The sequence below is a fragment of the Sinosporangium siamense genome, from assembly GCF_016863435.1.
Classification (GTDB): Bacteria; Actinomycetota; Actinomycetes; order Streptosporangiales; family Streptosporangiaceae; genus Sinosporangium; species Sinosporangium siamense.
Window position 1 is genome coordinate 1 of sequence record NZ_BOOW01000029.1, and the last position, 110,222, is coordinate 110,222.

Sequence of the window (110,222 nt, forward strand, 5' to 3'; positions counted from 1 at the left end):
CGGCGGACCACGGCTTGGCCGGGTCCGCCGTCGGCGTTTGTGAGGACTCTAAGGCCGCCTCGTGACTCCATGCGAGCGTGTCGCCGCCGTGATTGGCGCTCGGATCAGGCTGTACGACGGCTTGCCTGGTCGCGGCGTTCAGAGAGAATTGGAACGGAACCGGCTCGTGACCGTTCGCTACCTGGGGTGCTTCCTGGCCGACCCGCTCAAGGTGCCGAACGAGATTCTGGACATCGTCGCCGCCCGGCTGGGGATCGAGGATTCGTCCTGAGTGAAGCGTTGCACCGAGCGGGACAAGACACGGCTGGAACACACCTGGGAGATCGCCAAGGCATTCGGGCTGAAGGACTGTCGCACCTCACGTCCGCCGCGGCGGACGGGGATTGAGCGGATCAGGATTTAATGGGGAAAGCTGGGAGCCGTCAGACGGTGAAGACGCGCTCGGCTTCGTCGCGTTGGGTGTGCAGGTCCCAGTAGAGAGGGGCGATCTCCTCGGCCTCCGCGGTCGGGGTTCCGGGAGGGCCGCCCGCGCCGATCCACACGCCGATGGCGACGTGCGCGGCCTGGATGCCGGTGCCGGCCAGCTCCTTGTGCAGGTTGAGCACCCAGTTGCGCAGCGCTGCCTGGGCGGGGTTTACGTTGCCGAGCATCGGGTGGGGGTCGACCGAGCCGCCTCCGTTGGTGTAGAGCAGGGTGCCCGCGCCGGCCTCACGCATCGCGGGGAGGACGGCCTGGGTGGCGGTGATGGCGCTGTAGAGCAGCAACTCGATCAGCCCCTGCACATCGGACGGGTTGGTCTCGGACGGGGAGGCGAGGGCCAAGGAGCCGATGCTGGGGGCCGGGGAGTGCTCGAGGACATCGATGCCGCCAAAGAGATTGGCGGCGTCCTTGAGGGCCTGGGTCAGCGCGTCGTGGTCGAGCACGTCCGCCGGGAACGCGGCGCTGGTGATGCCCTCTGCGGTGAGCCGGCCGACGAGGTCGTCGAGCTTGGCTCGGTTGCGGGCGATGAGAGCGACATTGTAGCCCCGGGAGCCGAAGGTGCGGGCGATGGCGAGGCCCATGCCGGGGCCGGCGCCGACGATGGCGAGAGTAGGCATGATCAGTTCACTTTCCATTGCGTATGGGGTCAGGAGGTTGCGGAGGGGACGGCTTCGATCCGCCGGGTCGAGGCCTCGGCCTGACCGCTGACCTTCATAGCGTTCCCCGCCAATTCCTACTATTTGTGCGTAACGTCAAGATAGGACAGTATGGAGAGGCTTACAAAAGGCACATCGCTGTGCGTAACAGAGGGGAATGTGCGTCATGGAGCACGCAAGGGCATCGGCGGCCGCCGCGAGCCGGGGTGCGTGCGCGGCGGTCCCGGCCGACCAGATGGCCTTCGTCCGCCAGATCCTGGACCGGGTCGGCGACAAGTGGAGCATGCTGATCATCGCGATCCTGGAGGACGGCGCCTTGCGCTACACCGACCTGCAGCGCGATGTCTCCGGCATCTCCCAGCGCATGCTCAGTCACACCCTGCGCCAGCTTCAGCAGGACGGGCTGATCACCCGCACGGCCTACGCGGAGGTCCCGCCGCGCGTGGAGTACACCCTCACCCCCCTCAGCCGCAGCCTGCTCGACATCGTCAAACAGCTGATCGGCTGGGCCTCCGACCACCACGACGAGATCCGCGCCCACCGCGACCGCGCCGCAGCCGGGTCCTGACAGCCGCGGGTGGCCGCTGTTACTGCCGGGCGCCAAATGTACGCCCGCTGAACCCTGTGATTGTGGCGTGATATGGCCTCGATCAGGCCGGTCGATCATCAGGATTAACGCGGCGGAAGTGATTTCGGTCCGTCGGATATCAAAGTATGCATCCCCTTTGACCTGCACGAACACCGTTTTCTGTTCCCTTAATCACCCCATCCACACAGAATGGGGTCTTATCCAGAAACGAGGCGTCCTCGCACGAGTGTCTCGGGATCATCGTGGGACATGAGGTGCCATAGTGAGCGCGTTATCCGTCCAGGCCGTCTACTACAACAGATTCTGCCTGCTGGTGCTGAGTGGCGAACTGGACGTCCTCTCGGCGCCGCAGGTTAGGCGCGCCTTGACCGAGGTGCTGTCCCGTCGCAATCGCATCGTGGTGGACGCGGCGCGCCTGACCTTCTGCGACTGCACCGGCATCCGGGTGCTGGCCGGGGGACACCGGCGTGCCGTAGCCGCCGGCGGCGGGTTGTCGCTGGCCTTCGCCCACGGCCTGCTCCAGCGGTTGCTGGAGATCGACCGCTGCATCGGCGCGGGCCCCGGCGGGGAGTTGGTGACCACGTTGCGCTGGTAGCAGCGGCCCTTGAGGCGCGGCGACCAGTTTAGACTATCGAACACCCGTACGACTAGAGTGCGTGTTATGTCCGGTTCGGAGTTGCCGCCGCTGCCGCCGATGGTCGTCTACCGGCATCGGCCCGCCTGGTTGCGCGGCTGGTGGCGGACCGATCTCGGCGTGTGGCTCGCCGACATCTACTGGGCCGAGTCCCGGACCACCGGCGTGCCGACGAGCCGCTACCACATCGTGGAACGGCGGGTGCCCGCCGAGGAGATCGGCCCGATCGACGGCCAGGACTACACCCGCGTCCCACGCCGCCACACCGACACGGCAAGGTAAGACCCCGTGCTCAGGTCACCTCTCCCGGCACGAAGTCGCGGAACCTGCGAACTGCTGGCGCCCCTGCCAGGTGCGGAACTTCGGCCGGACGCCCACCGACGTCCGCAACGCCCTGCGTCCGAGGAGCGACGGGGCGGCCGAAACCGGCCGCCCGTAGGTCATTCCTAAGCCGGGGTGAAGTATCGGCGTGGGTTGTCCACCATCATCGTGGTCAGTTGAGCCCGGGTGACCCCGGCGTCGAGCAACGCCGGAAGCACCTGCTCATGCAGGTGGGTGTAATGCCAGTTCGGCGCGATCTGCTCGCGCACGCCGGGTGGGAACCAGTCGATGTGGCAGGAGGCATCGTGTGACAGGACCATCCGGTCGGCCAGTCCTTGCCCCGCGAGAGCCGCGACGGTCGCCACCCGCTGATCGGTCGGCAGCAGGACGTCCAGACCGAAGCGGTCCATGCCGAGGTAGGAGCCGTTGTCGACGAGGCGGCGCAGATAGTCCAGGTCGGCGGTGTCGCCGCTGTGCCCGATGACCACCGCGCCGAGGTCCACGCCCTCACTGTGCAGGATGTCCTGCGCGATCAGGCCGGTGCGGGCGGGCGCACTGGTGTGAACGACGATCGGCGCCCCCGTGCCGAGGTGCGCCTGCGCGACCGCCCTCATCACGCGCTCCACGCCGGGCGTGAGAGTGTCCTCTATTGCGCATTTGAGGAAGGCGGCCCTGATGCCGGTGCCCGCGATCCCCTCGGTGAGCTCGCGGACGAACAACTCGGTCATGCGCTCGACACCGCCAAGCAGGGTGCCCGGCCCGTGATAGCGGAAGAAGTGCGGCAAGTCTCCCAGTGTGTACAGGCCGGTCGCGACCACGATGTTGAGCTCCACCCGCCGGTTCACCGCGGCGACGCGGCGCACGTCCCGGCCGAGGCCGATGACGGTGGGATCGACGATCGTGGTCACGCCGGTCGCCGCCAGAGCCGTCAGCCGCACGACGGCGTCGTCGACCCGCTGCTGCTCGTCCCAGGTGTCCGGCATGCTCTGCCGTAACTCCTCGCTTAAGACGAAGACGTGCTCGTGCATGAGTACGGTGCCCAACTTGCCCACGTCCACCGAACCGCGGACGGTGGGAACCTGCGGGGTCGAGGTCATGAAGTCTCCAAGAGGTTGACCGGCTTCAGGCCTCCGCGGCGAGCACGGCGTCGCTCACGGTGCTCCTTCACTGCGCCTCATGCGTGAACGGCGGGCGCGGAACGCCGCGGCCCGCCATCCACTTTCGGGCACACCCCCGGCCCCCGTCTTTCACACGAGCGCACAACCCTTGCGCTCCGGCGAAGGGCCGTCCCTCGGGATTGGACGTCTGCGGTCGCCCGCGCGGGTCCGGTCTCTCGTCATGGGTGGTCGGCCTGGCTCTGCCGTACCTCCTGGAATGTACGGCGTGAGCCGTGATCAGGGGGCGGTTGGCGTGTGGGCCTTAAGGGTGCGGGCGAGCCATTGGGTGCGGGTTTGGCGGGCGGCGGCTGAAATGTCGGCGTGGGGGAACAGGATGTCGAAGCCGTGGAAGCCGCCCGCCCAGATGTGGAGTTCGGCCTGGCCGCCCGCGGCCCAAATGCGGGTGGCGTAGTCGGTGACCTCGTCGCGGAAGACCTCGGCGGAGCCGGCGTCGATAAAGGTCGTGGGCAGGCCGGACAGGTCGTCGGCTCTGGCCGGTGAGATGTGGCCCGGGACCTGGTCGTCGGCGAGGTCGCCGAGGACGGCGTGCCAGCCGAAGGCGTTGTTCTCGCGGGTCCACACGTTGGGGTCGCCGGAGTATTGGCGGCTGGAGACGGTGACGTTGCGGTGGTCCAGCATGGGGCAAATCAAGATCTGGGCCGCGATCGCGGGGGCGCCGCGGTCACGCGCCAGGAGGGCGACACCCGCGGTGAGGCCGCCCCCGGCGCTGGTGCCGGCGACGACGATGCGGGCGGGGTCGATGCCGAGTTCGTCGGCGTGGTCGGCGACCCACAGCAGGCCCCAATAGCAGTCCTCGACGAGGGTGGTGCCGCCGGCCTCGGGAGCGAGCCGGTAGTCGACGGTGACCACGACGGCGCCGAGTTCGTCGAGCCATTCCAGGGGGATGTCGATCTGCGAGAACCGGTCACCGGCGACCATTCCGCCGCCGTGCATCCAGTAGACGCACGGGGCTCCGGGGCGGACGTCGGCCGGGGTGAGGACCGTCAGCGGGATCTGGAATCCGTCGGCGGCGGAGACGGTGACTTCTCGCCGGTCGACCGCACGGCCGTCCAGCAGGGTCTCGATCGGTGTAGTGGGAAATTCGCGCAACAGCTTAAGGGTTTCGGCGGTGAGCTGCGGGAAGGGCGGCATGCCGGCGATGAGCGTGTTCAGTTCGGGGTCGAAAGCGGGGCGTGCGAGGGACGACATGAGGTTTCCTTTCAAGCGGAGGGAGAGGGAGGTCAGAACGCGGCTTTGCCGCCGGCCGGGACGTAGTCGGTGTAAGGGGATTCCTCAGCGACCAGCTCCTGGACCTGGGCGATGAGGCTCTGGGCTTCTTGCCCGGCGAAGATCCGGTGGTGATCCTCCTCGGTGGTCCAGCCCTCGGTGACGTGGACGACGTCGGGGTCCGCGGCCGATCGGCAGACGAGGTAGACCACGCAGTGCTCACTCGCCGCCGGCTTGCCTTCGTCCAGGCCGCTCAGCAGCAGGCCGGTCAGCTTCTCGCCCATGCCGGGCTTGGCCTTGAGGGTGGCGTTGAATCCGTAGCCGACGGTCATGATCGTGCTCCTTCTCCGGACGGTGATGCCGGATCCTCCCGGCCAGATGATTCCGGCCGACGTTTTCGCTGGTCTCATTTCACCGCTCTGTCATGGGGCAACGGTAGAAAGAAGCTCTCGGCTTCTTGCACGATCCTCCTTACCTGTGGAGCAAGGCGGTGGCCGCTGTGGTGAAATCAAGGCATGGGATTCGATGAGCTCCGCACCCTGCTGTCCCGGCACGTCCGGCCCGACGAGACCTCCGCCATCGATGGCTTACACATCGCGAAGGTGGAGCAGCCGGGCCCGCCGTCTCCCACGATGTCCGGCACGGTGCTGACGGTCCTCGCCCAGGGCGCCAAACGTCTCGCGGTGGGCGACCGGGTGCATGAATATCGGCCCGGCGCCTATCTGGTGACCTCCGTCGACCTGCCCGTCACCGGCTACTTCGTCGACGTCAGCCCGGAGCACCCTGCGGTGGGTTTGGCGATAGTGCTGGAACCATCGCTGATCGCCGACCTTCTCCTGCACGCCGGCCCCGGCGATCTTCCCCGTCTCCGGGCGACGGCACTACCGGGGATCGCCGTCGCCGCCATGACGCCCGAGTTGCTCGACGCCCTTATCCGCCTGGTGCGCCTGCTGGACCGGCCCCGTGACCAGGCGGTCCTGGCGCCGCTGATCAAACGTGAGATCTTCTGGTGGTTGATCACGGGCGAGCAGGGCGGCGCCGTACGGCAACTGGGCCTCGCCGACAGCAACCTCAGCCACATCACACGGGCCGTTCGCTGGATCCGCGACCACTACGCCGAACCGTTCCGCGTCGAGGACGTGGCCAGACTGTCCGGCATGAGCCCGTCGGCGTTCTATCGCCACTTCCAGACCGTCACCGCGCTCAGCCCCATCCAGTTCCAGAAACAGATCCGGCTCCAGCAGGCCCGTCTTCTGCTCGTCACCCACGCTCGCGACATCACCGCCGTCGCCCACCACGTCGGCTATGACAGCCCCTCGCAGTTCAGCCGGGAATATCGCCGCCAATACGGCGTCCCACCGAGCCACGACGCCGCCCGGCTCCACAACCCCGCCCCCGGCGGACTTAAGGAGGCGTACGGATGAACCACCGAGCCGCGCTCAGTAAGCGCGGCCGAAGAGGACCCGCCTGCCGTAGGCGGAGTCCGCATCGCAGTGGACGCAGGATCCCGTCTCGGGCTCGCCGTCGAGCGGAATGCAGCGAGGTGTCGCGGCGGTCTTGGCCTTGATCTCGTTCTCACAGGCCGGGTTGCCGCAGTGCAGTGCCGACGCCCACCCCGACGTGACCTGCTCCGCAAAAGCGTCCCAGGAGTCGGCCCGGCTCGTGTGCGAGTCGCGGAAGTCCGTGGCCCGCTGGAGGAGGAACGCCTGGAAGTCGTCCAGGACACCGGGCATGAGGTCGCACACCGACGTCAGGGAGACCGGCTGCTTGCCCTCGTCACCGAGGCGCTTGACCATGACCACGGTGCCGGACTCCAAGTCGCGGGGGCCGAGTTCAAGCCGGACCGGCACGCCGCGAAGCTCCCAGTCGTTGAAACGGAAGCCGGGGGAGAGCTGGGCCCGATCGTCGACGTGGGCGCGCACACCGGCGGCCTTGAGGCGTCCGGCGAGGTCACGCGCGGCGGCCAGGGTGTTCTCGCCCTGCTCGCCACGGCCGATGGGCACGATCACCACCTGGTGAGGCGCGAGCCTGGGCGGCAGCACCAGGCCCTTGTCGTCGCCGTGGGTCATGATGACGCCGCCGATCATGCGGGTGGACATGCCCCAGGACGTGGTGTGACACAGCTCAAGGCGGCCCGCCTCGGAGGTGTATTGGATCTCGAAGGCCTTGGCGAAGTTGGTGCCCATGTAGTGGGAGGTCCCGGCCTGGAGGGCCTTGCCATCGCGCATCATGCCCTCGATGGTGAACGTGCGGACGGCACCGGCGAAGCGCTCACCGGGGGTCTTCTCACCCGGCACCACCGGGATGGCCGCGATGTCCCGCGCCACCTGGGTGTAGAGGTCGAGTGCGAGCAAGGTCTCGCGCATCGCGTCCGCCTCGTCGGCGTGCGCGGTGTGGCCCTCCTGCCACAGGAACTCCGTGGTGCGCAGGAACATCCTCGGCCGCAGCTCCCAGCGCACCACGTTGGCCCACTGGTTGAGCAGCAGCGGCAGATCGCGATGGGAGGAGACCCACTTGGCCATCATCTCGCCGATGATGGTTTCCGAGGTGGGCCGCACCACGAGCGGTTCGTCGAGCTCCTTGCCACCCGCGTGTGTGACGACGGCGAGCTCGGGGGAGAAGCCCTCGACATGCTCGGCTTCCCGGCGGAGATAGCTTTCCGGGATCAGCAGCGGGAAGTAGGCGTTCTCGTGGCCGGTGTCCTTGATGCGCCGGTCGAGCTCCGCCTGGAGCATCTCCCACAGGCGATAGCCGTAAGGCCGGATGACCATGGTGCCCTTCGCCGGGCCACGGTCCACCAGCTGCGCCTTGACGACCAGCTCGTTGTACCAGGCCGAGAAGTCCTCGCTCTGAGGGGTAACACCGCGTTCGTCACGTGCCATGCAGGGAGAATAGCGTGGATCACGTGCGGGTACGGCAGTCGGGAGCGGCCCCGCCGGCCCCGGCCCACGCGTGCTGTACGGCACCGCCGGCCGGGCGCGAGCCGTACTCCGTCTAATCCGGCATCGTGTCGAGATGGCGCTCCAGTGCCGCGAACCGGTCGCTCCACAGATGGCGGTACGGCGTGAGCCACGTGTCGATCTCCGCCAGAGGCTCGGGCCGGATCCGATACCACCGCCGCTGGGCGTCCCGGCGCACCTCGACCAGGCCGGCCTCGCGCAGGAGTTTGAGGTGTTTGGAGACCGTCGGCTGGGTCAGGCCGAGGAGCCCGACGAGGTCGCCCGCCACGCGTTCGCCGTCCCGGAGCAGGTCGAGGATCTCGCGCCGCCGGGGCTCGGCCAGGATCTCGAACGCGGTTTTCACGCGGCGGACCCGAAGGCGTGTTCGTAGGCCGCCTGCAACCCCTCCCACGGCGCGCTCTCCGCCTTCCGGCCGTCGAGCAGGGCCGCGAGAAGGTCCAGGCCGGCGTGCCAGCCGACGGCCAGGGGAGTGGCGGAGTCGCGGCCGTCGAAGATGTTGGTGAACGTGAGGCGGCAGGCGTCCTCACCGTCGGCTTCAAGCTCGAAGCGGAGGATAGACGGATCGGCATATAAGCGGTCAAGGCCACACCCCATCGGGGAGGCCCGCCGTACGGCTTAGCCTGTCACCCGGCCCTTGACCAGGGTGAGTGCGCGGCTCATGGCAAGGCGCACGTCCTCGGGCGGGTCGCCGCGGTGCAGGGCCGCGACGGCAGCGGCGCTCACCGCGCCGACCATCGCGCCGACGAGGGCGGCCGCGGTCACCGGGTCCAGCTCGCCGGGATATGCCTCATGCAGGGCGCGGGCCAGCTCGGTCTGTGCGGTGACATAGCGCTGGAGCAGCCGCGTCTGCAGCGCCGGCGCCGAGCCGGCCAGGCGGACCCGGAGGGCGGCCAGGCCGCTGCTCAGGTCGCGGTCCCAGCTGTCGGCGATCATGTGCTCCATGGCCCGGGCGAGGACGTCGGCGTGGCCCTCCCCGGCGCCGCGCTCGGCGACCACCTGCAGTGCCAGGTCGACCCGCACGTCGGCGTTGGCGAAGAGCACGTCCTCCTTCGCCTGGAAGTGGAGGAAGAACGTGCGGGTGGACACGTCCGCCGCCTCGGCGATCTCGGCGACCGTGACCTGGTCGAAGCCCTTCCGCTCGAAGAGGCGGACCGCCGCCTCGACCAGCGTCTGCCGCGTGCGCAGCTTCTTGCGCTCTCGCAATCCCAGGCTTTCCGTCATGGCGCCATCCTATTGCATTCCCTGCATGACTTCATGCAATGTATTAATGCATCAAGTGCACCAAAGGAGAGTCATGGGAAGCCTGGACGGACGTGTCATCCTCATCACCGGCGCGGGACGCGGCATCGGCCGCGAGGAGGCGCTGCTCTTCGCCGCCGAGGGAGCCAAGATCGTCGTCAACGACCCCGGTGTGGACATCGACGGCAGCGGCGGCGACGGCGGAGTCGCCGCCACCGTGGTCGAGGAGATCCGCGACCACGGCGGCGAGGCCGTGGCCAACACCGACAGCGTCGCCGACTGGCGCGGCGCCGAGCGCATGGTCGGCGCGGCCCTGGAGGCGTTCGGCGACCTGCACGTCGTCGTCAACAACGCCACCATCGAACGCAACCGCGGCATCGCCGACCTGTCCGAGGAGGACTTCGACGACGTCGTCGCGGTGAAGCTGAAAGGCACGTTCGCGGTCACCCACTGGGCGGCTCGATACTGGCGCGAGCAATACCACGCCGGTGTCCGCGCCGACCGGGCCGTCGTCAACACTTCGTCCGGCTCCGGCCTGCTCAACCCGCTGCCCTTGCAGACCAACTATGCCTCGGGCAACGCCGGCGTCGCCGCGATGACCGTCGTCGCCGCTCTCGAACTCGGGCGCTACGGCGTCAGGGTCAACTGCATCTCCCCGTCCATGGCCCGCACCCGGCTCACCCTTGAGGTGCCCGGCATGGACCGGAAACCCGAGGCGGGGGAGTTCGACCCGCTGCACCCCGCCACCAGCGCCCCCATCGCCGCCTACCTGGCCACCGAGGCCTGCGCGCTCACCGGCCAGGTGCTGTCCGTCCGCGGTGGCACGGTCGCCGTCAACCACGGCTGGTCGCGCGGCGCACACGTTCAGCGCGAGGGCGGCTGGACGGTCGCCGAACTCGCCGACGAGGTGGGCAAACTTCCGATGGTCGACCCCTTCGACCACCTCGCCGAAGTTCTCGGCAAGGCGCTCGGCGTCGGCGGGCGCGACCAACTCCAGGCAATGATCAACAACCTCCTCGACCAGGATCGCTGAGGCACTACAGGCGGCGTGCCACGCCGCCGAGGACCCGGACCTGGGCTCGGTGTGGCAACTCGCCGGAGTCCGGCCGCCATTGGGAGATCTCGACGAGTCCCGGTTCCTCCAGATCGCCGAAGGTCTGAGCCAGGGCGAGGATCTCCTCATCCGTGCGCGCATGCACGGGGGTGGACGAACGCGCATAGATCGCGGCGGCCCCGGAGCGTTCCTCGGGTGTGCTCATGGAGCTGGAGCCGTGGGAGACGACCAGCGCGCTGCCCGGCACTACGGCGTCGCGCACGGCTGCCAGGATGCCCGCCGGATCGTCGGCGTTTGAAATGAAATGGAGCACCGCGACCGTGATCACGGCGATCGGCCGGGAGAAGTCCAGGTGGTCGCGGACCTCGGGCGCGTGCAAGATCCGCCGGGGATCACGGATGTCGGCCTCCAGCACCGCCACTCCGGGGTCCCCGGCGAGCAAAGCCCGGGCGTGCACGGCGGCCACCGGGTCGATGTCGACGTAGACGACCCGCGACTCCGGCCGGGCCCGCTGGGCGATCTGGTGCACGTTCTCCACCGTGGGAAGGCCCGAGCCCAGGTCGAGGAACTGCGTGACGCCGCACGCCGTCAGGTGGCGGATCGCCCGGCCGAGGAAGTAGCGGTTGTGGCGGGCGACCTCGTTGATGAAGGGGAGCACTCTCAGGAGTTGTTCACCGGCGTCCCGGTCGGCCGGATAGTGGTCTTTGCCGCCCAGGAGCCAGTCGTAGATGCGGGCGGCGTTCGGTATATGAGCGTTGATCTGTGAGGGGGCAGTTCTCTGATCTTCAGCGGTCATCTGCGGCCTCGGGTAGAAAGGGGAAAATACGGAAGTGCAGCACTGTGCCAAGGGCTGGGCGTTCTCTTTCACCGGCACGGATATCCGCCCTGCCGGAGTTCCGCGGTCGGTGGATCGGGGACCTGCCGGCCATGGCCGGCCCACAACGCACCGATCGCGAACGTGCCACCGACAGCGGCCCTGCCCTCCCCTGATGATCTCGCAATTTCAGGCTAAAACGCACAGCTCGTCCAGTGCTAGGCCCTCGACGATAGGTATTCGCAGAGATACGAGGTCCGACCGCTTTCCAGGCAGTACGGCATGGGCCCACCTGATCTCGACCCCTCCGCCTACGGCCGTACTGGCCGGCGCCGCGCTCCTCCGGCTCAGCCCTCCGACCGCACCAGCCCCGCCTCGTAGGCGAGGATCGCCGCCTGCACCCGGTTGCCCACCCCAAGGCGCAGCAGGATCGCGCTCACATGCGCCTTCACCGTGCCCTCCGACAGGAACAACTCGCGTGCGATGTCCTGGTTCGTCAGCCCACGGCCGACAAGAGCGAGCACCTCGTGTTCGCGCGGGGTCAGCACCGTGATCCGTTCACGGGCCGCCGACACGCGGGACAGGTGGCCGCCGGTGAGCCGGGTGATGACCTTCCTGGCGATCCTCGGCGACAGGTAGGCCGCACCGCCCGCCACGGCCCGCAAACCGAAGATCAGCTCACGTGGGTCGGCGGCCTTCAGCAGGAACCCGCCCGCCCCCGCTTCCAGGGCCTTCGCCACATAGTCATCCTCATCGAACGTGGTCAGCATCACCACCGCCGCCTCCGGCACCGCGGCGCGCAACTCGGCGGCGGCCGACAGACCGTCGAGGCGCGGCATGCGGATGTCGAGCAGCGCGATGTCGGGCCGGTGGGCGCGTACGAGTTCGACCGCCTCACGCCCGTCGGCGGCCTCGGCGATCACCTCGATGCCGGGGTCGGCCGCGAGGACCGCCTTGATCCCGGCGCGGATCATGGCCTCGTCGTCGGCCAGCACCACACGGATCATGCCTCACCCCTCGGCAGCCGCGCCGTCACCGTGAAGCCGCCACGTCCGGCTCCGGCGTGGAATATGCCGCCGAGCAGCCGCACCCGTTCTCGCAACCCGCTCAGCCCGCTCCCGTCAGGGGAGGCGGCGCCGCCCGGCCCGAGGGGGTTGCTCACCGTGACCGCCACGGTGTCGCCATCCTGCTCCATCCGCACCTCCACCGCCGCCCCCGGCGCGTGGCGCGCCGCGTTGGTCAGCGCCTCCTGCACCACGCGGTGCACCGCCCGCTCCACCAGCGTCCCCAGCGGGCGGGACTCACCCACCCGCTGGAAGCCGATCGCCATCCCGGCATCGCGCGCCCGCTCCACCAGCGCCTCGACCGTCTCGTTCGCGGGCTCGACCGGAGCCGATCCACCAGGTCGCAACACGGTGAGAGTACGGCGGAGCCGGTCGGTCGCCGTGACCGCGGAGGCCCGCAGATCGGCCGCCGCCTCGCGGTTGCGCTCGTTCATGTCGGCCGCGAGCTCCAGGGCCCCGGCGCGCAGCGCGATCAAGGCTAGCTCGTGGCCGAGCGAGTCGTGCATGTCGGCGGCGATGCGGGCGCGTTCCTGGAGCCTGACCCGTTCGGCGAGAAGTTCCTGCTCGCGCTCCATCTGGTGCACACGCGCCCGGCCCACCTCCACCAGTTCGGCCTGCTGCCGGCGGAAGCGGCCCGCCAGCCACGGCAGCACCACGAACACACCGAGGGCCAGCAGAGCGCCGATCCCCTCCGCGAAGTCGAACACCGTGTAGAGCGCCCAGGGGGCGGCCACGACCGCGAAGAGCTGCCAGGTCCACCGCACGGGCAGGTGCCTGCCGTGCAGGTAGGCGGCGACGGCGAGCACCCCGAAAAGGAGCTGCCGCCACAGCGGGAGGGCTTCCATAGCCATCCCGTTGACCAGGGCACCCGCCGCGATCGCCACCAGGATCGCACCGTTTCTCACCCGTTCGACCTTACCGACCGCAGCCTGTGCAGCCGACTCGCGATCGCCGCCGCCCCTGCGGCGGCCATGATGACCACGGTGATCGTCAACGGCGCGGGGAAGTAGGTCATCTGCGCCCAGGTCACCGTGCGCCCGTTCATGAGGATCGAGATCAGGTCCGGCAAGGCGGCCAGGACGAGCACCGGCACCAGCGCCGGGGCCAAGCGCAGCACAATCCGCCAAACAGGCCTTCTGCCGTACCTCTCCGCCCAGCGGCGCGACCGCAGCACCGCCATCGTGCCGAGCCCCGCCGCCACCAGCGCGATCAGCCCCAGGACCAGCTCGAACTGCTGCCTGCCGCCGCCCGGCACGTCGGGCGAGTCGCCTCGCGTCAGCGCGACGAGGCCTTCGAGCACCGCATAGGTGTCGTCCTGGAGCCCGGCACCGTTGGTCATGACGGCGAAGCCGTACCCGGTGCCGGGGGAGATCCCCTGAACGGCGGAATAGGTGAACAGGTTGCCGCTGTGCACGAGGAGAGGCGCGCCGTCGATGGTCTCCTCGCTCCAGCCCATGGCGTAGTCATGCACGGGGGAGGGCGTGTGCATGGTGCGCAGCCCCTCTTTCGACACGATCCGCGCGGTGCCGGCGCCGTTCTGGCTGATCAGCCACTTGCCCATGTCGGCCGCCGTGGTGACGACACCGCCGCTGCCGCCGTGGTTGAGGAACCCCGGCTGTTCGGCCCGCGACACCCAGGTGCCGAACAGCGAGATGAACCCGTCGGCCGGCTTGACCTCACGATCCCCGAGGCCGCTGCCCGCCATGCCGAGCGGGCCGAACACACGCTGCCGCAGGTAGCCGTGGAAGCTCATGCCGCTCGCGACCTCGACCAGGCGCGCGGCGAGATCGAAGTTGACGTTGCAGTATTCGTAGCGGGTGCCGGGCTCGCCGGTGAGCGCTCCGGTGGCGAGCGTCGCCACATATTTCTTGAGGGAACCCGTCGCCTGTCCGGCACGAATGTCGATGGTGGTGTCCGACAGGCCCGAGGTCTGGTTGAGCAGATGCCGCACGGTGATCCGCCCGGCCCGCCCATCCGCCATGCGGAACCCCGGCAGCTGCTCCGCCACCGGCCTGTCCAACACGATCTTCCCGGCCTCGACCAGCGTCATCACGGCGGCCGCGGTAAACGATTTGGTGAGGGAGGCCACCCGCATGGGCGTACGTTCGTTTATGGGCGCCCCAGTGGAGTCCCGCCCATATCCGGCGGCGTGCACCACCTTGTCCCCCTGGGTAACAACAACCGACAACCCGGGCAACCCTGTGGACTCCCGAGCCTTGTTGAGATAGGCGGCAAAATCCGCCGCCGAGGGGGCACGACCCGGTACGGCATGCGCAGCCGGCGCCGCGACGGCCATCGTGACCAGGCCAACCACCGTGGCCAGGGAGAGGAACCTGTATTTCATGAGTCGAACCTAGAAACCAGACCATCCCCCACGAATCCGACGACCGACCACGATCATCCCCGACGAAAGTCAGGGGTACCTCCGCACTGACTTCTTGTGCCATAAGCCCGGCGTAGCGAAAAGCTGACTTTTATGGTTAACGCAGCTTGCTGGGCGATAAGGTCCTGCTCTGCGAAGTGGGGAGTCCGTTAGGGTAAGCCGAGCCTAAAACGCACATCCCTGTAGTGTCGTGGGATGCGAGGTATCGGATGCGAGTAAATGCTGTAGCCCACTATGCGGAGTTTGCCCCATTCGTCCGACTTTTGTGGCGGATTTTCCGATGAGCCCAAAACCTCCATTATTGGCGGCCTGGGGGAAAGCGCAGGGGGATCGTGTTCATCCCCTTGTCGGGCATATCCTCGATACGGCCGCCGTGGCCGACTTATTGGTCGGCAGTCTCATAGGGCCGCGCAGCCGGGAGGAGTTGCGGGCGGCTTTCGGGCCGCTCGGCGCCGCTGACGCGTGGATCGCCACACTCTGCGGCTTACATGACCTCGGGAAGTGTTGTCCCGCATTCCAAGGGCTCAAGGTTGACTTGGCGACGGCCCGGTTCGGCGAGCCCGCGGCGGCGGATATACATCTGGTGCAGCGGCGAAGGGAGCCGGGGCGCCGCTACGACACCCCGCACGGCCTGGTGACCGCCATGCACATGAAGGACATGCTGCTCCAGTGGGGCGCGATCTCCGATACGGCCGACCTTATCGCCTCGGCCATCGGCGGACACCACGGCCACTTTCCCGATGGGACCGAACTCCGGCAGGCGCGGCGCGAGGTCAACAACCACGGCGGTCAGGCATGGAAGGCGAGGCGTGACGACCTCGTCGGTGAGGTCGTCACGTTGCGTGGGTTGCCGCAACCCGACGAGGCGCGCTGGCGGGACGTACGCATGAGCGAAGCCGCCGCCACGATGCTCGCGGCCTTGACCACGGTGAGCGACTGGATCGCCTCCGACCTCCGGTATTTTCCCTATGCCGACACCGAGGATCTGGTCTCCTATGCGGGAACGGTGCATAAGCTAGCCGCCGACGCGGTGGAGCAGCTGAAGCTTCACCCATGGACGCCGCGCACAAGGTTCGGCGAATTGTTCCCGGGCACGACGGCACGCCCTGTGCAGATCCTGGTTGAACACCTGACCGCCGACCGCGCTGAACCGACATTGCTCCTCGTAGAGGCCCCCACCGGTGAAGGTAAATCCAAGGCGGCGTTGCAAGCCGCGGCGGCACTGGTCCGCAATCTCGGTCTGATGGGCACCTACGTCGCTATGCCGACGAAGGCCACCAGCAATCAGATGTCGGAGGAACTCCGGGCCGTCGCCGACGGCGTCACCGTACGGTCGATCTACTCGGGCGCGGGGGAAAGCATCACTCCCACAGACGTCGGCTGCGACGAGGCCCGGGATTCCGACACCCAGGCTCAGGAGTGGTTCACCCGGAAGAAGAACCTCCTGACACCCGTCGGCGCCGGCACGATCGACCAGGCGCTCAAAGGGGCGATCCGCTCAGGACACGTGTTCGTACGCCTGGCCGCGCTGACCAACAAGGTCGTCGTGATCGACGAGGTCCACGCCTACGACACCTATATGTCGACGCTGCTCGACCGGCTCCTCGTCTGGCTCGGCCGTCTCGGCACATCGGTGGTGATGCTGTCGGCCACCCTGCCCTCCAAGCGGCGGCAGGAGTTGGTGGCCGCCTGGCAGTCCGGCCTCCTGCGATGCCTGCCGCGCGACGTGCCCCGGATGGAGCCCGCCACCGATTACCCCCGGGTGACCCTCGCAGGGACAGGTAAGCCGGTGGTCGAGCCCGCCGAGGTGTGCGAAATCAACGACACCCGCGTGCTCCGGCTGACAAGGGTCCAGGACGATGAGATAGCCGACTGGGCGCTAGAGCAGGTGGCCGACGGCGGCGGTGCCGTGGTCATGCACAACCTGGTCCGGCGGGTCGTCGATACCCACGCGGCCCTTGAGGCGAGGATCGCCGACCTCCCCGAGGGGGAGCGACCGCAATTGTTCGTGATCCACGGCCGATTGCCGGACGATGAGCGCCGTGAGGTCGAATCCGCCCTCAAGAAGGCCTACGGACGAGACGGCGACCGACGCAAGGCCATCGTGGTCAGCAGCCAAGTCCTCGAACAGGGGCTGGACCTCGACTTCGACGCCCTGCTGACCGACCTCGCACCCGTGGACTGGCTCATCCAGCGCGCCGGACGCCTCCACCGCCACAGCAGAGCGGCACATCGCGGCGAACCCACCCTGGCGATCGCGGGAATCACGGACACCGGCGAAGGCCCGGTGTTCCCGCCCTACCTCCACACCGTCTACGCACCAATGACGATGCTGCGCACATGGGCGCTGCTCCGCGACAGGACAGTCCTGGACCTGTCGGGCGGCGAGGTGTCCCGGCTGGTCGACACGGTGTACGGCAGAGCGGAGGCGATCCCCTGCCCCACCGGCTGGGAGAGGAGATGGCAGGACGCGGCCGAGAAGCTGACACGCCAGCAGGAAGCCGCCGAACGGGACGCCCGCGTGATGTACCTGCCGCACCCCAACGCGGTCGACCATCTCGCCGAACTGACCAAGCACAGCAAGAACGCGGGCCAGACGAGGGGGAGACGATGACGCACCGCGGTCGGCACGACCTCCCTCAGGAGGAGGCGTCGTTTGATCTCCTCTCCCGCCCTTGGATCCCGGCAGTCGACCTGGAAGGCACCGAAACACTCCTGGGGCTCGAAGACGTGCTCGCCCAGGCACACGAGATCCGGCGTATCGTCACCGAAGCGCCCACGATGACCGCGGCGCTTCACCGGCTCCTGATCGCCCTCCTCCACCGTGCCCTCGACGGTCCGGCAGGCGAGGACGAGTGGGCCAGGCTCTGGGCGGCGGAGCGGTTGCCTGTCGAAGAGCTGCGCGACTACTTCCACGAGCACCGCCACAGGTTCGACCTCTTCCACCCGGCGCTGCCGTTCATGCAATGTGCCGCCCTCGCCACCCTGGTGCCGGCCACCGCTGCCAAGCTCGTGCCGTACCGCGCGGTCGGCAACAACGTGACGCTCTTCGACCACACCACGGCGGCCGACCGCGTGAGACTCTCCCCGGCGGAGGCGGCCAGGTGGCTGGTCACTCTCCAGGCCTTCGATCCGGGCGGCATGAAGACGCCCTATGAGAAGGACAAGTCCTCCGAGCGTGCCCCCTGCAACATGTTCGGGGTCGTGCTCGTGGAGGGCGGCACGCTCAAGGAGACACTCCTCCTCAATCTCCTCGTCTACCGCCCCGACTACGAGAAGCCCCGCATGACGACGCCTGGTGACAGACCGGTGTGGGAGGAGCTGGGCAGTCCGTCGCCGAGGCCGGAGAGGCGCATCTCGCGAGGGTGGACCGACCTGCTGACCTGGCCGTCGAGACGCGTGCTGCTGTCACCCGCGGAGTACGGCGGAGCCACCGTGGTCGACGGCGTGGTCGTCACGCCCGGCACCCGGTGTGACGTGCATCTGCCCGACGAGGAGAAAATGGCGGCCTTCCGCCGCCCCCGCGACGCCAAGGGGCAATTCCAGCGGAACAAGTCACTCCTGCCTGTCGTGATGCATCCCCTTCGCGGCATCTGGCGGCACAGCGCCGAGCTTCTTCTCACCGATGTGCGGGACGAGGACAGAAACCGGCAGCGGCCCTCCACGCTCGACCAGATCGCCGGACTCGCCGAGCGTGGACACCTCCCGTCGCACGCCGTCTACACCTTGCGGGTCTTCGGGCAGCGTCTCGATTCCAAGGCGTCGGTGGTCGAGACCTGGATGGAGGCGTCGATCCCCGCCCCCGTGCCGCTTCTCCGCGCACGCGACGAGGCTCTCGGTGCGCTCATCGGCTGCGCGATCACCCTGGCCGACGACGCGGGGGCGGCACTGCGTTCGCTGGTGAGGGAGTATCGCGCCGAGTTCAGGAACACCACGATCCCCGACATCGACCCCGACTACTGGCCCCGGCTCGCCTCGCCGTTCGGTGACTTTCTCGTCGAGTTGGCCCGGGCTCGCACTGCCGGCATGTCCGAGGGGCCGGTCATGCGCAGATGGGCATATGTCGTGACCAGGCTCGCCACCTCGGCGGCGAACCGATGGGCCTCCGGCGCGCCGGTGGAGGGGCGGGCGATGCTGGCCCTCGGCAAGCAGTACGGCCAGTTCCATAAACGGCTCCACCTGTGTGAAGAGCGTTTCCACGCCCAGGTCGTCATCTACTCCGCCGAACCGGAGGCAGCACGTGTCTGATCCACACGTCGTCCGGCGTGACCGGTATGTCAACCATCTCCTGAGCCTGGGCCGTGCCCTGAGGTCGCCCGACCCGAGGCGGGCCGCGGCGGCGCGACAGGCGCTCGCGCGGCTGCGTCACAGTTTCACCGAGGGCCGCCGGCACCAGGCGTACGAGGTCGTGTTCCAGCAGGACACACCCCCGACCGCGGCTGAAACCGAGGTGTGGCTTCTCGTAGGTGGTCTTTTCGGGCTGCACCCGCTTCCTTGGGGTGACGGCCGTGGGCCTCGCTCGATAGGGGCGTCCATGGGCAGGCTGCACAAAAAGCAGGGCAGCCCGGCGGTGGCCAGGCGGCTGACGCAACTGCTCTCCAGGGACAAGCGCACCCTGCCCCACCACCTGCGCCAGACGGTCCGCCTCCTGTCCGCCCACGACGTCCCCGTGCACTACGGATGTCTCCTCGACGACCTCGTGGTTCTCCTCGGCGACGACCACCGCGGCGACGGGGCGAGCCGGGTGCGGCTCAAGTGGGCCCAGGAGTTCCACATGCCGGTCTCGGCGGCGACGAGCGAGCCCCCCACCACCCACCCGGAGGCAACCGAGTGATCATCGAGCTGCACCTGCTCCAGTCCTTTCCCGTCAGCAATCTCAACCGCGACGACGTCGGCCAGCCCAAGACGGCCACCTTCGGCGGATACACCCGGGGGCGCATCTCCAGCCAAAGCCTGAAACGTGCGGCACGTTTGCTCTTCACGCAATACGGGCTGGACGAGTCCGAGGTCGGTGTGCGCACCAAACGCCTGCTCGACAGCGTCGTGAGCGGGCTCGTCGCGGAGGGGCACGACGAGGACCCGGCGCGGACGGTGGTGACCGCCGCCCTGCAGCAGCTCGGGTTCGGGCTCGACGCCAACAAGCGGCTCACGCAGTACCTTCTGTTCATCGGGCGCGAGTCGATCGAGCGGCTGACGTGGTATTGCCACCACAACTGGGAAGCCCTGGAGAAGTTCGCCGCCGCCAAGACCACAGCCCAGCGAGACAAGATCAAACCGGACAAGGCCGCCCTGGCCGAGGTGCGCCGCATCCTTGACGCCGGGCGGGCCGCCGATGTGGCGCTGTTCGGGCGGATGATCGCCGACAACAAGGACCTCAACGTCGACGCCGCCTCCCAGGTGGCCCACGCGATCTCCACGCATGTCGTGGCCACCGAGTTCGACTTCTACACCGCCGTGGACGACCTCAAACCGGACGCGGAGTCCGGTGCCGACATGCTCGGCACGATCGACTTCAACTCCGCCTGTTATTACCGATACGCCAATGTCGATTTGGAGCAGCTAGCCAAGAACCTCCAAGGCGACGTCGACCTGGTCCGGCGTACGGCTCGCGCCTGGTTGTCGGCCTTCGTCCACGCGGTGCCCGGGGGCAAGCAGAACTCCATGGCGGCCCGCACCATGCCCGACACCCTGCTCGGTGTCGTGCGCGACGGGGGAGCGTGGAACCTCGCCAACGCCTTCCTCAAGCCGGTCACCGACGACGACCTCATGAAGGCGTCGACCTGGCGGCTCATGGAGCACTTCGACCGGTTGCACGAGTTCTATGGCGGCGAGCGGATCCGTACGGCTGTCGCCGCCTCCGTGTCCGGCGAGATGCCCGAGGCCGCCGGGGCCGAGGTGGTGACCAGCCTCGACGCGTTCACCTCGGCTGTGCTCGCGAGTGCGGGGGAGTACGGCACATGACGGGTGACGGCGTCGCGTCGCTGGCGCTCTGCTTCGACGGGCCGATGCAGTCGTGGGGCATCAGGTCGCGCGGGATCATCCGCGACACAATGACCGAGCCAACCAAGTCGGGCGTGGTGGGTCTGCTCGCGGCGGCCCTCGGGGTGGATCGCGAGGACGACGCCGGCTTGGCGGAACTGGCCCGGCTGCGCCTCGCCGTACGAGTCGACCGTGAGGGCACGATGGAGCGCGACTATCACGTGACGCAGAACGTGCCGACGACGCAGGGCACCGGGCACCGCAATGTGGTGAGTGAGCGTTATTACCTGGCCGACGCGTTGTTTCTGGTGGTCCTGGAAGGCGATGGCCGCCTGCTGGCCCGTGTGGCGGAGGCGGTGCGCCGGCCGAGGTGGCGGTTGTGCTTCGGGAGGAAGTCATATCTGCCGGCGCGTCCGCTGCTCGCTCCCGGAGCACAGGCGGAGGGCCGAAGCTCGGGTGAGGTGCTGGCCGATCATCCCTGGCTGGAGCCGTCGGCCCGGCTGAGGGGCAGGATGCGGGCGCGGGCGGAACGGCAGGGCCTGCGGACCGTCGTGGAGTGCCCGCCGGATCGGCTGGGCGCGGAGGTCCGGCACGATCAGCCGCTCAGTTTCTCAAGGGCCGGCAGGCGCTTCGTGTCCCGCATGGTGCTGACGGGTGAGGTGCCGCTGACCGACGGCATGATCACGGCGGAGGACGTGCTGTGTTTCTGACGAAGCTCACCGTCAATCGGCGTTCGCCCGCTTTCATCCGCGATGTCGCCGACGTGCACGAGATGCATCGGACGGTGATGTCCGCCTATCCGGAGCTTCACGACACGACGGTCTTCCGCGGCACACACGGTGTGCTCTGGCGGATCGACATCCTGCCCCAAGGCCAGATCGTGCAATATGTGCAGAGCCGCACCGCTCCCGACTGGGCTCGCCTCCCCGAGGGGCTGCTCCTCAAGCCCGCTGAGGTCCGCTCATTGCAGCCCGTTCTGGACGCCGTCCGGCCGGGGCGGAGGTTCTCCTTCCGGCTGGTGGCCAATCCGACCCGCTGCGTGAAGGTGGAGGGTGCGGAGGATCGGCGCAGACGTGTCCCGATCCGTCCCGCCGAGCTGGTCGCATGGCTGGCCGGCAAAGGGGAGCAGCACGGTTTCATCATCCCTGTCAGCCGTCAGGGCGGCCCGGACGTGACCACTTCCCCCGTCCCGCGCCTTGTGGGCAAACGGCGGGAGAAGCACCCGATCACCATCCATCCCGTGCGCTACGACGGCCATCTGGTGGTCGTCGATCCCGCGGCCTTCACCGAAGCGGTCGTCAGCGGCGTCGGCCGGGCGAAGCCGTACGGCTGCGGCCTGCTCAGCCTCGCCCCCGGGCTGACCCAATGACGCGCCTCTATGGGCCCGGGGTCAGCCGTCCTCGCCGTTGACGGGATAGGTCCGTTCCCGCTCCCTTCGGCGTCAGCGGAAGTGGTCGGCATGTCTGATGGCCCACTCGGCATATGTGCCCGGCGGGCTACCGGTGGCCAGGTGCACCCCTGGGAGGATCGGGGCGGTCGTGCCACTGGCGGCGGCCACAACGCCGATCATGGCATCCGCGATCACGGGTGGGTGGTCGGCGGTGAGGGCCGTACGGAGCTCCACCGGCGACAGTTCGGTGAAGGCGGGGATGAACGCGAGGCCGGCTCCGGCGGCGGTGAAGCCGAGCACCGCGATGGCCAGGAAGACCTGGCCGGCCTGGACGTCCCCACCGCCGTCGACATCTACGCCGCCCTGTGCAATATCGACGTCTACACCACCCTCCGCACCGAACGCCTCTGGTCGCCCGACCGGATCGAGCACTGGTGGGGTGAGGCGCTGGCCCGCGAACTGCTGAGCCGCCCGGCCGGCGCCCCATGAGCTCAGAGGCGCGGCAAGCGCGGCGGCCCGGTGGTCGCGGCGGTCAGCCGCGTCAGGCATCTGCGCTGACCTGACCCCCACAACGTCCTTGAACCTGCTGGGGCGCAAAGGCTGCTTCGCCGTACAGGCCCGCATGTGGACTGCCGCGCCGGCGCGCGGCAGGAGCGGACGGGGAGCCGTCGGTGTGGGCACTCAGCGTGTGGCGCCCAACGCCGTGAGGGCGGCGGCCAGGTGCGGGTCCGCCTGCTTCGCCTCCTCCAGGGCGCCTTTCAGCGTCTCCTCATAGGTGTGGCTCGCTTCGGCGTGTCGCGTCCGGCCGGTCTCGGTGATGACCGTGTAGACCCCCCGCTTGTCGTCCGGGCAAAGGTCCCGGACGGCGAAGTCCGCCGTGCTCAGTCGCGCCACCAGCCGGGTCACCGAACTCTGGTTGAGCCCGACCTTGTCGGCCAGCTCCTGCATGCGCAGTTCGGAGGTGGGGGAGGCGGCGAGATGGCCCAGCGCGCGGAACTCCGACAGGCCGATGCCGTGCCTTCGCTGCAGCGCGGCGGCGAGCTTGTTCTCCACGCGAGTGTGCAGGAGGAGGATGTGCTGCCAGGTCGCAGCGAGATCCGAGACGGGCGGCGCGTCAACCGGGCCGGGGCCTGCGGGAGTCATGAGACCTCCTCGTTCTTATCGCCTTCCCGATCTGTCCTGAGACCGGCTTGACAGAAGCATACATGTACATGCAAGCTTCTGTCTCGGAAGAAACTTGCACGTACATACAAATAGGAGCCATCTCGTGGCCTGGATCTACCTGCTCATAGCGGCCGTCTTCGAAGTCGTCTTCGCCCTGGCCACCAACGCCACCGAGGGCTTCACCCAACTGTGGCCGTCCTTGCTCACGGCCGCGGCGGCGGCCATCGGCATCTTCTTCCTGAGCCTGGCGCTCAAGACGCTGGACGTCGGTGTCGGCTACACCATCTGGACGGGCATCGGCTCGGTCGGCACGGTCGTGTTCGGCGCTGTGATCTTCGATGAGGAGTTCACCGTCTGGAAGGTGCTTGCCTTCATCCTGATCATCGGCGGCGTGCTGGGCCTCAAGCTCTCCGACCGCCTGACCGCCGAGAAGCCGTCCGCGGCCTGAACACCCCTCCCTGTCACTTCGTGCCCGAAGGAAACGTCATCATGGCCTGGATCTACCTCTCCATCGCGATCGTCTTCGAGATCGGCTTCGCCCTCGGCACCAACGCCACCAAGGGCTTCACCCGGCTCTGGCCGTCGGTCTTCACGCTGCTGTCGGCCGCCGGCGGCATCTTCACCCTGAGCCTGGCGCTCAAGACGCTGGACGTCGGTGTCGGCTACACCATCTGGACCGGCGTCGGCTCCATCGGTACGGTCACCCTCGGCGCCCTCATCTATAAGGAGAAGATCACCCTCGCCAAGCTCGGCTCGTTCGCCGCGATCATCGGGGGCGTCGCCCTCCTCAAGATCGCCACGGGGATCTGAACCGCGATGCCGAATGCCACCCCACCCGCCTGGCTCACCGAGCGCCTGACCCAAACCGTCGCCCTGGCCACCGCCGAGGTCCACGCCGGCGGCATCCCGTTCGCCGGGCTCGTCGTGGACGACACGGGGACCGTGCTCGGCTCGGGCGTCAACCGGGTCAGGGCGCACCGCGACCCGACCGCGCACGCCGAGATCGTCGCCCTGCGCGAGGCGGCCCGCGAACACGGGCCCGACGCCCTCGCCGGCACCACGCTGCTCGCCTCGGGCGAGCCCTGCCCGCTCTGCTATGTGACCGCCCTGTGGTCCGGCGTCAGCCGGATCGTCTTCGCCACCGACCGGCACGCCGCCGCGTCCGCCGGCTTCGACTATGCCTCTTCCTACGACCTCTTCGCCGTCCCCGTCGAGCAGTGGCGGCTGTCCCCGCTGCACCTGCCCGTCGAAGGCGCGCAGGAGCCGTTCCGCACCTGGCTCACCCGCTGAAAGGACTTGGTCTTGACTGTGCGCATCAAGGTCTGGTCCGACTACGTCTGCCCCTTCTGCCTGCTGGCCAAGCAGCCGCTCGCCGAAGCCACCGCCGGCCACGACGTCTCCGTCGAGTGGATGCCATTCGAGCTGCGGCCCGAGCCCACCCCCACGCTGCGCCCGGAAGGCGACTATCTGCGCGGCATCTGGTCGCGGGTGGTCTACCCGATGGCCAAGACCATGGGTGTCGCCGTCCGGCTGCCGGACGTCTCGCCGCAGCCCTACACCCGCCTGGCCTTCGAGGGTTACCAGTTCGCCAAGGAGCACCACCTGGCCGACGCCTACAACGACCGCATGCTGCGGGCCTTCTTCGAAGACGGGCTCGACATCGGCGACCTCGACGTGCTGGAGAATCTGGCCGCCGAGCTTGGGCTGCCCGCCACCGCGTATCGCGCCGCCTTGGAGAGCGGCCGATACGCCCAAGCACACCGAGCGGCGCTGGCCGAGGCCGCCGCGCGGCGTATCACCGCCGTCCCCACGATCCTCATCGAGGACATCAGGATCGAGGGCATGCCCAGCCGGGCCGCACTGCACGAGGCCGTCGACAGAGCCGCAGCCAAGCGAGGAGACCACCTTGCGCCGGGCTTGAGTTGCTCGATCGAGGGGTGTTGAACGGCAAGAGCGAGCGGGCCGCCTTGGTGGCTGTCGACCAAGCGGTACGGCGTGGCCGGCCCGGCGGAGGGCCGATGACGCGCGGCCGACCGGTCTTCGGCTGCGGCCTGTGCGGCCTCACCTCCGCACCGGCCCGATGACCTGGTGTCAGCTGTCCTCGCCGTTGACGGGGTAGGTCCGGTCGAAGTGGCCGGGCCTGGCGAGCAGGGTGTGGTCCTTGCCGTTGCCGTTCTTGCCGTTTTTGCCGTTCTTCTTGGACTTCTTGCGGGGCTTGGACCACGGGTGCCGGGTCTCCCAGAAGATCCAGCCCTCCACCCTGGCCGGGATGTTGGCGATGCCGGTAGTGATCCTGCGGCGGTGGCAGTTGGTCAGCTGGGACCAGGCCGACCACCCGACGCGGTAGCCGAGCACGCGATACCACATGTTGCCGAACCTGCCCTTGTTGATCTTGTGGGTGTATTCGTGGCCGGCGAAGACCATGTGCCGCACCTCAAGGTGGGGGGTCACCTGCTTGCGCAGTGAGCGGACCAGGTCCAGCTCGGTGATCGCGAGCTCCTTCTGATATTCGTGCTCGATGAACGCGCGCACCTCGTGCTCGCGGGTGATCGACACCGTCATCTCGCCGCCCGGCCCGTCGATGAAGCGTGTGCGGGGGACGTAGAAGTTGTGCGGCACGAAGTTGTCGGCTTTGAAGAACGTGCGCTCGAAGCACCGGCGCCTCTCCGGGCTGACCGCCGTGGGCGATTCGGACGGCTCCGGCTCCTCGGCGGTCGAGGTGGGCTCGGGCGAGGAGGTGGCCTCGGGGCTCTCCTGGCGGACCCACGGATCGTCGGCCCCCCGGGAGGCCAGGGCGGGGGGTACGGCAAGGCCGGCGGTGAGCGTGCCCGCGAGCGCCAGCTTCGCCAACCCGCTGATCGGCAGGGCGCGGGGGGCCGTGGCGTTCTTGCGGGGTTGGGAAGTGGGCATCAGGGCACCGTTCTCTGCTGTCTGTCCTATATGAGCGGGGGACGCTTTCCCCCAACGTCACACAAAGATGCTCACAGCCACCGGTTGCCATTCCAGGGTGCCACGCCGCGTCAGAGTTCCCGTAAATGGAAAGCACACCCGAAAAAGGGGTCAATCACGACGCTCCCTTCCGAGATCCCAGACGACCACTTTCCCCAAACCTCCACCTCAAAATACGAAAAATCCGACGTCACCGGCCAATTCGTACGGCATACGCGGTACCAAACATGGATCTATGCTGCCGCCCGGGATGACGTTAAGCTCACGATGATCCCGCCGATGTGTGCGGGAACTACACGGAGGATTCGTGGAAATATCCCCCTTTCTCGACCGCAAGCTCACCCGCCGTTTCGACACCTTCGACAGCGACGGCGATGGATTCATCGCACGTGAGGACTTCGAGCTATCGGTCGCCCGCCTCGGCAGGGAGTTCGGCCTCGAACCCGAGACGCCGCCACTGCGCCGCCTGACCGAACTCTCCCTCGGCCTCTGGGCCCACCTCTCCACCGTGGCCGACGCCGACGCCGACGGGCGCATCACCGTACGGGAATACAAGAAGGCGTTCGCCGACGGGCTGCTGGAGACCCCGGACTCCTTCGACGACGGCTACCTGCCGTTCCTTGAGGCCATCATGGCCATCGCGGACGAGGACGGCGACGGCAGGCTCAGCGAGGACGAGCAGGTGCGGTGGACCGGCGCCCTCATGGGCATGCCCGAAACGGACGCCAAGGAGGTGTTCCGCCGCCTGGACCACGACGGGAACGGCCACATCACCACCGACGACCTTCTCGAAGCCATCCGCGAGTTCTACTTCGACGACCATCCCGGCTCGACGGGAAGCTGGCTGCTCGGCCCCCTGGACCCCTGACACACGGCGGGGACGACGAGGCCGCCGGGGTGTCGTTACGCTTGGGCGGCATGAGACACCTGCTCGTGTTCGCCGGTCGGGAGGAGGCCGAGGAGGTCGCCGAGACGCTCGGCGAATGGCTGGGCGAGGAGCCGCGCGTCGTGCGGGAGACGCTCGCCGGGGAGGACGACGCCGAGGACGCCCAGTGGGTGGTCGTCGTCGAGGAGGCCGATTCAGCGCTGACGGGCAGGATCGACGCTCTGCTGGAGGAATACGAGGGGTGGCGCGAGGATTGACCGCCTCACTCGTCCTCGCGCGACAACCGGCGTGATCGGGCACTGGCCCCGCAGGTGAGGGCATGCACGGCGACGGCCAGTGCCACGGCGACGGGCGCCGCCAGCCACCAGCCCGGCAGGAGCGGCACCTGGAGCCCCCGGCCCGTCGCATAGGCGATGGGCAGCAGGTGCGCCGCCCCGGGCTGAAGGTTCACCAGCACCGCGCCGCCGAAGAGCACCGCCGCCGACAGCAGCCCCCCGAACACGGGCCCGGCGAGGGCCGCCCCGGCGAACGTCACCGCCGACAACAACGCCACAGCCGGCAGCAGCAGCCACGCCCGTGCGTCCCCCGGGACCCGCACGACGCCCGCGCAGACGGGCAGCAGCGGCAGGAGCATCCCGGCCAGCGCCGTGCCCGCCGCCAGCCGGCGCACGTGAGCGCCGCCCAGTTTCTCCCACTCCCAGAACCGCGGCCGGAGCAGCCACGCCACGGCCACAGAGGTCGCGACCGCGACCACCTCGATCACGGGGACACGCGGGGCCCGGACGGCGGGCCCAAAGACGTCGACGACGATCGCGTACCGCGCAGCGAGGAAGGCCACCACGGAGGCGGCGACGCTCACCAGCAGCGCCGGCACGATCATGCGGGTGCGCAGCAGCAGGCTCAGCGCCACGGCAGCTCCTCAGGGTCCACAGTGCAGGCGGCGATCTCCGCACGCCGCTCTGTGACCCACCGCCGGACCTGCTCGGGCCGCGCCCGCTCGAAGAGCCCTCCGCTCGGTACGGCCAAGCCCGCCGACCGGCTCCGCAACCAGTGGCCGAACTCGGATATGACGTAGGCGCGGCGTTCGTCCACCGTGGCGCCGTCGCCGATCGAGAACGAAGCGAAGGCGCAGCGGGACAGCCGGGACAGCATGGTGTTGGCGACTTCCCCCGGCACCTCCTCGGCCGGATCCCAGCCCGGTGCGACGGTCAGCCTCACAGTGCCGGCCTGGGCGGGCGGCAAGGCCAAGGCCATGTCACGCACCTGCCGTACACCTGTGACGTGTGGGCCGAGAGCGGCGAAGATCGGGGCGGCGGCGTCACGGATCGGCGCCAGCTCGGCGCGGTGCCCCTCGTGGACGCAATAGGTGACGCCGCCGTGCGACTCGCACACCTGGCGGCCCGGCAGAGCGGTGACCGCCTCCAGTGGGCGCAGCAGCGGGAACACCACCATCGCGACCGGGATCACCAGCAGCCCGTGGACCGGGGCCGGCCGCCGTCGCCCCCTCAACATGCGTGCGGCCAGCCACCCGAACACCAGGCAGAACACCACCGCGGCCGACAGCCGGTAGAGCGACAACCCGGCCGGCTGCTCGCGGCCTAACCTGGGAACCTGCGGCATGGTGGGGACGACGGCGTTCCACGCGTCGTCGAGGTGCGGCAGGCCGGCCACGAGGAACACCGTCGTCACCGTCAGCGGCACGGCGAGGAGGTTCTGCGTGAGCACCCCGATCAGATAGCCCAGCGCCACAAACGCCGACAGCCCGACCACTGCCCCGGCGGCTAGCAGAAGGTCGGGGCTGCCGAATGCGTTCCGCTGTGCCGTACTCCACACCAAGGGCGCCAGTCCCAGCAGATAGGCGGGGACGAACCACCCCAGCAGCTGCCCGAGGTGCCTGAGCACCACGGGACTGCCGGCGCGCACGGACCACGGCTGGGCGAAGACGCGGGTGCGGGGTGTCAGCCGCGCCGCCAGGTGGCTCGCCGCGGCCGCCGTCAGGATGCCCGGGAGTACGAGCTGCCTGGCGAACTGCCCCGAGGTGTGCCCCCAGTGCAGTGCCCGCCAGTCCACCTGCTCGGCGACCCCGCCCCAGGCGAGCGCCGCGACCCCCGCGGCAACCACGGGGAGGAACCAGGCGTTCAGCCTCACGACGTTGCCCCGACCCGGGCGATCAGCCTGTCGTAGGCGTGCTCGAAGGCCGAGCCGTACCTCCTGCCGGGGTCCGAGTCCTCGGCGAGCGCCTCAAGCTCGGCGAACGTCCCCTGGAACGCGATGCGGCCCGCCGCCAGCACGCCGACCCGCTCACACAGGTGGGCGACGTCCTCGACGAGGTGGGTGGAGAGCAGCACGGTACGGCTCGCGCCCAGTCGCGCGATCACCTCCCGGGCGCGCAGCCGCTGTCCGGGGTCGAGCCCGACGGTCGGCTCGTCGAGGACGAGGATCCTCGGGTCGTGGGCGAGTGCGGCGGCGATGCCGACGCGCTGGCGTTCCCCGCCCGACAGAGTGCGCACCTTCCTGGCCGCGAGCGCAGCCGCGTCCACAAGGGCGAGTGCGCCGGCCGCCGCGCCGCCGCAGGCGCGGCGGGGGACTCCGTTGACCCAGGCGGCGTAGGAGACGGTGTCGGCGACGGTGAGTTCACCGGCGAGGGAGAACCGCTGCGGCACGAATCCGAGAAGGCGGCGGGCCTCCCGGCGTCCGGCGGGGCGGGAGACGTCGTGCTCGCCGATCAGCACGCGGCCGTGCTGCGGGGCCGCCAGGGTGACCAGCAGCGACAGCAATGTGGTCTTGCCCGCGCCGTTGGGGCCCATCAGGCCGGTCACGCCCGGTTCGACGGTCCAGGAGGCTCCCCGCAGCACCGGTTTGCCCCGGGGGCGGAAAAGCCCGCGGTAGGAGAAATCCACGTTTTCGACAACGATGCGCACGTATCCCATCCGGTTCGGATAGCGAGTGTGACCGTTCCCAGTGCACCGACGGTGAGATCGGCTTCTGCACTATCGCATAGGGGGCGCCACATCCCCGACGGGAACGAGCATTTGACTATATCGACGTCTATATGCGTATAGTCCCTGTGTAGGCCGTGCTCCGATCAGGGGTGCGGCCAGGCTGCTTTCTACCGCAGATTCGCGATTTTAGGAGCAGCCTCATGTCGGTTTTCTCGCTTCCCGGGCAACTGGCCCGGACCAAGCGTTTCACCCTTGGAGTGCCGCGCCGTCTCACCGTCTTCCCCGACGGGCGGACCGTTTTCTTCCTGCGTTCCACGGCGGGGGACGACCCCATATCCCGCCTGTGGTCGTTCGACTGCGCCACCGGCGCGGAGACCCTTCTCGTTGACCCCGCCGAGCTAAACCCCGCCGAGCTGGACCGTGCCGACGTGGACCGTGCCGAGGCCGGTGGCCGGCCGCCGGCGGAGGAGGCGGCCAGGCGGAGGCGGGCCGGGGAGATGTCGTCCGGGATCGTCGACTTCGCCGCCGACGCCGCCTGCGAGACGCTGGCCTTCGCCCTGGAGGGGCGGCTGTGGACGGTCCGCCCGGCCACGGGTGAGGTGCGCCCGCTGGACACCCCCGGTCCAGTGGTGGCCCCCCGCCCCGATCCGGCCGGCCGGCGCGTCGCCTATGTGTGCCGGGGCGCGCTGCGCGTCCAGGACCTCGGGGGCGCCGACCGCGCGGTGGCCGAGCCGGACGGCGACGAGGTGGTCTTCGGGCTGCCCGAGCATGTGGCGGCGGAGGAGATGGGGCGGGACCGCGGCTACTGGTGGGCGCCGGACGGGCGGGCGCTGCTGGTGGCACGGGTGGACAACTCACCCGTGCAGCGGTGGTACATCTCCGATCCGGCCGATCCCGCCGCACCGCCGGCCGCCTTCCGCTATCCCGTCGTCGGCACGGCCAACGCCGACGTGTCCCTCTGGATCGCCGGCCTGGACGGCCCGCCGATCCCCGTCGCGTGGGACTCCGGGCGGTTCGAGTATCTGACCGCCGCGGGCTGGGACGCCTCCGGCCCGTATGCCGCCGTGCAGAGCCGCGACCAGCGCCGCTTCCAGGTCCTCGGCGTCGACGCCGCCACGGGCGCGGCCGAGGTGCTGCACGAGCAGTACGACGACGACTGGGTGCGGCTCGTGCCCGGCCTGCCCGCCCGCACCGCGGCCGGCACACTGCTCACCTCCGCCGACCTGGACGACACGCGGCGGCTCCTCGTCGCCGGGCGCCCGGTCACCCCGCCCGGGCTCCAGTTGGAGGAGGTGGTCGCGGTCGACGGTGAGAGAGTGCTGTTCACCGCCTCCGGCGAACCCACCGAGATCCACCTGTGGGAATACGGACAGGACAGGGGTGTGCGGCGCCTCAGCACCGAGCCCGGTGTTCACGGCGGCACGGCTGCCGGAGGCACGACGGTCACGGTCTCCGCCACGCTGACCGGCCCCGGGGTGGTGACGGTCCGCGCCGCCGACGGGCGGAGCGCACGCATCGCCTCCCGCGCCGAGCGGCCCGTGCTGGAGCCGGACATGCGGCTGCTCACGCTGGGACCGCGCGAGTTGCGGGCCGCGCTGTTCCTGCCGTCGTGGCACCGGCCGGGCGACGGCCCGCTGCCCGTGCTCATGGACCCCTACGGCGGGCCCGCGCTGCGCAAGGTGCTGGCGGCGCGGACCTGGTGGACGTATGCGTCGCAGTGGTTCGCCGAGGAGGGCTTCGCCGTACTCGCCGTGGACGGGCGGGGCACTCCCGGGCGGGGACCGGCGTGGGAGATGGAGTTGCGGCACGACCTGGCGGGGCCGGTGCTGGAGGACCAGGTGGACGGGCTCGCCGCGGCGGCTGAGCGGTTTCCCGCGCTTGACGTCTCCCGGGTGGGCATCCGGGGTTGGTCGTTCGGCGGGTTCCTGGCGTTGACGGCGGTGTTGCGGCGGCCGGACGTGTTCCACGCCGCCGTCGCGGGGGCGCCTGTGACCGATCAGCGGATGTACGACACCCATTTCCGGGAGCGGCATCTCGGGCATCCGGCCGAGCATCCCGAGGCGTACGACAGGTGTTCGCCGATCCGGGAGGCGGCGGCGCTGACCCGGCCGCTGCTGCTCGTGCACGGTCTCGCCGACGACAACGTGGTCGCCGCGCACACGCTGCGCATGTCGGCGGCGCTGCTGGCGGCGGGCAGGCCGCACGAGGTGCTGCCGCTGCCGGGCGCGAACCACCTGGTCGTGCAGGAGAGCCTGCTCCTGCACGAGCTGCACTTCCTCCGCCGGGCCCTCGGCCTTCAGGGGCCGAAGGCGTAGTCCAGGTAGGCGTCGAGGGCGGCGAGGGCGTGCCCGCCGGGGTAGTGGCGGCGGAGCACCTGCACGCCCAGTCCCTCGACGAGGCCGATGAGGGTCGTGGCGGCCAGGTCTGGGTCGCACGGCGGCTTGGTGCCGGCGTGCTCGTGCGCGTCGCGGATGCGCCGGGCGATGTGGGCGCGGGTGGCCTCGTTCTTGGGCCGCCCGCGCTCGACGGCGGGCTGCACCGCGGCATATGCCTGGTAGGCCAGCGCCACGTGCGCCTCCATGACCCGGGTCCGGTCGAGTGGCAGCATCTGGACGAGGAAGGCGCGCACGGCGGCCTTGGGCGTGTCGCCGTGCCCGCCTGCCGCGACCCGCTCCTTCACACGGTCGGCGACGACGTCTATGGCGAATCTCATCATCTCGTCCTTGGTGCGGAAGTAGTGCTGCACCATGCCGGTTGAGACTCCGGCCTCGGCGGCGACATGGCGGATGCTGACGGCTTCGAGCCCCTGGGTGGCGGCGACGCGCATGAGGGCGTCGGCGATCAGGGTGCGGCGCGCGTGGTGGTCGACCTTCTTGGGCACGGCTCCAGTTTACATTGCAGTCGTATTGCGATCTGATAGATTGCAGTCGTATTGCAAAAGGGAGGCATCGACGTGCTCGTCATCGACCTGGACCGGATCGACGGCACCATGGCGGAGCTGGCCGGCGGCAAGGCCGTCGGCCTGGCCAAGATGATCAAAGCGGGGGAGCGGGTTCCCGCCGGTTTCTGCCTGACGACCGAGGCGCACAAGGCCGGGACCGTGCCCCTGCGCGAGCTCGCCGCGGCCTACGAGCGGCTCGGCGGGGGCCCGGTGGCCGTGCGTTCCAGCGCCACCGCCGAGGACCTGCCCGAGGCCAGCTTCGCCGGGCAGCAGGACACCGTCCTCGGTGTCGTGGGCGTGGACGAGCTGGCTTCCGCCGTACAACGCTGCTGGGACTCCCTGCACAGCGAGCGGGCCGTCGCTTACCGCCGCGCCGCCGGCATCGGCGAGGCCCACATGGCGGTCGTCGTGCAGCGCATGGTCGAGCCCGCGCTGGCGGGCGTGCTGTTCACCGCCGACCCTGTCACCGGCAGCCGCACCGACATGGTCGTCAACGCCGTCGCCGGGCTCGGCGACGCGCTCGTCGACGGCAGGGTCGCCGCCGACCAGGCTGTGCCCGACCAGGTGCGGGAGGAGCTGCTCGCGTGCGGCGGGCGGCTGCAGGACCACTTCGGCTGCCCGCAGGACATCGAATGGGCGCTCGACCACGACGGGGTGCTGTGGCTGCTCCAGTCGCGCCCCATCACCACGCTCTTCCCCGCGCCGCCGCCCACCGATCGGCCAGGGCTCCGCGTCTATCTGGAGCTGGGCGGGCAGTTCCAGGGTGTGCTGCGGCCGTTCACCCCGATGGGGATCTCCGCGATCAAGGTCATGGCGGCGCGCATGTCCCCGCGCACCGCCGGCGACATCGTCGACATCGCCGGACGGCTCTACATCGACCTGACCGACCTCGTGCGCGACGCGAACTCCCGCAAATGGCTGCCGTCGATCGTCGCCACCGACCTCGGCCCGAGAGTCGCGGCGGTGCTCGACCAGGTGCTCGCCGACCCGCGCTTCGCCCCGCTGCCCGGCCACAAGGGAGGCCCGGCCGGTCTGCTCAAATGGGCGGTCCGCGGCCTGATCGGCGTCACCCGCGCGCTGGCCCGGCCGGACGCGGCGCGGGCGCGGGCCTTCCGCGGGGTCGAGAGGTTCAAGCGGGCGAGTACGGCACCCGCCTGCGTGACCACCTCAGCCGACCGCCTGACCTATATCGAAGGGCTCAAGCTGCCCGCCGCCCACATCGAGGACCTCTTCTGGCCGCTGATGGCGGGCGTGTTGTCCGCCGCCGCCCCGGCGCCCCTGCTCAAAGGCGTCGCCACCGAGGCCGAGGTGAACACGGTGCTCGGCGGCATGCCGCACAACGTGACCGTCGAGATGGACCTGGCCATCTGGGGCATGGCCGCCCGCGCCGGGACGCACCGCGAGCTTCTGCGCGACACCCCGCCGGCCCGGCTCGCCGCCATGCACCACGAGGGCACGCTGCCCGACGTGGGGCTCTCCGCCTTCCTCGCGAGATATGGCCACCGGGCGGCGGCCGAGATCGACATCGGGCTGCCGCGCTGGGAGGAGGACCCGGCGCCGGTGTTCGCCGCCATCGCCAACTATCTGCGGGTCGTCGACCCCGATCAGGCGCCGGACCGGCGCTTCGCCCGCGCGGCGGCCCAGGCGGAGGCCACACGCGCCCGGATCGTACGGCGGGCCCGGCGCAGGCGCCCGATCCGCGGCACGCTGGCCGGGTTCTTCCTCGGCCGGGCCCGATCGCTGGCCGGGCTGCGGGAGGCGGGGAAGTTCGCCGGGCTCTACCCGATGCGTGAGACCCGGCGTCACCTGCTGCTCGTGGGGGAGGACCTGGCCGGGCGCGGGCTGCTCGACCGGGCCGAGGACATCATGTTCCTCGACCTCGGCGAGGCGGGCGGTGCCGTACACGACGGGGCCGACCACCGCGAGCTGATCGCGGCACGCAAGGCGGCCTACCAGCGGGAGCTGCGCCGGGGCCACGTGCCGATCGCGATGTTGTCGGATGGCACCGACGTGGAGGCGCTGCGGCCACCCGCCGCCCCTGCCGAGGGCACCCTGGTCGGGATGGCCGCCGCCCCCGGCCGCGCCACGGGCCCGGCACGCGTCGTGCACGACCCGGCGGACGCCCGGGTGGAGCCCGGCGAGATCCTCGTGGCGCCCACCACCGACCCCGGGTGGACGCCTCTGTTCCTGACGGCGGCCGGACTGGTGACCGAGATCGGGGCGCCGCTGGCGCACGGTCCCACGGTGGCCCGTGAATACGGCATTCCCGCTGTCATCTCCGTCCGTGACGCCACTCGGGAGATCAGGACGGGGCAGATCATCACCGTCGACGGCGCCGCCGGAACCGTGCTGATCGCCGAGAACGCTCCGTGATCCTCGTCAACGACCAAAGGGCCTCAACCAGCGGGACTCACCGTCAGAGGTACGGCACAGCAGAACTGTCGGCCGCCCTTCCTAAGATCACGCCATGTCGAAGCGCAAACCCGCTGCACCTCCGAGACCTCTCGCCCCCGGTGACGTGGTGGCCGCCTACTCCCGCCACCTCGACGAGTGGACGGCGGCGCAAATCATCCGGCTCGACCCCGCGACACAGACGGCGGCGGTGCTTGACCTGACCTGGTCCGGCCCCGAGCCGTCAAGCCTGTCCGACCTGGGGGACGTCGCGCCTCTCGCACTCACCCATCACACCTGGAACGGGACGCTGTCCTACTGCAATAAGGAGTGGCTCCTCCCTCGCAGCCACAAGGTCATCGGAACGATCCCTCCTCTCCTCGACCAGCCGGCGGACATGTGGGGCAGCGGATGGCACCTGGGTTTACAGCTCGCTTATCAGCGCCGCTGGGACAACGGCATCCGCGAGGATCCCGTCGGGTCATGGCGGGCGGCCTACACCGGTGAGACGCTCAACGAGTTTTTTGGGCGGTCGGCGGAGCCACGTTCAGAGGTCAAGCATCTGAGCGTCAGGGAGGTCGACTCCCTCGACTGCGAGCGATTGGTCCGGTGTTTCCCGGCCTTGACCGATCTTGATCTGTACGGACGCCTCGGCACCCTCACAGCCGCGCACAGTCTCAACGGGCTCGCCTCGCTCCGGCGGATCGGCATCGTCGACCTGTTCGGGATGACCAAGGACGACCGTTTGACGCCGAGCCGGGTGCCTGAGCTGGAATCGGTGAAGCTCCACGGCATCCCGGCCGAATACGCCTCGGTGATGCGCACAACCTGGAACCCTGAGATCCCCAAGGGTGTCCTGGTCTCCGTCATCGGCGTCCGCACACCCGAGTGGGTGGAGGAGAACAGAAACAACCCGCTGCGCGACTGGGACGGCCGCGACGGCATAGGCGGTGCCACCTACAAGAAATCCGTCGCGGAGTACAAGACCACGAGAAGGTCGATCCTGAAGACGCTCGCCGAAGATCCCGCCGGCCTCTGGCCGGCACGCCTGGAAGAGATCGGACGCGCCTACGGCGAGGCCTTCAACGCGCTCGACCACCGGGCCGGCTTCATCATGACCGTCGAACGCGAAGAGCTCTACGAAGCCCTCGACCACATCATGGCCGAAGCCGAAACCCTCCAAGGTCTCGATCTCCGCGACGCGCGTGAGCACCTTTTCTCCGGTGTGGACGCCACCCGGGACTGGTAGGCGCTCACGGGGAGCCGTCGTGGGCTCACAGTTGCGCTGTGAAGCGCGTGATGTGATCCGCGATGGTTTCGGCGTGGTCTTCCAGCGCGAAGTGGCCGGTGTCCAGGATGACGATCTCAGCGTGCGGAAGGTCGTCGCGGTAGGGATGTGCTCCCGCTTCGGGGAAGATCTCGTCGCCCGCGCCCCAGGTGATCAGGGCCGGCGGCCGGTGGGTGCGGAAGTACTCGTGCCAGCGGGGGTAGAGGCCGGGGTTGGTGCGATAGTCATAGAGCAGGTCGAGCATGGCGTCCTTGTTGCCCGGACGATTCAGCAACGCGCTCTGCAGCACCCAGTTGTCCGGGTCGATGCGGGACGGGTCGTCGACTCCGTGGGTGTAGTTCCACTCCAGCGCCGCGTCGGACATCCCCGCGGAGCGGATGGCCTCGCGGTTGGCGGTGCTGGGGTCGGCCCAGAACGCGCGCAGGGGCTTCCAGAAGCTGTCGGGCAGGCCCTGCTCGTAGGCGTTGGCGTTCTGGACGACAAGGAACGCGACGCGATCGGGATGGCGGGTGGCCAGGCGGAAGCCGACGGGACCACCGAAGTCCTGCATGTAGAGCCCATACCGAGTCAGGCCGAGGTGTTCGGTGAGTTGTTCGACGATGTCGGTGAGACGGTCGAAGGTGTAGTCGAACCGCGATGGAGACGGCGCGTCGCTGTGCCCGAATCCGGGATAGTCAGGGGCGATCACATGGAACCGGTCGGCGACCAGCTCGATGAGTCGGCGGAACATGAACGACGAGGCCGGGAACCCGTGCAGGAGGAGGAACGTCGGATTGGCGGGGTCCCCGGCCTCCCGGTAAAAGATCTCCAGGCCGTCGACGCGGATCTTACGGTGGTATGTGATCATGGACGCTCCATTAGTGGCCGATCCGGGGTCACGCACTGCGGACCCGACCAGGCGGTAGTAGAATGCAACCACCATAGAGGGAAACGGTTTTATTTTGCAACCACGTGACGTGCTGCGGTGTACGGAAGGGAGGTCGTCATGAGCGCACGGCCAACCGACCCGACGTGTCCGGTCGCCCGCACCGTTGACATCGTGGGCGACCGGTGGTCCCTGCTGATCATCCGGGACGCCTTCGACGGCGTCCGGCGCTTCAGCCAGTTCCAGCGCAGTCTCGGCATCGCCAAAAACATCCTCGCCACCCGACTGCGCCACCTTGTCGACGCCGGCATCCTGCGCGCCGAGCCCTCAGCCGGCAGCAGCTACCAGGACTACGTCTTGACCGACAAGGGCACCGAACTTTTCGACCTCATCGTCAGCCTGCGCCAATGGGGGCAGGATCACACCTTCACCCCCGGGGAACAACACTCGGTCCTGGTGGACGCGGAGACCGGCCAACCGGTTCCCCGGCTCAGCTACACCACCCCGGACGGCACACACATCCGGGCAGACGACATCCGGGTCCGCAAAGTCCACGAAGCGGGCGGTCCTCTGTAAGGCCGCACCTCGACTGGGGCGCCCTGCGCGATCGAACCGCCGCGTACACGCTGTAGCCGCTCGTACGCGGCCCCTTTCCGGTGGCCAAGGCAGTCCCACTGGTCGCGCCCTCGGCCGAGCTGCCCGGCATCGTGCCGGGCACACTGAACCTCCACGCGGGCATCCTGCTGCAGCTCGGTTCCGCCGCCCTGGTGTGGTGGTTGATCGAGCGATCCAGGTTCGGCTTCCAGGTGCGCGCCCTGGGCGCCAACCCGCACGCGGCCAGGACGGCAGGGATGCGGGTCGGCCGCCTACAGGTGACGATCACGTTCCTGTCCGGTGGGCCTGAACCAGCACCACGCGCATGCCCCTGACCAACCAGATCACGCACGATCTACAGCCGGAGTACCAGGCAGACGGATGCGGCGTCGTGAGCCCCACAGGGAAAACGGGTTGTCGGCGGGAGGGGTAAATCGGAAGACTGAGCAGTCTATGAGCCATGACGAGATCTCTGAGACTCCCACCGGGCCGGTGCCCGTGCCCGATGTCATCGCCAAGCTGGCCGGGGGTGACCTGGTCACGCCTGTGTGGCGGAACGAGCTTGGGGGGTTGACGTTCCGGCTCGACGGCGAGCGGGGAGCGGTCAGATACGCGAAGTGGGTCGCCGAAGGCACACCGGAGATCGATCTCAGGGCCGAGGCGGAGCGGCTGGCCTGGGCGCAGCGGTGGGTCGCGGTGCCGCCCGTCCTCGAACACGGGAGTGACGCGGACGGTGCCTGGCTGGTGACCGAAGCGGTGGCGGGCACGTCGGCGGTGGACGCGCGGTGGAAGGCCGACCCGGCGACCGCGGCGGCGGCGATCGGGCGAGGGTTGCGGTTGCTGCACGACACGCTTCCGGTGGCGGAGTGCCCGTTCGAGTGGAGTGTCGAGAGGCGCCTGGTCCGGGCGGATGAGCGCATCGCCGACGGGGAGGGGCCGGGCGACTGGTCCCCGGAGCACCGGCACCTCGATCTCGCGGAGGCGCGGGCGCGCATCGGGGACCCACCGCCGATCGACCGCCTCGTCGTCTGCCACGGCGACGCCTGCACGCCCAACACCCTGCTCCACGACGACGGCACGTTCGCGGCCCACGTCGACCTGGGAACGCTCGGCGTGGCCGACCGCTGGGCCGACCTCGCGGTCGCCACGTGGAGCATGGAGTGGGACTACGGCCCCGGCTACGACACAGCCCTCTACGAGGCGTACGGCATAGCCCTCGACGCCGAGCGCCTCGCCTACTATCGCCTGCTCTACGACCTGGCGTAAGGCCTGGTCATAGAGACCTGGCGTATGGTCAGCGCGTCTCCACGCCGATCTGGGTGTGGTGGTGCCGAGGGGTGTCGATCTCGTCGAGTACGGCTATCGCGAAGTCGTCATAGGTGATGCGGCCTGCCGCGTCGCCGGGGCCCACGGTGTAGCGGCCGGTGCGCCCCCCGCCGTGGTCGAAGTCGCCGGTGGGGTTCATGACTAGCCAGTCGAACCCGTCGGCAGCCTTGAGCACGTCGATGCCGGCCGCGTGCCCCAGCAGGAAGCCCCGGTATTCCTGCGGATAGCCGGGAGTGTCCATCAGCAGCCCGCCCGAGGCGGCCTCCAGCGTCGCCGCCACGCTGACGACGATCAGCCGCTTCACCCCCGCCAGCCCGTCGAGAAGCGCGCGGGAGGCCGCCGGGTAGAAGACGCCGGGGTCGGCGGTGGGGTCGAACACCGTGGCGATCGCGGCGTCGTGCCCCGGGGCGAGGCGGGCGACCGCGCCGGGGTCGGTGACGTCGGCCGCGACGACGTCGACGCCGGCGCCTTCCAGTTCCGTGTGATCGGCCGGGTTCCGCACGGCTGCGGTGACGTCGTGGCCGCGCCGCCGTGCCTCCCGCACGGCAGCGCGCCCGGCCCTGCCACCTGCGCCGAAAATCAGGATCTTGCTCATGTGTCCACCTCGCGAGCATGGTTCGATGTCTGTGCCCGAACAGTAGAGCGGCCGCTGGTTACCCGGGGGATACCGCATTACGGTGGACGATGTGACGATGCCATTGGATCCGGAGATGTTCGATACGGTATGCCCGACTGATCTGATGCCGATCCGCGTGGGGGACAAGTGGACCGGCATGATCATCCGCTGCCTTGAGCATGCCCCGCGCCGTTTCTCCGAACTACGTGTCCCGCTGCGCGGCATCACCGCCAAGGTGCTCACCCAGTCGCTGCGGACGATGGAGCGCGACGGCTTGATCACGCGTACGGTTGTCACCGGGCCGGCCAGGCAGGTCCACTACGAGCTGACGCCCCTCGGCCGCAGCCTGCTCGTCCCCCTGAACGCGATGTGCGCCTGGGCCGAGGAGCACTGGGACGCGCTGATCGACGCTCGTGAAGCAGGCTTGAGCCGTACCGGATGAAAATGCCGTTGCGCTGAGCGCAACCCGCCCGGTAGACCTCTGATCATGCATCTCACCCGTATCCCCGCCCCACCCGGCGCCGTCGACGCACTCAAGGCGGAGACGCGTGGTCTCTTCGACCGCGACTTCCCGCTGCCCGGCGACGCCGATCTGACGCCGCTGCTCCCCGAAAGCGGAGGAGTGCCCGTCTACTGGGTCACAGCGCACGGACACACGTCGCTCGACAGGGGAGTGGTGCTCTATGTGCACGGCGGCGGCTTTCAGAGCCGCATGCCCGAGCTCATGAACCTCTTCGCCCACCGGCTCGCCGGCGCCACCTCCCGCCCGGTGCTCGTCGTGCACTATCGCCTGGTCCCGGCCGATCCCTATCCGGCTCCGCTGGACGATGTGCTCGCGGTCTATCGCAGTCTCCTCGACCAGGGGGTGCCCGCCGGGCGGATCACCGTCGTCGGCGAGTCGTCGGGCGGTGCGCTGACGCTGTCGGCCCTGCTCGCGTTGAAGGAGCAGGGGATCGCCCTGCCCGCGAGCGTTGTCACCCTGTCGGCCGTCACCGACATGACGGTGTCCGGCGCGTCCGTCGACACCAACAGCGCCACCGACTCCGGCATCGACCGGGCCATGCTCGGCCATCTCATCGGCCAGTATCTCGGTGCCGCCCGCCCCGATCAGGCGCCGCAGTCTCCTCTGCATGGCGCCCTCGACGGGCTGCCCCCTCTCCTGCTCACCGCCGGCGGGGCTGAGGCGCTGCTCGACGACACCCTCCGTTTCGGCGCGGCGGCCAGTGCCGCAGGCGGTGAGGTGGAGGTCGACATTTATGAGGAGATGCCGCACGGGTTCCAGCTCAGGACGCTGTTCGAGGAGAACCCGACCGGGCGGGGGCTGCTTGACCGCATCTCCACGTGGGTGGAGAAGCACACCGTTTGAGCTAAAACTCCATGTCGGGGAATATGCACGTAGAGCCGCCCGCCCCCGCTGCTTCCGCCTTTTACCTCAGCCCCGTCGGGCACGGATAACCGGGAGCATGAAAGTTCGGACAGCAGATCACCGCGACACTGGCGAATCTCCCCCCGGTCAACCAGTCGCCCCACTGCACATCGACGCCTCCCGGCAGATCGACCTCGGCCAAGGCGAGCCTCCTCGCCCGGTGATCGTGGAAGTGCATCAGCATGGGCGCCACCACATCCCACTGCTCACCCAGCCAGGCCACCGCCCTGTCCGGCTCGTGAAAGGTCGCCTTGATCTGCGAAGACCTCTTCAGCAGCCAGTCACACGTGCGATTCGGCGCTATGGCGGCCGCCGTGAAGGCCGCGTGCGCGGCGGCGTCCCGCGACGGCCGCCGCAGCGCGTCGTTCTCGCGATCGCGCCCCTGTCCCGTCCAGCTGTAGGCATGCCAGTGCATGTCCTGCTCGCGAGGTCAGATGCGGCTGGTGTCGATGCCGACCGCCCGCAACTCGGCCCCGGTGAATCGCAGGGCCACCCCGGGCAACTTGGAGTCGCCCAGCAGGAAGGCGTCGGCGAAGCCGGGGATTCGGGCCGCGGTGACGCAGGTTTCCTGCTCCTCCTCCTGCACGTTGCCGCCGCACAACGGCTTCAGAACGGCGTCGCCGACGAAAGCGAGATACAGGCTCGACATTGGGCCTCCCATTCGTATCGTTTCAAGCCGCCCTCCCGCAAAAGGCGGGCGGCGCTTGCCGGACAGCCGTTGAACCACGTTGAACGTGCCTTCTGCATGCCTTGCCCCGTGTGCCTGGAGGAAGCACATGCCGATACTAGGAGAAAGACTTAATGCGATGTCATGGGAATTCCAGTTTCCAGGTAAATTTATCCCTTCATGGAATATCAGACGTCTGCTAAACAATTCGATTTCCACGGCGGATCTATTCTTGAAACACGTCCGGGCCGAGCCGGTTTACGCGCGGCAGAGGATTTCGCCGTGCAGGACGGTGAACCACCCGTCCTCGGTGGCGGCCCACTCCCGCCAGCCCTCGGAGATCCTCTCCAGGTCGGCCCGGGTGGCGTAGCCGTATGCGAGGGCGTGGTCGGCGATGGCGGACTCGACGATGCGGGACGCCCACATGCCGCCCCACCAGGCCCGGTCGGCCGGAGACGCGAAGCACCACACCGAGGCGCCGGGGGTGATGTCGGTGAAGCCCGCCTGCCGGGCCCACGAGAGCATCCGGCGACCGGCGTCCGGTTCGCCCCGGTTGGCGCGGGCCACGCGCTGGTACAACGCCAGCCACTCGTCCAGGGCGGGCACCCGCGGATACCAGGTGAAGGCGGCGTAGTCGGCGTCGCGGGCGGCGACGAGGCCGCCGGGGCGGCATACGCGGCGCATGGCGGCCAGGGCGGAGACGGGGTCGGCCACGTGCTGGAGCACCTGATGCGCGTGGACGACGTCGAACGTGCCTTCGGCGTACGGCAGAGCGTAGACGTCGCCGACCTCCCACCTGATGTCCCCCTCGACGGTGGCGGCGGCCTGGGCGACGATGCCGCCGTCGGGGTCGACGGCGGTGACCGGGCCGGGGGCCACGGCGCGGGCCAGGTCGGCGGTGATGGTGCCGGGGCCGCAGCCGATGTCCAGGAGCGACATGCCGGGCCGCAGGTGCGGCAGCAGGTAGGCCGCGGAGTTGGCGGCGGTGCGCCAGGAATGTGAGCGGATCACGGACTCGTGATGACCGTGGACGTAGGTGGCGTGCGACTCCGACATGGCGATTCCTTCCTTGATCGGACAAGAGGAAGCTTACCGTGAAGTCCATATTTTGAGAGATATCGTCTTGAATATTGAGACAATCAAGATTGTCGGAGACCTCGTCTAAGGTCCCGATCATGAAGACCGCCTGGCAGAAGGTCCGCGCCGCGATCGAGGACGCCGACACCGCCGCCCTCGTCGAACTGGCCACCGGCTGGGACGTGGACGAACGCCGGCAAATAGCCCGTGAGCTGCCCGGTTACCTGCCGGCCGCACGTGCCTTCCACCAACGCCGGCACTCGGGCGCCGCGCTCGACGGCTGGATCACCCCAATGCGCGTCGCCGGCGCGGGCTCCATCGCGGACGCGGCGGCGGTGGCGGCCTGGGTGAACCGGCGTGAGTTCGCCGACGGCGCCGTCTTCCGCTGGGATGGCGGCGAGGCCGACGACACCGAGTGGGTGGTGCGCGCGCTGGCCACCCGGCCGGTGGAGTGGCGGCAGGACCTCGCCGTACGGCTTGCGCTTCGGCTGCGCTCACTCCGCCCCGAGGCCGATCGGCGGGTGAACCTCGCGCTGACGATGCTCCGCGAATCCGGCGCCCAGCCGCCTGAGCACGCCCCGCTCACCGCGGCTTGGCTTGAGGCGACAGGCCCCGCCGACCTGGCCGGCGATCCGCTGCTGGACACGATGGTGCGCGCCCTGTTCGAGAGCGAAGGCGTGGGCAGGCTCCTTCAGGACGACCTGATGTGGCCGAAGGCGTTGTGCGCCCTGGCCGGTGCGGGGCGCCTGAGCCGCGAGGGGCTGCTCGCCGGTTGCCGGAGCCGGTTCCTCGCCGGAGGCGTAGCCGTCGACCAGCGTTTCTTCGTCCGCCTGCACGACATGCTCGACCCGACCCCCGAGGAGACCACCCCTTATGTCCGCGATTACCTGGCGCTGCTTCCCTCCGCCACACCGTACGTCGCGGGCCTCGCCCTCAAAGCCGTCCGAGGCGCGGGCACACTGCCGCCGGCGCAGGCCGGGGAAGCGGTCGAGGCATTGCTCTATCGCCCCGAGGGCAGGTTTGTGCGGGCGGGGCTCACCTGGCTTGACCGGCTGCTGAAGCACACCGACGACGGGTTGGACGCATGGGCGCCGGCGTTGTCGATCGCCCTGACGAACGGTTCCGGGCAGGTGCGCGACCGTGCGGCGCGGCTGGCGGCCGCATACGCGCCGAGGTTCAGTGCGCTTGGTGCCGCCGCGATGCGGGAGGCGCTGGAGTCGTCCTCTGAGGCGCCCTTTGTCTCTCCGCGGTTGCCGGACGTGCCGCCAATGGGTGGCCGGATGGGCGCAGGCGCGGGGCGAACCGCCGGTGGTCACGGAGGTCGCGGAGCGGAAGCGGGTCAATGAGCTCGTATTGCACGCTCGGCGGCTGCATGACCGGCTTACGTGAGCGGGGGGTGCGCGGTGCCGAAGGGGCTGTCGATGACATATCGCCAGCCCCTGTCCTGGCCCCGGCGGGCGACGTCGGTGGCGGTGCCCTCGATGTGCACGTGCTCGCCGTCCGGGGCCGTGCCGTCGATAGTCCAGTCGACGACGAGCAGGGCGAGGTCGCCCGCCACATAAGTATGCCGGGGGCGGACGTCGATCAGCAGGCCGAGGCTCAGGAACTCCGCGTTGGCCCGGCCGATGTCCTCCCCGCTCACGGGAGCGCCGGGTGTGGGACGAACACCGCACGGGGGCGTTCACTCGGACCGGTCCCGCAGGCGCTGTGGGACTGGGGCGCCGACTCCGCGTGAGGGCGGTCGCGGGAGGGGCGTGATCGCGCCATACACTCCCACGCATGGCTGACAACGAACTGGGTGTGTTTCCGCGTGCCCAAAAAGGGGCGGTCACACCCGGGGAGGTGCGGCCCACGGTGCGCGCACTGCTCGAACGGCTCGACCCGACGCCTGCCGTGGTGGTGGATCGGGTGGGCGATGTGCTGGCGCACACGCGCGGTTATGCGCGGCTGGCGGGGCCTCTGGGGCTGCTGGAGGGGCGTCCGCCCAATCTGTCGCGTTATGTGTTCACCGACAAGCGGGCCCGCCGGGCCTTTCCCGAGTGGGGACGGCTCGCCGACCACCGGGCCAAAGACCTGCGGGCCGCGGTGGCGCTCGGCGACCCGAGGGCGGTGGCCCTCGCCGAGGAGCTGTCCTCGAACGCCGGGGTCGGGTTCAGCGGCCGTTACCAGGCGTGGCCCGCCATGCCCGCCCGCACCGGTGTGGAGCGGTGGGCGCACCCGGAGGCGGGGGAGTTGCTCCTGGCCTACGAGAGCCTCGATCTGGCCGACGGGGACGAGCGGCGGCTGATCGTCTATCTGCCCGCCGACGACGCCACCTCGGCCGCGCTCGACCGGCTGACGTGAGGTCGCCCGCTGGGCCTGTTGCCGCCGGGGCCGCGTCCCGGGGATGATCGGACCGCCATGACTAGCGACCTCCCTTCCCAAAGCCGTGATCCCGGGCGTGACCGCCGGCGAACCCTCCTCAGCACCTTTCGTCCCGGCCAGGTACGCCGGGGCACCGTAACGTCGATCCCTCATTTCGGGGTGTTTGTGGATTTAGGGGGTGTGGATGGGTTGATCAACGTGGCGGAGTTGTCCTGGACCCACTACAACCACCCAGGTGAGATCGTCGAGGTGGGCCAGGAGATCACCGTGGAGGTCCTCCACGTGGACATGGCGCGTGAGCGGATGTCGTTGTCGTTGCGGGCCCTGCGGGAGAACCCGTGGCCGGAGTTCCGCCGGGCGCACCGGAACGGTCCGGTCGTGGTGGGGGAGGTCACGAGGCTTGCGCCGTTCGGGGTGTTTGTGCGCGTCGCCGATGGTTTCAATGGGCTTGTGCACAACGACGCGCTGGGCGACCTGCAGGTGCGGCTGGGGGACGAGCTGCGGGTCAGGGTGGTCGACGTCGACCCCGATCGGCGGCGCATCAGGTTGTCCCTCGCGGAGGCCGGCCGCGACGGTTAGCGGTGCGGGCTCGCTTATGTCCGCGGACGTGAGTTCACCGACGGTATCCGTTCGTTGCCGCCCGCGCCCCGAACGAATGCACACTTAGTGAGTGATGTGGCCGTCTATCGCGCCAGTCGCGCCGCACGGGCCGAGAGGTGGCGACGTTCGGGGGAACTGGTGGTACGGCGCGCCGCCTCGCGGTAAGACTCGGCGGCCGCCGCGCGGTCGCCGAGAAGTTCGAGAAGGTGAGCTCGGGTCGCGGCGAGGCGGTGGTGGCGGGCCATACGCTTGTCGGACTCCAGCCCGGCGAGGAGGGCCAGACCGGCGGCGGGGCCGTACACCATGGCGGTGGCGACCGCCCGGTTGAGAGTGACGACGGGGCCCGGAGCGACACGTTCCAGCAGCTCGTAGAAGACGAGGATCTGCGGCCAGTCCGTGGCGTCCACATCGTCCGCCTCGTCGTGGATCGCGGCGATGGCCGCCTGGAGCTGATAGGGACCGACCTGTCCGCGCGGCAACGCCTGCCCGACCAGCTCGACGCCTTCGGCGATGAGCGCCCGGTCCCAGAGCGCGCGATCCTGCTCGGCCAGCGGCACGAGGTCGCCGCGGGAGGTGGTGCGGGCGGGCCTGCGTGCGTCGGTGAGCAGCATGAGGGCGAGCAGCCCGGTCACCTCGGCTTCGTCCGGCAGCAGGCGGTGCAGGAGCCGGGTGAGCCGGATGGCCTCGGCCGACAACGCGGGCGCGGTCAGATCGGCGCCGACGGTGGCGGTGTAGCCCTCGTTGAAGATGAGATAGAGCACGTGCGTGACCGCCTCGACGTCGGTCACGCCGGGCTCGCCGAACGCGACGCCCTTGACGGTCTGCTTGGCCCGGCTGATGCGCTGCGCCATGGTCGCCTCCGGCACGAGGAAGGCGGCGGCGATCTGCGCGGTGGTGAGACCGCCGACGGCGCGTAACGTCAGGGCGATGCGGCTGCCGATCGCCAGAGCGGGATGACAGCACAGGAACAGCAGCGCCAGCGAGTCGTCCCTGTCGGCCTGCGGGTCGGCGTCGGCGGGCCGGCTGAGCAGCTCCGACTGGGGTGTGGCGAACATGATGCGGTCCTCGCGGTCGCGCCGCGCCCGCTCACTGCGCACCTGGTCGATCAGTTTGCGGTTGGCGACCGTCAGCAACCAGCCGCGTGGGTTGCCGGGCACGCCGTCGACCGCCCACTGGAGGGCGGCGGCGAGCAGCGCCTCCTGCACGGCGTCCTCGCTCGCGTCGAACTGCCCGTGCCTGCGCACAAGCGCACCGAGGACCTGCGGCGCGAGATCGCGCAGCAGATCCTCGATCCGGGGGCCTGAACTCACAGGTCCGCTGCCGCCTCGTGCAGGATCGGCCACACCTCGATGGGGTCGACGTCCGCGGACGGCATCTCCGCCGCGATCTCCAACGCCCGCTCCTCGCTCTCGACGTCGAGCAGATAGAAGCTGGCCATGTATTCCTTGGTCTCCAGGTAGGGACCGTCGGTCACCGCCGGGGCGCCGCCCTCACGCCGCACGAGCCGGGCCGCGACCACGTCGGCCAGACCGTAGGCGCCCAGCAGCTCGCCCGTCTCGCGGTACTTGGTGTTGAAGGCGTCCTGGCGGGCGATGAAGACGGGCCATTCCTCGGCGGGGATGGAGTTCCACTTCTCCTGGTTGCCGTAGATCATCAGCAGATATTTCATGAGAGACCCTTCCTGTGCTTGCTTGTCACCCCTTGGTCGGAGCGGGAGTCGGGTCCTCGACATCCGAAAGGACAAATTCTGCCCGAAGTACGGCAGAGCCAAAACGACAGCGGCCGGGCGGTAGACGCGGCCCCGGACATCCAAATACCGAAGCCGAGGCGCCCATCCACCTGGGCACCGTATGCAATCGATCCCACACTTTGTGTGCATAAAGGGTTGATCATCAAGCGGATCACGGAGAGACTTCAGGCATGCTCCGGAGATCAAAAGCCCTGCTAGTGGCCCTTTTAACCGTGTTTGTCCTAGGTGCTGCGGATCCCCACGGGGAACCGTACGAAGTGTGGCTTGTCGACCAGTCCGACACCAACGGGCTCACCTACGGCGGCACCGTACACATCTACCGCGGCGCCCGAGCCGTCCCAACCCAGACCATCGACCTCGGCGCGGCCACCTCCACCCTCTGCCAGGCCCGGACAGGCCGAAACCCGGTCCGGCCGCACATGATCGTCTTCAACCAGAAGAACACCCACGCGGCGATCTCCTTCGTGGCCAGCGGGCACGTCGCCCTGATCGACACCCGCACCCGGCAGCCCGTCGGCTGCGTGTCCACCGAGGTGGGCGCGGGCGGCGCCCGGCAGGCCCACGCCATCTGGCCGACGGAGGACGACCGCTACCTGCTCGTCGCCAACCAGAACGGCAAGAAGATCGAACGCGTCCGCACCGAATACGCCACGAACACCTTCACCCCCGAACCCGCCGCGACCGTCGACCTGGCCGGCTGCACGACCCCCAACGGCGCCCCCTGCCAGAGCGTCGACTTGCGGCCGGACAACGCGCCCATCTGCCCCTACATCGGCAGCGACAACGGCCCGCTGTTCGTGAGCCTGCGCGGCGGCGGCATGCTGGTGCTGAACTGGCGGACCACACCGATGGCGATCGTCGCGGAATACGACAAGCACAACATCCCCAATAACGGCTGCGGATTCGCCGAGGCGAAGGGGAAGATCTTCGGCGACGGGGGCGGAGGCACGGCCAACCACCTGGACGGCTTCAGCGTCTTCCGGCTGCCGATGACCGGCTACTCCGCCACGAACCCGCCCAACACGCCTGCCGTAGAGCGCCTGTTCGACGACCACTCGCCCAACCGGGACGCCCACGGCACGGCGGTGACACGGGGAGAGCGCTACGTGTGGGTCGCCGACCGGGCGTCCAACGTCGCCGAGGTCTTCGACGCCCGCTCGGGAGCACGGGTCAACACGATCAACCTGGTCTCGCCGTACTCCGCGGATCCCACGGTCGACCTGCTCGACATTTCGCCCGACGGGAAGTGGATCTTCGCTTCGACCCGCGGACCCAACCCGCTGTCGGGCGACCCGCACGCCTCCCACGGCACCGACCCGGGCATGCTGGTCATCCGGGTCACCGATGGCGGCCGCTCGGGTGAGGTGCGAGGGCTGGCCCGCATCACCAACATCGACGCGGGCGGCGTGCAACGAGCCGACGGCCACGGCATCCGGCTGCGCACGATCCCGTAGTTCCGGGGTGAGGACGGGGGACTCGGCGGCAACCTCGCCGCCGAGTCCCCCATCCTCACCTGCCACTTCGCCCTCTCGGGGCGGCGGGCGGACGTCGGCCGGGTCGGGATCGGTGGCTTCGGAGATATGCGGCCCGGCTGCCTGTTTGACCTCAACCGTGCTTGAGATTGCACGATGTCGTCACCGGGGGGCCGCCCCCCACATCCGACCTTGAGGGGTGTTTCCGTGAGCACGGATTCCGGTTTCTATTCCATCATCGACTACACCGTCGATGGCTCTGACACACAGCGTGAACTTGTGGAGGCCTTTGCGGAGATTCAGGAGCGGTGGGTGCGTTTCTATCCCGGCTACCGCTCGGCCCGCTTCCATGTGAGCACCGACGGCACCCGCGTGTACAACATCGTGCATTGGGCGAGCGAGGCGGACTATCGCCACTTCGTGGAAACCTCCGACACCGACGGCCGGATAGCCGCCATCGGTAAGGCACTCGAGGGCCTGTCCGGCAAAGCCGAACCACGCATGACCGGCGCCCCCACCTACACCGTCGTCCGCGAAATCGCCCCCGGGCCCCAGCGCCTGGACGCCTGATAACCCGGCGCCTGTGCCCGACACCAGGCGAACCCCTGGCCATGAACCACGAGCACTGTCGAGGAAATCCATGAAGCTCGAGATATACGCCGATGTGCTGTGCCCCTGGTGCTACATCGGCAAAAGACGCCTGACGGCCGCGTTGGCCGAGCACACCGACCGCGACCAGGTAGAGATCATCTGGCGCAGCTTTGAACTCGCCCCAGACGGAAGCCGTACCCCCGGCCCGACCGCAGCGGAGGCCATGACCGGCTGGTGGGGCGACCAGGCTCCCGCCCGCATAGCCCGGATCCAGTCGCTGGGCGCGGCGGAGGGCCTGGAGCTGAACCTGCATCTCGCTCGCCCGGTGAACACCTTCGACGCACACCGCCTGATCAAGCTGGCCGCCGACCGCGACCGGGCCGACCAGATGATGGAGCTCCTGCTGCACGGCTATCACACAGAGGGACTCAACGTGGCCGATGCACAGGTCCTACAACGCCTGGCCGGCGAAGCAGGCCTGAACGGCGACGAAGTGCGCGCCGTCCTGGCCGGTGACGACTACGTCGAACAGGTGCACACCGACCGGCGCCGCGCCGCCGAACACGGCGTTACCGGCGTCCCCAACCTGGTGATCGACGGCCGGCCACCGGTCTCCGGAGTCCAGCCCGTCGCCGACCTGCAAAAGCTATTGGGAGTACGGACCGACCAGCTCACACAGCGTCCCGGCCAGGCATGACCAGCCTCTTGCACCCTCCGCGCGCCTGCTGAGGGGCCGATCCCGGCGGCGAGCACCGCGCGGTCGACTGCGGGCCTGGCCGGCCAGGTCGCCGATCTTCAGCGGCTCGTGCTTCGATCCGGATGTCAGCCGGTCTCGGATCCGCGCAGACGGTGTGGCGCGTGGTCTGGAGGGGCGCTCGTATGGACAGTCAGCCGGGCGAGGGCGGGTGCCAGTCGCGGATCACCGGATGTCCGCCGCGGCAGTCAGGTGGTTCACCGGCTCCGCGGGCTCCCTGGTGGCGCTGTGGCGCCGTTCAACTGCGAGCTCCTCCGCGGTCGACGTCATGCGTACGGCGGCAGCCGTACGGTTGTGGCGGGTCCGGAATCGGGCTGGATGTCATCCTTGGAGCATCGTTGTAAGGTCGGTCGGTCCCTAGGTCCGGGGAAGCACGGTCGCCGCGATGATGACGTTGTTGACGATGGTCGCGGTGACGGTGCGCGCAACCGCTTCGGCGGCGGCTCCGGCTCCCCAGTTGCCTCGCTCGAGTTCCTTGGCGCGGGTGATCACGGGGGAGGTCCAGGGGATCTCAGGGTCGAACTGGGGAAGCGTCCCGCTTCCTGAAAGCAGTGCCGCGAGCGCGGCGACACGGGGCTGTGGTTCCACGCCCTCGACAAGCACGTCACGGACGTCCTCAAGGAGCCGGGACCGGCGCCCGCTTCCACCGTCCTCGAGGACCGCCATGTCGAACAGGCCAAGCGCCTTACGGCTTCCGCGGCGGATGTCGCCGCGTTCGACGAGCCTGTCGAGCAGCGGGCCACGCAATGTCGGCCCGATCGCGGCGAGCACCGTCTGGACGCCCCTGGGCTTTTCGGAGAGGTAGTCCCACGCGAAGCGGAGGATGTCATCCGACGGCGGGCGATCCTCGATCGCCTCCACCTGCGTCGTCCCGCCCCAGCCGGAACGGGTCCGGACATGGTCGCCGAGCCCGAGATCCGCGAGCACCGCTCCCGCGAGAGGGTAGAAGAGCGTGTTCTCGCCTGCGATGGTCCCGGTGCCGGACTGGAGGCCGGAGTCCGGCTGGAACAGGAGGAGCAGGAGATCCTCCGCCAGGGTCGGCGCCCCGAGCCGTTTCGCCTCGCCTGGCGTCCCGGTCTCGCCGCCGACGAACGGCTCGTCAGGTTGTTGATTCATCGGTCGTTCCTTTCTGTCGTGGACCGGTTCTCTCGTCGATCGGGATGGCGCCGACGTCACGATAAAGGTCTGCCGCGGTGTGTTCAGGTCGGCAGGGTGGTCGTGAGCATGCCCCAGGTCAGGGTCGTGGTGGCGGTCGCCCAGAGAACGATCGCCACCGCATGCCACAGCAGGACTCGATGGGGTTCACGAGGGCTCCTCGGGCTGCGTCTCGCGGATATCGCGATCTGTTTCGACTCAGTCCAGTAGAGACCGTGTTCTTGGAACATGGTCAAACCCCTTGGGAGGCGACGGTCAGGCGTCGCCGTCCGCCTCCCGCGCGAGGATGCCGGCGCGGTGAAGCACATCGAGCTGGGCGGTGCTGTACAGCTCGATCAACGCTTCGGTGAACGTCTGCCGCGTGACATGCTCACTCTTCGACAGATGTGCCGCCGGATCGCTCAGCCAGGGATAGTCGATGAGGTGCTGTGCGAGGATCGGCGCGAGCCTCTCGGCGAGGCGCTGCCGGGTCGCCTCGTCCGCGTCAGGCGTCAAGGCGTCGATGTCGGCGCCGATGGAGCCGATGTCGGCCTCCACGATGCGCCGTAGGTCCGCCATCGCATCCTCGTCGTAGAGCTGCGTGTAGATGTGGATGATCGAGCTATCGGCCTCGGACAGGCGTGAAGCGACGGACTCGAACCCCGCCGGCACATCGACCGGCGCGCTTTCGCGCAGGATGGCAGCGATGTCGGACCGGGCTTTCTGCAGGCGCTCGATGCTCGCCGCGAGTTCGGCGTCGAGCTGTCGCAGTGCATCCCGGGTGCTGTCCCCGCCCGCGCCGACTTCTCCGATCTGCGAGAGCGGCACGCCGAGCTCCGCGAGCCGCCGGATGCGCAGAAGGCGCACGAGATCCTGCACCCCGTATTGTTTGTATCCGTTGTACCTGCGCTCGGGCTCGTCGAGCAGGCCGAGCCGGTGGTAGTGCCGAATGGTGTTCACCGTGGTGCCGGCGAGTTCCGCGAGTTCGCGTGTACTCCAGGCCACGTCTTCACCTTTCCACGCTCAGGGCGCGTTGTCGTCTCGCCCGCCGGCATTTCAGGTCCAGCGGATACGTCGCCGCAGGTGCTGAAAGAGACCGTAGCCGACCGCATGAGGGATTGGCCGAGGCGCTCCTCCATGGAGCGGTTCGGACCACGACCCTTTCCGAGGGCCATCCTGGATGCCTGACAGTGCATGGCACGCTGTCGGTAGGCGACGGAGGTCGGCCCGCGCGTGATCTGCTCGCCGGCTGGCGGAACGATGCGGGCCGACGCCTTGAGCGGGTACAACAGAGTAGGGCCGGTCGGCAATTCCGCGGGAACATTTCTCCAAGACCGACAGTCGACCGCCCATGCATAGTCTCCGTATGAGTGAGCACGACATTGAGCACTCGCATGGGATGCACGTGGTCCATGACGGCCCGCGGCAGGCGCCGCCGTTGTTGCTCATCCACGGATCGGGGGCCTCTGGCGGCTTCTGGGGCCCGGTGGTCCCGCCGCTGGCCGGCCGCCATCACGTCATCCGGGTCGACCTCCCGGGTTGTGGCCAGTCTCCGCCCGCGCCGCCGTACGACGTGCCTGTGCAGGCGGGCCGGGTGGCGGCGGTGCCGCCGCGACCGGTGACCGCCCGGGACGGTGCTCGCGTCGCGGACGGTCGCGGACGAGCGTGGGCGTGGCCAGGAGGTCCGGCTAGGTAGACCCCCATCCGGACGAACAGAGTAGAGGGGGCGGGTCGGCGCGCCTTAATATGTAAACGCATCCGTTTGCGTTTACGAAATGAGGTGGGCCGGATGCTGAAGACCCTGGGCAAGGTCGCTCTGCTTGTCCTGGCCGTGCTGGTGGCCGGTGCCTGGCTTGTCGTGCTGAGGCTCAAGAATGTCCCCCTGCCGCTGCTCGTCGGCTACGGGCTGCTGCTGCTCGGCCTCGTCGCCGGGCTGCTCTGGCCGGGGAGGTTCACACGCGCCCGCGTGCTGCTCTTCGCCGGCGCGCCCGCCGCGCTCGCCACGCTTGGGATCTACTTCGCCGTCGTCTTCTACATCTCCGACACCCCCGTGCTCATCGGCCTGGCAGCCGCCACCGCGCTCGCCTCGGCGGGAGCCGCGCGGCTGCGTGCCGCGCGGCGGCCGGCCGGGGCGGCCAAGGCCGGGCACTCCAGGCGGGCGGTTCTGCTGGCCGGGGCCGGGGTCGCGCTCGGGGCGGTGAGTGTGGTGTCGGCCGGGCAGGTCGAGCGGCGGCGCGCGGCGCTGGCCGAGCAAGGCCGGGGCGCGCGGGAGGAAGCCCTGCGGGCGCCGGGGGCGCGGCGGCGGGTCACCGACGGCGCGGTGCGTGTGTTCCCGATCCACACCGGTGACACCATCGTCACCTACGGCCAGTTCTACGGTGGCCTCGACGGCTGGGAAGGTGGGTCCGGTTATCTACGCACACTGCTGGACAAGGCGGAAATCGCGGTGCCGGTCTACGCCTACCTGATCGACCACCCCAGGCACGGCACGATGATGGTGGACAGCGGTGTCAACTGGGAGCAGGCGCACGATCACGACGGCTACTACAACCACAACGCCATGGTGTCGCGGCTGCTCTCCCAGCGTGACGAATACAGGATGGCCCCCGGACAGGACCTGCGTGTGCAGGTGGCCCGGCTCGGCTACGACATAAAGGACATCACTACTGTGTTCCTCACCCACGTGCACGACGACCACGCGGGGGGTCTGCGGCACCTGCCGCAGGCGAAGGTGGTCATGGATCGGCACGACTGGGACGGCGGCGTGCTCTATCCGCACTCGTTCGACCTGGTCAAGGACAACCTCGACTTCCCCCGATTCGACTCGGGCACCTATTCCTCCTTCGCCCAGAGCAAGGACTACTTCGGCGACGGCAGCGTCATGCTGCTCCCCACCCCCGGCCACTCCCCGGGGCACCTGTGCGTCGCACTGCGCATGGACGGCGGAAGCGCGCTTTTCATAGGAGACACCCTCTACACGCTGCCCCACCTGGCGAGCGGGCAGGTGCGGCAGATGACCATCGGCGGCGAGGACACCGCGCGCCAACTCGACGCCGCCCGCCGCATCCAGGCCCACCTGCGCGCCGAGCCCGCCGCCGCGCCGCTGTTCGCCCACGACAACACGCCCTACCAGGCCGGCGTGGTCTCCTCCGTACTCTCCTCGGGGCTGCCGGGAGCGGACGGGTTCCAGCGGATGCGCCGGCACATGGACACCGTGCTGACGCCGTCGTACGAGCTGCGTCCCGGCCACGCGCCGTCTTACATCCCGGCTGCGGCGGGGGCGGGCGCCGGGCGGGTGGAGTTCCGGTGACGGGGCGCACCCGCGGCAGGCCGCGCGATCCCGGGGCCGACGGGCAGATCATGAAGGCCGCGCTGGAGTTGTTCACCGAGCGCGGCCTTGAGGGCGCGAACTTCGAGCAGATCGCCAAACGCGCGGGCGTGGCCAAGGTGACGATCTACCGGCGCTGGTCGTCGAAGGAGGAGCTGCTCGTCCAGGCCATCGAACAGGCGCGTACGGTGCCCCACGAGGCGGAGGTGTGGGCCGGGGCCGAGGCGCCCGCCGAGGAGCTGATGGACTCGTGGGTGGCGACGTTCGGCGACGCGCGCTTCCGGGCGGTGCTCGCGCAGCTCGTCGGCTCCAGCGTCACCCACCCGGCGCTGCTTGCGACCTACCGCGAACGGTTCATCGCGCCCCGGCGCGCGCTGATCCGCGCCGCGCTCGCCCGCGCCGGGCACGAGGGCGACCTCGACACGGTGATCGACATGGTGGTGGGCGCGGCGATGTACCGCATGCTCATCGACCCCGGCTCGTTCGACGACCCCGCGGAGGTCCGCCGCTATCTGCAGGCCGTCATCGGGCAGGCAGGCCGCCTGCTGCCGCCTGAGTGACGCCGTCGCGATCCGCGTTCCAGAAGCCGGCGTAGCGGCCACCGCGGCGTAGCAACTCGTCGTGGCCGCCCTCCTCCACGATGCGGTAGCCGTCCAGGAAGGCGATGCGGTCGGCGCGTCGCACGGTCCGCAGCCGGTGCGCGACCATGACCACGGTCCGGCCCGCCGTCAGGCGCTCGATGCCCTGGTGGACTGCCGCTTCGTTCACCGGGTCGAGCGCGGAGGTCACCTCGTCCAGCAGGACGACGGGCGCGTCCTTCAGCAGCGCGCGGGCGATCGAGACGCGCTGACGCTCCCCGCCCGACAGCAGCGCGCCGCCCTCGCCGACGTTCGCGGCCCATCCGCCGGGCAGCCGCTCGACCACCTCGTCCAGCCGGGCGGCGCGCGCCGCCGCCCGCACCTCGGCGTCGCCGGCGCCGGGACGGCCGAGGCGCACGTTCTCCTCGATTGTGCCGTCGAAGAGGTAGACGTCCTGGAAGACGATCGCGATCCGCTCCGTGAGCACCTCGCTGCTGATCGCGCGCACGTCCACGCCGCCCACGCGCACCGCGCCGCCGTCCACGTCGTGGAACCGGGCGAGTAGCTGCAGCAACGTGCTCTTTCCCGCACCGGACGGTCCGACCACGGCGAGCGTCTGCCCTTCCGGCACGGACAACGACAGGTCCTGAAGCACGGTGCGGTCGCCGTGCCGGAAGGTGACGGACTCGAACCTCAGGTCGTGGTGTTCCGGCCGGACCGGTTCACGGGGTTCCGGCAGCGGCCGGGTGCGCAGCAGAGTGTCGAGCCGTGCCAGTTCGGCGTTCGCGATGCGAAGCTGACCGCCGATGTCCGACAGCGACAGCAGCGGATCGGCGCAGCGGGCGGCGAGCACCAGGATCGTCAGCACCTCCGCCGCTCCGATGTCCCCGCCGAGCGCGAGGTAGGCCCCGAGGACCAGCAGTCCGGTGAACACCGCCTGCCCCGCGAGGGTCAGGCCCACCGCCCCGGGCAGCGTCGCGAGCACCGTACGGCGGGAGGCCCTCCGAGCCTCCAGCAGCGAGTCGTCGAGCAACCGGAAGCATTCGCCGGTCCTGCCGCCGGCCCGCAGCACCGGCTGGGCCTGGAGATATTCGACGACTCGGCCGCCGGCCTCCTTGTCGCGTTCGTGACGCTCGGCGTCCGCAGCCGCCGTCGCGCGTCCCGTCCAGATCTGGATCGCCGCCACGACCGGTGCGGCGGCCAGCGTGGCCAGCCCCATCCGCCGGTCGAAGGCGAACATGACCACCACGATCGTCAGCGGCGTCACGCAGGCGGAGACGAACGGCGCCAGCAAATGCGCGATCACGCTCATCGCCTGCATGACGCCGCGACCGGCCAGGACCGACACCTCGCCGACACGGCTTGTGCCGTACCACCCGAGGGGCAGCCAGGCCAGGTGATCGCCGAGGCGGCGATAGATGCCGCGCAACAGCGTGGTCCCGACCCGGAAACCGGACAGGTCGCTGACATAGCGGAGTACGGCATAAGCCGCGACCGCCGCCCCAAACGCGGTCAGCCACGGCCACACATCCGCGGGTGTGCCGCCGAACAGCGCCCGCAGCACCGGCACCAGCAGGGCATAGGACAGGCCTTCTAGGGGTCTCGGTAGCAACGAAGAATTTTCCAACGAAATACCATCTGACCTGCGATAATTGGTGCATTTGACGGGTTAGTGATCACTGCCGCTACGTTCGTTCCGCTTTCATCCGGTACGGCAGGTAGAGGTGGTGCGTTGTCCGAGAGGATGTTCTCTGAGGAGTAGCTGGAGCAGCTGCGTTCATTTCCGGAGATCACCAGCGATGAGTTGATCCGGTATTTCACTCCCACAGCGGCGGACGTGGCGTTCGTCGACCCGGGGCGCGGCCGGGGCCCGGTCGACCGGCTGGGCATGCTGGTCCAGCTGTGCACGCTGCCCTGGCTAGGGTTCGTGCCCGATGACGTCACCTCGGCCCCGCCGGCGGTGGTCGCACGCCTTGCCGAGCGGCTCGGGGTGGCCCCGGCCGCGCTGCGGTTGTACGGCAAGCGGGAGCAGACCCGCTCCGACCACCTGGCCCAGGTCGCCAGGTACCTGGAGTGGAAGACCGTCCCGGCGGGAAGCCCCGCTATGAAGGAGCTGGAGCAGTTCCTGCTGGACCGGGCGATGGAGCACGACTCGCCGACGCTGTTGTTCAACCTGGCGCGCGAGTACCTGATGGCCGCCAAGGTGATCCGTCCGGGTGCGCTCACCCTGGCCAAGATGGTCGGCACCGCCCGCCGCGCCGCCGGCGAGCTCACCTCGCAGACGGTGGCGCACCTGCAGACCGATGAGCTGCGCGCGGATCTGGAGCGGATGCTGGTGGTGGACGCCGGGCTGGGGATGACCCGGCTGGAGTGGCTGGTGCGCCCGGCCCGGGACGCCTCGGCGGCCTCGGTGAAGACCTCGATCGACAAGCTGCTGTGGCTGCGCGGGGTGGACGCCCACCGGATGGACTTGTCCATGCTGCCCAACGAGCGGCGCCGGTTCCTGGCCCAGGTGGCGCGTCGTTCCACCAGCCAGGGGCTGGAGCGGCGAAAAGACCGCAAGTTCCCGATCCTGCTGGCCTTCCTGGCCCAGGCTGCGGTGGATCAGCTGGACGAGGTGGTCGCCCTGTTCGACCAGGCCGTCAGCGCGCGGGAGTCGCGGGCCAAGGCCAAGACCGATGAGGCGCTGGTCGAGCGGGCCAAGAAGGGCGAGGCCCGGCAGCTGGTGATGGAGCTGATCCTGCCGGTGCTCGCGGATCCGTCGATCCCGGACGAGCGGGTGGGAGGGCTGCTGCGGGAGCGGATCGGCATGCGGCGGCTGCGGGAGATCACCGCCGATGCGTGGAATCCGCTGCCCAGGGACCACGGCCGGCTCTCAGAGCTGGAGTCCTCCTACACCTACCTGCGCCAGTTCACCCCGAACGTGCTGGCCGCGATCGACTTCCAGGGCGGGCCGGGCATCGGCGGGCTGATGGAGGCCGTGGCCGTCCTGCAGGGGATGAACCGGCTGGGCAGCCGCAAGGTGCCCGCGGGCGCGCCGACCGGCTTCGTACCCGCCCGGTACGCCGACTACCTGGACAAGGCCCGCAAGTCCGAGCAGGACACGGCGTTCCGGCACTACTGGGAGCTGTGCGTGATCTTGTGCCTGCGGGACGGGCTGCGCAGCGGGGACGTGTTCGTGCCCGGCTCCCGCCGCTACGCCGACCCGGCCACCTACCTGTACACCCCCGAGCAGTGGGCACCGCGTCAGGCAGACTACTGCCGCCTGGTGGGCAAGCCGTCCGATCCGGCCGAGGCGATCGAGCAGGGCAGGCACGAGATGCACGAGGCGCTGACCCAGCTCGAGCAGCCCCTCGCGCAGGCCTCGCCCGGCGATGCGGGCTCGGTGCGCCTCGATGAGCACGAACACCTGGTGGTGCCGCCGCTGTCGGCCGAGGACGTGCCCTCCGAGGCCAAGGCGCTGCGGGACGAGCTGGCCGGGATGCTGCCGTTCGCGCCGATCGCCTCGCTGCTGATCGAGCTGGACACCCGCACCCGCTTCCTGGACTGCTTCACCCACGCCGGCGGGCGCAAGCTGGCCACGACCAGCGAGACCAAGCGCAACGTCTTGGCCGTGCTCATCGCACTGGCCACCAACCTGGGACTGGCCCGCATGTCGGAGGCCTGCGGCGTCTCCTACGACGTGCTGGCCTGGACGATGGAGTGGTACGTCCGTGAGGAGACGCTGCGCGAGGCCAACACGCGCATCGTCAACCACCACTACGGCCTGGAGCTGGCCAAAGTGTTCGGCGGCGGCACCATGAGCTCCTCCGACGGGCAGCGCTTCCCCGTCCGCGGCAGGAGCACGACCGCCCGCACCATGGTCGTCCACGGCGGTCAGGTGCTGTCCACCTACACCCACGTCTCCGACCAGTGGTCCACCTACGGCACGAAGGTCATCGTGCCGACCGCGCGGGAGGCGCACTTCGTCCTGGACGACTTCCTCGGCAACGCCACCGATCTGCCGGTCGATGAGCACGCGACCGACACCCACGGCGCCACGCTGATCAACTTTGCCCTGTTCGACCTGGTGGGCAAGGCCCTCACTCCGCGGATGCGGGACCTGACCCGCATCACCCTGGTGCGTGACGGTACCCCGGCCGAGACCGCCAGACGCTACCCGCACGCCGGGCCGCTGCTGGCCGCGCGCTGGAATGAGGACCTCGTCGCCGCCTGCTGGCCGGACCTGCTGCGGATGGCCGGATCGCTGAAGTACGGCCAGGCCACCGCCTCGCTGATCGTCGGCAAGTGGTCGGCCGCCTCCCGGCAGAACACCCTGGCCGCCGCGCTGAAGGAGTGGGGCATGCTGCGCAGGACCGTGCACCTGGCGAAGTACCTGGCCGACCCGGCCTTCAGGCGGAAGATCTCCCGCCAGCTGAACAGGGGGGAGAGCCTGCACGCGCTGCGCCGCGACCTGCACTACGCCCAGCAGGGCGCCGTCACCCGCCCGCATCTGGAGCAGCAGACCGAGCAGGCCTGGTGCCTGACCGTGCTGACCAACGCCGTGGTCGCCTGGACGACGGAGTACTACTCCAGGGCGGTGACAGAGCTGCGCTGCCAGGGCAGGGAGGTGCCCGACGAGCTGCTGTCGCACATCTCGCCCGGGCGCAGCGACAACGTCAACTTCTTCGGCGTCATCAACGTCGACGTCGATGCTGAGCTGGCCAAGCTCGGCACCGGCGGATGGCGGCCGCTGCGGCCCGCGCAGTTGCGCGAGCTGGGGCTGACGCCGTGAGCACCCCTGCCCGTGCCGGCTGGGAGGAGCCGGGGGGTGACGGACCGCGCACAGGGGGCGGTCCGCCACGCTGCCGACAGCGCGCCGGTCAGCAGATGCCCGGCGCCGACCGCGAGTGGACCAGCACCATCGCGGCCTGCCCCTCGGCGGCGGGGCAGAAGGTGAACCCGAACCCGGCGGCCATCAGGATGTCGGTGATCGCGCTGAGCATGGCCGTCTCGATCCGGCGGCCAAACAGCACCCGCGGATGCTCGGGATGGCTCGGATGGTCGGCCCCGTCCGGGCGGGACAGCAGGAACAGCTCGTCGGCCGCCTCGTAGCGGACCTCCACCTTGTCCCCGTGCCCGACCAGCCGGTAGCCGGAGCGTTCCCGGCTGCTCTGCGGTTCGCCGTCCTCGTCCACGCCGTCCAGTCCGGCCGCGTCCAGCACGCACCACACGTTGGTGGCCAGGTCCTTGCCCGCCGGGGTGCAGAATCCCATGCCGGTCACGGTAGCCGCCCAGTGGCGATGTGACACAGAACTTGGATTATCTGTCACACTGGCCCTCGTCGGATCATGTCCGCACAGCTCGGCGTTCGCCGCCGTGAGAGCGACTCGACAACATTATGTGTCACATCGTCCGTCGGGAGGGACGCCCCGTGTCCGTCGTGGCCTTCCCCGGCCAGCCCGGCTCCGTCCCCGACCCGGCGACCGGCATGACGACGATGGTCGCGGTCGAGCGCTTCCTCGACTCCCTCGCCACGGTCACCACCCGCGTCGGCTACGCCGAGACACTCGCCCGGCTGACCGCCGTGGCCGGCCCGGCGCATCCCGTCGACGACCTGACCCCCGAGCACTACGCCGCGGTGATGGACCGCTGGAAGACCGCGGCCGCCGCCACCTGGAACCGGCACCTGTCCGCCTTGTGCTCCTTCACCACCTGGGCCCAGCGCCAGGACATCCTCGCCACCAACCCGGCCCGGCGCCTGGAACGCCGCAAACCCGCCCGCCGCGGCGACCGCTCCATCCCGCGCACCCGGCTGGAGACGCTCTTCACCGACATCGGCCACGCCCTGCGTGAACGACTGCTGTGGCGGTTCCTGTACGACACGGCCGCCCGCGCCGAGGAAGTTCTCACCCTCAACGTCGAGGACCTCGACCTGGAGTTCCGGCGCGCCCGCGTCGTCTCCAAGGGCGGCGCCATCGAGTACGTGCACTGGGCCACCCCGACCGCGCGGCTGCTGCCCCGTCTGCTGACCGGTCGCACCACCGGGCCGGTCTTCCTCGCCGACCGGCGCGCTCCTGCCTCCGGCCCGCGCACGCCCGCCGCTGCCGACATCGACCCGACCACCGGGCGCGGACGGCTGTCCTATCCGCGCGCCGAGTACCTGTTCAAGACCGCCTCGGCCAAGCTGGACCCGCACCGGCAGGGGTGGACGCTGCACCAGCTCCGCCACAGCGCGCTCCAGCATCTGGCCCAAGCCGGCCGGACCACGCCCGAGCTGCAGGCCAAGAGCCGCCACCAGCACCTGGCCAGCCTCGGCCGCTACGTCCGCCTTGGCGAGGAGACCTCCGCCCGCGTCACCGCCGAAGCCGACCCCATCCAACGTCGGCGTCCCCGATGAACTCAGATGCCGTGATCTACACCATGAGCCGGTCTGGCAGCGTATCGGCGGCGTAGACGATCGCGGGCAGGGCGTAGCGTTCCCGCAGGCTTTCCACGGCCTTCCAGTGGGCCGGGGACGGTGCGCTCCCGTTGGTGATCGTGGTGGTGGTCACGCCAGGAAGGCGGGCGATCAGAGACTGCGCGAGCGCGAGAGTCTGCGTATGGCTGCCCCCGCAGGCGAACGCGACCTCGCCTCCCTCGGTGACGACGGCGATCTCCTGGTCGACGAGCCAGCACGCGAACGCCGAGCCGGAGGGCTTGATCAACACGTGGCTGTAGGACCCGCTGGGCCCGAGCAGAGCAGCGGTGGAATCAGCCTGCGCCGCCTCGAAGTGGGGTGTCGGTAAGAGTCGTGCAACCAGGTGCACCCGTTTGAGTTCGCCCAGTTCAGCGGTGCCCTATTGATCGGTGGGGAGGCGTCCGACGGCGTCTTCGAGGTCGGCGTGGGTGGGGAGGGTGTAGCGGCGAGTGGTGTCGAGTCGGGCGTGGCCGAGGAGTTCGGCGACGACGACGATGTCGACGCCCGCGCGCAGCAGGTTGGTGGCCAGGGTGTGCCGAAGGGTGTGGGCGGACAGGAGCGCCGCGGCGTAGGCGGCGTGGATGGTGGTGAACGCTTCGGGTACCGCTTCGTGCCGCCGCCCCACATGGCCCTCGCAATATCAGAAGTGGTTTCGCGCGGGTCCTTGGCGGTGTCAGAGCCAGGGGGAGGGGGTGCCGCGGTCGCCGTGTCCGCCAGTCGGCGCGATTTCGGCGATCTGCGCGAGGTCCTCGGCGGTGAGGGTTAGGTCGGTGGCGGCGATGTTCTGCGCGACGCGGTCGGGGTTGCGGGAGCCGGGGATCGGCACGATGTAGTCCCGCTGGGCCAAGAGCCATGCCAGCGCCAGCTGGAAGACCGTGGCGCCTTTGGACGCCGCGAGCTCGGTGAGCCGCTCGACGATCGCGGTGTTGGCCGGGTAGTTGTCCGGGCTCCACCATTCCAGCAGGCGGCGGAAGTCGTTGTCCTCGTAGGCGTCGGCCGGCTGGACCGCGCCGGTGAGGAATCCCCGCGCGAGCGGCGAGTAGGCGACGAACCCGATACCCAGCTCCTCCAGCAACCCGAACAGCGGCTCGACATCCCGGGCGAAGATCGAGTACTCCGACTGGAGCACCGAGATCGGGTGCACGGCATGGGCGGCGCGGATGTGCTCGGGGCCGGCCTCGGACAGGCCCAGGTACTTCACCTTGCCAGCCTTCACGAACTCGGCCATGGTGCCCACGACGTCCTCGATGGGGACCACGGGGTCCACGCGGTGCTGATACAGCAGGTCGATGGAGTCGACGCCGAGATTGCGCAGGCTGTTGTCGACCACCTCGCGGATGTGCTCAGGGCGTGAATCGAGGCCGTATTCGCGGGTCAGCCCGAACTTGGTGGCGATCACCACCTCGTCGCGGATCGGCGCCAGGGCGCGACCCAGCAGTTTCTCCCCTTCCCCCCACCCGTACATTTCGGCGGTGTCGAAGAAGTCCACGCCCAGCTCGTGCGCGCGGCGGATCGCGGTGACCGACTGATCGTCGTCGCCGGCGCCGTAGCCCACGACCGTGCCCATCGAGCCGTAACCCATCGCCGAAACCCTCAAGCCCTGAGCGCCCAGTGTCCGGTGCTGCATGATTTCCTCCCTCATGGTCAACCGAACCTGCTGGATCGGCGACATATCCCGCTACTGATTGTTATTTGTCGGCTACGTATGGCCGACGAACGCGGCCGCGCGGCGGCCCGGAGGGTTCTAGGCCGGTTCGATGGTGAGACCGACGGTGGCGTCCGCTCCGCGCGCGAACCTGCTGACATAGATCATGGCGAGACCGATCAGACCGTATTTCCTGCCGACGACGGCGCGGGTGCGCTTGGTGGCGGCGCCGTCCTGGACGCTCGCGCGCCCGTGGACGATCTCGCCGGTGGTCTTCGTGCCGTAGGTGTCGCAGATCTGCAGGGCGACCTCGGGATTGCGCCTGATGCGCTTGACCTTCCACGAGTCGGCGACGGTCCAGATGACGATCCTGTCTCCGTCCGGGGCCAGCCACACCGGCACGCCCACGGGCGTGCCGTCCTTGCGGTAGGTGGTGATCATCGCGTACCTGGCGGCGGCGACCGCATCCCACGAGCCGAGTTGCATGGCTGCCTCCTACTAATTCAAACCGAACGGTTCTGTTCGACGATACGTCGGCCGCCCATCGCACGTCAAACAGAACAGTTTGGTTTTGGTAGAGTCGGGTGATGACCTCCGCTTCTCGTGCCGATTCGCCTCGTGAGCGCATCCTGGAGGCGGCGAAGACCGAGTTCGCGCTGCACGGGATCGCCGGGGCGCGAGTCGATCAGATCGCCAAGTCGGCCAGGACCAGCAAGGAACGCGTTTACGCGTACTTCCACAGCAAGACCGAGCTCTACAGGATCGTCGCGACCCAGGAGATGGAAGCGATCGCCGCGGCCACCCGCCTGGACCCGACCGACCTGCCCGGCTACGCGGGCCGAGTCCATGACTACTTCACCGCCCACCGCGACAATCTGCGGCTGATGCGGTGGGGCCAGCTGGAGTTGCTCGGCAATAGCTCCGATGAGGTAGTCGACGCGATGACGGCCCGCAAGACCGAGCAGATACGCCGCGCCCAGCTCGACGGACACCTCGACCCGGACTGGGACCCGCTGGACATCCTGACGTTCGTCAGCCAGCTCGCCACGGCGTGGGCCGATCAGGCCCCTCCCGGCCGGCCCCTCAACGAGACCCCCGACGAGGCCTCCGCCGGTGTCGCGCAGGCGGCGTTCCTCAGCGCGCGCCGCGCGGCCATCGTCGCCGCCGTCGAGAAGCTCTTTCCTGCAGCGCAGTCCTGACCAGCGCCGGGATGTCTACCACATGTCCGCACGACACGAACCGGAGGTGACGTTATCCCCTTGGTGGCCCAGCGCACTTGAAGGCCACGAGCATCCGGTTCTCAGAAAAGATCCACTCTCAGAGCAAGATCAAAGTGTAGCTCTCAGCTACATTTCCTCCGGTCTCGCGAAGCGGTCGGCCACGCCGCCGCAAACCCCACGAATCCGGATCAATACTGACCGTGCACGACCATGTACGCCCGACGATCCAAGAAAGATCCCATAACGGTCCATGGACACCGGTGCTGACCTGGGTGAACTCAATCTGGTGTACCTGGTTGCACGACTCTTACCGGCACCCCGAAGTAGGCGGTCAGCAGCGCCCTCTCGAATCGCTCGAACGTCATGATCGGGACCTGCCCGCCTTGAGGTCACCGCTATCCAAGGTGTCGGCCAAGCAGGCGTACGACCTTGTTCACTGCTGGTCGGGGATCCACATCCGTGAGCGAATCGAGATCTTAGCCGCAGAGGTTGGAGTCACCGCAGGTCAGAGGCAACTTCGTTGGAAATTTCTTCATTACTACTGGGACCCCTTCTACGGCCGCGGTCGCCGTCATCAAGGCCAGGGTGCGACGGACCGGCCCGGCGAACTCGGGTCCGAGCACTCGCAGCAGCAGTCGAATCATTGGGGCTCGTCTCCTTGCAGCACGCCGTCGCCGATTCGCGAGCGGTGGGATTGCCAGAACGCGGCGAACTTTCCGTTCTGTGCCAGCAGTTCGGCGGGTGCGCCGCGCTCGACGATCATCCCGTCCTCCAGCATCACGACGGTGTCGGCGCCGGCGATCGTCTCCAGGCGGTGCGCGACGACCAGGACCGTACGGTCGCCCTCCAGCGCCGCCAGGGACCGGCGGACCGCCTGTTCGGTCGGCGGATCGGCGAAGGCGGTCGCCTCGTCGAGCACCAGCACGGGTGTGCCGGCGAGCAGCGCGCGTGCGATCGAGATCCGCTGCGCCTCGCCACCCGACAGCCCGGCCTCCTCACCGATCACCGTCTCGTATCCGCGGGGCAGTTCGAGAATCCGATCGTGGATGTTCGCCAACCGGGCGGCGCGCACGACGTCGTCGCGGCCGGCGTGCGGCACCGCCAGCGCGATGTTGTCCGCGACCGACGCGCGCAGCAGGCGGACGTCCTGGAAGACGAAGGAGACCTTCCGGTGCAACTCCCGGCTGTCGATCTCACGCAGATCGGCCCCGCCCAGCGTGATCGAACCGTGGGCCGGGTCGAAGAACCGCGGCAGCAGCCGGACCAGCGTGGACTTCCCGCTTCCCGAAGGTCCGACGACCGCGGTCACCCTACCCGGCTCAAGCACCAGGTCGATCCCGCGCAGCACCTCGTGATCACCTTCGTAGGCGAATCGCACGCCACGTAGTTCCACCCTGTGTCCCTGCGGGGCGACAGGCCGCGCGGGCTCAGGCAGCGGCGGCGGTCGGAGCCGGTTCGATGCTGATTCCCGGTCACCACCACATCATGGTCGCCACCGCCGACTTCTCGGCCGTAGTCCACAAAATGGCGATCATGACCTGGGGAATCGGCCACAAGATGGGCTGCTCCATCGACTCCCGGCTCGACCTCGCCAACGTCCTCGCCCTCTGGGCGGGCGCGATAGGCGAGGACGCCCTGAACGGCGCCGTGGTCGCCGGCACCTTCGGCGCGATGGGCGCCGCCGGGGTGGCGGCCTACGGCGGCGGCACGGCCTTCGCCACCGCGGTCGCGGTCAAAATCGCGGGCAAGGCCGCCGGAGCCGCCGCGGGCGCGATCACCACCAAGGTCGCGGGAAAAGCGGCGGGCATCGTGGCGAACAAATTGGCGTCGGCCGCGATGAAACAGGTGGCACCGGCCCTGGGCGCGAAGATCGCGGCGCAAATGGGCGCCAAACACGTGGCAGGGTGGATTCCGTTTGTGGGGACCGTCGTCGGCGGCGGGATAAACTTCTGGATCATGTCCACGCTCGCCGATAGCGCCCGTGCCTATTACCGCGAGAAGGCCAAGGCGGAAAGAGGCTGAGTCTGTTCCGGCCCCCACTCCAGAGACGGCCGTCATTCCTCGTCGACGACGATTGTGTTCTGGGCGGCGGTGATCAGCCAACGCCCGTCTTCCTTCGTCACCACATACATCGGGGTGCCCACGTATGAATCGCCACCCGACCGGGACACCTGACGCACTTTGACGGCGGCGACGTCCGGCCTGAGGAACAACACGTGCTCCACCTCGAACGTGACCGTCGTCTCGCTCATCGCCCCGGGCAGCACCTTCCGCGTGAACGCCGCGATCGTGTCCCGGCCGAACAACCGTTTCCCGTGCCCGGTCGTCCAGATGGCGTCCTCGCGGAACAAGCCCACGAATTCCTCGACCAGTTCGTTGTTCTGTACGTGCTCAACGGTGGCGACGATCTCCTTGATCGCTGCGATGTCGGCCTCGTGCGCCTCGTTCTTCGTCATGTATGAGATCGTCACACCTCAAGTTCACTTGAGATCCATAGGCCGCGAGTGTGACGTGCGTCTCAAGCGTCCTGGAGGTGGTGCTACTCCGATTGGGCCTCGGACACCGGGTCCGAAGGGGCGGCGCCGGAGCATACAGGGGATGGGTGACGCCTAGACCGCGTAGCCCAGGGAACGGCGAGAAGCAACAGCGAGTGCAGGACCGGCATTGTCGCCTTCCCCCCGCAGCCGTTATCACCGCTGAATTCCTGGCGGCAGGGCGAGGCGTTTTTCACAACGACGGCCACCGCGCAGGGAGCGGTCGGCGAATGCCCGGCATCGGGAAGGGCTCGTTCGGCGTGCGCCAGGTGGGCCAGGCCGGCCAGCCCGGTGACGATCTGGTCGGGCGTCTCGGCCGCGATCCAGGCGACCAGCGGCCAGCCCGCGTGCTGGCAGGCCCACGCGTAGCTGGCGGCCAGCATGGCCTTGCCCACCCCGGGGTGCCGGTCACCGCCGGCACCACCGCCGCACCCGCGATGCCGACCTGCGCGTGCAGGCGCTCCAGCAGTTCCTCGCGCAGTTGGAAGCCGGGCGGCGGGGCGGGGATGTCGCCCTCCACGACCTGCCCGCGCCGGGGCGACGCGCCGTCGTTGATGTGCACGTCGCCGTCCACGCGGCCGATCTGCAGCAGGTGGCCGTAGACGGGGTGCCCTCGATCGACAGGCGGTGCGGAAGGTCGCTCCCGGCACCGCTTGCGCCCGTCACCGCACCGCCTCCGCAACCCGGCGGATCGGCCGCCGCATATGTGGCATACGCCCATGGTCGGACGCGGCCGCGCACACCGGAAACGAAGATGCCGAACCGAAACCGCTCCCGGCCGGGACGGGGGCCTGAAGGAACATAAAGCCCGGAAATAGTGATATGTACGCGTTGCAATGACTAACCCCAGATAAGGAACATTATCAAGAGCCAGAATCGGAAGGGCATAAACGGTCAAGACAAGGGCGGCTGGCCGCCGGGGCACCGGGGCTGAGCTGCGTCGACAACCGACCGTAAGAGAAGCAAAAGAGTTGTTCGTAGTCACTGGCGCATAGCCGGTCATCCGCGGCTCGACCCCCATTCCCGGTAGTTGGGCGATCGACCAAGAAAGCGGGGTCGCGCGCGGGGAAGTTTCCCGTCTGGGGTGTTAACAACTTTTTCGCCCGGACTGTCACGATGATAATGTGAGTGATCATTATTGCCGCATTGTCTGAGGCCCCGTAGCAAACGGCGGAAATCCAACGGATTAAGGCCTGACCTGCGGGTTCTCGCGTTCCACGGTTCTCGTTGATCGTCTCTGCTAGGGGGAGACCCGGAGAAACACGTGAAGCGCTAGTCGAAGACGGCGGCTTGCTCGGCTGTGCCGGCACCTCGGCGTTCGCCGCCGTGGCCGACATGACCCCCGAGCACGCTTCCGAACTGCTGGAAGACGCCACCTCCCGGTCCGGGCTCTCACCCATTGCTGACGCCGATGTCCCGTGAGAACATCCAGCGATGCGTGTGAAACTGTTATTTCGCAATGGATCGCGCCATCTCCTGACCCTGGTCGCGGTCGCCCTCTGCATCGCATCCCTGGGCCTGGTCACCCCGGCATCCGCCGCCGTTCCCGACGGCGACAACTGCTGGTGGGTCGCGCCGGGCAGCCCGCCGAGCAAGAGCGACACCTACAGTGGGACGGCCCAGTGCGACGGCCCAGTCGACGCCACCCCGGCATCCGCCGCCGTTCCCGACGGCCACATCTGCTGGTGGGTCGCGCCGGGCAGCCCACCGAGCAAGACCGACGCCAAGACCGTCAACTACAGCGCGACGGTCCAGTGCGACGGTCCAGTGCGCCGCATCGACCTCACTGTGGAGCTGCTCTACCACGGGCTGGTCCTCGGCCCCGGCGTAACCGTGAGCGGCCGCACCGAGGTTTGGCAGAACACCACCGTGACCCCCGTGTTCGGCATCGGCGCCCCCAGCCCGGGCGCGGTCTGCGAGTCAGGCTATTACTCGGGCCGGGCGACCGCCACGGTCCAATACCTGTCGGGGTATCCGGAGTTCATCACCCGATCGACGGGGTCTGATCCGGTATTGCTCGACTGCCCGCCGCCGGACCTCCCCACCCCCTCGCCGGCGATGACGGTCGTCAACCCGGGCACCCAGGTCACGTTCCTCCCGGACAGCGTGATGCTGCAGATGCAGGCCACCGGCGGGAGCGGGTCCTACACCTGGTCGGCGACCGGTCTGCCGCCCGGGCTGACCATCGGCACGACCGGCTGGATCACCGGCACGCCCCACACGGTAGGAAGCTACAACGTCACGGTCACGGCCGTCGGCGGCGGCCAGGCAAGCACCACCTTCACCTGGCGCGTCCAGCGCGAGGTCTGCCCCACCTGCTGACCTTCTGCCCCCAAAGGAAAGTCATCACTGTCCTCCACTTGCCCCCTCACCATGAGGGGGCAAGTGTGTTTTCGCCGCCGATCCCGGCAGCGAGCTGGTCACCGTCTTGGACTGGTAGCCGCGGTGCGGTGGCGGGGCGGGGCAGGCTGAGGCGGGCGCCGGACAAGCCCGCCACCCGCTCCAGCCATGCCCGTATCGCCGGCGGCACGCCCGCCGGGTCTTCCCCTGCGGCCATCCGGGCCTCCTGGGATACTTGGCAGCTCCGGTCTGGCCGGAACCCATACGATCGGGGTTCGAACCGAGCCTCCCACTCAGGTTCCAGCGCGTTACGGACCTGTGCCTGATGACATCAGTCCGTGATCATCGGAATGCCGAGTGGGCGGAGCTTGGCGGGGTTGCCGGATTTCGGGATGTGCACCCGCCTGACCGCGTGCGGCTTCCAGGAACCGATCGTGTCTCGGCCCTGGCCTCGGAGGTCAGCGAGACCTCCCCGTCGATGCCCGCGGTCTTGCGGCCAGCGTTACGCTGCGTCACCTGCCGCACGCTCGTGAACGTGTTGGCCCGGCTCTGCAGCATCAGTTTCTGGAGGTTTCTGGCCTTAGGCCGGTCCTCTTCCTGAGCCGCCTCGAAGATCCTGCAACGCAGCCGCCGTACCTGCTCTTCCTGCGCCCGCCAGTCGATGGTCTCCCACTTCTCGGCGTCCAGGCGCAGCAGGTCCTCGAGTCCGTTCACCATGTGGCGTCCAACTTGTCCCTTGGTTCCAGCGGAGACGGTGCTTCGTCGTCAAAGGCTCACCAGTTCACGTCAGCGCCCTTTCGGGGCCGGGCACCGTGCCCGGTGTCCGGCCGGTTATTCGAGACCGTCGCTGGAGGAGGCGACCTTGCCGTCCCGGTTTCCCGCTGCCTTTCGGCCGCTGGCCTTGGCTTGTTGGGCATCCTGTTCCCGCCGGGGAGTTCAGCTCTCCTCGCGGTCGGCTTACCGCTCTGGTCGGACCTGGAGCGGACCCCGACGGGGTTTCCATGTTCCGCACGCATGAGACACGGCTGGGGTTGGGCGTCCTCTGTACCCCGGGGGCAACGTGTCTGCACGGTCCGGGTTCGGTCCCCGGCCGCCGTTCGCCGCCTTCCAACGGCTCGGCCCCTGTTCACCACGGTCGGCGTCCCTCCCGCAGTGTGGTCATGACGAGGCATCGGCAAGGATTCACGGTCGTTCGCCCTTCCAGCCTTCCCCTCGCCTGTGGTCCGCGGACGGAACGGCACTCTTGGGCTTTCCTCTGGGCTCCGCACCCCACGGTTACCCGCGACGCACGCCAGAGCAGGGACAGGTCTCAGACACTGACCTGATCACGGTCCCGGCATCGCCGGGCCTCCTTTCTCGTGCTCACTCACAACATGCGACTTCATGTCGCAACCGAACGTGTCCCTAGCCGCCAAGCAGCGGGAGGGCGAGCAGCAGTGGAACGGTCGGTGCGTTACCAAGACGCGCCTAGCCTTATTGCTGGAACCAGGGCCTTCGCCCATCCAGGCCCTGCTGAGCACAGATCTGCCGGTAAGGCTCGTCCGGTATGTACTGCTGCCATTCCTGCATGGTGAGGGAACACTGCGCGAACTCGCACACCGCGCTGAACGGATCATAGGGCAGGCGGACACTCCACAGGTGGATGTACTCGTCCTCCCCCGCGGTGGCGATGGCGGTGCCGTCCGGGTTGAAGGCCACCCTCGTGACCGGACCGGTGTGGCCGGTGAGAGGAGCGCCGATCAGACGGCGTGTGGCGAGGTCCCACATAAGGGTGCCGTCCTCGGTTGCCGCCGCGAGGATGGTGCCGCGCGGTCCGAACGCGACCCAGTTCACAGGACCGCTGTGCCCGGTCAGCGGGGGTGTCGTCAGACGGCGGCCGGCCCTGTCCCACAGCCGGATGCCGTCATCCCCGCCCGTGGCCAGGAGCTTGCCGTCCGGCCTGAACGCCACGCTCACCACGGACCGATGGTGGCCGATCAGCGGTGCGCCGAGAGGGCGGTGCGAGGCGACGTCCCACAACCGGAGGCTGTAGTCGGCACCGCCGCTCGCGAGTACGGTGCCGTCCGGGCTGAACGCCACCGCGTACACGGTCCCGGGGTGAGCGGTAAGCGGCGCCCCGAACTGCCGGCGAGCGGTCGGGTCCCACAACCGACAAGCGGGACGCCCGGCTCAAGTTCGCGGAATGCATGCGGGCGAACGGCGTCCCGATGGAGGACCCCGCCCCGGATGGCCCGGTGTCGATCAAGGGAGGCCCGGGCGACGGGGCAAAGCTCCAGGCCGCTCAGCAGAAGTGTTCTCCCATCCTGGCCCAGGTGCTCGGCGAGGGCGTGGGCAGGATGGACGCCGGGGAACATGACCGGCTGGTGCGATATGCCCAGTGCATGCGGGAGGACGGCATCCCCATGAAGGACCCCACGACCAACGGCCAGGTCCAGCTCAACGTCCCCCCGTGCACCCCGGAGTCGACGGTGAAGCGGGCCGCCGAAACCTGCAAGCAGCACGCGCCGGAGATCCCGACCCCTCCCTGAGGTACGGCTACCTCAGGGAGGGGTCACAGTCCGCGTTCCACCATGTCCAGCAGCAGCCGTGTGGTCTCGTCGGCCTGATCCGGCTGGACGGCGCGCAGGGGGCCGTCGACGAGCAGTACGGCCAGGCCGTGCACCGCGGACCAGGCCAGGAACTCCGCGCCCGGACGCCGTGCGGCGGGCAGGACGCCGCACGCCACCAGGTCGTCCAGTGCCGCGCCGAGCAGTTGGAACGGCGTGAGCCCGCCTGCCCCAGCGGATTCGGCGGCCTCGGCCGCGGTCATGTCGAGGCGGCCGTAGAACGCCGCGCGGAACAGCCCCGGCTCGGTGCGGGCGAAGCGCAGGTAGCCGGTGCCGACGGCGCGGAACCGGGCGCGGGCGGCCTCGGCCGGGCCGGTAGAGGGGGGCAGAGTCGCCTGTTCGGCTTCCATGGTGTGGGCGAGTTCGCCCATCGCGGCCAGGGAGACGGCGTGCACGAGGGCGTCCCGGTCGCTGAAGTGCCGGTAGGCGGCGTTGGCCGCCACGCCCGCGCGCCGGGTGGCCTCCCGCAGCACCACCGCGTCGTGCCCGCCGGCGCGTGCCAGTTCAAGCCCTGCCTCCAGGAGGGCTTGGCGCAGGTTCCCGTGCCGGTAGGTGCTGCGCCGCACCGGATCGGCAGACGTCATGGCCCCCCTTCCGGTCAATGTGGACGGCATCCACATTGGAGTGTAGTGTGGGCGCCGCCCCTCAATTGTGGACAATGTCCACAATTGCCGCTGAGCACCCGCCGATCGGTCACGGGGACACCGACCGGCGGCCGTTCCGGAAGAACCTCGGCCGAGCGACCGTGGGGGCCGCTCGGAAAGGTGGGGGAGCGCCGAGGTCGTCTCTTTGGAGCGGCTCAAAAGTCCGTCAAGAGATGACCGTCCTCCTTGGGCGCGCGGCCCGGTACTCGGAAGATTGGGAACCGGGATCGTGCACCGACGGGGCGGTCGTGATGGAGCACAGGGACACAGGCGACCGGTTCGACGCCTTCCGGGCGCTGGCCGACCGGCGGGGGCGGCCCGGCGTCCGGCTGATCGAGGCGCTGGAGGAGGCCACCTCCGGCGCGCCGGAGGTGGCCAGGGGCTTCGGTCTGCCGGCCGCCGCCGGTCTGGGGCCGGCCACGTTCTACGCCGACCTGAGCCACCGCCGCGGGGAGCGCCACGTCCGGATCTGCACCGCGGCGGCGTGTTTCGCGGCGCAGCACGGGCGGCACCTCACCGACGTCGAGCACGCGCTCGGTGTCACGGCCGATCAAGCGCCGGGACCCGAGGCGGCGGCCTCCCTGCGCACGGTGCGCTGCCTGGGCTACTGCTACGCAGGCCCCGCCTGCCTGGACGGCGAGACGCCCTGCACCGGGCCGGACCTCGCCGGTCAGCTCACCGGTCGTGTGCCGCCGCACGCTCCGCCGATCCCGGTGTCCGACACGACGGGCGACCCCGTCGTGCTCGCCGGGATCGTCACAGGGCAGCCGCCCTGGCAGATGTGGCCGCAGATCCTGGCCGAGAGCACCCCTGAGCGGGTGCGGGCGGAGGTGGCGGCCTCCGGCCTGCGGGGACGCGGGGGAGCGGGATACCCGGTGGCCGCCAAGTGGGCCGCGACAAGCGGATCCCCGGACAGCGTCGTGATCGCCAACGGCGACGAGGGCGATCCCGGCTCCTTCGCCGACCGCCTGCTGATGGAGCGTGATCCGGGGCGGGTGCTGGAGGGCCTCGCGCTGGCCTGCTTCGCCTGTGGCGCACGGCGCGCGGTCGTCCTCGTGCGCTCCGAATACCCCGAGGCGGTCACACGCATGAGGGCGGCGGTCGAGACCGCTTACGCGGACGGGCACCTGGGACACTGCGTCCACGGCAGCACGACGAGTCTGGACGTCGACGTGGTGCGGGGCGCCGGGTCCTATGTCGCGGGGGAGGAGACCGCGCTCATCGCAGGGCTGGAGGGCGGCCGGGGCTGCGCCCGCCCCCGCCCGCCATACCCGACCCGCCGCGGGTTGTGGGACGCACCGACCGTGGTCAACAACGTGGAGACGCTGGCCGCCGTCCCCTGGATCGTCCGGCACGGCGGAGCCGCCTACGCCGCACGCGGCACCGCGCGGGAAACCGGCACCAAGCTCGTCTGCCTCTCGGAGCGCTTCGCCAACCCTGGTTGCCATGAGGTCGAAATAGGCACGTCCCTGCGGTGGATCGCCGACGAGGTCGGCGGCGGGCTTCGCGGGGGCGCCGAGCCGGCGGTGCTGCAGGTGGGGGGACCGCTGGGCGGGTTCCTGGCCGCCGGAGAGCTCGACGTGCCGCTGACCGAGGCGGATCTGGCCCGGCGCGGAGCCGCCCTGGGCCACGCCGGCGTGGTCGCCTTCGACTGGGAGACACCGCCGATTGAGGTGCTGCGCCACGTGTGGGCCTTCGCCGCCGCGGAGAGCTGCGGAGCCTGCTCACCGTGCCGCGTCGGCTCCCGCAAGGGCCTGGAGCTGGTCTCGTCCGGCGATCCACCCGGCGAGGAATACGCCCGCGTGCTGCACGTGATGGCCGGGGCGAGCCTGTGCGCGTTCGGGCAGCGGGTGCCCCCGGCGGTGCGCAGCCTCGCCCGCGCCTACGGCGACCGCCTGCGGGGGTGGGCCCTGTGAGGGTCGTCGTAGACGGCACACCCGTGTCCCTGCCCGAGGGCGCCACGGTGTTGTCCGCCGTCCGCGCGGCCGGCATCGGTCTGCCGGCGCTGTGCGACGACGACCGCCTCACCCCGGCCGGTTCGTGCCGGGCCTGCCTGGCCCGCCTAGACGGGCGTGTGGTGGCCGCGTGTGTGACCCCGGCCGTGGACGGCGCGCGGGTCGAGGTCGAGCGCGACGACCTGCGCCTGCTGCGGCGCGAGGCCGTGGAGCTGATCGTCTCGGTGCTGCCGCCCCGTGCCCTGGCCGGCGGGCCCGAGATCAGCGAGCTGGCGCGCGTCTGCCACTCGCTGGGCATCGGCGCCGGGGCCGCCGCGGGAGACCCCGGGCGAGGCCGTGACGACTCACACCCGTTCGTCCGGCTGGACCGGGACCTGTGCATCGCCTGCGGCCGATGCGTCCGCATGTGCGCCGAGGTCCAGGGCACCTTCGCGCTCACCCTGACCGGCCGAGGAGCCGACACCGTGGTCGCACCCGGCACCGGCGGCCCCTGGGCCGAGTCCGACTGCGTGTCCTGCGGCGGCTGCGTGGACACCTGCCCCACCGGCGCGCTCACCGAACCCGGCCTGCCGCTCGGCACGGCCTTGCCCAGGCTTGGCCACACCCGGACGACCTGCGGCTATTGCGGTGTCGGCTGCGCGCTGGACGTCCTCACCTCAGATGGTGAGGTGACCGCCGTCCGCCCCGCGGCCGACGGCCCGGTCAACCGGGGACACGCCTGTGTCAAAGGGCGCTTCGCCCACGGCTATCTGCGTTCGGGCGATCGGCTCACCCGGCCGCTGCTTCGCCGCGGCGGCCGTCTGGAGCCGGTGGATTGGGACGAGGCACTCGGCCACATCGCCGAAGGGCTGCGCGCGGCTGTCGCCCAGGGCGGGCCCGACGCGGTGGCGGCCATCTCCTCGGCCAGGGCCACCAACGAGGAAAACTACCTGATCCAGAAGTTCATGCGCGCCGGGATCGGCACCAACAACGTGGACAACTGCTCCCGGCTGTGCCATTCCCCCTCGGCCGCGGGCCTGACCGCCGCGTTTGGCCTGTCGGGCGGCACCGACACCTTCGACGACGTGGAAAACGCCGACTGCCTGCTCGTCGTCGGCGCCAACCCGATCGAGGCCCACCCCGTGGTCGGCGCCCGGCTGCTCCAGCGGGTCCTGCGTGGCACGCGGCTGATCGTGGCCGACCCGCGCGCCGTGGGGCTGGCCGATCACGCCGACGTTCATCTGCGTCCCCGGCCCGGCACGAACGTGGCGCTGTTCAACGGGCTGGCGCATGTGCTGCTCGCCGAAGGGCTCGTCGACGACGAGTTCCTGCGCCGCCGCGCCGCCGGGCTCGCGGAGCTGACCGCTCTGGTGGCGGACTACCCGCCCGGCCGGGTGGCGGAGATCACCGGCGTCCCTGCGGAGGATCTCGCCGAGGCCGCCCGCTTGTACGGCGAAGCCGCACAGCCGGCCATCGTCTACGGACTCGGCGTCACCGAGCACCTGCACGGCACCGACGGCGTGCGGACGCTGGCCAACCTGGCGATCCTGCGCGGTGCGGCCGGCACCGGACGCGGCTACGGGGTGAACCCCCTGCGGGGCCAGAACAACGTGCAGGGCGCCTCCGACATGGGTGCGCTGCCCGACCTGCTGCCGGGATACGGCAAGGTCACCGACCCCGGCGCGCGCGGCCGGGCGGAGCGGGTGTGGGGCGTCCCCCTGCCGGCGCACCCCGGCCTGCGCATCCCGGAGATGTTCGCCGCCGCACGCTCGGGCGCCCTGCGCGCCCTATGGGTGATCGGCGAAGACGTGTGCGCCACCGACCCCGGCTCCACCGGAGTCGCCGAGGCGCTGGAGGCCTGCCCGCTGGTCGTCTGCCAGGAGCTCTTCCTCTCGGAGACGGCCCGCCGCGCGGACGTGGTGCTGCCGGCGGCCTCCTGGCTGGAGAAGGACGGCACCTTCGTCAACTTCGACCGCAGGTTCCAGCGGGTGCGCCCGGCCGTGCCCGCGCCGGGGCAGGCGCGCGACGACTTCGCCATCGTGCACGCCGTCGCCGCCGCCTGCGGTGTGGACCTGGGTGTGCCCACGCCCGCCGAGGCTCTGGCCGAGTGCGGGCGGGTCGCGCCGATCTTCGCCGGCATCTCCCACGAGCGGCTGGAGCGGGAGGGTGCGCTGGCGTGGCCCTGCCCCGATCCGTACGGCCCGGCGGAGGCCAAGCTCTATCTCGACGGATTCGCCACGCCCGACGGGCTCGCCCATCTCGCCGCCCGCCCCTACCTGCCACCGGGGGAGCAGCCCGACGACACCTACCCGCTGATCCTGATCACCGGACGCCGCTGGGCGCACTACAACTCCGGCAGCATGACCCGGCGCAGCGGCAACATCCGCCTCGACGCTACCGAACGGCTAGACGTGCACCCCGCCGACGCCCGCCGCCACGCCGTGCGCGAGGGCGACCGCGTCACGGTGGAAAGCCGGCACGGCAGGGCCACGATGCGGGTGCGCGTCACCGAGGAGACCGTGCCGGGCCAGGTCTTCTGCGCCTTCCACTTCCCCGAGAGCCACGTCAACGCGCTGACCTCGGGCCACGCCGACACCGACACCTCCTGCCCGGAATACAAGGTCACGGCGGTGCGCCTCCGCTGAGGGTCACCGCAGTTTGCGGAGCATGGGCGAGTCGGGCGGCGAAGCCGGGGCCAGGCGGATGCGGACGTCCACGGCGGTGGCGCCGGTGGGGGTGACGATGACCGGGTTGAGGTCGAGTTCGGCTATCTCGGGGATGTCGTCGAGCAGGTGGCCGAGCCGTACGACCTGTTCGGCCAGGGCGTCGGCGTCGGTGACCGGGCGGCCGCGATAGCCGTGCAGCAGCGGGGCGCAGCGCAGTTCGCCGAGCATGTCGACGGCCTCGGCGAGGGTGATCGGCGGCACGCGGAAGGCGCGGTCGGCCAGCAGGTCGGCGGCGACGCCGCCCATCCCGGCCATGAGCAGGGGGCCGAAGGCGGGATAGTTGACACCCCCCAGGATGATCTCGACGCCCTCGGGGAGCATGCGCTGCACGATCGCGCCGGTCATCGCCGAGCCGAGCGTCTCGGTCATCTCCGCATATGCCTTGCCCACGTCCTCGGCCGTGCGCAGGCCGAGCCGTACACCGCCGATGTCGCTTTTATGCACCAGCCCTGGACCTGTGGCCTTGAGGACGGCAGGCAGACCGGTCTCGGCGGCGGCCCGGACGGCAGCGTCGGAGGAGTCGACCGGCAGGGACGGGGCGTTGTCGATGCGGTAGCACTCCAGCAGCCTGGCGGTGGCCACCTGGTCAAGCCAGCGGCCCTGGGGGTGCTCGGCCAGGTCGCGGCGCACGACGGCGCGTGCGGCGCGAATGTCGGACGCCGCCGTGGGGGTGACCTCCTCCACCGGGCGGGCGCGCCGCTCGGCGTAGTCGGCCGCGCGGCCCAGCGCGGCGGCGGCCTGCTCGGGGAAGGCGTAGGCGGGGACCCGGCCGTCGATGAGCTCGTCGCGGCCGACGAGGCAGGCGAGCACGGTCTTGCCGGCGTCCCTCGTGGCCTCGGCGATGGCCCGGACGGTCTCCTCCAGCCCGGAGCCGAAGGGAGGGGTGTAGACGACCAGCACGGCGTCGACGCCCGGGTCTGCCAGGACCGTCCGCACGGCGTAGCCGATCTCTCCGGCCGTGGCGTCGGCGGTGAGGTCCACCGGGTTGCCCAGCGCGGCCGAGGGGCGGGTGCGTTCGGCCAGCGCGTGCCGGGTGCCGGCGGCGAGTTCGGGTACGGCGAGGCCGTGGCGTTCCATCGCGTCGGCCGCCATGGCCTGGGGGCCGCCGGAGTTGCCGACGACGGCGACCCGCCGCCCGGCGGGGACCGGCTGGGTGGCCAGCAGCCGGGCGGTGTCGATCATGTCCTGCACGCTGTCGTGCCGGATGACGCGCGCGGCCCGCACGAGGGCGTCCACGGCGGTGTCGGGGGTCGCCGCCGCGGCGGTGTGGGATTGTACGGCTCTGCCGCCCGAGCCGGTGCGCCCGCTCTTGACCAGCAGGATCGGCTTGGCGGCGCCGACGCGGCGGGCGATCCTGGCGAACTTGCGCGGGTTGCCGAACGACTCCAGGTACAGCATGATTACGTCGGTCGCGGGGTCGTCCTCCCAGTACTCCAGCAGGTCGTTGCCGCTGACGTCGGCCTTGTTGCCGGTCGAGACGAAGGAGGACACGCCGAGGCCGCACGCGCCGAGCCGGTCGAGCACGGCGGCGGCGATGGCACCGGACTGGGAGATCAGGCCGATGCGGCCGGGGCTGGGCGTGGTGGGGAGGAAGGTGGCGTTGAGGTCGTCGGCGGTGTTGAGGATGCCGAGGCAGTTGGGGCCGACCAGGCGCATGCCGGCCTCCCGGCAGATGCGGAGGAGTTCACGCTCGCTGCCCGCTTTGCCGTTCTCGGCGAAGCCGGAGCTGAGCACGGCGAGGCCACCCACCCCGGCGGCGGCGCAGTCGCGCGCCGCTTCCAGGACGCGCCGGGCGGGGACCGCGATCACGGCCAGGTCCACCGGGCCGGGCATGTGCCGTACGTCGGGATATGCCGTCAGGCCCGCCACCTGGGCGGCGTTGGGGTTGACTGGGTGGATCAGGCCGCTGAAGCCGCCGTCGATCAGGTTGCGCAGCACCTTGTGCCCCGTGCTCGACGGCTCGCGTCCGGCGCCGATCACGGCGACCGAGCGAGGTGTGAGCACACGTGCGAGGGAGGCCCGTTCCGCCTCGTGGTCGCGGGCCTGGATGCGCTCCAATAGCCGTGGCGTCTGGCGCAGCGCGATCGCGATCCTCAACTGGCCCTGGTCGACGGTCCGCTCGACGTCCAGGCCGATGTCGTCGAACACCTTGATCATGGCGGTGTTCTCGAACAGCACGTCGGCGATCAACTCGTGGATGTCGCGGGTGGTGGCGTCCAGGGCGAGGTGTTCGAGCAGCAGCGTGCCGAGCCCTTGGCCGTGCACCGCGTCGTCGAGCAGGATCGCGATGTCGGCCCTGCCGGTGTCCGGGATCGGGATGTACTCCGCCACCGCGACCAGCCGCCCCCGCACGGACGCGACCAAGGCGTGCCCGGCGTAGTCCGGCCCGGTCATCCGGTCGGCGTAGGCGTGGGCGGTGGCCTTGCCGCCGGTGAAGAACCGCAGGTAGGCCGAACGCTCGGAGCTACGCTCGATCAGCTCGTGCAGGGCTGCGCAGTCCTCGGTCCGCAGCGGGCGAATCTGAGCGATACCCCCGTCTCGCAACAGAACATCACACTCGGCATCCACGACTGCTTCCCCTCACAGGCTGATCGGCTGTTCACTTCGACCCTCCTCCAGCCCTCCCACCGCAGATAGGGGCAAAAGTCCTGCGCCAGCCGTACCAGACGACCTCACACCAGTCTGATCCGCTTTGCGGAGCACCGAGACCGCTTAAAGGGCCAGGCAGGTCGGCCACGATGTGGGTATGATCCGGGTATGACTCACAGTGATCCGGCATCCACAGGCGACGAGCCCGTCGGCCGCAAGCCCAAGGTGGCCATCACCGTGGACCCGGAGGTGAAGGCATTCGTCGAGCAGATGGTCGCCTCCGGACAGGCCGACTCCGCCTCCGCGGTCTTCGGTGCGGCGATGCATGAATACATGCACACTCAGCGCCGCCGCCGCACCCTGATCACGGCGAGGGCCGCGCAGGCCGATCCCGCCCGGGTCGCCCGCATGATGGCTCACGTGGAGAGCCAGCGCGACCGGTGACCCGGCACACCCCGACTCCCTACATCCTCGACACCGGCGTCCTCGCCGAGATCGCCCGCGGCGACAGCGACCTGCTCGGCCTCGTGCTGGCCTACGACGCGCAGGGGCAGCCGATGGTCGTGCCCGCCCTGGCCATGGCGGGGGCATCCCTCGCCGTTCGCAGCGCCGAAGGCGACGACCTGCTGGCCGGTCTCGACCTGCTGCCGCAGGTGACCGTCGCCCCGCTGAAGGGCGCCGACCAGGCGACCGCGCTGGCGGCGGTGATCTCCCGCACGGGCCTTGAACCATGGGACGCCCACACCGCGGCGATCGCGGACGTGTCGATCTGCCCGATCCTCACCCTCAACGCCGCACATTGGGCGGAGCCGTCGCGCGCGCTGGACGAGCCGCTCCACATCCGCGAGATCGCCGACCCCGAGGCGTGAAGTACATCGACTTCGAGATCCCCCAGGGGCCGGAGTTCCAGACGGGAGGCGGCGGCATGTACGGCAGTGCCAGGGGCTACCAAGCCGATATGGGATGCCCCGTCGACAAAAGCTACAAAACGAATATGGTTTTCGTGTGAAAAGCACTACCAGCAGCAGTACGACCGCAGTCGAGGCATGTGCGACCCGGGTGGTCGACCCGGAGCGAGTGGAGGCGGTCAGCTCACGCATGCCCGCCGAGAAGGATTTGGCCGACACCGCCGACGTCTTCGGCCTTCTGGCCGATCCCGGACGGCTGAGGCTGCTGCTGGCCCTGCTGGAAGGGGAGCTCTGCGTCTGTGACCTGGCCGTGGTCAGCGGGCTGAGCGAGTCGTCCGCCTCGCACGCGCTGCGGCTGCTGCGCGCGCATCGCGTGGTGGCGGTACGGCGGGCCGGGCGCATGGCGTATTACCGGCTCGACGACGCCCATGTCCGGATGCTTCTCGACCTGGCCGTGGCGCACACCGAGCACACCACGGCCATCCACCCCGAACGCGGCGAGTGACCCTGTGGCCGGCGGCGGGACGCCGCCGCCGGCTATTCGCCGGACCGGGGCACGACCAGGCCGCTCTCGTAGGCGAAGATGATCGCCTGGCCGCGGTCCCGCAGGTTGAGCTTCGCCAGGATCCGGCCGATGTGCGTCTTCACGGTCTGCTCGCCGATCACCAGGGACGCCGCGATCTCGGAATTGGTCAGCCCGCGCGCGATGTGGACCAGCACCTCGGCCTCCCGCCGCGTCAGCATCGACGTCTCCACCGACGGCAGCGGCGGCACCAGCCGTGACCGCATGACCTCGTCGATGAGCCGCTTGGTCACCGACGGCGCCAGCAGCGCGTCGCCCGAGGCCACCACCCGCACGGCGGCGATCAGATCCTGCGGCGGGGCATCTTTGAGCAGGAAACCGCTTGCCCCGGCCCGCAGCGCCTCATACACATATTCGTCCAGGTCGAACGTGGTGAGCATGAGCACGCGCGGCCGATGTCCGCCCGGCGGCGGGTCAAGCAGAAGCTTGGCCGCCCGCAGGCCGTCCATCATCGGCATGCGGACATCCATGAGCACCACGTCGGGACGGAGCCGCCGCGCCTCGGCCACCGCCTGCTCCCCGTTAGCCGCGTCGCCCACGACGTCGAGATCCGGCTCGGCCGCCAGCAGCGCGCCGAACCCGGCACGCACCATCGCGTGGTCGTCGGCTATGAGCACCCGCGTCTTCATCGCTGATTCCGCTCCGGCTCCACGGACACGACCGGCACGGTGGCCTCGACCCGCCAGCCGCCCTTCGGCGTAGGCCCCGCGAGCAACTCGCCTCCCAGCATGTCGGCCCGCTCCCGCATGCCCACCAGACCGTGCCCCGCACCCATCGGCTCCCCGCCGCCCCCAGGCCGGGGGTCGTTCTCGACCACGACCCGCAGCAGCGTGCCGTTGCCCGTCAGCGCCACCCGGGTGGCGGCGCCGGGGGCGTGGCGCAGCACGTTGCTGAGCGCCTCCTGCACGATCCGATAGACCGCCAGCTCCGTGACTCCCGGCAGTGCCGCGGGCAGCCCCGACATCGCCGTCTCGACCGGGGTTCCGGCCCGCCGGGCCGTCTCCACCAGCGCGTCGAGTTGGCCGAGGCCCGGCAGCGGGGCACGCGGAGGCCCCGAGTCGTCGTCGCTGCGGAGCACGCCGAGCAGCCGCCGCATCTCCGCCAGCGACTCGCGCGCCGCCGACCCGATCGAGTCGAACTCGCGCGCCGCCCCGGCCGACACCCCGCCGAGCCTGGTCGGCGCACTCGACGCCTGCACCGCGATCACCGACATGTGGTGGGCCACGACGTCGTGCATCTCCCGCGCGATCCGCGCCCGCTCCTCCAGCAGCTCCCGGCGGGCCCGCTCCACTGCGCTGATCTGCTCCTGCTCGGCCGCGTGAGCCTGGGCGAGCCGGCGCGTGCGCAGATTGTCGCCCACGACCAGGGGAATGAGGGTCAGCACGGCCACTATCTGCAGGATCACCGGCCCCGATATCTCCTCAGAGACACCGCGCGTAACCGTCAGCAGCCCCCCCAGCATGGTCAGGCCCCATATGCCGACCGACTGCCGCCTCGGCCCGCGCAATCCCAGCACGAACAGCGCCCTGAGGTAGACGGCGCTGGGAATCGCCAACCACGGCCACAGGAGCGCGGGCTGCGCGGCGAGGGAGGCCGTGACCAGCATGCCCACGTAGAGGAGCCCCCAGGCTGCCAGCGGCTGACGCCGACAGATCACGATAGGCACAGAACAGGCCGCGGCGAGCGGTAAGACCAATATGGGTGGCATGTGGAAGTCGTTCACCAGCAAGCCCACATTCAGCACGAACATGCAGCACGCGACCACCCACGACACGATTCGCAAGACTTCCGCCCATTTGGCGGTCAAGCGCGACATGCCCCCATGCTAGGCCCGCATCCCCGCAGGCAGATCGTCCGCGAGGCCGACCACACCCCCCTCACCGGGGTACTACACGGAAGGCCGTATCCCCCTGCGGGGTGACAAGGCGGAGAGTACGCCGAAGGCTCGCTGCCTGGCCGATTCTCCCGACAGGCTTGTCCGAGGCGGCTGCGCTCGTTACCGGACATCGGCCGCGGCGATCTGATCCGGTACTTCATCCTGACCCTGCCGACGTATCGATCCGGGCCGTGGGGTGGCCTGGGCCAGGACCTGCCGTTCAACTGGCCGCCTTACCTTGGCTGGGGTTCACGATCCGCGCTTCCCGGGTGGCCTGCGCGGGCCGGGAATCCGGAGGAGACTCTGTCAGCCGAGCGACTGAAGAACCCTGTGTGCCTGGCGTTCCAGGGTGCCTGCGGGGTTGTGGGGTGTCGCCGGCCCATCGGGGCCGAGTTGGAGGAACCAGCCCAACGCGACCAAGCGGGGCCGGCTACTCGGCTTGGGAGGTCGGTGACCGGGCCGGCGCACAGCGGCACTACATCCTGGCCCTGCGCCTGGCCCGCGCCGCCGGCGACGTGCCACTCGGCGAAGGCCCGCATGTCTGGCCGACTCCCCCGGCGGGCCTACCTCAAATGTGGCTCCCCGGTGGGACGCCGCGCTCGGTAGCCGCTCGATAGCGTCCGGGCCGTGAAGAAGCGCAACGTCTACGCCGCCATGGCGGCCGCCGTACTCGCCCACTCGGGGTTGCTCCCCGCCGCGCACGCCGAAACCGGACCTGCCGCCTTCGACGGCTTCTGGCGGAGCGTGGGTTACAACACGGTCTACCAGGTCCGCGACGGACAGCTCGCCACCTTTGACACCACCTCCGTGAGCTGCCTGCCGGGCGTGCTCACCGCCGAACGCACCTCGGTCACCTCCACCTCCGCGACGTTCACCTCGAAGACGATCGCCCGGCAGCTCACCTTTCGCATGCGGGGGCCCGGCCGGGCCCGTCTGAGCTACCTGGGCGGCGTCGGAGGCATCGAGGTGCGCAGGATCACCGGTCTGCCACCGGCCTGCTCGTCACCTGCCGCCAAGGACCCACGCGCGGTCTTCGACGTCTTCTGGGCGACTTTCGCGGAGAACTACCCCTTCTTCGCCGTCAAAGGCGTCGACTGGCGTGCCGTACGCGACCGGCACCGCCCCTCGATCACCTCCGCCACAAGCGACGAGCAGCTCTTCACGGTGCTTCGCGACATTCTCCAGGAACTCGGCGACGCCCATACCGCCCTCAACGCCGGGCCGCATCAGTTCGCCAGGCCGCTGCGGCCCGGCACACGGCAACTCGACGGGCTGCCCGCCTTCCAGGCCTTCAACGCGAAGGTGCAGAGATTCGTCGAGGAGCACGCCGTCGAAAAGCCCCTGCGCACCTGGGGGCGGGACCTGATCGGATACGCCGACCTTCCCGGCCGGATCGGCTATCTGCGCCTCGTCGCCTTCGACGGCTTCGCCGAGAAGGGCGGTTTCGCTGCCAACGCCGAGGTCCTGGATCGGGCCCTCGCCGACATCTTCCCCCGGTCACGCACAAGCGGTCCGAAGAGGCTCCGCGGCCTCATCCTCGACGTCCGCGTCAACCTGGGCGGCTACGACGCCCTGGCCGTCAAACTGCTCTCCCGCCTCACCGCCCGCCCGTATCTCGCCTACGACAAACAGGCGCTGCTCCGCCCCGGCACCCCGCCCGCCTTCACCCGCCCGGCCGGCGTCCGGGTCAACCCCGGCGAGGCTCCGCCGTACACGGGGCCCATCGCCCTGCTCACCGGCCCGCTGACGATCAGCGCGGGTGAGACCTTCACCCAGGCCACGATGGGACGAACGCCTGCGCCTGTTCGTGTGGGGGACAACACTCAGGGGGCGTTCTCCGACTTCCTGTGGCGTTCCCTCCCGAACGGCTGGAGTTTCGCCCTGCCCAACGAACGATTCCTCACCGCCTCCGGCGAGTCCTTCGACGCCACAGGCATCCCGCCGCACCTGTCCGTCCCCGACGTCCTCAACGATCGGGAACTGGCGGGGAACCGCGACAGGACCTTCGAGCGGGCCCTGTCCGCCCTGCGATGAGCCGAGCTCGGTCCGGTGATGATCAGGTTATCGTCGCATCTCGGCGAGTCTCCAGCCTTAAGCCTCATTGACGAACCTCGCCTTCGAACTGTTCGACACTCCCGGCTGTCTCCAGCGCCCCCTCCAGATGCCCACTCTCGCGCCACCTGCGACAACCGCCTACCAGCACAGCTAGGCGCGGGACGGTTCGGGGAGGCCGATGCGGGAGGCGATGCGGCGGGTTCCGAAGAGGATGCGTTCCTCGTCGAGGGTGCGCAGTTCGCCGTCCAGGAGCAGGGCGCGACCGGCGGCGTAGACGTCGCGGACGTCGGCGGCTGTGGCGACTCAGCCGCCGAAGGCGTAAGGGCTGTGGACCGGCTGGGCGCGAGCGGACGAGGTGTCGAGTACGACCAGGTCGGCCGGGTCGCCGGGGAGGAGGGAAGTCGGGGTGAAGCCGATGGCGGTGGCGCCGGCCGAGATGACGGCGGTCAGGGCGCCGGTGGTGTCCCAGGCTTCGGCGGTCGCGGAGCAGGCCGTGGTGTCTCCCCGCAGGGTGACATTGGGGGAGAGTACGCCGAAGGCCCGCATGCCTGGCCGATTCCACGACGGAACCACCTAAGCGGCTTCGCTCGTTCCCGGACATTGGCCACGAAGATCTGATCCGGCACTTCACCCCCTCACCGGGGTACTACGCGGCAGGCCGTGTCCCCCCGTGGAGTGACACGGAGGAGGGTACTTCGTTGATGTAGAGAATCGCGCCGGCGTCGGCCGTCGCCCTCACCTCGTCTGCAGCCGTCGGAGCCCGGCGAACTCCAGCCCGGCGTAGACGGCGACTACGAGCGCGCCGGTCAGTAGAAAGGCGGTCCCCAAGCCGGTCAGAGGGATCACATCGGCGAACACCAGAACCAGCAGCGCCACACACGACAGCGTGTTGCCCGCCACGACGTACGCCGCGTATCGCGCAGGGATCCGCGGGTAGCCGGCGATGAGACCGAGCACCGCGGCACCACCCAGCATGGCCACGCCGAACGGGATGGACCACGCGGTCGGCAGGCCGAGCGGGCCGCTGAGCGGCTGGGCGGCGGCGAGCATGACCACGCCGAAAACGCCGGTGCTCCACCCGTCGATCCGCAGAACTGTGCGCAGTGGCCCTGCGTTGTCGGTCTCCAGGGGCCTCCTGGTCCCGGTCGGCGTACTCATATGGATCTCCTTCGCAGTGAACTTTGTTGGAAGAAGACCATGCCATCGCAACGGTTATGAGCTCAATAACGTCAGAGGTCATGGCATCGCCCACCTGGTGGTGGCCTATCCTCATCGCCATGGATGTGCAACAGCCGTCCCGGCTCGGGGCCTTACTGCGGGAATGGAGGCAGCGCCGCAGGCTCAGCCAGCTCGATCTGGCCAACCTGGCCGACATCTCGGCGCGGCACCTGTCTTACATGGAGACCGGCCGCGCCCGCCCAAGCCGCCCGATGCTGCTGCGCCTGTCGACCGCACTCGATGTGCCGCTACGCGAGCGCAACACCCTGCTGCTGGCCGCCGACTATGCCCCGGCCTACCGGGAGAGCGACCTCGACGACGACTACATGGGCTCGATCCGCTCCGCGCTGGACACCATGCTGACGGCGCATGAGCCCTACCCCGCCGTCGTGGTCGACCGCCTCTGGAACGTTCTGCTGGGCAACCGCTCCATGGGCGTGCTCATGGACGGCATTCCGGCGCACCTGCTGGAGCACCAACCCAACGTGTTCCGGCTGGCACTTCACCCCGACGGTCTGGCCGCACGGCTGGCCAACCTGAGCGAAGTTCGGGAGTTCTTCCTCGAACGGTTGTCGCGCCAGGTCAACGCCACGGGAGACACCGAGCTCCGCCTTCTCTACGAGGAGGTCTCCGCCTATCCCGCGCCATCGGGTCATGAGGACACGCATCACGATGGAGCCTCACTCCACCGGCCGAGCCCCATCCAGGTGCCCTTGAGAATCCGCACCCCATACGGCGAACTGGCGATGTTCAGCACCATGGCCACCTTCGGCGCCCCAGCCGACGTCACACTGTCGGAGCTGGCGATCGAACTCTTCTATCCCCTCGACGACTTCACCGCCAACGCCCTCCGCTCACTACCGCTTGACGGCGCTTGAGCCGGTGTGACCGAAGTCCCCCGAGCGGGAACACCCGGCTGTAGTGCCTGCGGCGTGGCGCCTCGGCATGCGGTGCATGGGGCGTTCCTTCGTCGGGGTCCTTCAGGGTCGGCGATGGCGCGCTCGGCGGGGAGACACTCCATGAACGAGGCGCCGAAGAAGCCCGCGACCCGGAGGTCTTCCGCTGGATGGGGCGCACATCGTCCAGGTCGGCGATCGGCCTGCCATGGCAGAGGACGAGGATCTCCGGGGTGACGGAGACCTACGCGTACTGCATTCACTCGCCCCGGCCAGCAAGTTGCGACCCCTCGGAGGCGCGATGAGGAGCCGACGCGGACCCGTGGCGCTGAACTGATCGTCGGGTTGCGCCCCCTCGGAGGGGTGATGAGGACGCGATCCTGGAAGGGACGGCGGAACTGGTCAAGGCGGGGTTGCGACCCCTCGGAGGGGTGATGAGGACGCGTCGGCGACCACCGCTGGCACAACCCGCCCTACTGGTTGCGACCCCTCGGAGGGGTGATGAGGACCCCAGGGTAAAGCCGCTGCTCCTAGGCGGTGGGATCGATGCGTTTCCAGCCTGAATTTCAGCAGACCTCCGATAGTGCAACTGAGCCCGGTGTGTCGCTGAAATCTGTCGCTACGGTTTGGTCGAGGAGCGGGGTCACAGGATACCTCCGGGCTCGGATCCGGTGGCTTCCCACGCGAGCCGTTCGGCTCGTACCACCCATTGTTAGGAGAGGGACGGTTCGGGGAGGCCGAGGCGGGTGACGATGCGGCGGGTTTCGAAGAGGATGCGTTCCTCGTCAAGGGTGCGCAGTTCGCCGTCCAGGAGCAAAGCACGGCCGGCGACATAGACGTCGCGGACGTCGGCCGCTGTGGCTACCCAGCCGACAAAGGCGTACGGGCTGTGGACCGGCTGGGCGCGAGCGGACGAGGTGTCGAGTACGACCAGGTCGGCCGGGTCGCCGGGGAGGAGGGCTGTCGGGGTGAAGCCGAGGGCGACGGCGCCGGTCGTGGTGACCGCGGTCAGGGCGCCGGCGGTGTCCCAGGCGTCCGCGGTCTCCGCGACGCCGCGCTGCAGGGACACCGCGAGGCGGTGGTCGCGGAGCAGGTCGTGTCCCCCCGAGGGGTGACATGGGGGAGAGTACGCCGAAGGCCCGCATGCCTGGCCGATTCCACGGCGGGACCACCTAAGCGGCTTCGCTCGTTCCCGGATATTGGCCGCGAAGATCTGACCCGGTATTTCCCCCTGACGCCTGCCGACGTATCGATCCGGGCCGTGGCCGTGCCCGAGTGACCACCCGGAACTTGCCGTTCAACTGGCCGCCTTGCCCTGGCCGGGGTTCATGATCACCGCTTCCCGGCTGGCCTGCGCGGGCCGGGAACCCGGAAGAGACTCTTTCAGCCGAGTAATTGAAGAACCCTGTGGGCCTGGCGTTCCAGGGTGCCTGCCGGGTTATGGGGTGTCGCCGGTCCATCGGGGCCGAGTTGGAGAAACCAGCCCAACGCGATCAGACGGCGGACGTCGCGTACCCGTTCGGCTTCACCTGGGGCCAGGTCGATGCAGGCCAGCAACTGCTCAGCGTCCAGAACACCGTCGATGCGGGAGATGTGCTCGCAGACCTCGCCCATCTCGAAAGCCCGGTCGCTGCGGCCAGAGTCTTCCCAGTCGATCAGACGCACGCGGCGCTCGTGGTCGTCCCACAGGTAGTTGGCATGGTTGCCGTCCGCCAGCCCGAGGACGGGTGGCAGAGGGTTCGAGATGAGTTGATCGGGAGCGCTGGAGGCCAGCCAGGCGACCCCCGCTCGGAACGCCTCCCGCACGAGGGGGTCATGGCCGAGGTCGGGCTGCTTGTTGGCCCAGGCGCGGGTCTTGTCCACGGCTGCCGCAGGCCTCCAGGAAGCAGGCTCGACTCTTTCCACCACCTGGCGCGGGATCTGGTGCAAACGGTTCAGCGCGGCGGCCATCGCCGTGATCTGCTCGCCGGTCGCGTGATCACCGCGCAGGATGCGGCCGGGCAGCCTGCTCATCACGATCATGGGTGGGTCAGCCTCCAGCGCGGCTTCCACAGGCGTGGGCGCCAGATCGGGCGCGTGTTCAGCGAGCAGGGTGAGCACTTCCCACTCCCTGTGGGGCTCTCCTCGCCCCCAGCAGGTGTAGCGCTTGACCACGACATCGTCTCGGAATTCGAGACTGTGGGTGCATCGGCCGACCGTCATCCTCGCTTCGCCCTTTCTGTCCCGCCGAGTCGAACAACTCGCCCATCGTGTCCACCGCGGCAAAAGCAAGATCCTTCGACAGCAGGGTATTCATCTCTCCTGCCTCGGCGCAGGCGCGCGTTCGCGGGCCGGTCGAGTGCAGCATCAGGTATTCCGAAATCACCTCGAAGTACAGGTAGCCCAGAAACGGCACCATCGGCACCACACTGGCGAGCTGGTTCAGAACGCGGTCGGGTGGTGTGTCGGCCCCGCACGCGACGGCGAGCAGCATATCCAGGACACTGTCGGCTTGCCGTATCCGCTGCACGGCCGAGCTGCGGAGCTGGTTGTCCTCGGCAGGGGTGAGGAAAGCACGGTGGTCCTGGTAGGTGGCCAGATGCACGTTGCCCAGGCGCAGGTAGTCGATTCCCTTGGCGGGCACCGGTCCGCCGGGCGCGACCTCGAAAACCAGGGCGTTCCTATGGGACTTGTTCGCCAGCAGCCAGGACCCCAGATTGTGGGGCCGAAGCCCGGAAGGCCCGGGGGTGAGCAGGACGCAGTACAGGGCTCCAACCATGCAGCCGGGGGCCTGATAGATCTGGCTGCTGGCGCGGATGGCCTCCAGGTAGGCGGTGGTGTGCATGAGGTAGATCGGCTGGCCGCTGGCCAGTGTCTCCAGCTGGGAGCCGGCGCCCAGCAGCCAGCCGTTTGGGGTGTGCTGCAGGAGGTAGGAACGCCACTGGGAGTCGTCGGCGGTCAGGCCGCGAGGGACGGGGCGCGGCTGGTGGCCGCGGCTGTAGTCGGTATGGGCGTGCTCCCATAGCGGGTCGGCGGCCACAGGCGCGGCGAGAATGGAGACGTCGTGGTCCACGATTGAGGACTCCTAGGGCAGGTGGGAGATGGTGTCGCGAGCATGGGAGACGGCTTCGTCGTGTGCGGCACCATCCAGGCCGGCCTGCTCGCTGGCCAGCATCAGATCGACGGCGAGACCGTGCATCCAGGCGGGCACGCTCACCCGCAGGCGGGCTAGGTCGGGCCACCAGCGGGTGGCGGGCAGCCGGTAGCGGTCGAGGCAGTCGGCAGCCTTGAGGAGATCGGTCAGGCGTGGCGCCTGCTCGTAGGCATGACGCTGGGCGGCCGAGAATTCCGGATAATCGACATCGTGCAGCCCGATGGCGGTGCACGCGGCCGTCACCGCCTCCTCCGACAGGCGCATGTCGAGTGAGGCGGTGACGGCCGGGTGGTGGCGAATCAGCCAGTGGGCGGCTCGCTGCCCGTGCCCCGGATCGGCCCGGTCGTCGTGGCGACGGCAGTCGTGGACGACCGCCGCCAGCCGCAGCGCGGCACTCTGCTCGGCGTCCAGATCGTGATGCTCGGCCAGCAGAGCAGCCAGGAGGCCCACCCGGGCATTGTGCCGTGCACCATGGATACCGTCGGCGGCCTGCTCTCGGGCGAACCATGCCACCTCGGGCAACAGGGGTGCGGGCGGATAGGGTACCGCGATCGTGCGGACCGTCTCGGCAGGTCGGTTCTGGGCGATCCAGGTGAGGGTGGGCTGGTCCATGGCCTGGTGCGGTGGCAGGCGTCGCTGACGGGCCAACTCCATGAGCGGAACGGCGGGCTCGGGCTGCGGCCAGGCTGGCATGGGCGTGTCTCCAAGAAGGGGCCGCGGGTGACGGGCACGACGTGGCGCGGGATCAGGCGGCGGCCGGCTGGCGCAGCCAGGCGGGGATGGCCGAGGGGGTTTCCTTCAGCCACCCCGCGTATCGAGCGACGCCCTCGGTGACGCTGATGCTGGGCTGCCAGCCGAGCAGCTCGGTCATGCGACGCGTGCAGGCGTATCCTCCCAGTGGGTCGCCGGGCGGCCGGGGCGTGTCGGTAACGGTGGCATCCCGGTAGTGCCGGCGGACCAGTTCGGCGATCTGCCGGATAGTGGTGCCGGTCCCGGTGCCCAGGTTGAGGGTCTGGTTATGCGCAGCGGGTTCGATGAGGGTGTGCAGGGTACCGGTGGCGATGTCGTCCACATGCACCAGGTCGCGTACCTGGTGGCCGCCGCCGTTCAGCTGCAGCGGCAGCCCGAGGGCGGCGCGCATGCAGAACCAGGCCACCACCCATGAGTGGCTGTTCTCCTTAATGACCTGCGGCTCTCCATAAACGGAGAAGTAGCGGACGATCGCATACGATCTGACGGCCCCGCCCAGGACTGTTGCGGTCTGGAACTCTCCGCATGCCTTGGTACTGCCGTAGATCGACACCGGCCGCAGCGGCACGTCCTCGTCGAACCGGGCGACCCCATCTCACCCGGCGGCTGGTTGCCGTACACGCTCGCGGAAGAAACGAACACCACCCGGCGCACGCTCGGCGTGGCGACGGCGGCCTCCACCACCCGCTGCGTGCCGATGACATTGGCCTTGATGGCGTCCATGGACCGCCGGGTGCATGCCGCCACGTCCGCCAGGGCTGCGGCGTGGATCACGTAGTCGCACCCGTGGATGAGCCTGTCCACCACGCCAGGTTCGGCGATGTCGCCGACGTGGAAATTGGGATCGTCCAGGCTGATCCCGAAGTGGTCGTGGTAGACACGCCGAGGGTAGGCGTCGATCTTGCATAGGGATACGGGCCGCGCGCCTATCCGGCGCAACTGAGCCGTCAGACGGCTGCCGATCAGTCCTCCAGCTCCTGTGACGAGGACGCTTGAACCCTCAAGCTGCTGCAGGGACATGTGCGCTCACCTCCCCCTTTGTGGCGCCGACCTCCTTCGATCGATCGGCTGATGCCTCCATGGAACCGAAGAAGGGGGATGGCCGGGAGGGCACATAGGGGGGCGCACAAGTCACCAAGCAGGTCCACAGGCAGCCCCCGCCGCATTACCGTGATTGGCACGTTGGTGGGACCGCACTGCTGAGCCTCCAGGAGGCGTCGTGGCCGCACACATTCCCAGCGTGCCCCGCACCTCTGGGCACTCCCCGAACCGGGCGTTGGCAAAGCTGATCGCCGTCTCCGGTGCCAGCCGCAAGGCCCTGGCCGCGCGGGTGAATCAGCACTGCCAAGCCATGGGAAAGCCCGCGCACTACACGCACACCTCGGTCACTAACTGGATCTCCGGGATGACCCCACGTTGGCCCACCCCGCAGGCCATCGCGGCTGCCCTGTCCGAACGGCTCGGCCGCCCCGTCAGCGTCGCCGAAATCGGCATGCCGCAACCGGCGACAACCTCCCCCGAGATCGGGTTGGATTTCCCCCGTGAGCTTCCCCGCGCCATCGACACCGCAGCAGCCTGGTGGATCTTGGGAGATCCGGTGAACCGCCGTGCGTTCAACCGCCTCACCTTCGCCGCCGCGGCCTTCGCCACGCCCAGTACCCGATGGCTGATCCAGCCCACCGACACCGACGCCGCCACCCTGCCCTCCCATGCCCCCGGCCGCCGGGTCGGCGCCGCAGACATCGCCGAACTCCACGACGCGGCCGAGCACTCCCGCCACATCGACTCCAAGTACGGCGGCGGCTCCTCCGGCTCCTTACTGGTGGCCGCGTGCCTGCGCGACCGTGCCGTCCCGCTGCTGAAAGGCACCTACACCGACGCCGTGGGCCGCGAGCTGTTCGGCGCCACCGCCCAGCTCGGCCGCCTGGCCGGCTACTCGGCTTGGGACGTCGGTGACCAGGCCGGCGCGCAACGGCACTACATCCAGGCCCTCCGCCTGGCCCGCGCCGCCGGCGATGTGCCACTCGGCGCTTACGTGCTGGCATCGATGTCGTTATAGGCCGGACTCAACGACCACGCCGAGGACGCCATCGATATGGCCCAAGGCGCCTACGAACGCTCCCGCGATCACGCCACCCGACGCACGTTGGCGTTCTTCAAACTGGTCGAGGCCCGCGCCCACGCCCGCGCTGCCCGCCTGCACGGACGTGCCTACTCCCGCCGTGCCGCCGGGCTGGCGCTTGCCCATTCCGAAACCCTGCTCGGCCAGGCCCACCCCGACGATGGCGACCCGACCTGGATCGACTTCTTCACTCACGCCCGTCTGGCCGCCGACGCCACCGAGATCCACCGCGACCTTGAGATGCCGCATATGGTGATGCGCTTCGAGGACATGGCCACCATGCCCGCCCTCACCTACACACGTTCCTACGGCATGCGCAACGCCATCGTCGGCTGCGCCCACCTGCAAGCATGTCGTCTCGACGAAGGGCTGGAACACGGGCACCGGGCCGTGGACATCCTTTCCCATGTCGCCTCCATCCGTTCACTGACCTACGTGCAGGACCTACTCGACGCACTGACCCCCTGGAACGCCGAGACCAACGTGCAAGAGCTTCGCCACCGGGCACATCAGCAGCTCCATGTCCCCGCCTAAAGCGGCGACCGGTACCCGGCAGGCATGCGCCCTACCGAACCCCCGCGCCTCTTCGTGTGGAGGGCAACACTCAGGGGCGTTCTCCGATCTTCTGTGGCGTTCCCTCCCGAACGGCTGGGCTTCGCCCTCCCCAACAAACAATTCCTGGCCGCCTCCGGCGCCGCCGGGGGTATAGGTCGCGAAGATCCGCAGGGGACGCCCTACCCTCGATCACCCTCCGAAGGCACTCCGGACAACCCATGCTCGTCTGCCAGTTTCCAATCCTGACTCTCATCGCATAGCCGACGAACCTCGTCTTCGAACTGCTCAACGCTCCCGGCGGTCTCCACCACGCGTTCCAAATGCCCGCACTCACGCCACCTGCGGTAACCGTTCGTTTTGCTGCCTCTCTATGCCGCTCCACCAGGTACGAAAGCGGGAGCCTTGATCACAGGTCTCATCACGCGTCTAGGAGAGGGGCGATGAGGACGCCCGCCTAGGTCCGTTGCTGGAAGCAGACGTGACGTTGCGACCCCTGGAAGGGTGATGAGGACCGTCATCGTCGAGCACATCACGACCAACATGCCCATGTTGCGACCCCTCGGAAGGGGATGAGGACCTGAAGGGCGAGCGGGGCGCGCGTCCCGAGACCGCGTTGCGACCCCTCGGAAGGGTGATGAGAACGCGATCGCCCCCGTCTTTGGCTGGGTCTACTACGAGTTGCGACCCCTCGGAAGGGTGATGAGAACCCCAGCGTAAAGCCACGGCTCCTAGGCGGTGGGATCGATGTGTTTCCAGCTTGAATTTCAGCAGACCTCCGGTAGTGCAGCTGAGCCCAGTGTGTCGCTGAAATCTGTCGCTATGGTTTGGTCGCGGATCGGGGTCACAGGATACTTTCTGGGCTCAGATTCGGTGGTGGCTTCCCATGCGAGCCGTTCGGCTCGTGCCACCCGTTGCTAGGAGAGGGACGGTTCGGGGAGGCCGAGGCGGGTGGCGATGCGGCGGGTTTCGAAGAGGATGCGTTCCTCGTCAAGGGTGCATAGTTCACCGTCGGCCAGGAGAGGGCGGCCGGCGACGTAGACGTCGCGGACGTCGGCGGCTGTGGCGACCCAGCCGACGAAGGCGTAAGGGCTGTGGACCGGTTGGGCGCGGGCGGACGAGGTGTCGAGGACGACCAGGTCGGCCGGGTCGCCGGGGAGGAGGGACGTTGGGGTGAAGCCGAGTGCGGTGGCGCCGGTCGTGGTGATCGCGGTGAGGGCGCCGGCGGTGTCCCAGGCGTCGGCGGTCTCCGCGACGCCGCGCTGCAGGGACACCGCGAGGCGGTGGTCGCGCAGCAGGTCGAGGGAGTCGTTCGAGGCGGGCCCGTCGGTCCCGATCGCCACAGGCACGCCCGCGTCCAGGAACGCCCGGACGGGCGCTATGCCTGAGCCGAGTTTGAGGTTGGACTGCGGGTTGTGGCTGACGGTCGCCCCGGATTCGGCGATCAGGCGGATGTCGTCGGCGGTGGCCTTCGTCGCGTGCGCGATGAGGGTCGCGGGGCCGAGCAGTCCGGTGCGGGCGGCGACCGCGATGGGGGTCGCGCCGAAGCGGGCGACGGAGCCGGCGACCTCGCGTGGGGTCTCCGACAGGTGGACGTGGATGCCGAGGCCGCTCCGCGCGGCGCGTTCGGCGACGTCGCGGAAGATCACCTCACCGCTGGTGTAGACGGCGTGGGGGCCGTACATGACCTGCACGAGGGGTTCGCCGGCGTAGCGGGCGGCGAGGCGTTCGGTGTGGTCGAGCTGGGCCGGGTAGCCGAGGGCGCCGGCGGCGGCGTAAGGCTTGTCGTCGGGGCCGAAGACGACGGGCGCCGCCGACACGCGCATCCCGGCCTCGATCACCGTGTCGATGAGCGGCTCGGTCCAGTGGAACATGTCGGCGAAGGCGGTCGTCCCGCCGCGGATCATCTCGCACATGGCAAGGGAGAGGCTCCACCGCATGTCGTCCTCGGTGAGCGTGTTCTCCGCGGCCATGACGACGGCGAGCCAGTCCTCAAGGACAAGCCCGTCGCCGAGGCCCCGCAGTACCGCCATCCCCGAGTGGGCGTGGGCGTTGACCAGACCCGGGACGATCACCCGGTCGGTCGGGGTGTCGACCTGCTCAGCCGCCAGCACGGTCCCGTCCTCGGCGGACAGCCGGAGCGTGGTCACCGGCGCCTGCGTGCCGCCCAGGGTCAGCACGCGGCCGGTGACACTCCGTTCGGGGCGGGGACGGCGTCCGGAGGGCCTGGACGGCAGGTCAGTGGTCATCGAACCGCCTTTGTAGGTAGGGGGAGTCGCTGACCAGACGATCTCACGGATCAGGCATGCTCCCCGTAAAGTCGGGCGATCTCGTGGAAGGCCGCCTTCGGTTCCCAGGTGTAGGCGTCGCCGTGCGGGGTGACTTTGACGATGCTGTAGCCGGCCATGTCCAGGTCGTGCCGGGGGTCGGGGGAGTGCGGGTGCCAGGGCTCGATGAACTCGAAGACATATGCGCCCTGGATTTTCTCCCTCTCGTAGACGCCGATCAACTCGGCGATCTGGCGGGCCTGGACCTGTTCGTCTCTCACGTGGGACCCGCCGATCACCGGTACGGGTCCGCTGTGATCGATGATCGTGTGGCTGGAGGGGCCCAGGTCCACGGTGCCCTCGAACGCGCCGCAGCCGAACTCGACCACGACCACGGGTTTGCCGAACCGGTGGAACCGCCGCAACTTCTTCACGTAACCGGAGCGGTTGTAGCGCAGGCGGTAGTAATCCAGGCCCACGACGTCGAACAGCCTCCAGTCCACCCTTTCCCACAATCCCGCCCCATAGGTGAGGCGGCCGCCGAAGTGGGATCTGGCGACCTCGGCGGCCCGGCTCAGGAAGCGGTTCAGTTTCCTGTTGAACCACGGGAACAGGGGCCAGTACAGCGGCGAGGCCAGTTTGCCGGTTCGCTGCTCGTAGGTGGCGCCGGGCATGATGCCGGCCGAGAAGATGGAGAGCTCACACCCCACATTGAGGTCGATCGCGCCGTGTTCCCGTCTGAGGAGCTCGGCGGCTTTGGCCGCCCGCGCCAGATGCTCCAGCGTCTCCAGCGGACCGGCGTCGATGAGGCGGGGTTGCACCCACACGTGCAGCCCGTTCTCCAGCGCGGCGGCCGCGGTCTGCATCAGCCGGTCGAGGTCGGTGCCGAAGACACTCACGGAGTTGGCGTGCAGGTCGTCGCGGATGGCGCGTATCTCCCGGCGCATCAGCTCGGGCCGCCACAGGGTCCGGGACAGGGCACCGCCGGTGTTGTAGTTCGTGCCGACGTCGTAGCAGACGCCTCTGTGGGTCAGGCCCATCGGAACCTACTTCCGGGTGGCGTGATCGAACAGGGCGGTCAGCTCGGCGGCATAGACGCCCAGGTCGACGCCGGGGTCCAGCGCCCACCTGCCGAGTGCCCCGATGAGCGCCTGGCCGACGGTCACGGCGACCACCTGGGGGTCGAAGTCGCGGAACTCGCCGTCCTCAATGCCCTGGCGCAGGATCTCGGTCAGCACCATGACGACGGATTCGTCAGTGATCGTGGCGAAGCGCGGTGTGCCGTCCGCTGTGCGGTGGTTGCCAACAATGTCCCCCACGGCCAGCAGCCGGGAGCGGTGAGACCGCATGTAGTCGAGGTTGGACTGGATATAGGCGTGAAGCTTCCCCGCTGAGGTCGTTTCGGTCGCCAGCCGCGCCTCGATGTACGCCCACGTGTCGTCGTAAATCTGCGTCACGACCTGTTCCAGCAGGTCGTCCTTGCCGGCGAAGTGGTAGGAGACGACGCTCTTGCTGATCTGAGCGTGCTGCGCGATCCGCGACAACGACGCCTGCGCATAACCGACGGCCGCGACCGTCTCGACGGCGGCGTCGATGATCTGCCTCCGCCGGGCCTCCTCGATGATCGGGTTGCGCTTCCGGCCGCTCGGCCTACTGTCAGACTGCATGGACTAATAGTAGGCCGATCGGCCTATTTCGCCAATTCTGAGGAAAACCACAGGTCGGTAGGGGTGTGCGCCATATGCCACCCGGGAGGGGGGCGGCCTACGATGGTCGCCGATCCAACCCCAGACCGAGAAGGCAGAGCGAATTGCGCAGTGAGCTCGACGTCCCCGACCCCAGGGCCCTCACCGGCCCCGCGAAGGGAGCACGCTGGGCGGGCCTTGTGCTGGCGGCCACCGTTCTGGGGGTGGTGAGCGCGGCGGTCGAGGTGGCGTTCCTCCTGGTCGCGGGGCCGCTGACCCTCCTGTCCACCGCACACCCCCGCGTACGGCGAAGCACACGGAACCTCATCTCCACCCTGGCCAAAACCCTCTGTGCCTGGGAGCTCAGGCGACTGAGGCTGATCGCCCACGTCCGGGTGGCGGACTACGACGGCGGCCAGGCGGTGCGCTACCTGGCCGTGCGATGGCTCGTCGGCGCGATGGCCGGCCTGGTGCTGCTGCTGTTCGCGGTGGGAGCCGGGGTGGGGACGACGCAACTGTGGGGATGGGCCAGAGGTCACAGGCCGGACGGCATAGCCCCAGAAGGCTGGATCATCGCCTACTTCACCGTCGTCGCCCTCGTGGTGCTCTTCCTGATCGTCATGGGGATCGCCGGCGCCGCCGCCCTCGACGTGATGCTGGCCACCCGCGCGCTCGGCCCGCGTGTCACCCGGATGCTCGAAATCCGCATCGCCGAGCTCGCACGCACCCGCGCCGGGATCGTGGTGGCCGTCGACGCCGAGCGCCGCCGTATCGAACGCGATCTGCACGACGGGGTGCAGCAGCGCCTCGTCGCATTGGCCATGCTGATCGGCCGCGCCCGCCGCGGGCGTTCGCCCGAGCTGCGGGACGACCTGCTGCGCCAGGCGCACGAGGAGTCGCAGCGGGCGCTGGACGAGTTGCGACAGGTGGCGTGGCGGGTCTACCCGACCGAGCTCGACACGCAAGGATTGCGTGAGGCGCTGACGGTGGTGGCCGAACGGGCGGGGGTGCCGACCACGCTGGCATACGGGCTGGCCGAAAGGCCCCCGGCGGTGGTGGAGACGGCGGTGTACTTCATGGTGCGGGAGGCTGTGACAAACGCGGCCAAGCACGCGGGTGCCGTACGGATCGAGGTAGATGTGACACACGAGGAGAAGACGATCACGGTGAGAGTGCGCGACGACGGACGCGGCGGCGCCGATCCGGGCGGAGGCGGGCTGTCGGGACTGGCCCGCCGGGTCGCCGCGCTGGACGGGCGCTTCCACGTGGACAGCCCGGCGGGCGGCCCGACCACGGTGACCGCGGAGTTGCCGTGCGGGTGATCCTGGCCGAGGACTCGGCGCTGCTGCGCGAGGGACTCGTGTTGCTGCTCGCGGAGGAGGGCCACGAGGTTCCGGCCGCCGTGAGCGACGCCGAGGCGCTGCTACACGCGGTGGCCGCGCACCGGCCCGACATGGTGGTGGTCGATGTGCGCATGCCGCCGACACACACCGACGAGGGGCTGCGGGCGGCGCTGGAGATCCGGCGCCGCTGGCCGGGCATCGGCGTGCTGGTGTTGTCGCAATATGTGGAGAAGCGTTACGCCACGGAGCTGCTCGGCTCCGACAGCGCGGGCGTGGGCTACCTGCTCAAGGACCGGGTGGCGCAGGTCGGCGAGTTCGTCGACGCGCTGGAGCGGGTGGCGGCGGGAGGTGCGGCCTTCGATCCTGAGGTGGTGCGGCAGCTGCTCGCCCGGACCACCCATCATGACCCGATCGCCAGGCTCACCCCCCGCGAGAAGGACGTGCTCGACCACATGGCGCAGGGCCACACCAACGCCTTGATCGCCCAGCATCTGCACGTCTCGCAGAGCGCCGTGGAGAAACACGTGAACGCCATCTTCGACAAACTCGACCTGTCCCACACCACCGGCTACAGCCGCCGCGTGCTGGCCGTTCTCCGCTATCTGGGCACTTGAGGCGACAAGTTCAGGGACACGCAGGAAAGAGGGCAAGCTACCACTCCGCAGCGCCCCCAACACACCACACTTACGTTCTGTAGCTATCGATCTACACTGTGTAGCCTCGGAGTCGGAATCTCCGCCTCCGTCAAGGGTGGCGGCAGTCCTCATAACAGGAGGCCACGATGGCTCGTACGACTCCCTTTGCTCTGAGTGCCCTTGCCGCCGCCGCGGTTCTTATCGGCGGCCCTGCCGCCGCAGCCGCCGCGGACGACGGCGACGACAGGCCTGCCGCGGCCGGCGCCGCGCTGCGGGCCCCGCACCCGATCTTCTTCGGCACGTTTGTCACCGTGCCGCCCAACCAGAACCTGACGGCCAGCGTGTCCTGTCCGGCGGGTCAGGTGCCCACCGGTGGCGGCGGCACGACCAGCGCCTTCCGGATCTTCTTCACCGACTCCTTCGCGAGCGGCAACACCTGGTCCATACGCGGCACGAACACCAACACGGTGAACGAGAGCATCAGGGCCTTTGTCGTCTGCACGGCTCTCTGACCAAGCGCACACTGCCTCGGGCAGTGCAGTTTCCTCCGTGTCCCCACGCCTGCTCTCTTCGGGCGTGGGGACACTGCTGTGTCTACAACCACAGACGCCGCCCCACAGGCACCCGGCCCAGGCGAGTACGGCACAGCCGCGCGGGAGAAGCCGCGTGCCGGTGGCGTGTTCCCGGGCCGCTGTGGCTCGTCGCGCGAGGGCGCGGACGGCGGCAGGGGTCTGGCCGGTCGAGGGGTCGGCTCCGGAAACGCCCTGTCAGCGGTCGAGCCACACCGGGTTGCTCCATGCGCGTCCCCCCGCGGCGTCGCCCACCGTGACCCGGAGGAACGGGCTGTTCTGCAGCCTCGCCAGCGGCAACCGCCACTCCGTGCGCTCGTCGCCCTCGGCCACCGCCGGGGCCGGCACGCCCCCCGACACCATGACGACACTCGCGGGTGAGGTGCGCACCACGAGGTGGTCGCCGTCGAAGGCAACATGGTGCAGTTCGGGGCCGGTGCTTGAGTAGTATTTCCCGGCCTTCAGCGCCGCCAGCAGTTCGGCGGGGTCGAGGCGCTCGGCGCGCACCTGCACCCAGGCGCCGAAGGCCGCCGGGCCGTGGCCGCTGAAGTGGGCGTCGTCGGCGGCGTAGGCGTGCAGGCGGGCGCCACGGCCCACCAGCATGTCGTAGAAGTGCCAGCTGTCGCCGCGGTCCTCCCGTGTGGCCAGCACGTTGTAGCACTCCACCGCGTGGGCCGCGTCGAGCCGCTCGGCGTCGTCCACGGTGAGCAGCGCCGCCGCCGGATGCGCCATGCCGATCCAGGCGCCCGCCGCCCGCGCCCGGCGGGCGAGCTCAGGTGCGGTCTCGCCCTCCGCCGGACGCGCGAAGTCGAACGGCAGGCCGACGGCGACGATGTGCCAGTCGTCGGAGAACTCGTGGCCGGGGGCGTGCAGTTCGGCGCCGATGATCGTCGTGAAGCCCTCGGTGCGCAGCGGGCGGGTGTCGGTGACGGGAAACCCGTAGCGCTCGCGGAAGTGGTCGGTGATCGAGAGAAAGTCGTAGCCTTGATCGTGATAGAGCTCGGCCACCTCGGCGGGTGGAAGCTTGCCGTCCGACATGTCGGAGTGGGTGTGCAGGTTGCCGCGCCAGAACCTGCCGGGCAGGTCGAACGGAAGCGTGTCCATCGGGCCAGGGGTCCCCTCACGTGCCGATCGGTGCGGGAGGCGCACGCGCTTGACCGTGAAGACCCCCCCGAGCCGCCGGGCCGGAGCGCATGCGCCTGATCTTGGAGGCTACCCTCCGCCCTCTCGCGGGAAACGCGGGGCGGCGGCGCGCTGGCGCACGGCCTCGTAAAGGACCACGGTGGCGGCGTTGGCGGCGTTAAGCGAGCTGGCCGAGCCGGTGATGGGGATCCGCACCGTCGTGTCGCACGCCTCGCGCCAGCCGGCGCTCAGCCCGGCCGTCTCGTTGCCGACGAGCAGCAGGGTGGGGCCGGTCAGCGGGTGGCCGGCGACGTCGACGGCGCCGTGCTCGTCGGTGCCGACGACCGCCAGCGGCACCCCGCCCGCCCGCACCTCCGCCACCCAAGCGAGCACCTCGCGGTGGGAGGGCACCCGCACGACGGGCACCGCGAACAGCGACCCGGTGGAGGCGCGCACCGACTTCGGGTCGTAGGGGTCGGCCGCGTGCCCGGTGACGATCACGCCGTGCCCGCCGAACGCGTCGACGGAGCGCACCAGCGTGCCGATGTTGCCTGGACCGGTGGGCCGGTCGAACACCACCCCCAGGAAGGAGGGGCCGACCGGGATGCGTGAGAGGTCGTCGGCGGGCATCTCGACCACGGCGAGCAGCTCGGGCGCCTCCTCGGACTTGCCGCCCAGCTCGGCCATCAGCTCCCCGGCCAGCGCCACGCGCGGGGCGGCCACGCGTTCGAGAGTGTCGGCCGCCCATGCCGACAACCTGCGGTCGGCGTCGTAGAGCAGCGTGCGCACCGGCCAGTCGAGCTCGATCGCCAGCTCGATCGGGCGCACACCCTGCACGAGGAACTCGCCCGCCCGCAGGCGCTTGGTGCGGTTTTCCAGCAGTGCCTGCCACTGCTGGAACCGGGCGTTGCGCCTGGTGACCAGCGGATCGCGGCCCAGGCCGCCCCCTTGCTCCGCCCGCCGCGGCGTGGACGGCTTCGGCGGCCTGGCGGGCCTGGCGTGTTTGCGGAGCGTCATGATCGCAGAAGTCTAGCCGCTCGCGGGTCACGCCATCGCGACCAGGCGTGATGCCCCGGTCACGCCCGGCCGACCTGCGACGCCGTCGGCGAATCGCAGCGGGAGGGCGACCTGCTGTTTAACGCGAAATTCGAGGAGCCGCCCCATCGAATTTGGCAAGCTCATTTACCTAGCAGACCACCATAAGGCAGAGCAATTAACTTGACTAGATTTATGACAGAATTGCGCCAGATTTCGAAAAGGGTGGCCGGCGCCGAGGGCGGCTGCGTCAACACCCCCAAATACACAGGTAGACGTGCGTCGCCATCACTTGTGGATCTTAACATTCGTTGACACGCATGTTGACACTTATTCAATAGCCGCCCTATCTTCTGCCCAGCGGCAGCGCGAGTGAAATCGCCGCTCAACCTTGGAGGTCTCATGGAACTGCTCATCAAGAAGATGAGCCAGGAAGACGTCTGGAAGGCATGGAACTCCGCGAATTCCGCGGGGACCGCCGACAAGTCGGGCTGCGTCTCCTGGGGCGCCGACGGCTAAAGCACCAAGGGCGGGCGGCGGCCTCGGGATGCCGCCCCCCGCCCGGGCCCGGCGGCCCCTAGACCGTTCTCCCTCAACGAAGAGCCGATTGAAGGTTGCCATGGACAGTCAGCCGACTGCCGAGATCATCGATCAGGTCAAGGACATCCCCATCTACAGGGCCTCGATCGAACGGGGACATTTCCCCATCTTGGAGAAACCGGAGATCGCCCGCGGCTTCCCCGACAACTGGATGACTCCGCCCCTCGCCGACGCCCTCGCGGCGGGAGAGGCGGAGTTCGTGCTCTCCACCGGCACCAACCACCCCCGGATGCAGATCGTCCGGCCGCCCTACTTCCTGCTGAAGACCTACTACAGGTTATGGAGCGAGCACCCCGACATCGGGGACACCTGGCGGCGCGACTGCCGCAGGGTCTCGCTCACCACCGTGCTGGCGACCGAGCACGTCGCCCGGGTCAACGCCAAAAGGCGCGGCACGACCCCCGCGAGCGTGCCGACCCTGGACGAGCGCAGGCTCGACGAGCGCACCCTCTACCTCAACCTGCGGCTCGACCCCGAGCTGTGGCAGCGGGACGAGGTCGAGCGCATGATCGGCGAGATCCGCCTCATCCGCGACGCCCACCCGGACGGCCTCTACCACCTCGACTGCTCCGGCTACTACCTGGCGCACCTGGTGCGCAAAGCCGTCGCCTGGGGGCTCTGGGAGTCCTTCCCGATGCCGGCGAGCATCGTCACCGCCTACGAATACACCCCGGCCAACGTGCGGGCCTACCTGGAGCGCCACTTCGACTGCCCCGTCGTCGACCTGTTCGGCAGCACCGAACTCGGCTACATGTTCTACAGCGACCGCCACGGCCGCTATGTGCCGCACCTCGACAAGATGAGTCTGGAGCTGATCCCGGTCGTCCCCGGCAGCGAGATCCACTCGCTCATCGTGACGAGCGTGCGCAATCCCTACATGCCGCTGATTCGCTACCGCTCCGGTGACTGCGTGCGCACCCACGACGGCACGCCCGACCCGGCCAAGGTGTCGAGGTTCTGCGGCAGGGAGAAGGAGTTGCTGGCGACCCCCGCCGGGCTCGTCTCCCACGGCGACGCCGACGGCTGCGTCTCCGCCGCCTCGCCGCGCGTCTTCGTCTACCGGCTGCGGATGACCGGGCAGGCCGAAGGCCGCCTCGACTACACCACCTTCGACGGCATGCCGCTGTCGGCCACCGAGATCCAGGCGTGGGACAAGCACACCCAGGAACTGACCGGCCTGCGGTTCGAGACCGCCCACCGCGATCTCGTCCCGATCGGGAACTCCGGGAAGTACGCCTGGCTCTCGACGGGCTTCTAGCCCATCACACGGGCCATACAGCCAGGCTCAATAACGGCGAAGGGCAGAAACCGCCGCGGATCGTACGGCGGAGCCGCACTTGCCGTCCCGGAAGCGCACCCGGTGGGGCGGCGCCCTCTGAGGGCGCCCCACCGGGTGATCGTCTAGTCCTTGCGGCCGGTGACCGCGATGGTGAGGCCGAGGCCGATCATGCTCAGGCCGCCGGCCCAGCCCACGGCGGCGAGCCGGCGGGGGGAGCGGGCGAACCAGGTGCGGGCGCCGGCCGCGGCGAGGCCCCACACCGTGTCGCAGACGACCGCGATCACGTTGAAGATCAGGCCGAGGACCAGCATCTGAAGGGCGGCACTGCCCTGGTCCCGGTCGACGAACTGGGGGAGTACGGCGGCGAAGAACACGATCGTCTTGGGATTGGCGACGCCGACGGCGAAGCCCTCCCACAGGGTGCGCATGCCGCTGCGCGCGGGAGTCTCGTCGGCGGTCACGCCGCGGAGGGTCCCGCGTTCGCGCACCGCCTTGATCCCTAGATAGACGAGGTATGCTGCGCCGATCAACTTCAGAGCCGTGAAGAAGACGACGGAGCGCTCCACGATGGCCCCGACCCCGAACGCCACAGCCACCACAAGGACATAGGCCCCCAACGTGTTGCCCACGACGGTGGTCAGTGCGGCGCGGCGCCCGTGCGCCAGCGCACGGCCGATGACGAACAACACACTGGGCCCTGGGATCACGATGAGCACCAGGGACATAACGGCAAATGCCAACATTTGGTCTAACGACACCACGGGGCACATCGTAAGCACGGCGACCAGGCGTATATCCAGCGATTTAGTCCGGATGTTGCCGCAATTGTGGACTTGTTCCGTGAGCCCGCCCGGACCGATCCAATCCCGGCAGGGGCCCGGACCCCCACCATGCGTCGCCAGTACGCTACGCCGCCCCTGGTCACCCGCCCGTTGCGGCACTCTCCGCTGTTGTGTTCGAGCATCAGAATGTACGGTGCACGCATGCACTGTTCGCACCCTAGGTCGCGCTATCTCCAGGGGGTACGCCCCGCAGTGCACTAGTGCTGGATCGCAGGGTGCCGGAGTGAAGTCAGCTGGCGAAACGTCTTGCCGCAGGGCGATGGGCAGGGTAGTGCACTAGTGCGGAGGAGACGCAGGTGAGCGAGCGGGAAGTGCCGCGCTACATGCAGATCGTTGCAGAGCTGCGGCAGCGGATCGCGATGGGAGAGTTGTCGCCGGGGGAGCGGGTGCCCCCCACCCGCGAGATCATGCAACTCTGGGGGGTCGCCATGGCGACCGCCACCAAGGTGCTCACCGAGCTTCGCCGCCAAGGTCTCGTCCGCGTCGTGCCGGGGGTCGGCACCATCGTCGACGTGCGGCAGGTGGGCCCCGAGGTCCTTCCCTCCACCCGCCAGGCTCCCGCGCCCTCCATCCGCCGCGCGCCCACGCCCGACCACGCCCTCACCCTCGACCGCATCGTCGCCGCCGCCATCGCGGTCGCCGACGAGGAGGGCCTGGCCGCCACCTCGATGCGCCGCGTCGCCACCGAGCTCGGCGTGGCGACGATGTCGCTCTACCGTCATGTGCCGGGCAAGGAACGTCTGCTGATGCACATGATGTGCGCCGTGCTCGCCGAGGCCAGGTTCCCCGCCGACCCGCCGGCCAGCTGGCGGGTGCGGCTGGAGATCGCCGCACGGCTCCTGTGGGACCTGTTCCGGCGGCACCCGTGGCTCGCGGCCGCCCTGTCGCGGATCCGTCCTCAGCCGCTCGCCGCGTCTCTGCCCTACACCGAGTGGGTGCTCGCCACCCTGGAGGAGAACGGCGTCGACCTGCCCACGGCGTTCACCGTCGACCTGACGTTGTTCAACTATGTGCGCGGTGTCGCGGTCAACCTCACGGAATCCGACCCCGTGGAGCTGTGCGACACGGCGAACGGCGGGTGGGCCGGGCAACATGACCATTTTCTCGCGGGCCTGGCCCGCGGCGGGTTTCCCGCCACGCAGCGGTTCGCCAGGATAGACTACGACTTCGACCTCGACGAGCTCTTCGAATTCGGCCTGCAACGCCTGCTCGACGGCTTTTCACCGCTCATCTGCGACGAACCCCCATGTCACCGGACCGGCTGACCACGGCGGCGCCGGCGCCGGGGCAGGTCGCCGCGGCGGTCGGCACCTGCGTGAGAGGCCGGCCGCCGACCGCCTCAGAGTCCACATATATCCCACCTGCGCCACCTTCACGCGGCTAGCCTGGGTAGCCCATTCCGCACCGGCGGTGGGCGCATCCCCTGGGAGACAAGTGCCATGACGATCGCGATCGCCGTGTCGGCCGCGCTGGTGGTGGTCCTCGTGACGATCGGCACGCTGCTCGGGCGGCGCCTGCCGGTCGGGCACCGCACCACCACCCGGGTGCGCCTGAGGCGCAAACCCGCGGCGGTGTGGAAGGTCCTTGCCAACATGGAGGCATATCCCGCCTGGCGGCCCGAGCTGAGCCAGGTCGAGAAGCTGCCCGACGAGAACGGCAAGCCGCGGTGGCGGCAGCACGAGGGCGGCGACAAGACGACCTACGAGCTGGTGGAGGCCGCCTCTCCGCACCGCCTGGTGTTCCGCGTCACCGGCGGCAGACGCTCGTACGGCGGAAGCCAGGCATACGAGATCACCCGATCGCCGACCGGGTGCACCGTCACCCTCACCGAGCACGGCGAGGTCTACAACCCCGTGCTCCGCCTCCTCTACCGCCACCTCGTGGGTCACGGCACGACGGCCAGGCGCACGCTGAAGGCCCTCGCCGCCCGTTTCGGCGAGGAAGCAGCGATCGAGGACGTCACCCCCGGCGACGCTCAGCCGGGCTGACCGGCGGCCCGCCCTGCCTGCCGCGCCCCCGCCTGCGGCGTATCAGCACGCCGAGGTCGGCCACGGCGATCAGGGCGAGCAGGCCCATCACCACCGACCAGCCGGTCCACCCCGCCACGGCCGCGACGACGGCGAACGCCGAGCACACCACCAGCCCGAAGGCGGCCAGAACCATGCGCAGGCCGACGGCGCTGCGCGGGCGCTCCATGGTGGGCGAGATCTCCGACCAGATCCGGTCGCCGAGCCGCGTCCGGTCCAGACCGGCGTGCCCGGGCCTGCCGGGCTCGTGCCGTTCCGGGCCGGGGTCGTGGGGCACGGGTTCGCGGGCCATCGGGTTTCGGGCCTCGCTACCTGAGGGCTCTCTCCAGCTGGGCCTTGGTCATGCCGGAGCGGCCCTTGACGTTGCGGCGCCGGGCCTCTTCGTAGAGCTGGTCGCGGGTGGGGCCGCCGGCTCCCTTGTGGGAGCGCAGGCCGCCGCGCCTGCCGGAGGAGATGTCCTTCACCGAGGTGCGGCTCGCAGTGCGGGACTCTCCGGCGCGGGCGCGTTCCTTGTTCACGGTGCGGGCCGCGATCTCGGTGGCGCGCTTGGGGCTTTCGCCGCGTTTGCGGGCGCTCTTCTTGATGTGCTCGTATTGCCGCTCCCGCTTGGGGCTGGAACCACGAGGCATGGCACTCCGCCTCCTCCACTGGATGAACGTGCCTTATGTCCTATTTGTGGCGCTACCCAGTGCGGCAGAGCTGACACATCACGGCGTAGGCGTGCGCGCGGGCTCGTTGTAGACGATATGCGGCCTGCTGCGATATTGGTTGAGGGCCCAAAGACCGATGATGTCGGCGGCGGCGAACACCAGCACCACCAGGGCGATCAGCGCGATCCGCCGTCTGCGCTCGCGGCGCCGCCACTCGCCCGACACCTTCGTGTAGGCGTCGGGCGCGGCGCGCACGGTGCCGGCGAGGCCGTCAAGGGCCGCGCGCAACTGCTCCTCGGTGCTTGAGTGCTCTTCGGTGTTGGGGGGGCCGGTCAACGTCGATCCTCCATGATCTTGGTCAGGGTGGCCATGCCGCGACTGGTGTGTGTCTTCACGGACCCGCAGGAGATGCCCATGGCGTCGGCGATGTCGCTCTCGCAGAGCCCGAGCCAGAACCGCAGCACCAGCGCCTCGCGCTGCCGCGCGGAAAGCCGGCCCAGGGCCTCGATCAGCGCCCTCTGGTCGTCGTGCAGCAGCGCGACGGACTCCGCCGACCGCTCAAGCTCGGCGGTCCGGGCGGCGTGTTTCCTGGCGACCTGCAGGCGGCGCAGCCGCATCCGGGTCAGGTTGCAGACCACGGAGCGGAGGTAGGGCAAGGCGGCTTCCGCCGTACGCAACCGGTTCCACCTGCGGTGCAGCTGGCAGAACGCCTCGGCGACGATGTCCTCGGCGTCGTCGGCGCCGAGCAGCACCGCCAGCCGCAGCAGCCCGGTGTAGTGCGTGTTGAACAGGGTGGTCAGCGCGGCCTCACGCCCTTCGCCGGAGACGAGAGGCGCGGTGGCGGCGGGGGGCGCGGTCATCGTGTCGTCTCCGCTCCGGGTGGCAGGCGCAGCGGGGCTCTCAGCGGCCCGTCCAGCCGGTTGAAGACCGGCGTGAGCGCGGCGACCACCGCCAGGTTGAGGACCAGGGCGACCACCGCGGCGTACACCTGCATCTCCTGTCCGCCCAGCCCCACCGGCACCACCGACGAGAAACCCCCCCGAACCACCATGAACGTGCCCGCCGCCATCCCCGCTGCCCACCCCGCCAGCAACGCGCGGCGGTGCGGGCGGCGGGCGAGCACGCCGAACGCGACGGCGGGGAAGGTCTGCAGGATCCACACCCCGCCCAGCAGCTGCAGGTTGATGGCGTCCTGATCGCGCAGCCCGAACACGAACACCACCGCCCCCGCCTTCGCCACCAGCGACACCATCTGCGCGATCCGGGTCTGGTGCTTGGGGGTGGCGGTCGGGTGGAGGTACTCGACGTAGATGTTGCGGACGAACGACGTCGCCACGGCGATCGACATGACCGCCGCGGGCACCAGCGCCCCCACCACGACCGCGCCGAAGACCAGCCCGGTCACCGCCGCCGGCATCACTTCCGCCACCAGCAGGGGGACCGCGTCCTCCGCGCCGAGGGACGGCGTCCTGATCCCGACGGCCAGGGCCGCCACGCCGAGCAGCGCGAACAGCCCGAGCATGCCCGTCCACGCCGGCAGGCCCACCGCCGTACGGCGCAGCGTGCCCGGCCCGGCGGCGGCGAAGGCGACGGTCAGCACGTGCGGATACATCAGCAGGGCGAGGGCCGACCCGACGGCCAGGGTGGCGTAGACCGGGAACTGCCCCGGGTCCAGCATCAGCGACGCCTGCGGCATGCCCTCACCGGCCGACGCGCGCCCGGCCGCGGTGAACATCGGCCCGGGACCG

Annotated in this window: 116 protein-coding genes and 3 pseudogenes (1 of these 119 running past the window's edge); 54 read left to right on the forward strand and 65 right to left on the reverse strand. The window is 69.5% G+C overall.

The annotated features are described in order from the left end of the window. Positions 1-422: 422 nt before the first annotated feature. Entirely contained in the window at positions 423-1,097 is a 675-nt protein-coding gene (locus Ssi02_RS22100; protein WP_204028604.1) for an SDR family NAD(P)-dependent oxidoreductase, read from the reverse strand. Positions 1,098-1,302: 205 nt separating this feature from the next. Between Ssi02_RS22100 and Ssi02_RS22105 the strand changes: the two genes are divergently transcribed. From Ssi02_RS22105 to Ssi02_RS22115, 3 genes are all read left to right on the forward strand, one after another. Then, positions 1,303-1,704 (forward strand): winged helix-turn-helix transcriptional regulator, encoded by a 402-nt coding sequence (locus tag Ssi02_RS22105; protein WP_204028605.1) that lies wholly within the window; start codon positions 1,303-1,305, stop codon positions 1,702-1,704. A gap of 283 nt (positions 1,705-1,987) precedes the next feature. Then, a complete protein-coding gene (locus Ssi02_RS22110; RefSeq protein ID WP_204028607.1) occupies positions 1,988-2,320 on the forward strand; it encodes an STAS domain-containing protein in 333 nt (110 codons plus the stop codon). A 66-nt stretch (positions 2,321-2,386) separates the two neighbouring features. After that, positions 2,387-2,641 (forward strand): hypothetical protein, encoded by a 255-nt coding sequence (locus Ssi02_RS22115; RefSeq protein WP_204028609.1) that lies wholly within the window; start codon positions 2,387-2,389, stop codon positions 2,639-2,641. Positions 2,642-2,805: 164 nt separating this feature from the next. Here Ssi02_RS22115 and Ssi02_RS22120 read toward each other — a convergent pair whose 3' ends face one another. The 3 genes from Ssi02_RS22120 to Ssi02_RS22130 form a co-directional block, all read right to left on the reverse strand. After that, complete coding sequence (locus Ssi02_RS22120; protein ID WP_204028611.1) at positions 2,806-3,777, reverse strand: phosphotriesterase family protein; 972 nt, start codon at positions 3,775-3,777, stop codon at positions 2,806-2,808. 297 nt (positions 3,778-4,074) lie between these two features. Then, positions 4,075-5,046, reverse strand: coding sequence for an alpha/beta hydrolase (locus Ssi02_RS22125; RefSeq protein ID WP_204028617.1), 972 nt, complete (start codon positions 5,044-5,046; stop codon positions 4,075-4,077). A 32-nt stretch (positions 5,047-5,078) separates the two neighbouring features. After that, positions 5,079-5,396 carry a putative quinol monooxygenase gene (locus Ssi02_RS22130; RefSeq protein WP_204028623.1) on the reverse strand — a complete coding sequence of 106 codons (318 nt, stop codon included), beginning with the start codon at positions 5,394-5,396 and terminating at the stop codon, positions 5,079-5,081. 183 nt (positions 5,397-5,579) lie between these two features. On the opposite strand from Ssi02_RS22130, the gene Ssi02_RS22135 reads away from it, so the two are divergent. Further along, complete coding sequence (locus Ssi02_RS22135) at positions 5,580-6,488, forward strand: AraC family transcriptional regulator (protein WP_204028625.1); 909 nt, start codon at positions 5,580-5,582, stop codon at positions 6,486-6,488. Between the two features lie 15 nt (positions 6,489-6,503). On the opposite strand, the gene proS is transcribed toward Ssi02_RS22135, so the two are convergent. The 4 genes from proS to Ssi02_RS22155 form a co-directional block, all read right to left on the reverse strand. After that, entirely contained in the window at positions 6,504-7,946 is a 1,443-nt protein-coding gene (gene proS, locus Ssi02_RS22140) for a proline--tRNA ligase (RefSeq protein WP_204028627.1), read from the reverse strand. Between the two features lie 112 nt (positions 7,947-8,058). Further along, the gene (locus tag Ssi02_RS22145; protein ID WP_239129345.1) at positions 8,059-8,367 is read right to left on the reverse strand and encodes an ArsR/SmtB family transcription factor; all 309 of its coding nucleotides are present in this window, start codon (positions 8,365-8,367) and stop codon (positions 8,059-8,061) included. Then, positions 8,364-8,618: an SRPBCC family protein gene (locus Ssi02_RS22150; RefSeq protein WP_204028629.1), complete on the reverse strand. Its 255-nt coding sequence runs from the start codon at positions 8,616-8,618 to the stop codon at positions 8,364-8,366. Before Ssi02_RS22150 ends, Ssi02_RS22145 begins: the two co-directional genes overlap by 4 nt. 21 nt (positions 8,619-8,639) lie before the next feature. Then, a complete protein-coding gene (locus Ssi02_RS22155) occupies positions 8,640-9,245 on the reverse strand; it encodes a TetR/AcrR family transcriptional regulator (RefSeq protein ID WP_204028631.1) in 606 nt (201 codons plus the stop codon). A gap of 73 nt (positions 9,246-9,318) precedes the next feature. On the opposite strand from Ssi02_RS22155, the gene Ssi02_RS22160 reads away from it, so the two are divergent. Beyond that, positions 9,319-10,296, forward strand: coding sequence for an SDR family NAD(P)-dependent oxidoreductase (locus Ssi02_RS22160; RefSeq protein WP_204028635.1), 978 nt, complete (start codon positions 9,319-9,321; stop codon positions 10,294-10,296). A 4-nt stretch (positions 10,297-10,300) separates the two neighbouring features. Here Ssi02_RS22160 and Ssi02_RS22165 read toward each other — a convergent pair whose 3' ends face one another. The 4 genes from Ssi02_RS22165 to Ssi02_RS22180 form a co-directional block, all read right to left on the reverse strand. Further along, positions 10,301-11,113, reverse strand: coding sequence for an SAM-dependent methyltransferase (locus tag Ssi02_RS22165; RefSeq protein ID WP_204028636.1), 813 nt, complete (start codon positions 11,111-11,113; stop codon positions 10,301-10,303). A gap of 365 nt (positions 11,114-11,478) precedes the next feature. Next, positions 11,479-12,138 carry a response regulator gene (locus Ssi02_RS22170; RefSeq protein ID WP_204028637.1) on the reverse strand — a complete coding sequence of 220 codons (660 nt, stop codon included), beginning with the start codon at positions 12,136-12,138 and terminating at the stop codon, positions 11,479-11,481. Beyond that, on the reverse strand, positions 12,135-13,100 hold the full coding sequence (locus Ssi02_RS22175) for a sensor histidine kinase (protein WP_204028638.1): 966 nt from the start codon (positions 13,098-13,100) through the stop codon (positions 12,135-12,137). The genes Ssi02_RS22170 and Ssi02_RS22175 overlap by 4 nt, the downstream gene beginning before the upstream one ends. Next, the gene (locus Ssi02_RS22180; protein ID WP_239129348.1) at positions 13,097-14,539 is read right to left on the reverse strand and encodes a serine hydrolase domain-containing protein; all 1,443 of its coding nucleotides are present in this window, start codon (positions 14,537-14,539) and stop codon (positions 13,097-13,099) included. The genes Ssi02_RS22175 and Ssi02_RS22180 overlap by 4 nt, the downstream gene beginning before the upstream one ends. Positions 14,540-14,858: 319 nt before the next feature. Between Ssi02_RS22180 and cas3 the strand changes: the two genes are divergently transcribed. The 6 genes from cas3 to cas6e are packed head-to-tail and all read left to right on the forward strand — an operon-like array spanning position 14,859 to position 21,926. Then, entirely contained in the window at positions 14,859-17,192 is a 2,334-nt protein-coding gene (cas3, locus tag Ssi02_RS22185) for a CRISPR-associated helicase Cas3' (protein WP_204028642.1), read from the forward strand. Beyond that, complete coding sequence (gene casA / locus Ssi02_RS22190) at positions 17,189-18,826, forward strand: type I-E CRISPR-associated protein Cse1/CasA (protein WP_204028653.1); 1,638 nt, start codon at positions 17,189-17,191, stop codon at positions 18,824-18,826. Before cas3 ends, casA begins: the two co-directional genes overlap by 4 nt. After that, complete coding sequence (casB, locus tag Ssi02_RS22195) at positions 18,819-19,412, forward strand: type I-E CRISPR-associated protein Cse2/CasB (protein WP_204028655.1); 594 nt, start codon at positions 18,819-18,821, stop codon at positions 19,410-19,412. The genes casA and casB overlap by 8 nt, the downstream gene beginning before the upstream one ends. Continuing rightward, positions 19,409-20,539 carry a type I-E CRISPR-associated protein Cas7/Cse4/CasC gene (gene cas7e / locus Ssi02_RS22200; protein WP_204028664.1) on the forward strand — a complete coding sequence of 377 codons (1,131 nt, stop codon included), beginning with the start codon at positions 19,409-19,411 and terminating at the stop codon, positions 20,537-20,539. The genes casB and cas7e overlap by 4 nt, the downstream gene beginning before the upstream one ends. After that, on the forward strand, positions 20,536-21,267 hold the full coding sequence (gene cas5e, locus Ssi02_RS22205; protein WP_204028666.1) for a type I-E CRISPR-associated protein Cas5/CasD: 732 nt from the start codon (positions 20,536-20,538) through the stop codon (positions 21,265-21,267). The genes cas7e and cas5e overlap by 4 nt, the downstream gene beginning before the upstream one ends. Beyond that, positions 21,258-21,926, forward strand: coding sequence for a type I-E CRISPR-associated protein Cas6/Cse3/CasE (cas6e, locus tag Ssi02_RS22210; RefSeq protein ID WP_204028668.1), 669 nt, complete (start codon positions 21,258-21,260; stop codon positions 21,924-21,926). The genes cas5e and cas6e overlap by 10 nt, the downstream gene beginning before the upstream one ends. 72 nt (positions 21,927-21,998) lie before the next feature. On the opposite strand, the gene Ssi02_RS22215 is transcribed toward cas6e, so the two are convergent. Together Ssi02_RS22215 and Ssi02_RS22220 are read right to left on the reverse strand one after the other, a co-directional pair. Continuing rightward, a complete protein-coding gene (locus tag Ssi02_RS22215; RefSeq protein ID WP_204028669.1) occupies positions 21,999-22,496 on the reverse strand; it encodes a hypothetical protein in 498 nt (165 codons plus the stop codon). 132 nt (positions 22,497-22,628) lie between these two features. Beyond that, positions 22,629-23,090: a MarR family winged helix-turn-helix transcriptional regulator gene (locus Ssi02_RS22220; protein ID WP_204028675.1), complete on the reverse strand. Its 462-nt coding sequence runs from the start codon at positions 23,088-23,090 to the stop codon at positions 22,629-22,631. Between the two features lie 124 nt (positions 23,091-23,214). On the opposite strand from Ssi02_RS22220, the gene Ssi02_RS22225 reads away from it, so the two are divergent. From Ssi02_RS22225 to Ssi02_RS22240, 4 genes are read left to right on the forward strand one after another with little or no spacing between them, the layout of a single operon-like run. Beyond that, positions 23,215-23,559, forward strand: coding sequence for a DMT family transporter (locus Ssi02_RS22225; protein WP_204028680.1), 345 nt, complete (start codon positions 23,215-23,217; stop codon positions 23,557-23,559). A gap of 41 nt (positions 23,560-23,600) precedes the next feature. Continuing rightward, positions 23,601-23,921, forward strand: coding sequence for a DMT family transporter (locus Ssi02_RS22230; RefSeq protein ID WP_204028682.1), 321 nt, complete (start codon positions 23,601-23,603; stop codon positions 23,919-23,921). 6 nt (positions 23,922-23,927) lie between these two features. Next, a complete protein-coding gene (locus Ssi02_RS22235) occupies positions 23,928-24,401 on the forward strand; it encodes a nucleoside deaminase (protein ID WP_204028684.1) in 474 nt (157 codons plus the stop codon). Positions 24,402-24,419: 18 nt separating this feature from the next. Further along, positions 24,420-25,055 (forward strand): DsbA family oxidoreductase, encoded by a 636-nt coding sequence (locus Ssi02_RS22240; protein ID WP_239129412.1) that lies wholly within the window; start codon positions 24,420-24,422, stop codon positions 25,053-25,055. Between the two features lie 147 nt (positions 25,056-25,202). Here the strand turns inward: Ssi02_RS22240 and Ssi02_RS22245 are convergent, their stop codons facing one another. Beyond that, a complete protein-coding gene (locus tag Ssi02_RS22245) occupies positions 25,203-26,021 on the reverse strand; it encodes a hypothetical protein (RefSeq protein WP_204028694.1) in 819 nt (272 codons plus the stop codon). Between the two features lie 346 nt (positions 26,022-26,367). On the opposite strand from Ssi02_RS22245, the gene Ssi02_RS22250 reads away from it, so the two are divergent. Together Ssi02_RS22250 and Ssi02_RS22255 are read left to right on the forward strand one after the other, a co-directional pair. Further along, a complete protein-coding gene (locus Ssi02_RS22250; protein ID WP_204028696.1) occupies positions 26,368-26,928 on the forward strand; it encodes an EF-hand domain-containing protein in 561 nt (186 codons plus the stop codon). Between the two features lie 50 nt (positions 26,929-26,978). Continuing rightward, the gene (locus Ssi02_RS22255; protein WP_204028698.1) at positions 26,979-27,203 is read left to right on the forward strand and encodes a hypothetical protein; all 225 of its coding nucleotides are present in this window, start codon (positions 26,979-26,981) and stop codon (positions 27,201-27,203) included. 5 nt (positions 27,204-27,208) lie between these two features. Here the strand turns inward: Ssi02_RS22255 and Ssi02_RS22260 are convergent, their stop codons facing one another. Genes Ssi02_RS22260 through Ssi02_RS22270 form a run of 3 tightly spaced genes read right to left on the reverse strand, consistent with a single transcriptional unit; the run spans position 27,209 to position 29,867 of the window. After that, the gene (locus Ssi02_RS22260) at positions 27,209-27,856 is read right to left on the reverse strand and encodes a hypothetical protein (RefSeq protein WP_204028700.1); all 648 of its coding nucleotides are present in this window, start codon (positions 27,854-27,856) and stop codon (positions 27,209-27,211) included. Further along, the gene (locus Ssi02_RS22265) at positions 27,847-29,094 is read right to left on the reverse strand and encodes an ABC transporter permease (RefSeq protein ID WP_204028701.1); all 1,248 of its coding nucleotides are present in this window, start codon (positions 29,092-29,094) and stop codon (positions 27,847-27,849) included. The genes Ssi02_RS22260 and Ssi02_RS22265 overlap by 10 nt, the downstream gene beginning before the upstream one ends. After that, positions 29,091-29,867: an ATP-binding cassette domain-containing protein gene (locus tag Ssi02_RS22270; RefSeq protein ID WP_239129357.1), complete on the reverse strand. Its 777-nt coding sequence runs from the start codon at positions 29,865-29,867 to the stop codon at positions 29,091-29,093. Before Ssi02_RS22270 ends, Ssi02_RS22265 begins: the two co-directional genes overlap by 4 nt. Positions 29,868-30,088: 221 nt before the next feature. Here Ssi02_RS22270 and Ssi02_RS22275 point away from each other — a divergent pair, with 221 nt between their 5' ends. Continuing rightward, a complete protein-coding gene (locus Ssi02_RS22275; protein ID WP_204028706.1) occupies positions 30,089-32,203 on the forward strand; it encodes a S9 family peptidase in 2,115 nt (704 codons plus the stop codon). On the opposite strand, the gene Ssi02_RS22280 is transcribed toward Ssi02_RS22275, so the two are convergent. Beyond that, entirely contained in the window at positions 32,185-32,769 is a 585-nt protein-coding gene (locus tag Ssi02_RS22280; RefSeq protein ID WP_204028713.1) for a TetR/AcrR family transcriptional regulator, read from the reverse strand. The genes Ssi02_RS22275 and Ssi02_RS22280 overlap by 19 nt on opposite strands. 72 nt (positions 32,770-32,841) lie before the next feature. Between Ssi02_RS22280 and Ssi02_RS22285 the strand changes: the two genes are divergently transcribed. Together Ssi02_RS22285 and Ssi02_RS22290 are read left to right on the forward strand one after the other, a co-directional pair. Further along, on the forward strand, positions 32,842-35,202 hold the full coding sequence (locus Ssi02_RS22285) for a PEP/pyruvate-binding domain-containing protein (RefSeq protein ID WP_204028715.1): 2,361 nt from the start codon (positions 32,842-32,844) through the stop codon (positions 35,200-35,202). 94 nt (positions 35,203-35,296) lie between these two features. Beyond that, entirely contained in the window at positions 35,297-36,469 is a 1,173-nt protein-coding gene (locus Ssi02_RS22290) for a hypothetical protein (protein WP_204028717.1), read from the forward strand. A 25-nt stretch (positions 36,470-36,494) separates the two neighbouring features. On the opposite strand, the gene Ssi02_RS22295 is transcribed toward Ssi02_RS22290, so the two are convergent. Then, positions 36,495-37,355, reverse strand: a complete 861-nt coding sequence (locus Ssi02_RS22295; RefSeq protein ID WP_204028719.1) for an alpha/beta fold hydrolase — start codon at positions 37,353-37,355, stop codon at positions 36,495-36,497. Positions 37,356-37,493: 138 nt separating this feature from the next. Between Ssi02_RS22295 and Ssi02_RS22300 the strand changes: the two genes are divergently transcribed. The 3 genes from Ssi02_RS22300 (at position 37,494) to Ssi02_RS22310 (ending at position 39,233) form a co-directional block, all read left to right on the forward strand. Then, positions 37,494-37,949: a winged helix-turn-helix transcriptional regulator gene (locus Ssi02_RS22300; RefSeq protein WP_204028721.1), complete on the forward strand. Its 456-nt coding sequence runs from the start codon at positions 37,494-37,496 to the stop codon at positions 37,947-37,949. Between the two features lie 80 nt (positions 37,950-38,029). Further along, complete coding sequence (locus tag Ssi02_RS22305; protein WP_204028723.1) at positions 38,030-38,302, forward strand: ABC transporter permease subunit; 273 nt, start codon at positions 38,030-38,032, stop codon at positions 38,300-38,302. A gap of 118 nt (positions 38,303-38,420) precedes the next feature. Beyond that, complete coding sequence (locus Ssi02_RS22310) at positions 38,421-39,233, forward strand: aminoglycoside 3'-phosphotransferase (protein WP_204028725.1); 813 nt, start codon at positions 38,421-38,423, stop codon at positions 39,231-39,233. Between the two features lie 28 nt (positions 39,234-39,261). Here the strand turns inward: Ssi02_RS22310 and Ssi02_RS22315 are convergent, their stop codons facing one another. Then, the gene (locus Ssi02_RS22315; protein ID WP_204028727.1) at positions 39,262-39,888 is read right to left on the reverse strand and encodes an NAD(P)-dependent oxidoreductase; all 627 of its coding nucleotides are present in this window, start codon (positions 39,886-39,888) and stop codon (positions 39,262-39,264) included. A 115-nt stretch (positions 39,889-40,003) separates the two neighbouring features. On the opposite strand from Ssi02_RS22315, the gene Ssi02_RS22320 reads away from it, so the two are divergent. Together Ssi02_RS22320 and Ssi02_RS22325 are read left to right on the forward strand one after the other, a co-directional pair. Beyond that, complete coding sequence (locus Ssi02_RS22320) at positions 40,004-40,351, forward strand: winged helix-turn-helix transcriptional regulator (protein ID WP_239129360.1); 348 nt, start codon at positions 40,004-40,006, stop codon at positions 40,349-40,351. A 45-nt stretch (positions 40,352-40,396) separates the two neighbouring features. Continuing rightward, positions 40,397-41,275, forward strand: a complete 879-nt coding sequence (locus tag Ssi02_RS22325; RefSeq protein ID WP_204028729.1) for an alpha/beta hydrolase fold domain-containing protein — start codon at positions 40,397-40,399, stop codon at positions 41,273-41,275. A 61-nt stretch (positions 41,276-41,336) separates the two neighbouring features. On the opposite strand, the gene Ssi02_RS22330 is transcribed toward Ssi02_RS22325, so the two are convergent. The 3 genes from Ssi02_RS22330 to Ssi02_RS22340 form a co-directional block, all read right to left on the reverse strand. Further along, a complete protein-coding gene (locus tag Ssi02_RS22330; protein WP_204028731.1) occupies positions 41,337-41,750 on the reverse strand; it encodes a hypothetical protein in 414 nt (137 codons plus the stop codon). A 15-nt stretch (positions 41,751-41,765) separates the two neighbouring features. Continuing rightward, positions 41,766-41,984, reverse strand: a complete 219-nt coding sequence (locus Ssi02_RS22335; protein ID WP_204028733.1) for a hypothetical protein — start codon at positions 41,982-41,984, stop codon at positions 41,766-41,768. Between the two features lie 276 nt (positions 41,985-42,260). After that, positions 42,261-43,058 (reverse strand): methyltransferase domain-containing protein, encoded by a 798-nt coding sequence (locus tag Ssi02_RS22340; protein ID WP_204028735.1) that lies wholly within the window; start codon positions 43,056-43,058, stop codon positions 42,261-42,263. A 119-nt stretch (positions 43,059-43,177) separates the two neighbouring features. On the opposite strand from Ssi02_RS22340, the gene Ssi02_RS22345 reads away from it, so the two are divergent. After that, on the forward strand, positions 43,178-44,425 hold the full coding sequence (locus Ssi02_RS22345; RefSeq protein ID WP_204028737.1) for a hypothetical protein: 1,248 nt from the start codon (positions 43,178-43,180) through the stop codon (positions 44,423-44,425). Positions 44,426-44,460: 35 nt separating this feature from the next. On the opposite strand, the gene Ssi02_RS22350 is transcribed toward Ssi02_RS22345, so the two are convergent. Beyond that, positions 44,461-44,721 (reverse strand): YybH family protein, encoded by a 261-nt coding sequence (locus Ssi02_RS22350; RefSeq protein ID WP_204028739.1) that lies wholly within the window; start codon positions 44,719-44,721, stop codon positions 44,461-44,463. A 212-nt stretch (positions 44,722-44,933) separates the two neighbouring features. On the opposite strand from Ssi02_RS22350, the gene Ssi02_RS22355 reads away from it, so the two are divergent. Next, a complete protein-coding gene (locus tag Ssi02_RS22355) occupies positions 44,934-45,422 on the forward strand; it encodes an MmyB family transcriptional regulator (protein WP_239129363.1) in 489 nt (162 codons plus the stop codon). A gap of 57 nt (positions 45,423-45,479) precedes the next feature. Next, the gene (locus tag Ssi02_RS22360) at positions 45,480-46,022 is read left to right on the forward strand and encodes a S1 RNA-binding domain-containing protein (RefSeq protein WP_204028743.1); all 543 of its coding nucleotides are present in this window, start codon (positions 45,480-45,482) and stop codon (positions 46,020-46,022) included. Positions 46,023-46,126: 104 nt separating this feature from the next. On the opposite strand, the gene Ssi02_RS22365 is transcribed toward Ssi02_RS22360, so the two are convergent. Further along, positions 46,127-47,353 carry an RNA polymerase sigma factor gene (locus tag Ssi02_RS22365; protein WP_204028745.1) on the reverse strand — a complete coding sequence of 409 codons (1,227 nt, stop codon included), beginning with the start codon at positions 47,351-47,353 and terminating at the stop codon, positions 46,127-46,129. After that, positions 47,350-47,712, reverse strand: a complete 363-nt coding sequence (locus Ssi02_RS22370) for a YciI family protein (RefSeq protein WP_204028747.1) — start codon at positions 47,710-47,712, stop codon at positions 47,350-47,352. The genes Ssi02_RS22365 and Ssi02_RS22370 overlap by 4 nt, the downstream gene beginning before the upstream one ends. A 338-nt stretch (positions 47,713-48,050) precedes the next feature. Here Ssi02_RS22370 and Ssi02_RS22375 point away from each other — a divergent pair, with 338 nt between their 5' ends. The 3 genes from Ssi02_RS22375 to Ssi02_RS22385 all read left to right on the forward strand — a co-directional run bounded on the left by Ssi02_RS22375 (position 48,051) and on the right by Ssi02_RS22385 (position 50,553). Next, a complete protein-coding gene (locus Ssi02_RS22375; RefSeq protein WP_204028749.1) occupies positions 48,051-49,247 on the forward strand; it encodes a YncE family protein in 1,197 nt (398 codons plus the stop codon). 225 nt (positions 49,248-49,472) lie between these two features. Continuing rightward, on the forward strand, positions 49,473-49,835 hold the full coding sequence (locus Ssi02_RS22380) for an antibiotic biosynthesis monooxygenase family protein (RefSeq protein WP_204028751.1): 363 nt from the start codon (positions 49,473-49,475) through the stop codon (positions 49,833-49,835). A gap of 70 nt (positions 49,836-49,905) precedes the next feature. Continuing rightward, positions 49,906-50,553: a DsbA family oxidoreductase gene (locus Ssi02_RS22385; protein ID WP_204028753.1), complete on the forward strand. Its 648-nt coding sequence runs from the start codon at positions 49,906-49,908 to the stop codon at positions 50,551-50,553. A 414-nt stretch (positions 50,554-50,967) separates the two neighbouring features. Here Ssi02_RS22385 and Ssi02_RS22390 read toward each other — a convergent pair whose 3' ends face one another. From Ssi02_RS22390 to Ssi02_RS22400, 3 genes are all read right to left on the reverse strand, one after another. Then, on the reverse strand, positions 50,968-51,726 hold the full coding sequence (locus Ssi02_RS22390) for a GOLPH3/VPS74 family protein (protein ID WP_204028755.1): 759 nt from the start codon (positions 51,724-51,726) through the stop codon (positions 50,968-50,970). 83 nt (positions 51,727-51,809) lie between these two features. Continuing rightward, the gene (locus Ssi02_RS22395; protein ID WP_204028757.1) at positions 51,810-51,995 is read right to left on the reverse strand and encodes a hypothetical protein; all 186 of its coding nucleotides are present in this window, start codon (positions 51,993-51,995) and stop codon (positions 51,810-51,812) included. A 25-nt stretch (positions 51,996-52,020) separates the two neighbouring features. Further along, positions 52,021-52,749: a helix-turn-helix domain-containing protein gene (locus tag Ssi02_RS22400; RefSeq protein ID WP_204028758.1), complete on the reverse strand. Its 729-nt coding sequence runs from the start codon at positions 52,747-52,749 to the stop codon at positions 52,021-52,023. A gap of 394 nt (positions 52,750-53,143) precedes the next feature. Between Ssi02_RS22400 and Ssi02_RS22405 the strand changes: the two genes are divergently transcribed. The 3 genes from Ssi02_RS22405 to Ssi02_RS22415 all read left to right on the forward strand — a co-directional run bounded on the left by Ssi02_RS22405 (position 53,144) and on the right by Ssi02_RS22415 (position 55,632). Next, a complete protein-coding gene (locus tag Ssi02_RS22405; RefSeq protein ID WP_239129415.1) occupies positions 53,144-53,440 on the forward strand; it encodes an alpha/beta fold hydrolase in 297 nt (98 codons plus the stop codon). A gap of 93 nt (positions 53,441-53,533) precedes the next feature. Further along, entirely contained in the window at positions 53,534-55,054 is a 1,521-nt protein-coding gene (locus Ssi02_RS22410) for an N-acyl homoserine lactonase family protein (RefSeq protein WP_204028760.1), read from the forward strand. Next, positions 55,051-55,632: a TetR/AcrR family transcriptional regulator gene (locus Ssi02_RS22415; RefSeq protein WP_204028762.1), complete on the forward strand. Its 582-nt coding sequence runs from the start codon at positions 55,051-55,053 to the stop codon at positions 55,630-55,632. Before Ssi02_RS22410 ends, Ssi02_RS22415 begins: the two co-directional genes overlap by 4 nt. Here Ssi02_RS22415 and Ssi02_RS22420 read toward each other — a convergent pair. After that, positions 55,595-57,262: an ABC transporter ATP-binding protein gene (locus tag Ssi02_RS22420; RefSeq protein WP_239129365.1), complete on the reverse strand. Its 1,668-nt coding sequence runs from the start codon at positions 57,260-57,262 to the stop codon at positions 55,595-55,597. The genes Ssi02_RS22415 and Ssi02_RS22420 overlap by 38 nt on opposite strands. Positions 57,263-57,421: 159 nt before the next feature. On the opposite strand from Ssi02_RS22420, the gene Ssi02_RS22425 reads away from it, so the two are divergent. Continuing rightward, positions 57,422-60,424 carry a Tn3 family transposase gene (locus tag Ssi02_RS22425; RefSeq protein WP_275410735.1) on the forward strand — a complete coding sequence of 1,001 codons (3,003 nt, stop codon included), beginning with the start codon at positions 57,422-57,424 and terminating at the stop codon, positions 60,422-60,424. 88 nt (positions 60,425-60,512) lie between these two features. On the opposite strand, the gene Ssi02_RS22430 is transcribed toward Ssi02_RS22425, so the two are convergent. Further along, positions 60,513-60,914 carry a hypothetical protein gene (locus tag Ssi02_RS22430; RefSeq protein ID WP_204028766.1) on the reverse strand — a complete coding sequence of 134 codons (402 nt, stop codon included), beginning with the start codon at positions 60,912-60,914 and terminating at the stop codon, positions 60,513-60,515. A gap of 149 nt (positions 60,915-61,063) precedes the next feature. Between Ssi02_RS22430 and Ssi02_RS22435 the strand changes: the two genes are divergently transcribed. Further along, entirely contained in the window at positions 61,064-62,029 is a 966-nt protein-coding gene (locus Ssi02_RS22435) for a tyrosine-type recombinase/integrase (RefSeq protein WP_239129368.1), read from the forward strand. Positions 62,030-62,045: 16 nt separating this feature from the next. Here the strand turns inward: Ssi02_RS22435 and Ssi02_RS22440 are convergent, their stop codons facing one another. The 4 genes from Ssi02_RS22440 to Ssi02_RS22455 all read right to left on the reverse strand — a co-directional run bounded on the left by Ssi02_RS22440 (position 62,046) and on the right by Ssi02_RS22455 (position 64,220). Then, a complete protein-coding gene (locus Ssi02_RS22440) occupies positions 62,046-62,339 on the reverse strand; it encodes a hypothetical protein (protein WP_204028768.1) in 294 nt (97 codons plus the stop codon). A 129-nt stretch (positions 62,340-62,468) separates the two neighbouring features. Further along, positions 62,469-62,714, reverse strand: coding sequence for a tyrosine-type recombinase/integrase (locus Ssi02_RS22445; protein ID WP_275410733.1), 246 nt, complete (start codon positions 62,712-62,714; stop codon positions 62,469-62,471). 48 nt (positions 62,715-62,762) lie between these two features. Continuing rightward, entirely contained in the window at positions 62,763-63,716 is a 954-nt protein-coding gene (locus tag Ssi02_RS22450) for an aldo/keto reductase (RefSeq protein WP_204028775.1), read from the reverse strand. A 117-nt stretch (positions 63,717-63,833) separates the two neighbouring features. Then, positions 63,834-64,220 carry a PPOX class F420-dependent oxidoreductase gene (locus tag Ssi02_RS22455; protein ID WP_204028785.1) on the reverse strand — a complete coding sequence of 129 codons (387 nt, stop codon included), beginning with the start codon at positions 64,218-64,220 and terminating at the stop codon, positions 63,834-63,836. Positions 64,221-64,321: 101 nt separating this feature from the next. On the opposite strand from Ssi02_RS22455, the gene Ssi02_RS22460 reads away from it, so the two are divergent. Continuing rightward, positions 64,322-64,933, forward strand: coding sequence for a TetR/AcrR family transcriptional regulator (locus tag Ssi02_RS22460; RefSeq protein ID WP_204028786.1), 612 nt, complete (start codon positions 64,322-64,324; stop codon positions 64,931-64,933). 661 nt (positions 64,934-65,594) lie between these two features. On the opposite strand, the gene Ssi02_RS22465 is transcribed toward Ssi02_RS22460, so the two are convergent. Continuing rightward, on the reverse strand, positions 65,595-66,347 hold the full coding sequence (locus Ssi02_RS22465) for an ABC transporter ATP-binding protein (protein ID WP_239129373.1): 753 nt from the start codon (positions 66,345-66,347) through the stop codon (positions 65,595-65,597). A gap of 65 nt (positions 66,348-66,412) precedes the next feature. Between Ssi02_RS22465 and Ssi02_RS22470 the strand changes: the two genes are divergently transcribed. Then, positions 66,413-66,976 carry a hypothetical protein gene (locus Ssi02_RS22470; RefSeq protein ID WP_204028787.1) on the forward strand — a complete coding sequence of 188 codons (564 nt, stop codon included), beginning with the start codon at positions 66,413-66,415 and terminating at the stop codon, positions 66,974-66,976. 32 nt (positions 66,977-67,008) lie between these two features. On the opposite strand, the gene Ssi02_RS22475 is transcribed toward Ssi02_RS22470, so the two are convergent. Then, the gene (locus Ssi02_RS22475) at positions 67,009-67,410 is read right to left on the reverse strand and encodes an SgcJ/EcaC family oxidoreductase (protein WP_204028790.1); all 402 of its coding nucleotides are present in this window, start codon (positions 67,408-67,410) and stop codon (positions 67,009-67,011) included. Between the two features lie 83 nt (positions 67,411-67,493). Further along, positions 67,494-67,871 (reverse strand): hypothetical protein, encoded by a 378-nt coding sequence (locus tag Ssi02_RS22480; RefSeq protein WP_204028792.1) that lies wholly within the window; start codon positions 67,869-67,871, stop codon positions 67,494-67,496. A 1,057-nt stretch (positions 67,872-68,928) separates the two neighbouring features. Between Ssi02_RS22480 and Ssi02_RS22485 the strand changes: the two genes are divergently transcribed. Then, complete coding sequence (locus tag Ssi02_RS22485; RefSeq protein ID WP_239129375.1) at positions 68,929-69,810, forward strand: Ig domain-containing protein; 882 nt, start codon at positions 68,929-68,931, stop codon at positions 69,808-69,810. A 46-nt stretch (positions 69,811-69,856) separates the two neighbouring features. On the opposite strand, the gene Ssi02_RS22490 is transcribed toward Ssi02_RS22485, so the two are convergent. The 3 genes from Ssi02_RS22490 to Ssi02_RS22500 form a co-directional block, all read right to left on the reverse strand. Next, complete coding sequence (locus Ssi02_RS22490) at positions 69,857-70,045, reverse strand: hypothetical protein (RefSeq protein WP_204028805.1); 189 nt, start codon at positions 70,043-70,045, stop codon at positions 69,857-69,859. A gap of 125 nt (positions 70,046-70,170) precedes the next feature. Continuing rightward, positions 70,171-70,545: a reverse transcriptase N-terminal domain-containing protein gene (locus Ssi02_RS22495; protein WP_204028807.1), complete on the reverse strand. Its 375-nt coding sequence runs from the start codon at positions 70,543-70,545 to the stop codon at positions 70,171-70,173. A 756-nt stretch (positions 70,546-71,301) separates the two neighbouring features. Beyond that, entirely contained in the window at positions 71,302-71,976 is a 675-nt protein-coding gene (locus Ssi02_RS22500; protein ID WP_275410734.1) for a WD40 repeat domain-containing protein, read from the reverse strand. An 86-nt stretch (positions 71,977-72,062) separates the two neighbouring features. Between Ssi02_RS22500 and Ssi02_RS22505 the strand changes: the two genes are divergently transcribed. Further along, the gene (locus Ssi02_RS22505; protein ID WP_204028811.1) at positions 72,063-72,356 is read left to right on the forward strand and encodes a hypothetical protein; all 294 of its coding nucleotides are present in this window, start codon (positions 72,063-72,065) and stop codon (positions 72,354-72,356) included. Between the two features lie 23 nt (positions 72,357-72,379). Here the strand turns inward: Ssi02_RS22505 and Ssi02_RS22510 are convergent, their stop codons facing one another. Next, positions 72,380-73,018 carry a TetR/AcrR family transcriptional regulator gene (locus tag Ssi02_RS22510; RefSeq protein WP_204028813.1) on the reverse strand — a complete coding sequence of 213 codons (639 nt, stop codon included), beginning with the start codon at positions 73,016-73,018 and terminating at the stop codon, positions 72,380-72,382. Between the two features lie 311 nt (positions 73,019-73,329). Between Ssi02_RS22510 and Ssi02_RS22515 the strand changes: the two genes are divergently transcribed. Further along, complete coding sequence (locus Ssi02_RS22515; protein WP_204028915.1) at positions 73,330-74,994, forward strand: NADH-ubiquinone oxidoreductase-F iron-sulfur binding region domain-containing protein; 1,665 nt, start codon at positions 73,330-73,332, stop codon at positions 74,992-74,994. Continuing rightward, positions 74,991-77,657: a formate dehydrogenase subunit alpha gene (fdhF, locus tag Ssi02_RS22520; protein ID WP_239129378.1), complete on the forward strand. Its 2,667-nt coding sequence runs from the start codon at positions 74,991-74,993 to the stop codon at positions 77,655-77,657. The genes Ssi02_RS22515 and fdhF overlap by 4 nt, the downstream gene beginning before the upstream one ends. Positions 77,658-77,660: 3 nt before the next feature. Here fdhF and Ssi02_RS22525 read toward each other — a convergent pair whose 3' ends face one another. Continuing rightward, entirely contained in the window at positions 77,661-80,282 is a 2,622-nt protein-coding gene (locus tag Ssi02_RS22525) for a bifunctional acetate--CoA ligase family protein/GNAT family N-acetyltransferase (protein WP_239129387.1), read from the reverse strand. Between the two features lie 213 nt (positions 80,283-80,495). Here Ssi02_RS22525 and Ssi02_RS22530 point away from each other — a divergent pair, with 213 nt between their 5' ends. From Ssi02_RS22530 to Ssi02_RS22540, 3 genes are all read left to right on the forward strand, one after another. After that, positions 80,496-80,771, forward strand: a complete 276-nt coding sequence (locus tag Ssi02_RS22530) for a hypothetical protein (protein WP_204028825.1) — start codon at positions 80,496-80,498, stop codon at positions 80,769-80,771. Continuing rightward, positions 80,768-81,196, forward strand: a complete 429-nt coding sequence (locus tag Ssi02_RS22535; RefSeq protein WP_204028827.1) for a hypothetical protein — start codon at positions 80,768-80,770, stop codon at positions 81,194-81,196. The genes Ssi02_RS22530 and Ssi02_RS22535 overlap by 4 nt, the downstream gene beginning before the upstream one ends. Before the next feature lie 136 nt (positions 81,197-81,332). Continuing rightward, positions 81,333-81,740 carry an ArsR/SmtB family transcription factor gene (locus tag Ssi02_RS22540; protein WP_239129391.1) on the forward strand — a complete coding sequence of 136 codons (408 nt, stop codon included), beginning with the start codon at positions 81,333-81,335 and terminating at the stop codon, positions 81,738-81,740. Between the two features lie 32 nt (positions 81,741-81,772). Here the strand turns inward: Ssi02_RS22540 and Ssi02_RS22545 are convergent, their stop codons facing one another. Next, positions 81,773-82,447, reverse strand: coding sequence for a response regulator (locus Ssi02_RS22545; RefSeq protein WP_204028831.1), 675 nt, complete (start codon positions 82,445-82,447; stop codon positions 81,773-81,775). Then, positions 82,444-83,634, reverse strand: coding sequence for a sensor histidine kinase (locus Ssi02_RS22550; protein WP_204028833.1), 1,191 nt, complete (start codon positions 83,632-83,634; stop codon positions 82,444-82,446). Before Ssi02_RS22550 ends, Ssi02_RS22545 begins: the two co-directional genes overlap by 4 nt. Positions 83,635-84,321: 687 nt before the next feature. Between Ssi02_RS22550 and Ssi02_RS22555 the strand changes: the two genes are divergently transcribed. Next, complete coding sequence (locus Ssi02_RS22555) at positions 84,322-85,728, forward strand: S41 family peptidase (protein ID WP_204028836.1); 1,407 nt, start codon at positions 84,322-84,324, stop codon at positions 85,726-85,728. A gap of 324 nt (positions 85,729-86,052) precedes the next feature. Here the strand turns inward: Ssi02_RS22555 and Ssi02_RS22560 are convergent, their stop codons facing one another. Together Ssi02_RS22560 and Ssi02_RS22565 are read right to left on the reverse strand one after the other, a co-directional pair. Continuing rightward, positions 86,053-86,295, reverse strand: coding sequence for a hypothetical protein (locus Ssi02_RS22560; protein WP_204028838.1), 243 nt, complete (start codon positions 86,293-86,295; stop codon positions 86,053-86,055). Positions 86,296-86,484: 189 nt separating this feature from the next. Further along, entirely contained in the window at positions 86,485-86,907 is a 423-nt protein-coding gene (locus tag Ssi02_RS22565) for a hypothetical protein (protein ID WP_204028840.1), read from the reverse strand. An 80-nt stretch (positions 86,908-86,987) separates the two neighbouring features. Here Ssi02_RS22565 and Ssi02_RS22570 point away from each other — a divergent pair, with 80 nt between their 5' ends. Further along, positions 86,988-87,845 carry a helix-turn-helix domain-containing protein gene (locus Ssi02_RS22570; RefSeq protein WP_239129394.1) on the forward strand — a complete coding sequence of 286 codons (858 nt, stop codon included), beginning with the start codon at positions 86,988-86,990 and terminating at the stop codon, positions 87,843-87,845. A gap of 730 nt (positions 87,846-88,575) precedes the next feature. Here the strand turns inward: Ssi02_RS22570 and Ssi02_RS22575 are convergent. From Ssi02_RS22575 to Ssi02_RS39870, 6 genes and pseudogenes are all read right to left on the reverse strand, one after another. Further along, a complete protein-coding gene (locus Ssi02_RS22575; RefSeq protein ID WP_204028842.1) occupies positions 88,576-88,932 on the reverse strand; it encodes an amidohydrolase family protein in 357 nt (118 codons plus the stop codon). Between the two features lie 314 nt (positions 88,933-89,246). Further along, positions 89,247-89,963 (reverse strand): aminoglycoside phosphotransferase family protein, encoded by a 717-nt coding sequence (locus tag Ssi02_RS22580; protein ID WP_204028844.1) that lies wholly within the window; start codon positions 89,961-89,963, stop codon positions 89,247-89,249. Continuing rightward, positions 89,944-90,915, reverse strand: coding sequence for a hypothetical protein (locus Ssi02_RS22585; protein WP_204028846.1), 972 nt, complete (start codon positions 90,913-90,915; stop codon positions 89,944-89,946). The genes Ssi02_RS22580 and Ssi02_RS22585 overlap by 20 nt, the downstream gene beginning before the upstream one ends. Positions 90,916-90,927: 12 nt before the next feature. Next, positions 90,928-91,689: an HD domain-containing protein gene (locus tag Ssi02_RS22590; protein WP_204028848.1), complete on the reverse strand. Its 762-nt coding sequence runs from the start codon at positions 91,687-91,689 to the stop codon at positions 90,928-90,930. A gap of 52 nt (positions 91,690-91,741) precedes the next feature. Continuing rightward, positions 91,742-92,317: pseudogene (locus Ssi02_RS39395) on the reverse strand (NAD-dependent epimerase/dehydratase family protein); the annotation flags it as partial. Between the two features lie 38 nt (positions 92,318-92,355). Continuing rightward, positions 92,356-92,766: pseudogene (locus Ssi02_RS39870) on the reverse strand (NAD-dependent epimerase/dehydratase family protein); the annotation flags it as partial. A 220-nt stretch (positions 92,767-92,986) separates the two neighbouring features. On the opposite strand from Ssi02_RS39870, the pseudogene Ssi02_RS40165 reads away from it, so the two are divergent. Continuing rightward, positions 92,987-94,402, forward strand: a pseudogene (locus Ssi02_RS40165) (NsdA family TPR-like regulatory protein). 935 nt (positions 94,403-95,337) lie between these two features. Here Ssi02_RS40165 and Ssi02_RS22610 read toward each other — a convergent pair. The 3 genes from Ssi02_RS22610 to Ssi02_RS22620 are packed head-to-tail and all read right to left on the reverse strand — an operon-like array spanning position 95,338 to position 98,354. Beyond that, positions 95,338-96,669 (reverse strand): amidohydrolase family protein, encoded by a 1,332-nt coding sequence (locus Ssi02_RS22610; RefSeq protein ID WP_204028858.1) that lies wholly within the window; start codon positions 96,667-96,669, stop codon positions 95,338-95,340. A 50-nt stretch (positions 96,670-96,719) separates the two neighbouring features. Beyond that, entirely contained in the window at positions 96,720-97,727 is a 1,008-nt protein-coding gene (locus Ssi02_RS22615) for a glycoside hydrolase family 113 protein (RefSeq protein ID WP_204028859.1), read from the reverse strand. A 6-nt stretch (positions 97,728-97,733) separates the two neighbouring features. Continuing rightward, a complete protein-coding gene (locus tag Ssi02_RS22620; RefSeq protein ID WP_204028860.1) occupies positions 97,734-98,354 on the reverse strand; it encodes a TetR/AcrR family transcriptional regulator in 621 nt (206 codons plus the stop codon). Positions 98,355-98,497: 143 nt separating this feature from the next. On the opposite strand from Ssi02_RS22620, the gene Ssi02_RS22625 reads away from it, so the two are divergent. From Ssi02_RS22625 to Ssi02_RS22635, 3 genes are all read left to right on the forward strand, one after another. Then, a complete protein-coding gene (locus Ssi02_RS22625) occupies positions 98,498-99,694 on the forward strand; it encodes a sensor histidine kinase (RefSeq protein WP_239129397.1) in 1,197 nt (398 codons plus the stop codon). Then, positions 99,685-100,329, forward strand: coding sequence for a response regulator (locus tag Ssi02_RS22630; protein ID WP_204028863.1), 645 nt, complete (start codon positions 99,685-99,687; stop codon positions 100,327-100,329). The genes Ssi02_RS22625 and Ssi02_RS22630 overlap by 10 nt, the downstream gene beginning before the upstream one ends. Before the next feature lie 167 nt (positions 100,330-100,496). Continuing rightward, positions 100,497-100,862 (forward strand): hypothetical protein, encoded by a 366-nt coding sequence (locus Ssi02_RS22635; RefSeq protein ID WP_204028866.1) that lies wholly within the window; start codon positions 100,497-100,499, stop codon positions 100,860-100,862. 255 nt (positions 100,863-101,117) lie between these two features. Here Ssi02_RS22635 and Ssi02_RS22640 read toward each other — a convergent pair whose 3' ends face one another. Beyond that, entirely contained in the window at positions 101,118-102,023 is a 906-nt protein-coding gene (locus Ssi02_RS22640) for a PHP domain-containing protein (protein ID WP_204028868.1), read from the reverse strand. A gap of 108 nt (positions 102,024-102,131) precedes the next feature. Beyond that, positions 102,132-103,058 carry a TrmH family RNA methyltransferase gene (locus tag Ssi02_RS22645; RefSeq protein WP_204028869.1) on the reverse strand — a complete coding sequence of 309 codons (927 nt, stop codon included), beginning with the start codon at positions 103,056-103,058 and terminating at the stop codon, positions 102,132-102,134. 637 nt (positions 103,059-103,695) lie between these two features. Between Ssi02_RS22645 and Ssi02_RS22650 the strand changes: the two genes are divergently transcribed. Next, the gene (locus tag Ssi02_RS22650; RefSeq protein WP_204028871.1) at positions 103,696-104,934 is read left to right on the forward strand and encodes a phenylacetate--CoA ligase family protein; all 1,239 of its coding nucleotides are present in this window, start codon (positions 103,696-103,698) and stop codon (positions 104,932-104,934) included. A 143-nt stretch (positions 104,935-105,077) separates the two neighbouring features. On the opposite strand, the gene Ssi02_RS22655 is transcribed toward Ssi02_RS22650, so the two are convergent. Then, positions 105,078-105,662 (reverse strand): LysE family translocator, encoded by a 585-nt coding sequence (locus Ssi02_RS22655; RefSeq protein ID WP_239129400.1) that lies wholly within the window; start codon positions 105,660-105,662, stop codon positions 105,078-105,080. Between the two features lie 431 nt (positions 105,663-106,093). On the opposite strand from Ssi02_RS22655, the gene Ssi02_RS22660 reads away from it, so the two are divergent. Together Ssi02_RS22660 and Ssi02_RS22665 are read left to right on the forward strand one after the other, a co-directional pair. After that, positions 106,094-107,062, forward strand: coding sequence for a GntR family transcriptional regulator (locus tag Ssi02_RS22660; RefSeq protein ID WP_204028873.1), 969 nt, complete (start codon positions 106,094-106,096; stop codon positions 107,060-107,062). A gap of 174 nt (positions 107,063-107,236) precedes the next feature. After that, on the forward strand, positions 107,237-107,785 hold the full coding sequence (locus tag Ssi02_RS22665) for an SRPBCC family protein (protein ID WP_204028874.1): 549 nt from the start codon (positions 107,237-107,239) through the stop codon (positions 107,783-107,785). Here the strand turns inward: Ssi02_RS22665 and Ssi02_RS22670 are convergent. The 5 genes from Ssi02_RS22670 to Ssi02_RS22690 all read right to left on the reverse strand — a co-directional run. Next, a complete protein-coding gene (locus Ssi02_RS22670; RefSeq protein ID WP_204028875.1) occupies positions 107,757-108,116 on the reverse strand; it encodes a DUF6343 family protein in 360 nt (119 codons plus the stop codon). The two genes, Ssi02_RS22665 and Ssi02_RS22670, sit on opposite strands and share 29 nt — an antisense overlap. 16 nt (positions 108,117-108,132) lie before the next feature. Continuing rightward, a complete protein-coding gene (locus tag Ssi02_RS22675) occupies positions 108,133-108,453 on the reverse strand; it encodes a plasmid stabilization protein (protein WP_204028876.1) in 321 nt (106 codons plus the stop codon). A gap of 78 nt (positions 108,454-108,531) precedes the next feature. After that, positions 108,532-108,810, reverse strand: coding sequence for a hypothetical protein (locus Ssi02_RS22680; protein ID WP_204028877.1), 279 nt, complete (start codon positions 108,808-108,810; stop codon positions 108,532-108,534). Beyond that, on the reverse strand, positions 108,807-109,334 hold the full coding sequence (locus tag Ssi02_RS22685; RefSeq protein WP_204028878.1) for a sigma-70 family RNA polymerase sigma factor: 528 nt from the start codon (positions 109,332-109,334) through the stop codon (positions 108,807-108,809). Before Ssi02_RS22685 ends, Ssi02_RS22680 begins: the two co-directional genes overlap by 4 nt. Beyond that, positions 109,331-110,222, reverse strand: the 3' portion of a protein-coding gene (locus tag Ssi02_RS22690; RefSeq protein ID WP_204028880.1) for a sodium:solute symporter family protein. Its footprint extends 641 nt past the window's final position; 892 of the gene's 1,533 nt are visible here — the last part of the coding sequence; its start codon lies beyond the right edge, outside the window — the gene reads right to left on this strand; it ends in the stop codon at positions 109,331-109,333. Before Ssi02_RS22690 ends, Ssi02_RS22685 begins: the two co-directional genes overlap by 4 nt.

Bases quoted from the DNA above. Each gene is read 5' to 3' on its own strand.
- proS (WP_204028627.1), bottom strand. From the start codon at position 7,946: ATGGCACGTGACGAACGCGGTGTTACCCCTCAGAGCGAGGACTTCTCG.
- Ssi02_RS22150 (WP_204028629.1), bottom strand. From the start codon at position 8,618: ATGGGGTGTGGCCTTGACCGCTTATATGCCGATCCGTCTATCCTCCGC.
- Ssi02_RS22665 (WP_204028874.1), top strand. From the start codon at position 107,237: ATGACGATCGCGATCGCCGTGTCGGCCGCGCTGGTGGTGGTCCTCGTG.
- Ssi02_RS22390 (WP_204028755.1), bottom strand. From the start codon at position 51,726: ATGAATCAACAACCTGACGAGCCGTTCGTCGGCGGCGAGACCGGGACG.
- casA (WP_204028653.1), top strand. From the start codon at position 17,189: ATGACGCACCGCGGTCGGCACGACCTCCCTCAGGAGGAGGCGTCGTTT.
- Ssi02_RS22370 (WP_204028747.1), bottom strand. From the start codon at position 47,712: ATGAAATATCTGCTGATGATCTACGGCAACCAGGAGAAGTGGAACTCC.
- Ssi02_RS22345 (WP_204028737.1), top strand. From the start codon at position 43,178: ATGAAGACCGCCTGGCAGAAGGTCCGCGCCGCGATCGAGGACGCCGAC.
- Ssi02_RS22170 (WP_204028637.1), bottom strand. From the start codon at position 12,138: ATGATCCGTGTGGTGCTGGCCGACGACGAGGCCATGATCCGCGCCGGG.
- Ssi02_RS22685 (WP_204028878.1), bottom strand. From the start codon at position 109,334: ATGACCGCGCCCCCCGCCGCCACCGCGCCTCTCGTCTCCGGCGAAGGG.
- Ssi02_RS22320 (WP_239129360.1), top strand. From the start codon at position 40,004: ATGTTCGATACGGTATGCCCGACTGATCTGATGCCGATCCGCGTGGGG.
- Ssi02_RS22570 (WP_239129394.1), top strand. From the start codon at position 86,988: ATGGCATCGCCCACCTGGTGGTGGCCTATCCTCATCGCCATGGATGTG.
- Ssi02_RS22635 (WP_204028866.1), top strand. From the start codon at position 100,497: ATGGCTCGTACGACTCCCTTTGCTCTGAGTGCCCTTGCCGCCGCCGCG.
- Ssi02_RS22610 (WP_204028858.1), bottom strand. From the start codon at position 96,669: ATGACCACTGACCTGCCGTCCAGGCCCTCCGGACGCCGTCCCCGCCCC.
- Ssi02_RS22410 (WP_204028760.1), top strand. From the start codon at position 53,534: ATGCTGAAGACCCTGGGCAAGGTCGCTCTGCTTGTCCTGGCCGTGCTG.
- Ssi02_RS22590 (WP_204028848.1), bottom strand. From the start codon at position 91,689: ATGCCAGCCTGGCCGCAGCCCGAGCCCGCCGTTCCGCTCATGGAGTTG.
- Ssi02_RS22255 (WP_204028698.1), top strand. From the start codon at position 26,979: ATGAGACACCTGCTCGTGTTCGCCGGTCGGGAGGAGGCCGAGGAGGTC.
- Ssi02_RS22220 (WP_204028675.1), bottom strand. From the start codon at position 23,090: ATGACTCCCGCAGGCCCCGGCCCGGTTGACGCGCCGCCCGTCTCGGAT.
- Ssi02_RS22315 (WP_204028727.1), bottom strand. From the start codon at position 39,888: ATGAGCAAGATCCTGATTTTCGGCGCAGGTGGCAGGGCCGGGCGCGCT.
- Ssi02_RS22455 (WP_204028785.1), bottom strand. From the start codon at position 64,220: ATGCAACTCGGCTCGTGGGATGCGGTCGCCGCCGCCAGGTACGCGATG.
- Ssi02_RS22490 (WP_204028805.1), bottom strand. From the start codon at position 70,045: ATGGCCGCAGGGGAAGACCCGGCGGGCGTGCCGCCGGCGATACGGGCA.
- Ssi02_RS22670 (WP_204028875.1), bottom strand. From the start codon at position 108,116: ATGGCCCGCGAACCCGTGCCCCACGACCCCGGCCCGGAACGGCACGAG.
- Ssi02_RS22615 (WP_204028859.1), bottom strand. From the start codon at position 97,727: ATGGGCCTGACCCACAGAGGCGTCTGCTACGACGTCGGCACGAACTAC.
- Ssi02_RS22310 (WP_204028725.1), top strand. From the start codon at position 38,421: ATGAGCCATGACGAGATCTCTGAGACTCCCACCGGGCCGGTGCCCGTG.
- Ssi02_RS22565 (WP_204028840.1), bottom strand. From the start codon at position 86,907: ATGAGTACGCCGACCGGGACCAGGAGGCCCCTGGAGACCGACAACGCA.
- cas3 (WP_204028642.1), top strand. From the start codon at position 14,859: ATGAGCCCAAAACCTCCATTATTGGCGGCCTGGGGGAAAGCGCAGGGG.
- Ssi02_RS22295 (WP_204028719.1), bottom strand. From the start codon at position 37,355: ATGATCACATACCACCGTAAGATCCGCGTCGACGGCCTGGAGATCTTT.
- Ssi02_RS22330 (WP_204028731.1), bottom strand. From the start codon at position 41,750: ATGCACTGGCATGCCTACAGCTGGACGGGACAGGGGCGCGATCGCGAG.
- Ssi02_RS22545 (WP_204028831.1), bottom strand. From the start codon at position 82,447: ATGAAGACGCGGGTGCTCATAGCCGACGACCACGCGATGGTGCGTGCC.
- Ssi02_RS22475 (WP_204028790.1), bottom strand. From the start codon at position 67,410: ATGACGAAGAACGAGGCGCACGAGGCCGACATCGCAGCGATCAAGGAG.
- Ssi02_RS22115 (WP_204028609.1), top strand. From the start codon at position 2,387: ATGTCCGGTTCGGAGTTGCCGCCGCTGCCGCCGATGGTCGTCTACCGG.
- Ssi02_RS22480 (WP_204028792.1), bottom strand. From the start codon at position 67,871: ATGCTGGCCGCCAGCTACGCGTGGGCCTGCCAGCACGCGGGCTGGCCG.
- Ssi02_RS22405 (WP_239129415.1), top strand. From the start codon at position 53,144: ATGCACGTGGTCCATGACGGCCCGCGGCAGGCGCCGCCGTTGTTGCTC.
- Ssi02_RS22515 (WP_204028915.1), top strand. From the start codon at position 73,330: ATGGAGCACAGGGACACAGGCGACCGGTTCGACGCCTTCCGGGCGCTG.
- Ssi02_RS22335 (WP_204028733.1), bottom strand. From the start codon at position 41,984: ATGTCGAGCCTGTATCTCGCTTTCGTCGGCGACGCCGTTCTGAAGCCG.
- Ssi02_RS22650 (WP_204028871.1), top strand. From the start codon at position 103,696: ATGGACAGTCAGCCGACTGCCGAGATCATCGATCAGGTCAAGGACATC.
- Ssi02_RS22275 (WP_204028706.1), top strand. From the start codon at position 30,089: ATGTCGGTTTTCTCGCTTCCCGGGCAACTGGCCCGGACCAAGCGTTTC.
- Ssi02_RS22290 (WP_204028717.1), top strand. From the start codon at position 35,297: ATGTCGAAGCGCAAACCCGCTGCACCTCCGAGACCTCTCGCCCCCGGT.
- Ssi02_RS22215 (WP_204028669.1), bottom strand. From the start codon at position 22,496: ATGCCTGACGCGGCTGACCGCCGCGACCACCGGGCCGCCGCGCTTGCC.
- cas5e (WP_204028666.1), top strand. From the start codon at position 20,536: ATGACGGGTGACGGCGTCGCGTCGCTGGCGCTCTGCTTCGACGGGCCG.
- Ssi02_RS22560 (WP_204028838.1), bottom strand. From the start codon at position 86,295: ATGCGGGCCTTCGGCGTACTCTCCCCCAATGTCACCCTGCGGGGAGAC.
- Ssi02_RS22120 (WP_204028611.1), bottom strand. From the start codon at position 3,777: ATGACCTCGACCCCGCAGGTTCCCACCGTCCGCGGTTCGGTGGACGTG.
- Ssi02_RS22165 (WP_204028636.1), bottom strand. From the start codon at position 11,113: ATGACCGCTGAAGATCAGAGAACTGCCCCCTCACAGATCAACGCTCAT.
- Ssi02_RS22230 (WP_204028682.1), top strand. From the start codon at position 23,601: ATGGCCTGGATCTACCTCTCCATCGCGATCGTCTTCGAGATCGGCTTC.
- Ssi02_RS22125 (WP_204028617.1), bottom strand. From the start codon at position 5,046: ATGTCGTCCCTCGCACGCCCCGCTTTCGACCCCGAACTGAACACGCTC.
- Ssi02_RS22645 (WP_204028869.1), bottom strand. From the start codon at position 103,058: ATGACGCTCCGCAAACACGCCAGGCCCGCCAGGCCGCCGAAGCCGTCC.
- Ssi02_RS22460 (WP_204028786.1), top strand. From the start codon at position 64,322: ATGACCTCCGCTTCTCGTGCCGATTCGCCTCGTGAGCGCATCCTGGAG.
- Ssi02_RS22300 (WP_204028721.1), top strand. From the start codon at position 37,494: ATGAGCGCACGGCCAACCGACCCGACGTGTCCGGTCGCCCGCACCGTT.
- Ssi02_RS22360 (WP_204028743.1), top strand. From the start codon at position 45,480: ATGACTAGCGACCTCCCTTCCCAAAGCCGTGATCCCGGGCGTGACCGC.
- Ssi02_RS22470 (WP_204028787.1), top strand. From the start codon at position 66,413: ATGCTGATTCCCGGTCACCACCACATCATGGTCGCCACCGCCGACTTC.
- Ssi02_RS22160 (WP_204028635.1), top strand. From the start codon at position 9,319: ATGGGAAGCCTGGACGGACGTGTCATCCTCATCACCGGCGCGGGACGC.
- Ssi02_RS22100 (WP_204028604.1), bottom strand. From the start codon at position 1,097: ATGCCTACTCTCGCCATCGTCGGCGCCGGCCCCGGCATGGGCCTCGCC.
- Ssi02_RS22495 (WP_204028807.1), bottom strand. From the start codon at position 70,545: ATGGTGAACGGACTCGAGGACCTGCTGCGCCTGGACGCCGAGAAGTGG.
- Ssi02_RS22450 (WP_204028775.1), bottom strand. From the start codon at position 63,716: ATGCAGCACCGGACACTGGGCGCTCAGGGCTTGAGGGTTTCGGCGATG.
- Ssi02_RS22550 (WP_204028833.1), bottom strand. From the start codon at position 83,634: ATGTCGCGCTTGACCGCCAAATGGGCGGAAGTCTTGCGAATCGTGTCG.
- Ssi02_RS22385 (WP_204028753.1), top strand. From the start codon at position 49,906: ATGAAGCTCGAGATATACGCCGATGTGCTGTGCCCCTGGTGCTACATC.
- Ssi02_RS22135 (WP_204028625.1), top strand. From the start codon at position 5,580: ATGGGATTCGATGAGCTCCGCACCCTGCTGTCCCGGCACGTCCGGCCC.
- Ssi02_RS22340 (WP_204028735.1), bottom strand. From the start codon at position 43,058: ATGTCGGAGTCGCACGCCACCTACGTCCACGGTCATCACGAGTCCGTG.
- Ssi02_RS22640 (WP_204028868.1), bottom strand. From the start codon at position 102,023: ATGGACACGCTTCCGTTCGACCTGCCCGGCAGGTTCTGGCGCGGCAAC.
- Ssi02_RS22235 (WP_204028684.1), top strand. From the start codon at position 23,928: ATGCCGAATGCCACCCCACCCGCCTGGCTCACCGAGCGCCTGACCCAA.
- Ssi02_RS22105 (WP_204028605.1), top strand. From the start codon at position 1,303: ATGGAGCACGCAAGGGCATCGGCGGCCGCCGCGAGCCGGGGTGCGTGC.
- Ssi02_RS22155 (WP_204028631.1), bottom strand. From the start codon at position 9,245: ATGACGGAAAGCCTGGGATTGCGAGAGCGCAAGAAGCTGCGCACGCGG.
- Ssi02_RS22245 (WP_204028694.1), bottom strand. From the start codon at position 26,021: ATGCCCACTTCCCAACCCCGCAAGAACGCCACGGCCCCCCGCGCCCTG.
- Ssi02_RS22395 (WP_204028757.1), bottom strand. From the start codon at position 51,995: ATGTTCCAAGAACACGGTCTCTACTGGACTGAGTCGAAACAGATCGCG.
- Ssi02_RS22530 (WP_204028825.1), top strand. From the start codon at position 80,496: ATGACTCACAGTGATCCGGCATCCACAGGCGACGAGCCCGTCGGCCGC.
- Ssi02_RS22675 (WP_204028876.1), bottom strand. From the start codon at position 108,453: ATGCCTCGTGGTTCCAGCCCCAAGCGGGAGCGGCAATACGAGCACATC.
- Ssi02_RS22510 (WP_204028813.1), bottom strand. From the start codon at position 73,018: ATGACGTCTGCCGATCCGGTGCGGCGCAGCACCTACCGGCACGGGAAC.
- Ssi02_RS22620 (WP_204028860.1), bottom strand. From the start codon at position 98,354: ATGCAGTCTGACAGTAGGCCGAGCGGCCGGAAGCGCAACCCGATCATC.
- Ssi02_RS22180 (WP_239129348.1), bottom strand. From the start codon at position 14,539: ATGAAATACAGGTTCCTCTCCCTGGCCACGGTGGTTGGCCTGGTCACG.
- Ssi02_RS22130 (WP_204028623.1), bottom strand. From the start codon at position 5,396: ATGACCGTCGGCTACGGATTCAACGCCACCCTCAAGGCCAAGCCCGGC.
- Ssi02_RS22325 (WP_204028729.1), top strand. From the start codon at position 40,397: ATGCATCTCACCCGTATCCCCGCCCCACCCGGCGCCGTCGACGCACTC.